144 protein-coding genes, 1 pseudogene and 1 riboswitch (2 of these 146 only partly in view) are annotated in these 111,562 nt (G+C 40.0%); of the genes and pseudogenes, 12 read left to right on the top strand and 133 right to left on the bottom strand.

What is annotated here, in order from left to right:
• The 6 genes from BV60_RS0104760 to ribD form a co-directional block, all read right to left on the bottom strand.
• On the bottom strand, window positions 1–2,581 hold the 5' portion of the coding sequence (locus BV60_RS0104760) for an SbcC/MukB-like Walker B domain-containing protein (protein WP_029319889.1). It extends 653 nt beyond the left edge of the window; 2,581 of the gene's 3,234 nt are visible here — the first part of the coding sequence; its start codon is at window positions 2,579–2,581; its stop codon lies beyond the left edge, outside the window.
• Complete coding sequence (locus tag BV60_RS0104755; protein WP_029319887.1) at window positions 2,568–3,725, bottom strand: exonuclease SbcCD subunit D; 1,158 nt, start codon at window positions 3,723–3,725, stop codon at window positions 2,568–2,570. Before BV60_RS0104755 ends, BV60_RS0104760 begins: the two co-directional genes overlap by 14 nt.
• A gap of 169 nt (window positions 3,726–3,894) precedes the next feature.
• Complete coding sequence (ribH, locus tag BV60_RS0104750; RefSeq protein WP_029319885.1) at window positions 3,895–4,359, bottom strand: 6,7-dimethyl-8-ribityllumazine synthase; 465 nt, start codon at window positions 4,357–4,359, stop codon at window positions 3,895–3,897.
• Between the two features lie 73 nt (window positions 4,360–4,432).
• Window positions 4,433–5,629, bottom strand: a complete 1,197-nt coding sequence (locus tag BV60_RS0104745) for a bifunctional 3,4-dihydroxy-2-butanone-4-phosphate synthase/GTP cyclohydrolase II (RefSeq protein WP_029319883.1) — start codon at window positions 5,627–5,629, stop codon at window positions 4,433–4,435.
• The gene (ribE, locus tag BV60_RS0104740) at window positions 5,622–6,251 is read right to left on the bottom strand and encodes a riboflavin synthase (protein WP_029319881.1); all 630 of its coding nucleotides are present in this window, start codon (window positions 6,249–6,251) and stop codon (window positions 5,622–5,624) included. Before ribE ends, BV60_RS0104745 begins: the two co-directional genes overlap by 8 nt.
• Window positions 6,236–7,360: a bifunctional diaminohydroxyphosphoribosylaminopyrimidine deaminase/5-amino-6-(5-phosphoribosylamino)uracil reductase RibD gene (ribD, locus tag BV60_RS0104735; RefSeq protein ID WP_029319879.1), complete on the bottom strand. Its 1,125-nt coding sequence runs from the start codon at window positions 7,358–7,360 to the stop codon at window positions 6,236–6,238. Before ribD ends, ribE begins: the two co-directional genes overlap by 16 nt.
• 133 nt (window positions 7,361–7,493) lie before the next feature.
• Window positions 7,494–7,608: riboswitch (FMN riboswitch) on the bottom strand.
• Between the two features lie 264 nt (window positions 7,609–7,872).
• On the opposite strand from ribD, the gene BV60_RS0104730 reads away from it, so the two are divergent.
• On the top strand, window positions 7,873–8,094 hold the full coding sequence (locus BV60_RS0104730) for a hypothetical protein (RefSeq protein ID WP_029319877.1): 222 nt from the start codon (window positions 7,873–7,875) through the stop codon (window positions 8,092–8,094).
• Window positions 8,095–8,174: 80 nt separating this feature from the next.
• Here the strand turns inward: BV60_RS0104730 and BV60_RS0104725 are convergent, their stop codons facing one another.
• From BV60_RS0104725 to thpR, 6 genes are all read right to left on the bottom strand, one after another.
• Entirely contained in the window at window positions 8,175–8,462 is a 288-nt protein-coding gene (locus BV60_RS0104725) for a Nif11-like leader peptide family natural product precursor (protein WP_029319875.1), read from the bottom strand.
• Between the two features lie 180 nt (window positions 8,463–8,642).
• On the bottom strand, window positions 8,643–9,287 hold the full coding sequence (locus BV60_RS0104720) for an MBL fold metallo-hydrolase (protein ID WP_029319873.1): 645 nt from the start codon (window positions 9,285–9,287) through the stop codon (window positions 8,643–8,645).
• Between the two features lie 192 nt (window positions 9,288–9,479).
• Window positions 9,480–9,800: a hypothetical protein gene (locus BV60_RS0104715; RefSeq protein ID WP_029319871.1), complete on the bottom strand. Its 321-nt coding sequence runs from the start codon at window positions 9,798–9,800 to the stop codon at window positions 9,480–9,482.
• 121 nt (window positions 9,801–9,921) lie between these two features.
• Window positions 9,922–10,518 (bottom strand): 5' nucleotidase, NT5C type, encoded by a 597-nt coding sequence (locus tag BV60_RS0104710; RefSeq protein ID WP_029319869.1) that lies wholly within the window; start codon window positions 10,516–10,518, stop codon window positions 9,922–9,924.
• Window positions 10,518–10,811, bottom strand: a complete 294-nt coding sequence (locus BV60_RS0104705; protein ID WP_029319867.1) for a hypothetical protein — start codon at window positions 10,809–10,811, stop codon at window positions 10,518–10,520. Before BV60_RS0104705 ends, BV60_RS0104710 begins: the two co-directional genes overlap by 1 nt.
• A gap of 38 nt (window positions 10,812–10,849) precedes the next feature.
• Window positions 10,850–11,362 (bottom strand): RNA 2',3'-cyclic phosphodiesterase, encoded by a 513-nt coding sequence (thpR, locus tag BV60_RS0104700; RefSeq protein ID WP_029319865.1) that lies wholly within the window; start codon window positions 11,360–11,362, stop codon window positions 10,850–10,852.
• 220 nt (window positions 11,363–11,582) lie between these two features.
• On the opposite strand from thpR, the gene BV60_RS0104695 reads away from it, so the two are divergent.
• Entirely contained in the window at window positions 11,583–12,203 is a 621-nt protein-coding gene (locus BV60_RS0104695; RefSeq protein ID WP_029319863.1) for a hypothetical protein, read from the top strand.
• A gap of 664 nt (window positions 12,204–12,867) precedes the next feature.
• A complete protein-coding gene (locus BV60_RS0104685; RefSeq protein ID WP_029319862.1) occupies window positions 12,868–13,050 on the top strand; it encodes a hypothetical protein in 183 nt (60 codons plus the stop codon).
• Between the two features lie 16 nt (window positions 13,051–13,066).
• Here the strand turns inward: BV60_RS0104685 and BV60_RS0104680 are convergent, their stop codons facing one another.
• The 5 genes from BV60_RS0104680 to BV60_RS0104660 form a co-directional block, all read right to left on the bottom strand.
• Window positions 13,067–13,333 (bottom strand): zinc-ribbon domain-containing protein, encoded by a 267-nt coding sequence (locus BV60_RS0104680; protein ID WP_029319860.1) that lies wholly within the window; start codon window positions 13,331–13,333, stop codon window positions 13,067–13,069.
• Window positions 13,334–13,354: 21 nt separating this feature from the next.
• The gene (locus tag BV60_RS0104675; RefSeq protein ID WP_029319859.1) at window positions 13,355–13,861 is read right to left on the bottom strand and encodes a shikimate kinase; all 507 of its coding nucleotides are present in this window, start codon (window positions 13,859–13,861) and stop codon (window positions 13,355–13,357) included.
• A 477-nt stretch (window positions 13,862–14,338) separates the two neighbouring features.
• Window positions 14,339–15,301 carry an alpha/beta hydrolase gene (locus BV60_RS0104670; protein ID WP_029319857.1) on the bottom strand — a complete coding sequence of 321 codons (963 nt, stop codon included), beginning with the start codon at window positions 15,299–15,301 and terminating at the stop codon, window positions 14,339–14,341.
• A 73-nt stretch (window positions 15,302–15,374) separates the two neighbouring features.
• Window positions 15,375–15,608: a Fur family transcriptional regulator gene (locus BV60_RS0104665; protein ID WP_029319855.1), complete on the bottom strand. Its 234-nt coding sequence runs from the start codon at window positions 15,606–15,608 to the stop codon at window positions 15,375–15,377.
• 12 nt (window positions 15,609–15,620) lie between these two features.
• The gene (locus tag BV60_RS0104660; protein WP_029319853.1) at window positions 15,621–16,172 is read right to left on the bottom strand and encodes a DUF3793 family protein; all 552 of its coding nucleotides are present in this window, start codon (window positions 16,170–16,172) and stop codon (window positions 15,621–15,623) included.
• Window positions 16,173–16,495: 323 nt separating this feature from the next.
• On the opposite strand from BV60_RS0104660, the gene BV60_RS0104655 reads away from it, so the two are divergent.
• Window positions 16,496–16,927, top strand: a complete 432-nt coding sequence (locus BV60_RS0104655) for a flavodoxin (protein ID WP_029319851.1) — start codon at window positions 16,496–16,498, stop codon at window positions 16,925–16,927.
• 110 nt (window positions 16,928–17,037) lie between these two features.
• Here the strand turns inward: BV60_RS0104655 and BV60_RS0104650 are convergent, their stop codons facing one another.
• The 16 genes from BV60_RS0104650 to BV60_RS0104570 all read right to left on the bottom strand — a co-directional run bounded on the left by BV60_RS0104650 (window position 17,038) and on the right by BV60_RS0104570 (window position 27,444).
• Window positions 17,038–17,253, bottom strand: coding sequence for a hypothetical protein (locus BV60_RS0104650; protein WP_029319849.1), 216 nt, complete (start codon window positions 17,251–17,253; stop codon window positions 17,038–17,040).
• Window positions 17,254–17,337: 84 nt separating this feature from the next.
• Window positions 17,338–17,916: an alpha/beta family hydrolase gene (locus BV60_RS0104645; protein ID WP_029319847.1), complete on the bottom strand. Its 579-nt coding sequence runs from the start codon at window positions 17,914–17,916 to the stop codon at window positions 17,338–17,340.
• Between the two features lie 44 nt (window positions 17,917–17,960).
• The gene (locus tag BV60_RS0104640; protein ID WP_029319845.1) at window positions 17,961–18,728 is read right to left on the bottom strand and encodes a GNAT family N-acetyltransferase; all 768 of its coding nucleotides are present in this window, start codon (window positions 18,726–18,728) and stop codon (window positions 17,961–17,963) included.
• A 195-nt stretch (window positions 18,729–18,923) separates the two neighbouring features.
• Window positions 18,924–19,313 carry a DUF4342 domain-containing protein gene (locus BV60_RS0104635; protein WP_051656520.1) on the bottom strand — a complete coding sequence of 130 codons (390 nt, stop codon included), beginning with the start codon at window positions 19,311–19,313 and terminating at the stop codon, window positions 18,924–18,926.
• 59 nt (window positions 19,314–19,372) lie between these two features.
• Complete coding sequence (locus BV60_RS24490; protein ID WP_330376193.1) at window positions 19,373–19,804, bottom strand: PspC domain-containing protein; 432 nt, start codon at window positions 19,802–19,804, stop codon at window positions 19,373–19,375.
• 56 nt (window positions 19,805–19,860) lie between these two features.
• Window positions 19,861–20,433, bottom strand: coding sequence for a rhomboid family intramembrane serine protease (locus BV60_RS0104625; RefSeq protein ID WP_029319839.1), 573 nt, complete (start codon window positions 20,431–20,433; stop codon window positions 19,861–19,863).
• Window positions 20,434–20,663: 230 nt separating this feature from the next.
• Window positions 20,664–20,867 carry a hypothetical protein gene (locus BV60_RS0104615; protein ID WP_029319837.1) on the bottom strand — a complete coding sequence of 68 codons (204 nt, stop codon included), beginning with the start codon at window positions 20,865–20,867 and terminating at the stop codon, window positions 20,664–20,666.
• A 114-nt stretch (window positions 20,868–20,981) separates the two neighbouring features.
• Window positions 20,982–21,773, bottom strand: a complete 792-nt coding sequence (locus BV60_RS0104610) for a hypothetical protein (protein WP_029319835.1) — start codon at window positions 21,771–21,773, stop codon at window positions 20,982–20,984.
• A 40-nt stretch (window positions 21,774–21,813) separates the two neighbouring features.
• On the bottom strand, window positions 21,814–23,349 hold the full coding sequence (locus tag BV60_RS0104605; protein WP_029319834.1) for an ATP-binding cassette domain-containing protein: 1,536 nt from the start codon (window positions 23,347–23,349) through the stop codon (window positions 21,814–21,816).
• Between the two features lie 445 nt (window positions 23,350–23,794).
• A complete protein-coding gene (locus tag BV60_RS0104600; protein WP_029319832.1) occupies window positions 23,795–24,097 on the bottom strand; it encodes a hypothetical protein in 303 nt (100 codons plus the stop codon).
• 55 nt (window positions 24,098–24,152) lie between these two features.
• On the bottom strand, window positions 24,153–24,380 hold the full coding sequence (locus tag BV60_RS0104595) for a hypothetical protein (RefSeq protein ID WP_029319830.1): 228 nt from the start codon (window positions 24,378–24,380) through the stop codon (window positions 24,153–24,155).
• A gap of 55 nt (window positions 24,381–24,435) precedes the next feature.
• On the bottom strand, window positions 24,436–24,762 hold the full coding sequence (locus BV60_RS24175) for a PspC domain-containing protein (protein WP_035777077.1): 327 nt from the start codon (window positions 24,760–24,762) through the stop codon (window positions 24,436–24,438).
• 215 nt (window positions 24,763–24,977) lie between these two features.
• Window positions 24,978–25,673 (bottom strand): AlkZ-related protein, encoded by a 696-nt coding sequence (locus tag BV60_RS0104585; protein ID WP_029319828.1) that lies wholly within the window; start codon window positions 25,671–25,673, stop codon window positions 24,978–24,980.
• Window positions 25,674–25,708: 35 nt separating this feature from the next.
• Complete coding sequence (locus tag BV60_RS0104580) at window positions 25,709–25,942, bottom strand: hypothetical protein (protein ID WP_029319825.1); 234 nt, start codon at window positions 25,940–25,942, stop codon at window positions 25,709–25,711.
• 122 nt (window positions 25,943–26,064) lie between these two features.
• Window positions 26,065–26,511, bottom strand: a complete 447-nt coding sequence (locus tag BV60_RS0104575; protein WP_029319822.1) for a GNAT family N-acetyltransferase — start codon at window positions 26,509–26,511, stop codon at window positions 26,065–26,067.
• Between the two features lie 105 nt (window positions 26,512–26,616).
• Complete coding sequence (locus tag BV60_RS0104570; RefSeq protein WP_029319820.1) at window positions 26,617–27,444, bottom strand: putative ABC transporter permease; 828 nt, start codon at window positions 27,442–27,444, stop codon at window positions 26,617–26,619.
• Between the two features lie 103 nt (window positions 27,445–27,547).
• Between BV60_RS0104570 and BV60_RS0104565 the strand changes: the two genes are divergently transcribed.
• Window positions 27,548–28,231: a TVP38/TMEM64 family protein gene (locus BV60_RS0104565; protein ID WP_029319818.1), complete on the top strand. Its 684-nt coding sequence runs from the start codon at window positions 27,548–27,550 to the stop codon at window positions 28,229–28,231.
• A gap of 50 nt (window positions 28,232–28,281) precedes the next feature.
• On the opposite strand, the gene BV60_RS23115 is transcribed toward BV60_RS0104565, so the two are convergent.
• The 34 genes from BV60_RS23115 to BV60_RS0104395 form a co-directional block, all read right to left on the bottom strand.
• Complete coding sequence (locus tag BV60_RS23115; RefSeq protein ID WP_156035979.1) at window positions 28,282–28,431, bottom strand: hypothetical protein; 150 nt, start codon at window positions 28,429–28,431, stop codon at window positions 28,282–28,284.
• Window positions 28,432–28,709: 278 nt separating this feature from the next.
• On the bottom strand, window positions 28,710–29,663 hold the full coding sequence (locus tag BV60_RS0104555) for a DNA/RNA non-specific endonuclease (protein ID WP_029319816.1): 954 nt from the start codon (window positions 29,661–29,663) through the stop codon (window positions 28,710–28,712).
• A gap of 91 nt (window positions 29,664–29,754) precedes the next feature.
• Entirely contained in the window at window positions 29,755–30,441 is a 687-nt protein-coding gene (locus tag BV60_RS20905; RefSeq protein ID WP_035777387.1) for a vWA domain-containing protein, read from the bottom strand.
• 161 nt (window positions 30,442–30,602) lie between these two features.
• The gene (locus tag BV60_RS23110; protein WP_029319812.1) at window positions 30,603–31,892 is read right to left on the bottom strand and encodes a macro domain-containing protein; all 1,290 of its coding nucleotides are present in this window, start codon (window positions 31,890–31,892) and stop codon (window positions 30,603–30,605) included.
• An 11-nt stretch (window positions 31,893–31,903) separates the two neighbouring features.
• Complete coding sequence (locus tag BV60_RS0104540) at window positions 31,904–32,308, bottom strand: hypothetical protein (RefSeq protein ID WP_051656519.1); 405 nt, start codon at window positions 32,306–32,308, stop codon at window positions 31,904–31,906.
• A 30-nt stretch (window positions 32,309–32,338) separates the two neighbouring features.
• The gene (locus BV60_RS0104535) at window positions 32,339–33,520 is read right to left on the bottom strand and encodes a MerR family transcriptional regulator (protein WP_029319808.1); all 1,182 of its coding nucleotides are present in this window, start codon (window positions 33,518–33,520) and stop codon (window positions 32,339–32,341) included.
• A 180-nt stretch (window positions 33,521–33,700) separates the two neighbouring features.
• Window positions 33,701–34,696 (bottom strand): DUF4003 family protein, encoded by a 996-nt coding sequence (locus BV60_RS0104530; protein ID WP_029319806.1) that lies wholly within the window; start codon window positions 34,694–34,696, stop codon window positions 33,701–33,703.
• 25 nt (window positions 34,697–34,721) lie between these two features.
• Window positions 34,722–35,057 carry a PspC domain-containing protein gene (locus BV60_RS24170; protein WP_035777073.1) on the bottom strand — a complete coding sequence of 112 codons (336 nt, stop codon included), beginning with the start codon at window positions 35,055–35,057 and terminating at the stop codon, window positions 34,722–34,724.
• Between the two features lie 118 nt (window positions 35,058–35,175).
• A complete protein-coding gene (locus tag BV60_RS0104520) occupies window positions 35,176–35,400 on the bottom strand; it encodes a hypothetical protein (RefSeq protein WP_029319802.1) in 225 nt (74 codons plus the stop codon).
• A gap of 9 nt (window positions 35,401–35,409) precedes the next feature.
• Window positions 35,410–35,553, bottom strand: coding sequence for a hypothetical protein (locus BV60_RS23105; RefSeq protein WP_156035977.1), 144 nt, complete (start codon window positions 35,551–35,553; stop codon window positions 35,410–35,412).
• Window positions 35,554–35,774: 221 nt separating this feature from the next.
• Complete coding sequence (locus tag BV60_RS0104510; protein WP_051656518.1) at window positions 35,775–36,002, bottom strand: HPr family phosphocarrier protein; 228 nt, start codon at window positions 36,000–36,002, stop codon at window positions 35,775–35,777.
• Between the two features lie 240 nt (window positions 36,003–36,242).
• A complete protein-coding gene (locus BV60_RS0104505; RefSeq protein WP_029319798.1) occupies window positions 36,243–36,545 on the bottom strand; it encodes a Dabb family protein in 303 nt (100 codons plus the stop codon).
• A gap of 22 nt (window positions 36,546–36,567) precedes the next feature.
• Window positions 36,568–37,038 (bottom strand): YbaK/EbsC family protein, encoded by a 471-nt coding sequence (locus tag BV60_RS0104500; protein ID WP_029319796.1) that lies wholly within the window; start codon window positions 37,036–37,038, stop codon window positions 36,568–36,570.
• 55 nt (window positions 37,039–37,093) lie between these two features.
• Window positions 37,094–37,606, bottom strand: a complete 513-nt coding sequence (locus tag BV60_RS0104495) for an O-acetyl-ADP-ribose deacetylase (RefSeq protein ID WP_029319794.1) — start codon at window positions 37,604–37,606, stop codon at window positions 37,094–37,096.
• Window positions 37,603–37,764 (bottom strand): hypothetical protein, encoded by a 162-nt coding sequence (locus BV60_RS23100; protein WP_156035975.1) that lies wholly within the window; start codon window positions 37,762–37,764, stop codon window positions 37,603–37,605. The genes BV60_RS0104495 and BV60_RS23100 overlap by 4 nt, the downstream gene beginning before the upstream one ends.
• A gap of 174 nt (window positions 37,765–37,938) precedes the next feature.
• A complete protein-coding gene (locus BV60_RS0104485; RefSeq protein ID WP_029319793.1) occupies window positions 37,939–39,237 on the bottom strand; it encodes a TldD/PmbA family protein in 1,299 nt (432 codons plus the stop codon).
• Window positions 39,238–40,620: a TldD/PmbA family protein gene (locus BV60_RS0104480; protein ID WP_029319792.1), complete on the bottom strand. Its 1,383-nt coding sequence runs from the start codon at window positions 40,618–40,620 to the stop codon at window positions 39,238–39,240.
• A gap of 96 nt (window positions 40,621–40,716) precedes the next feature.
• On the bottom strand, window positions 40,717–41,319 hold the full coding sequence (locus tag BV60_RS0104475) for a hydrolase (RefSeq protein ID WP_029319791.1): 603 nt from the start codon (window positions 41,317–41,319) through the stop codon (window positions 40,717–40,719).
• Entirely contained in the window at window positions 41,310–41,855 is a 546-nt protein-coding gene (locus BV60_RS0104470) for an AAA family ATPase (RefSeq protein WP_051656517.1), read from the bottom strand. Before BV60_RS0104470 ends, BV60_RS0104475 begins: the two co-directional genes overlap by 10 nt.
• Before the next feature lie 24 nt (window positions 41,856–41,879).
• Entirely contained in the window at window positions 41,880–42,275 is a 396-nt protein-coding gene (locus BV60_RS0104465; protein ID WP_029319788.1) for a cytidine deaminase family protein, read from the bottom strand.
• A 90-nt stretch (window positions 42,276–42,365) separates the two neighbouring features.
• On the bottom strand, window positions 42,366–42,707 hold the full coding sequence (locus BV60_RS0104460) for an arsenate reductase family protein (protein ID WP_029319786.1): 342 nt from the start codon (window positions 42,705–42,707) through the stop codon (window positions 42,366–42,368).
• Window positions 42,708–42,764: 57 nt separating this feature from the next.
• The gene (locus BV60_RS0104455) at window positions 42,765–43,475 is read right to left on the bottom strand and encodes a hypothetical protein (protein WP_029319783.1); all 711 of its coding nucleotides are present in this window, start codon (window positions 43,473–43,475) and stop codon (window positions 42,765–42,767) included.
• 197 nt (window positions 43,476–43,672) lie between these two features.
• Entirely contained in the window at window positions 43,673–44,185 is a 513-nt protein-coding gene (locus BV60_RS0104450; RefSeq protein ID WP_029319781.1) for a nitroreductase family protein, read from the bottom strand.
• A 90-nt stretch (window positions 44,186–44,275) separates the two neighbouring features.
• Complete coding sequence (locus BV60_RS0104445; protein WP_029319779.1) at window positions 44,276–44,590, bottom strand: TIGR04076 family protein; 315 nt, start codon at window positions 44,588–44,590, stop codon at window positions 44,276–44,278.
• Between the two features lie 246 nt (window positions 44,591–44,836).
• Window positions 44,837–45,397, bottom strand: a complete 561-nt coding sequence (locus BV60_RS0104440) for a hypothetical protein (protein ID WP_029319777.1) — start codon at window positions 45,395–45,397, stop codon at window positions 44,837–44,839.
• A gap of 21 nt (window positions 45,398–45,418) precedes the next feature.
• On the bottom strand, window positions 45,419–47,839 hold the full coding sequence (locus BV60_RS0104435) for a glycoside hydrolase family 3 C-terminal domain-containing protein (RefSeq protein WP_029319775.1): 2,421 nt from the start codon (window positions 47,837–47,839) through the stop codon (window positions 45,419–45,421).
• Between the two features lie 31 nt (window positions 47,840–47,870).
• Window positions 47,871–50,876 carry a glycoside hydrolase family 3 protein gene (locus BV60_RS0104430; RefSeq protein ID WP_051656516.1) on the bottom strand — a complete coding sequence of 1,002 codons (3,006 nt, stop codon included), beginning with the start codon at window positions 50,874–50,876 and terminating at the stop codon, window positions 47,871–47,873.
• A gap of 120 nt (window positions 50,877–50,996) precedes the next feature.
• The gene (locus BV60_RS0104425) at window positions 50,997–52,298 is read right to left on the bottom strand and encodes a sensor histidine kinase (RefSeq protein ID WP_029319772.1); all 1,302 of its coding nucleotides are present in this window, start codon (window positions 52,296–52,298) and stop codon (window positions 50,997–50,999) included.
• 9 nt (window positions 52,299–52,307) lie between these two features.
• A complete protein-coding gene (locus BV60_RS0104420) occupies window positions 52,308–53,024 on the bottom strand; it encodes a LytR/AlgR family response regulator transcription factor (protein ID WP_029319768.1) in 717 nt (238 codons plus the stop codon).
• 178 nt (window positions 53,025–53,202) lie between these two features.
• Entirely contained in the window at window positions 53,203–53,970 is a 768-nt protein-coding gene (locus BV60_RS0104415) for a ZIP family metal transporter (RefSeq protein WP_029319766.1), read from the bottom strand.
• Window positions 53,971–54,004: 34 nt separating this feature from the next.
• Window positions 54,005–54,781, bottom strand: a complete 777-nt coding sequence (locus BV60_RS0104410) for a class I SAM-dependent methyltransferase (RefSeq protein ID WP_029319763.1) — start codon at window positions 54,779–54,781, stop codon at window positions 54,005–54,007.
• A gap of 141 nt (window positions 54,782–54,922) precedes the next feature.
• Window positions 54,923–55,606 (bottom strand): YjjG family noncanonical pyrimidine nucleotidase, encoded by a 684-nt coding sequence (locus BV60_RS0104405; protein WP_029319760.1) that lies wholly within the window; start codon window positions 55,604–55,606, stop codon window positions 54,923–54,925.
• Window positions 55,607–55,799: 193 nt separating this feature from the next.
• A complete protein-coding gene (locus BV60_RS0104400; RefSeq protein ID WP_029319758.1) occupies window positions 55,800–56,420 on the bottom strand; it encodes a flavodoxin family protein in 621 nt (206 codons plus the stop codon).
• 70 nt (window positions 56,421–56,490) lie between these two features.
• A complete protein-coding gene (locus BV60_RS0104395) occupies window positions 56,491–57,156 on the bottom strand; it encodes a nitroreductase family protein (RefSeq protein ID WP_029319756.1) in 666 nt (221 codons plus the stop codon).
• Between the two features lie 313 nt (window positions 57,157–57,469).
• Between BV60_RS0104395 and BV60_RS21685 the strand changes: the two genes are divergently transcribed.
• A complete protein-coding gene (locus tag BV60_RS21685) occupies window positions 57,470–57,904 on the top strand; it encodes a hypothetical protein (RefSeq protein ID WP_051656515.1) in 435 nt (144 codons plus the stop codon).
• Window positions 57,905–58,228, top strand: a complete 324-nt coding sequence (locus tag BV60_RS24485) for a helix-turn-helix domain-containing protein (RefSeq protein ID WP_081846581.1) — start codon at window positions 57,905–57,907, stop codon at window positions 58,226–58,228.
• Window positions 58,229–58,241: 13 nt separating this feature from the next.
• On the opposite strand, the gene BV60_RS0104385 is transcribed toward BV60_RS24485, so the two are convergent.
• From BV60_RS0104385 to BV60_RS0104375, 3 genes are all read right to left on the bottom strand, one after another.
• On the bottom strand, window positions 58,242–58,748 hold the full coding sequence (locus BV60_RS0104385) for a methylated-DNA--[protein]-cysteine S-methyltransferase (protein WP_029319755.1): 507 nt from the start codon (window positions 58,746–58,748) through the stop codon (window positions 58,242–58,244).
• Between the two features lie 88 nt (window positions 58,749–58,836).
• Window positions 58,837–59,397, bottom strand: a complete 561-nt coding sequence (locus BV60_RS0104380) for a flavodoxin domain-containing protein (RefSeq protein ID WP_029319753.1) — start codon at window positions 59,395–59,397, stop codon at window positions 58,837–58,839.
• Complete coding sequence (locus tag BV60_RS0104375) at window positions 59,394–59,873, bottom strand: MarR family winged helix-turn-helix transcriptional regulator (protein ID WP_029319751.1); 480 nt, start codon at window positions 59,871–59,873, stop codon at window positions 59,394–59,396. The genes BV60_RS0104380 and BV60_RS0104375 overlap by 4 nt, the downstream gene beginning before the upstream one ends.
• Window positions 59,874–60,520: 647 nt before the next feature.
• Here BV60_RS0104375 and BV60_RS0104365 point away from each other — a divergent pair.
• The gene (locus BV60_RS0104365) at window positions 60,521–61,270 is read left to right on the top strand and encodes a nucleoside phosphorylase (RefSeq protein ID WP_029319749.1); all 750 of its coding nucleotides are present in this window, start codon (window positions 60,521–60,523) and stop codon (window positions 61,268–61,270) included.
• A gap of 27 nt (window positions 61,271–61,297) precedes the next feature.
• Window positions 61,298–61,813, top strand: coding sequence for a GNAT family N-acetyltransferase (locus BV60_RS0104360; protein ID WP_029319747.1), 516 nt, complete (start codon window positions 61,298–61,300; stop codon window positions 61,811–61,813).
• 256 nt (window positions 61,814–62,069) lie between these two features.
• Here the strand turns inward: BV60_RS0104360 and BV60_RS0104350 are convergent, their stop codons facing one another.
• From BV60_RS0104350 to BV60_RS23090, 5 genes are all read right to left on the bottom strand, one after another.
• Window positions 62,070–62,756, bottom strand: coding sequence for an MBL fold metallo-hydrolase (locus BV60_RS0104350; RefSeq protein ID WP_029319745.1), 687 nt, complete (start codon window positions 62,754–62,756; stop codon window positions 62,070–62,072).
• 93 nt (window positions 62,757–62,849) lie between these two features.
• On the bottom strand, window positions 62,850–63,137 hold the full coding sequence (locus BV60_RS0104345) for a hypothetical protein (RefSeq protein WP_051656513.1): 288 nt from the start codon (window positions 63,135–63,137) through the stop codon (window positions 62,850–62,852).
• Window positions 63,138–63,149: 12 nt separating this feature from the next.
• Window positions 63,150–64,010 carry an AAA family ATPase gene (locus BV60_RS0104340; RefSeq protein WP_029319741.1) on the bottom strand — a complete coding sequence of 287 codons (861 nt, stop codon included), beginning with the start codon at window positions 64,008–64,010 and terminating at the stop codon, window positions 63,150–63,152.
• A 113-nt stretch (window positions 64,011–64,123) separates the two neighbouring features.
• On the bottom strand, window positions 64,124–64,681 hold the full coding sequence (locus tag BV60_RS0104335; RefSeq protein WP_029319740.1) for a GNAT family N-acetyltransferase: 558 nt from the start codon (window positions 64,679–64,681) through the stop codon (window positions 64,124–64,126).
• A gap of 164 nt (window positions 64,682–64,845) precedes the next feature.
• Complete coding sequence (locus tag BV60_RS23090; protein ID WP_156035971.1) at window positions 64,846–65,013, bottom strand: hypothetical protein; 168 nt, start codon at window positions 65,011–65,013, stop codon at window positions 64,846–64,848.
• Window positions 65,014–65,624: 611 nt separating this feature from the next.
• On the opposite strand from BV60_RS23090, the gene BV60_RS23085 reads away from it, so the two are divergent.
• The gene (locus tag BV60_RS23085; protein WP_022762837.1) at window positions 65,625–65,789 is read left to right on the top strand and encodes a hypothetical protein; all 165 of its coding nucleotides are present in this window, start codon (window positions 65,625–65,627) and stop codon (window positions 65,787–65,789) included.
• A gap of 81 nt (window positions 65,790–65,870) precedes the next feature.
• Here the strand turns inward: BV60_RS23085 and BV60_RS0104315 are convergent, their stop codons facing one another.
• From BV60_RS0104315 to BV60_RS0104240, 13 genes are all read right to left on the bottom strand, one after another.
• Complete coding sequence (locus BV60_RS0104315) at window positions 65,871–66,170, bottom strand: hypothetical protein (RefSeq protein ID WP_029319736.1); 300 nt, start codon at window positions 66,168–66,170, stop codon at window positions 65,871–65,873.
• A 195-nt stretch (window positions 66,171–66,365) separates the two neighbouring features.
• Complete coding sequence (locus BV60_RS0104305; RefSeq protein WP_029319735.1) at window positions 66,366–66,704, bottom strand: hypothetical protein; 339 nt, start codon at window positions 66,702–66,704, stop codon at window positions 66,366–66,368.
• A gap of 121 nt (window positions 66,705–66,825) precedes the next feature.
• Window positions 66,826–66,987 carry a hypothetical protein gene (locus tag BV60_RS23080; protein ID WP_155829783.1) on the bottom strand — a complete coding sequence of 54 codons (162 nt, stop codon included), beginning with the start codon at window positions 66,985–66,987 and terminating at the stop codon, window positions 66,826–66,828.
• A gap of 698 nt (window positions 66,988–67,685) precedes the next feature.
• On the bottom strand, window positions 67,686–68,084 hold the full coding sequence (locus BV60_RS0104295) for a (deoxy)nucleoside triphosphate pyrophosphohydrolase (protein ID WP_029319733.1): 399 nt from the start codon (window positions 68,082–68,084) through the stop codon (window positions 67,686–67,688).
• A 4-nt stretch (window positions 68,085–68,088) separates the two neighbouring features.
• On the bottom strand, window positions 68,089–71,241 hold the full coding sequence (locus BV60_RS0104290) for a DUF3427 domain-containing protein (RefSeq protein WP_029319731.1): 3,153 nt from the start codon (window positions 71,239–71,241) through the stop codon (window positions 68,089–68,091).
• A gap of 222 nt (window positions 71,242–71,463) precedes the next feature.
• Complete coding sequence (msrA, locus tag BV60_RS0104280; RefSeq protein ID WP_029319728.1) at window positions 71,464–71,949, bottom strand: peptide-methionine (S)-S-oxide reductase MsrA; 486 nt, start codon at window positions 71,947–71,949, stop codon at window positions 71,464–71,466.
• 8 nt (window positions 71,950–71,957) lie between these two features.
• Complete coding sequence (locus tag BV60_RS0104275; protein ID WP_029319727.1) at window positions 71,958–72,302, bottom strand: hypothetical protein; 345 nt, start codon at window positions 72,300–72,302, stop codon at window positions 71,958–71,960.
• A 32-nt stretch (window positions 72,303–72,334) separates the two neighbouring features.
• Window positions 72,335–73,108: an HD domain-containing protein gene (locus BV60_RS0104270; RefSeq protein WP_029319725.1), complete on the bottom strand. Its 774-nt coding sequence runs from the start codon at window positions 73,106–73,108 to the stop codon at window positions 72,335–72,337.
• A gap of 68 nt (window positions 73,109–73,176) precedes the next feature.
• On the bottom strand, window positions 73,177–73,587 hold the full coding sequence (locus tag BV60_RS0104265; RefSeq protein WP_051656512.1) for a GNAT family N-acetyltransferase: 411 nt from the start codon (window positions 73,585–73,587) through the stop codon (window positions 73,177–73,179).
• A gap of 323 nt (window positions 73,588–73,910) precedes the next feature.
• Window positions 73,911–74,279, bottom strand: coding sequence for an alpha-hydroxy-acid oxidizing protein (locus BV60_RS0104255; RefSeq protein WP_081846580.1), 369 nt, complete (start codon window positions 74,277–74,279; stop codon window positions 73,911–73,913).
• On the bottom strand, window positions 74,173–74,853 hold the full coding sequence (locus BV60_RS20890; protein ID WP_051656510.1) for a sugar phosphate isomerase/epimerase family protein: 681 nt from the start codon (window positions 74,851–74,853) through the stop codon (window positions 74,173–74,175). Before BV60_RS20890 ends, BV60_RS0104255 begins: the two co-directional genes overlap by 107 nt.
• Before the next feature lie 37 nt (window positions 74,854–74,890).
• Window positions 74,891–76,066, bottom strand: a complete 1,176-nt coding sequence (locus BV60_RS0104245; RefSeq protein ID WP_029319718.1) for an iron-containing alcohol dehydrogenase — start codon at window positions 76,064–76,066, stop codon at window positions 74,891–74,893.
• A 24-nt stretch (window positions 76,067–76,090) separates the two neighbouring features.
• Window positions 76,091–77,017 carry an aldo/keto reductase gene (locus tag BV60_RS0104240; protein WP_029319716.1) on the bottom strand — a complete coding sequence of 309 codons (927 nt, stop codon included), beginning with the start codon at window positions 77,015–77,017 and terminating at the stop codon, window positions 76,091–76,093.
• Window positions 77,018–77,129: 112 nt separating this feature from the next.
• Between BV60_RS0104240 and BV60_RS0104235 the strand changes: the two genes are divergently transcribed.
• On the top strand, window positions 77,130–77,528 hold the full coding sequence (locus BV60_RS0104235) for a MerR family transcriptional regulator (RefSeq protein WP_029319714.1): 399 nt from the start codon (window positions 77,130–77,132) through the stop codon (window positions 77,526–77,528).
• A 72-nt stretch (window positions 77,529–77,600) separates the two neighbouring features.
• On the opposite strand, the gene BV60_RS23075 is transcribed toward BV60_RS0104235, so the two are convergent.
• From BV60_RS23075 to BV60_RS0104205, 6 genes are all read right to left on the bottom strand, one after another.
• A complete protein-coding gene (locus tag BV60_RS23075) occupies window positions 77,601–77,771 on the bottom strand; it encodes a hypothetical protein (RefSeq protein ID WP_156035967.1) in 171 nt (56 codons plus the stop codon).
• 140 nt (window positions 77,772–77,911) lie between these two features.
• Window positions 77,912–78,457, bottom strand: coding sequence for a histidine phosphatase family protein (locus BV60_RS0104225; protein WP_029319712.1), 546 nt, complete (start codon window positions 78,455–78,457; stop codon window positions 77,912–77,914).
• Window positions 78,458–78,515: 58 nt separating this feature from the next.
• Window positions 78,516–78,902 carry a hypothetical protein gene (locus tag BV60_RS0104220; RefSeq protein ID WP_029319710.1) on the bottom strand — a complete coding sequence of 129 codons (387 nt, stop codon included), beginning with the start codon at window positions 78,900–78,902 and terminating at the stop codon, window positions 78,516–78,518.
• A gap of 76 nt (window positions 78,903–78,978) precedes the next feature.
• Window positions 78,979–79,731 (bottom strand): peroxide stress protein YaaA, encoded by a 753-nt coding sequence (gene yaaA / locus BV60_RS0104215; RefSeq protein WP_029319708.1) that lies wholly within the window; start codon window positions 79,729–79,731, stop codon window positions 78,979–78,981.
• A 159-nt stretch (window positions 79,732–79,890) separates the two neighbouring features.
• Window positions 79,891–80,217, bottom strand: coding sequence for a hypothetical protein (locus BV60_RS0104210; RefSeq protein ID WP_029319707.1), 327 nt, complete (start codon window positions 80,215–80,217; stop codon window positions 79,891–79,893).
• A gap of 57 nt (window positions 80,218–80,274) precedes the next feature.
• Entirely contained in the window at window positions 80,275–81,000 is a 726-nt protein-coding gene (locus BV60_RS0104205) for an MBL fold metallo-hydrolase (protein WP_051656509.1), read from the bottom strand.
• A gap of 104 nt (window positions 81,001–81,104) precedes the next feature.
• On the opposite strand from BV60_RS0104205, the pseudogene BV60_RS24345 reads away from it, so the two are divergent.
• Window positions 81,105–81,194: pseudogene (locus BV60_RS24345) on the top strand (diguanylate cyclase); the annotation flags it as partial.
• A gap of 120 nt (window positions 81,195–81,314) precedes the next feature.
• Here the strand turns inward: BV60_RS24345 and BV60_RS0104195 are convergent.
• The 39 genes from BV60_RS0104195 to BV60_RS0103985 form a co-directional block, all read right to left on the bottom strand.
• Window positions 81,315–81,974: a hypothetical protein gene (locus BV60_RS0104195; protein ID WP_242840948.1), complete on the bottom strand. Its 660-nt coding sequence runs from the start codon at window positions 81,972–81,974 to the stop codon at window positions 81,315–81,317.
• Between the two features lie 33 nt (window positions 81,975–82,007).
• Window positions 82,008–82,226: a hypothetical protein gene (locus tag BV60_RS0104190; protein WP_029319702.1), complete on the bottom strand. Its 219-nt coding sequence runs from the start codon at window positions 82,224–82,226 to the stop codon at window positions 82,008–82,010.
• A gap of 185 nt (window positions 82,227–82,411) precedes the next feature.
• Window positions 82,412–82,570: a hypothetical protein gene (locus BV60_RS22610; RefSeq protein WP_242840947.1), complete on the bottom strand. Its 159-nt coding sequence runs from the start codon at window positions 82,568–82,570 to the stop codon at window positions 82,412–82,414.
• Window positions 82,563–83,843, bottom strand: coding sequence for a hypothetical protein (locus tag BV60_RS0104175; RefSeq protein ID WP_029319700.1), 1,281 nt, complete (start codon window positions 83,841–83,843; stop codon window positions 82,563–82,565). Before BV60_RS0104175 ends, BV60_RS22610 begins: the two co-directional genes overlap by 8 nt.
• 14 nt (window positions 83,844–83,857) lie before the next feature.
• On the bottom strand, window positions 83,858–84,031 hold the full coding sequence (locus BV60_RS23070; protein ID WP_156035965.1) for a hypothetical protein: 174 nt from the start codon (window positions 84,029–84,031) through the stop codon (window positions 83,858–83,860).
• 197 nt (window positions 84,032–84,228) lie between these two features.
• Window positions 84,229–84,987, bottom strand: coding sequence for a TraX family protein (locus BV60_RS0104165; RefSeq protein WP_242840946.1), 759 nt, complete (start codon window positions 84,985–84,987; stop codon window positions 84,229–84,231).
• 301 nt (window positions 84,988–85,288) lie between these two features.
• Window positions 85,289–85,624: a DNA glycosylase AlkZ-like family protein gene (locus BV60_RS20885; protein WP_051656508.1), complete on the bottom strand. Its 336-nt coding sequence runs from the start codon at window positions 85,622–85,624 to the stop codon at window positions 85,289–85,291.
• A gap of 82 nt (window positions 85,625–85,706) precedes the next feature.
• Complete coding sequence (locus BV60_RS0104150) at window positions 85,707–86,189, bottom strand: NUDIX hydrolase (RefSeq protein WP_029319695.1); 483 nt, start codon at window positions 86,187–86,189, stop codon at window positions 85,707–85,709.
• 93 nt (window positions 86,190–86,282) lie between these two features.
• A complete protein-coding gene (locus BV60_RS0104145) occupies window positions 86,283–86,624 on the bottom strand; it encodes a hypothetical protein (protein ID WP_242840945.1) in 342 nt (113 codons plus the stop codon).
• A 497-nt stretch (window positions 86,625–87,121) separates the two neighbouring features.
• The gene (locus BV60_RS0104135; RefSeq protein ID WP_029319689.1) at window positions 87,122–87,604 is read right to left on the bottom strand and encodes a hypothetical protein; all 483 of its coding nucleotides are present in this window, start codon (window positions 87,602–87,604) and stop codon (window positions 87,122–87,124) included.
• A 519-nt stretch (window positions 87,605–88,123) separates the two neighbouring features.
• Window positions 88,124–88,504: a GNAT family N-acetyltransferase gene (locus BV60_RS20880; protein WP_197029525.1), complete on the bottom strand. Its 381-nt coding sequence runs from the start codon at window positions 88,502–88,504 to the stop codon at window positions 88,124–88,126.
• A 54-nt stretch (window positions 88,505–88,558) separates the two neighbouring features.
• Window positions 88,559–89,308 carry an AAC(3) family N-acetyltransferase gene (locus BV60_RS21675; protein ID WP_029319687.1) on the bottom strand — a complete coding sequence of 250 codons (750 nt, stop codon included), beginning with the start codon at window positions 89,306–89,308 and terminating at the stop codon, window positions 88,559–88,561.
• A gap of 22 nt (window positions 89,309–89,330) precedes the next feature.
• Complete coding sequence (locus tag BV60_RS0104115; RefSeq protein ID WP_029319686.1) at window positions 89,331–89,828, bottom strand: hypothetical protein; 498 nt, start codon at window positions 89,826–89,828, stop codon at window positions 89,331–89,333.
• A gap of 30 nt (window positions 89,829–89,858) precedes the next feature.
• Window positions 89,859–90,176 carry a hypothetical protein gene (locus BV60_RS0104110; protein ID WP_029319685.1) on the bottom strand — a complete coding sequence of 106 codons (318 nt, stop codon included), beginning with the start codon at window positions 90,174–90,176 and terminating at the stop codon, window positions 89,859–89,861.
• A gap of 18 nt (window positions 90,177–90,194) precedes the next feature.
• Complete coding sequence (locus tag BV60_RS0104105; RefSeq protein WP_029319683.1) at window positions 90,195–90,647, bottom strand: GNAT family N-acetyltransferase; 453 nt, start codon at window positions 90,645–90,647, stop codon at window positions 90,195–90,197.
• Entirely contained in the window at window positions 90,644–90,961 is a 318-nt protein-coding gene (locus BV60_RS0104100) for a TfoX/Sxy family protein (protein WP_029319681.1), read from the bottom strand. Before BV60_RS0104100 ends, BV60_RS0104105 begins: the two co-directional genes overlap by 4 nt.
• A gap of 83 nt (window positions 90,962–91,044) precedes the next feature.
• Window positions 91,045–91,290, bottom strand: coding sequence for a hypothetical protein (locus BV60_RS0104090; protein WP_051656507.1), 246 nt, complete (start codon window positions 91,288–91,290; stop codon window positions 91,045–91,047).
• A 37-nt stretch (window positions 91,291–91,327) separates the two neighbouring features.
• On the bottom strand, window positions 91,328–92,224 hold the full coding sequence (gene rbsK, locus BV60_RS0104085; protein ID WP_029319679.1) for a ribokinase: 897 nt from the start codon (window positions 92,222–92,224) through the stop codon (window positions 91,328–91,330).
• A gap of 11 nt (window positions 92,225–92,235) precedes the next feature.
• Complete coding sequence (locus tag BV60_RS0104080; RefSeq protein WP_029319678.1) at window positions 92,236–92,652, bottom strand: hypothetical protein; 417 nt, start codon at window positions 92,650–92,652, stop codon at window positions 92,236–92,238.
• A 416-nt stretch (window positions 92,653–93,068) separates the two neighbouring features.
• Window positions 93,069–93,632 carry an ATP-binding protein gene (locus BV60_RS0104075; protein WP_051656506.1) on the bottom strand — a complete coding sequence of 188 codons (564 nt, stop codon included), beginning with the start codon at window positions 93,630–93,632 and terminating at the stop codon, window positions 93,069–93,071.
• 35 nt (window positions 93,633–93,667) lie between these two features.
• Window positions 93,668–94,135 (bottom strand): DUF3795 domain-containing protein, encoded by a 468-nt coding sequence (locus tag BV60_RS0104070; protein WP_051656505.1) that lies wholly within the window; start codon window positions 94,133–94,135, stop codon window positions 93,668–93,670.
• A gap of 54 nt (window positions 94,136–94,189) precedes the next feature.
• The gene (locus BV60_RS0104065) at window positions 94,190–95,176 is read right to left on the bottom strand and encodes a serine hydrolase domain-containing protein (RefSeq protein WP_029319675.1); all 987 of its coding nucleotides are present in this window, start codon (window positions 95,174–95,176) and stop codon (window positions 94,190–94,192) included.
• A gap of 130 nt (window positions 95,177–95,306) precedes the next feature.
• Window positions 95,307–95,876: an HD domain-containing protein gene (locus tag BV60_RS0104060; RefSeq protein ID WP_029319674.1), complete on the bottom strand. Its 570-nt coding sequence runs from the start codon at window positions 95,874–95,876 to the stop codon at window positions 95,307–95,309.
• Window positions 95,877–95,973: 97 nt separating this feature from the next.
• Window positions 95,974–96,801, bottom strand: a complete 828-nt coding sequence (locus tag BV60_RS0104055; protein ID WP_242840943.1) for a sugar phosphate isomerase/epimerase family protein — start codon at window positions 96,799–96,801, stop codon at window positions 95,974–95,976.
• A gap of 13 nt (window positions 96,802–96,814) precedes the next feature.
• Window positions 96,815–98,125: an ABC transporter substrate-binding protein gene (locus tag BV60_RS0104050; protein ID WP_029319671.1), complete on the bottom strand. Its 1,311-nt coding sequence runs from the start codon at window positions 98,123–98,125 to the stop codon at window positions 96,815–96,817.
• Window positions 98,126–98,141: 16 nt separating this feature from the next.
• Window positions 98,142–99,767 (bottom strand): histidine kinase N-terminal 7TM domain-containing protein, encoded by a 1,626-nt coding sequence (locus tag BV60_RS21670; RefSeq protein WP_051656504.1) that lies wholly within the window; start codon window positions 99,765–99,767, stop codon window positions 98,142–98,144.
• 137 nt (window positions 99,768–99,904) lie between these two features.
• Window positions 99,905–102,484, bottom strand: coding sequence for an ABC transporter permease (locus BV60_RS0104040; RefSeq protein ID WP_029319669.1), 2,580 nt, complete (start codon window positions 102,482–102,484; stop codon window positions 99,905–99,907).
• Window positions 102,481–103,176: an ABC transporter ATP-binding protein gene (locus tag BV60_RS0104035; protein ID WP_029319668.1), complete on the bottom strand. Its 696-nt coding sequence runs from the start codon at window positions 103,174–103,176 to the stop codon at window positions 102,481–102,483. The genes BV60_RS0104040 and BV60_RS0104035 overlap by 4 nt, the downstream gene beginning before the upstream one ends.
• Before the next feature lie 122 nt (window positions 103,177–103,298).
• On the bottom strand, window positions 103,299–104,297 hold the full coding sequence (locus BV60_RS0104030; RefSeq protein WP_029319667.1) for a sensor histidine kinase: 999 nt from the start codon (window positions 104,295–104,297) through the stop codon (window positions 103,299–103,301).
• Between the two features lie 48 nt (window positions 104,298–104,345).
• Complete coding sequence (locus tag BV60_RS0104025) at window positions 104,346–105,056, bottom strand: response regulator transcription factor (protein ID WP_026659304.1); 711 nt, start codon at window positions 105,054–105,056, stop codon at window positions 104,346–104,348.
• Between the two features lie 105 nt (window positions 105,057–105,161).
• Complete coding sequence (locus BV60_RS0104020) at window positions 105,162–106,574, bottom strand: MATE family efflux transporter (RefSeq protein WP_051656503.1); 1,413 nt, start codon at window positions 106,572–106,574, stop codon at window positions 105,162–105,164.
• A 129-nt stretch (window positions 106,575–106,703) separates the two neighbouring features.
• The gene (locus tag BV60_RS0104015; protein WP_026659302.1) at window positions 106,704–107,981 is read right to left on the bottom strand and encodes an MFS transporter; all 1,278 of its coding nucleotides are present in this window, start codon (window positions 107,979–107,981) and stop codon (window positions 106,704–106,706) included.
• 98 nt (window positions 107,982–108,079) lie between these two features.
• Complete coding sequence (locus tag BV60_RS0104010) at window positions 108,080–108,859, bottom strand: CPBP family intramembrane glutamic endopeptidase (RefSeq protein ID WP_029319665.1); 780 nt, start codon at window positions 108,857–108,859, stop codon at window positions 108,080–108,082.
• Window positions 108,860–108,954: 95 nt separating this feature from the next.
• On the bottom strand, window positions 108,955–109,830 hold the full coding sequence (locus BV60_RS0104005; RefSeq protein ID WP_029319663.1) for a GNAT family N-acetyltransferase: 876 nt from the start codon (window positions 109,828–109,830) through the stop codon (window positions 108,955–108,957).
• The gene (locus tag BV60_RS0104000) at window positions 109,820–110,539 is read right to left on the bottom strand and encodes a CPBP family intramembrane glutamic endopeptidase (RefSeq protein WP_029319661.1); all 720 of its coding nucleotides are present in this window, start codon (window positions 110,537–110,539) and stop codon (window positions 109,820–109,822) included. Before BV60_RS0104000 ends, BV60_RS0104005 begins: the two co-directional genes overlap by 11 nt.
• A gap of 146 nt (window positions 110,540–110,685) precedes the next feature.
• Complete coding sequence (locus BV60_RS22605) at window positions 110,686–110,976, bottom strand: GNAT family N-acetyltransferase (RefSeq protein WP_081846577.1); 291 nt, start codon at window positions 110,974–110,976, stop codon at window positions 110,686–110,688.
• 9 nt (window positions 110,977–110,985) lie between these two features.
• Window positions 110,986–111,198 carry a hypothetical protein gene (locus BV60_RS0103995; protein ID WP_029319659.1) on the bottom strand — a complete coding sequence of 71 codons (213 nt, stop codon included), beginning with the start codon at window positions 111,196–111,198 and terminating at the stop codon, window positions 110,986–110,988.
• A gap of 19 nt (window positions 111,199–111,217) precedes the next feature.
• Window positions 111,218–111,364: a hypothetical protein gene (locus BV60_RS23065; protein WP_156035961.1), complete on the bottom strand. Its 147-nt coding sequence runs from the start codon at window positions 111,362–111,364 to the stop codon at window positions 111,218–111,220.
• 18 nt (window positions 111,365–111,382) lie between these two features.
• Window positions 111,383–111,562 carry the end of a GNAT family N-acetyltransferase gene (locus BV60_RS0103985; protein WP_029319657.1) on the bottom strand. 444 nt of this gene lie beyond the right edge of the window, so only the last 180 of its 624 coding nucleotides appear in the window; the start codon falls outside the window, past its right edge; the stop codon is at window positions 111,383–111,385.

The following is a 111,562-nucleotide window of genomic DNA, read 5'->3' as shown; positions in this document are numbered from 1 at the left end:
TGGCAGCCACATTTTCACTTTGTACCAGGCATTTATCCTTAAGAGCATCTATGTCAATCAGCTCTTTCCCCTTAGCATCTAAAGCAGCCTGTTTGAGCTGTTTTTCATTTGTTAATACAGCCTGCCTGTATTCGTTTATTTTCCGTTCAGCCTCTGTCAGATTGCCTTCCGATACCACAAAAGAGAGCATTTCTTCGTTTGATGAAAATTTCTGGTTTTGCAGGTTTTGATCAAGCTCTGCCTGTAGTTTCTTTTCATCATCCTTAAGGTGCCCAAGGTTCTCCTCAAGGGCTTTTATCTCCGCCGCCCGGGCTGTCAGTTTCTTATCGGCTGCTGCCTTTTCCCCGGTTTTCTTTTCTATATTGTCCGCTATTTCTTTTGAAAGCTTTTCTGCCTCTTCCCTTTTCTTTGTTGCAGTTTCAAGATTCTCGTAGCTTAGTTCTTCAAAGGTGTCCAGAGTAGCTTTTCCGGCAGCAATCTCTTCATCCGTTTCCTTAAGCTTCTTTACAAGAGCATCCATTTTTTCCTTTAGCTCTTCACTGTCTTTTCCAATAGCCTTTTCATAAGCTTTTTCTGCTTCATCAAGCGTATGGCACATGTCATCAAGTTTGTTTTGAAGTGCGGTGTTTTCGGAAATTCTGCTCAAAACCGCATTTTCTGCTCTTATGAGATTATCGATAAGTTTATCAATTTCGTTTTTGCCTGCATCGTTTTTTTCTTTATCAGCAGCGAAGCTAATTAGCACATTTTCACTATCACCACATCCGGAAGCAATTTTCTCAAGGCAGTCAAGGATATTCACCCTCATCTGATCCTCATATTCTTTAAGCGCTGTTTTTGCTTTTTCTGCTTCTGTGTTATCAGCTGCTTTCTTTTCTGAGAGCTCAGACTCTTTTTTCTTCAGAGTCTCAAATTCCTCTTCGGAAATAACACTGTCCGGAAGCTTTGCAAGCTCAGGATGATGCACGGAACCGCACACAGGACATTTATCCCCTTCCTTAAGGTGCTCTGCCAGGATGCCGGCTCTGCAGCTTTCAAGTATTCCCTCTGCATGTAGGCGATCTATACTTGCTTTTTCGTACTCAGAAAAAGATGCTTTATATGCTTCCTGTTTATCAAAAAGTTTCTGTATTCTCTTTTTTCTTTCCTCTGTCCGATTATCAAGAATATCTCTGATATCTTCACTAAGCCCTGCTAATTCCTTTCCTTCCGCTTTAGCCTTTACCAATTCACCCGGCTTGTCTTTAAGATCTGCTATCGTCTGTTTTAAACTCTCAGACTTTTTCTTTAGTTCAGTTTCCGCTTTCTTTAGTTCATTCTCCTGCTCACTTATATTTTTTCTTGCTGCATCCAGCTCCCTTCCTTTTTTTGTAAGTTCATCCCTTAGCAAATATTTGGGCTCTTCTTCACTTATCCTGTTAATTGTTTTCTTTAGCTCTTCAAGCTCAGGTTCTCTTTTTTTTGCCTCAAAAAGATACTCCTCTGCCTGTTTTGCATCCTCAATATATCCTTTTTCTTCATCCTTTTTAATGGCGATCTTATTTACAGATAAAAGTATTTCCTCGCTTTTTTTATTCCATGATACATATGAGGGATATACTTCACGGGTTGCAGCCTTTTGTCTCTTAAGGAGTTTTTCCGCTTCATCTGTTTCCTTTTTTCGTTCCTCTAAGCTTTCCTTCTCCTTAGTCAGGACTTCAAGTCTCTCTATGAATTTATTGTTTGTTTCTGCCACGGCGAGAGCTTCCTTGTTTTTATCGAGCTCAGCTTCTGCCACCTTCAGTTTTTCTCTTATCTCCTTCTGACTTTTTTTGTCGGACTCTGTAAGTGCGTCAAGGATTTCCAAAATCTCTTCTATATTCCAGGCACTTTTGGCACTTTTTGCCATGTCCTGCAATTCAGTAAGCTTCCCTGACAGCTCGTCCTCTTCATCTGCCATAACATCACAAAAATACTGAATTATACTTTGTTCCGTACTTTCCTTTTTCTTCTTATTGGAATTCATTCGGTCAAAAAGCTTATTTTCAATATTTTTGTAGCCGCTTGTCATAAAAATTGTGCGAAGTATTCCTGTTCTCTCATCCGTAGTGGCATTAAGCAGATTCCAGAATTCTCCCTGAGCAATCATGGCAATCTGCTTAAACTGCTTTTCATCTATGTGCAAGAGTTCAACTATTGCGGCGTTTACCTGCGTGAGTCCCTCTATCGGAGCTTCACCTTCAGGATACAAAACAGCCTTTGCCTTTTCGGTAATAAAGCCTTCTCCTCTTTGTTTTTTCCGCTCGTATTCAGGGCGTCTTTCCACATGATAGTTTCTGCCCTGATGCGAGAAATAAAAATCAACAAAGCTTTCCGTTTCAGGCTTTGCATACTCACTTCTAAGCTTTTTGGTATCTCTGTAGGTCCCACTGGTTGTACCGTACAGCGCAAAACAGATGGCATCAAAAATAGTGGTTTTTCCTGCACCGGTGTCTCCGGATATCAGAAAAAGCCCCTTATCCTCAAATCTTTCAAAATTTATCTCCGGCATCGTTTCCGCATATGGTCCGAAGGCGCTTATTATCAGTTTAATCGGCTTCATCTAAGACACCTGCCTCTCTTGCTACCATTCTCATTACATCCATTTCCTCATCGTTTATCTCGCAGTTATACATAAGTCTGTAAAAATCGCCTATAAGATCCGCAAAAGATCTGTTCTGCGCAATCTGAGAAATATCAACCTGCTCAACCTGCTTCGTATGGCTGTTGTCATAATCGATCTTTACAGTGTTTGGATATGTCTGCTGAAAAATCCCCATAACATCATTTATCATGTCTTCATCAGTCAGAGTTACATAGATAAAATCCTCCGGTTCTTCAACATGGTCACTTCTTAGCAGATCCTCCATTTTTCCTCTGATATGTCTTAAATCGCGCATGGGTTTTAAAGGGATAAGCTCAATACTTATATCCCCCTTTTTTCCAATCGTAATTATCGGTACCGATTTTTCATTATTCACTTCACTAAGGGAATACTTCAGTGGTGAGCCGGAATATCTGACCTCGTCTCTTCCGACTCTCTGGGGTGAATGGATGTGCCCCAGCGCCACATAATCGAACATATCGAAAAGATCATAACCTATCTTTTCCACAAGACCTACGCTCTGCGTTCCTGCACTTTCAGATCCTCCAAGGAAGGGATCTTCACCTTTGCCGGCTACAAATTGGTGAGCTACAAGAATGTTGCATCTGCTCTCGTCGATTTTTGCATTTTCAAGAATTACCTTTACAGCATCCTCATAGTTTTCAATCTTTGCATCAGGAAAATAATGTCTTACCTGTGATGCCTTAACAAAGGGAAGTAAATAGATATCCGCCTCTTCTTCACCGTCCTTCAGAACATATTTGTGAAGAGTCCCATCATAGATTGCGGAAATATAGATTCCGTTACTTTCAAAAAGCGTACTTCCATAATTCAATCTGTCATCCGAATCATGGTTTCCGCTTATCATAAATGTTTTAATCCCCCTTGCGGATAGTTCATTTAAAAAATAATCAAGAAGTCCTGTTGCGGCCTCACTGGGAATCGATTTGTCATAAACATCCCCCGCTATCAGAACCCCATTGACTTTTTCTTTTTGCGCAAGGTCAAGAATTTCGTCAAGAATGTATTTTTGATCCTTTATCAGATCAAAATCCCCCAAAGACTTTCCAAGATGCAGGTCCCCTAAATGTAATATTTTCATACGTTTATTCCCCTAAATGATGATACAAATTGCTATTTCCTCATGCTTTACAGGTCAGGAAGGTGCTAAGCGGTTTATGCACAGTTTAATCATATTATGACCTTTGACCCTACCATCATTATATAACATTTTAAGAGACCCTCTTTATGCATCTTGTTAAAATTTGAAATCAGCCTATTTCTCTTATTAGATTTACCATCTCAATCGCACCCTGAGCACATTCAAAACCTTTGTTTCCTGCCTTGGTTCCGGCACGCTCAACAGCCTGCTCAATCGTATCTGTAGTAAGAACTCCGAACATTACAGGTATTTTAGCCTGAAGTCCTACCTGAGCAACCCCCTTGGAAACCTCAGAGCAAACATAGTCATAATGTGAAGTAGCCCCCCTTATTACAGCTCCAAGACAAATGATAGCATCATATTTACCCGTATCTGCCATTTTAGAGGCTATAAGTGGTATCTCAAAAGCTCCGGGAACCCATGCAACCTCTATATCCTCGTCATTTACGTTTTCTCTTTTCAAGCCGTCAATTGCACCGCCTAAGAGCTTTGATGTAATGAACTCATTAAATCTGGCCACCACTATTCCAACCTTGATATCCTTTGATACTAACTTTCCTTCATACACTTTCATTTTCTTATTCTCCTCTTCTAAAATGTATTTTTTGTCTGACTCACAATATTTAGCTGCCGGATCCATTACCCGGTCAAACTCTTAGAAGATGTCCCATTCTCGCCTTTTTTGTCTTTAAGTAAAAGATGTCAAATCTATTTGCTTCTATCTCAATGGGAACACGCTTGTTTATCTTCATCCCGTAATCTTCAAGCTGATATACCTTGTCCGGATTATTGGTCAAAAGTTCAAGTGAGCGAACCCCCAGATCCTTTAAAACCTGCGCACCTACGTAGTATTCCCTCAGATCTCCGGGAAAGCCCAGCGCTATGTTTGCATCAAGAGTATCCATGCCACCGTCCTGCAGTTTATATGCCTTAAGCTTATTAACAAGTCCGATGCCTCTTCCCTCCTGCCTCATATACAAAAGAATTCCTCGCTCGTTCCTGGCGATCATTTCCATCGCTTTTTCCAGCTGCTGCCCACAGTCGCATCTCATGGATCCAAATACGTCTCCCGTAAGGCACTCGGAATGAACCCTGCAAAGGACATCTCTTCCGTCTCCTATATCACCGTTCACAAGCGCCACATGATGCTCGCCGGTAATCCTGTTAATGTAGCAGTGAGCCGTAAAAAAGCCGTATTTCGTCGGCATCTTCGCAACAGATACGCATTCGACAAGCTTCTCATAGATTTTCCTGTATTCTGCTATATCAGCGATAGTAATCATGGTAAGGTCTTCTGCTTTAGCAAATGCCTCAAGCTCCTTTCGCCTCATCATGGTTCCGTCTTCTGACATGATCTCACAGCAAAGGCCACACTCCTTAAGTCCTGCAAGTCTCATCAGGTCAACGGTTGCCTCGGTATGCCCTCCTCTTACAAGTACTCCTCCTTCTCTTGCGACAAGCGGAAACATATGCCCCGGTCTTCTAAAATCAGCTGCATCTGCCTTGCCAGAAACCATCATCCTGGCTGTAAGACCTCTCTCAGCTGCTGAAATGCCGGTAGTTGTCTCTTTATAATCAACAGATACTGTAAAAGCCGTTTCATGGTTATCCGTGTTGATATCAACCATGGGATTAAGTCCCAACGTTCCTGCAATCCTTCCGCTGACAGGCATACAGATAAGCCCCTTTCCTTTACTAGCCATGAAATTCACATTTTCCGTAGATGCAAATTCAGCTGCACATATAAGATCACCCTCGTTCTCCCGGTTCTCGTCATCCATAACAAGTACGATTTTTCCCTGTCGTAAATCTTCAAGCGCCTGCTCCACTAATTTTTTATCCATACAATACCTCCCATATTTTTTCATTATTGTCATTTGGCTTTGTAAGGAAAGCCTGAACATATTTCCCGATAATATCGTTCTCAAGGTTAACCGTACTTCCCGCGCGCTTATCCTTAAGAATAGTCTGTTCCAGAGTATGTGGTATTATTGATACTGAAAAACTTATCGGTGTAACTGCTGCAACAGTCAGGCTTATTCCGTCTATAGCTATTGATCCCTTTTCAACAATTCCCTTAAGAATGCTATTATCTGCTATTATTTCGTACCACACTGCATTTCCGTCTTTTCTCGTTCCCTTTATTCTTCCTGTTCCGTCAATATGTCCCGAAACTATATGTCCTCCGAAACGTCCGCCTGCTGCCATTGCCCTTTCCAGATTCACTTCATTTCCAATCCTAAGATTTCCAAGACTTGATCTTAAGTAAGTCTCATTCATAACATCCACTGTAAAGCTCTCTTTATCAAAGCTGATAACAGTAAGGCACACGCCGTTTACCGCAATACTGTCCCCAAGATGAACATCTTCGAGAACCTTCCTTGCCCCTACCACAAGCTGGCTTTTAGCGCTTCCACGGGAAACAGCCCTGATTTTGCCGATCTCCTCGATTATGCCTGTAAACACTGATAAATCACCTCGTTTTCTATAAGAACATCCTGTCCTATCATGGATACATTTCTCGGCGAAAGTAAAAATGCATCACCGGGTATCTCTATTCCCGTACCCTCAACAGGACTCTTTGCATGACCTCCAAATACCTTCGGTGCAATATATATCTGTACTTCATCTACTATCTGAGCATTTAGCGCACTGTAATTGAGCGTAGCTCCTCCTTCAAGAAGAATGCTGTCTATTCCTCTTTCTCCTAAGATTTGCATGAGCTCTTTTAAATCTATTACTCCGTCTTTTTTTGATACCCTGATAATCTCGCATCCCATTTTTTCAAAATAGTCTTGCCTTCTTTCATCCTCTGAGCAGGTTGCTATTATTGTTTTATTGTTTTTTGCATCCAAAACCACATGTGCATCCATCGGAGTGGAAAAGTTTGTATCGCAGATTATTCTTATGGGATTTCTGTATTCATTTCCGGAATTTTCGCTATCAGCAGATATTCTGCAGGTCAGAAGCGGGTCGTCCGAAATAACTGTTCCGACTCCTACCATAATTGCCGAAAGTCTGCTGCGGAGCCTGTGCACGTTCTTTCTTGATTCCTCCGAGCTTACCCATTTTGAAGCTCCGGTTTTTGTCGCAATTTTGCCATCGGAAGTCATTGCATATTTCATAACCACATATGGAAGTCGTGTACGAATATATTTGATGAAGACCTTATTCAGATTGTCAGCGTCTTCCTTAAGAATCCCCACAGATGTTGATATTCCGTGCTCCTCCAGAATCTTTATACCTTTCCCCGCAACAAGTGGATTTACATCAAGTGATGCCACAACCACCCGGCTTATGCCGTTTTCAATTATTGCCTCAGTACAAGGCGGTGTTTTTCCATAGTGACAGCATGGTTCAAGCGTTACATACATAGTCGCGCCTTTTGGACTTTCACTGCAGTTCTTAAGAGCATTTCTTTCCGCATGCAGCTCACCGTAGCGTTCATGATACCCCTCTCCGATTATTTTTCCATCCTTTACGATCACCGCGCCCACCATTGGATTGGGGTTGACAAAGCCTGCGCCTTTCCTTGCAAGTTCAAGCGCCCTCTTCATATAAAACTCATCATTCATAGGTCTCCTCCAAAAAAAAATGTCTTGAATATTCCTATCCAAGACATGTCATACGCTTCATGAATTTATATGGCTCCCAAACAACAAAAATCCCCGAGAACATAAATATTCCCAGGGATACCTAATCATAAGCAAAACTCTTCTCTCATCCAGACTATACTGTCGGCCTCGGAATCTCACCGAATCATGCCAAATGGCTCGCGGGCTATACCGCCGGTAGGGAATTACACCCTGCCCTGAAGATAGTTATTCAATTGCACTCAATTCTAGTACACATAATATATCATGTCAATATAGATAGGAAATAACGACCACAAATAAACATTATTACATATCTCCCCAAACGCAAAAATACATTAATTTTGTCATAGGCTGCAAGTTAATTCTCCCGGAATCCGCTTACCTCAATGCTTTACTTTAAATTAATTTTAATCAATTACAATTAGGCAATTATGTGCTAGAATGTCCCACAAAGATACGACAACCCATAAGTATTATAAAGGAGTCAGATCATGCCAGATTTATCAACATTTCCTTCTAAGATCACTATTGACGGTTTTGTTTATGACAGGCAGGGGTACAATGATATTGGCGGTGTTTTCTACAATTCCAAGGATAATCCGTCCGATATCACAAGTAAGTTCATCAGCCTATATCCTGATGGAAAGCTCACCTATCTTTTTGACGGGCTTGAGCTTATCTGGAACAAAGATTACCAGGTTGTAGGTCATTAAAAAAATTAATTTAAATCAAGAAACGCCGACTATTCTCCTATGAAAATAGCCGGCGTTTCCTGATATTTATTTACTATGATTTACAGATCCTTAAGCCTCATCATAAAAATGGAGTATTCATCATTCTGGAAATCAAGATCAGGTGAGTTTTCTCCACCACCGTTTGTGCTGCGCTTTATTTCCGCATAAAACTCTTCTCCCTGATTAACTATATCCATTACCGTCATAGGAAAACCGTTCTGAGTTGCTATATCACAAAAATCAGCAATTGGATTTTCAGACTCTCTCGTATTAAGAAGCTTTTCCTTAAGACTCTTGTCACTCTTTGCTTTTTCAATAAGACCCTCTAATTTAGCTGTAATTTCCATGCTGTGCCCTCCTCCGATCAGTTCATCTTTTCTTATAACTAAAATACATCAGAATAGTCCATCTTTCCATTATTTTGTTGATAGATTCCCGGATTTTGCAAATTAAAGCACAACTACACAAAATCCCGAAAAGGTATTTCCTTAAACCTTCCCGGGATTTTTATTTGGTAAATCATACTATTATTCAAAATACTGTATTTTCTCTATAACCATAACAGGGCTCTTTACATATCCGGCAAAGGTCTGTCCGTCAGTCTTTTTGCCAACTATACTTCCATAATGTGTAGGTATGGCATACTCCGGACGAATTGTGTTTATAAGATCTGCAGCTTTTTTTGCATCCATGGTATACGTACCGCCTACAGGCACAAGAGCAATATCGCACTTTACAAGCTTTGATTCCTTTGTAAGGCCTGTATCGCCTGCTATATAAACTCTCTTCCCATCTACTCTGAGGATATATCCTACCCACTCAGCACGCTTTGGATGAAAAGGTTTGACGGTGTTATATGCAGGAACCGTCTCCAGCTCAAGTCCGCTTATTTCCTTATAAATACCGGGCTTTAAGGTAATTATGTCCTTTACTTCAGGTGCCAGTTCTTTTGCATCATCCTCTAATCTCACGGGAACAACAATGGTCGTTGTAGCCTTTATCACCTTTCGGATATCCTTTATAGAAAAATGATCCGAATGTCCATGTGTTATCAGTACATAATCCGCATCATGAGGCTCTTCCTTCATTCGAAAAGGATCCACATATATAGTTCCGGAACTGCATTTTACCCTTATGCTGCTCTGTGTAAATACTTCGATATTGTCCAACATATGTTTTTTTCTTCCTTATCCCTACAAAACCTTTTACCTTCCTGAATTCTGTAATCATTTTTGCTTTGCCCCCGTCTTCATACAATTAGCTCATGATTTAGCAGAATACAATTAAAATTATACTATTAAACTAAAAAAAACGGAACCTACTGTTTTTCAGTGTTTCCGTTTTTTTCTTCTTCATTTTCCCTTTTATGCAGTTGCATCCTCTGTCATTGCTGTCATCGGTATAGGTTCCGCTATTGCTATTGGTTGTTCTTTTGTTTCGGGTTCATCATCCTCTACGGCTACGATCCTTGAAATCTCGCCGTCCTTGGAGATAAGTTCCATCCCCTCGCGTATGCTTTTGATAGCAAAGGATGATGTATATCCTTTGTCTTTGGCAATTGATTTAACTTTTCCTGCCACCTTTTTAACCTCATCAGCTTCACAAACTACCGTAGGATACTGCCCGGATTTCTCACATATAAAACCTTCCGAAAGAAGATTCTTCAAAAATTCGTCTTTAGTCACAATCTTTCTCCTATAATTGAAATTGTAATCTTAAATGATTCCTCTTTTTAATATTCGTATTTAATCACCCAAAGGGCGAACATTCGGTATTTTACATCAATTATGGAGAATATTGCAAGCATTATATTATCTGTTCCCTTATCCACTTCCAATCAGGGCTTCTGAAATAATTGTCCCCGGGGAACTCGCAATCCCTGTTCCATGGCCTATCAAACACCATGACCTTAAGCTCAGGCAAATGATCAAAATATTTAAATGCCATTGGTGAATCTTCAACTGCATAATCAAATTTCATCTTATAGAAATCCTCCAGTTCAAGATTGAACTCACCGTTTTTGTAAAAAAAGTCTCTGCCGTATTTATTCAGAAAAAACAGCTTTACCCTCGAAAGTCCATGGTCATCAAGCCATTTTCTGGAACTCTCATAGGTAATAAGCGGTCTTCCCGTAATAATATAAACCTCATGTCCAAGATCGATCAGTTCATTTAGTACCCTGGATGCTCCCGGTGTTTCTTCATATGCTAAAAGAACATCTGAACAATGTCCTTCTGCCATAAGTTGTTCATACTCACTATCATTAAGATCAAACGTCTTTTGAAGATTAAAATACTTCATCTTCTCATAAGGAACATCTTTGCCAAACAGTCTCCCCGCAATATCAGAAAAAGCCTTTGCTGTCTCACACAGGCAATCATCAAAATCAACATAAATTTTCATCATTCATCTCCCAAGCCGTAATACAAAATTTCATTATATCTGGCATTTGCCTCTTCCGCAGCCTTTTTATCCTTCCATCTGTCTACATCACTGCAGATTGCAAGCGCCTCGTCAACAATAAGTTCCGCTGTCCCGGGTTTAACATTGTACAAATATGCCATCATCCTTTGCATAGCCTTCGGACTCCCAAGCATCTTGGCTATCTGTTCTCCAAGGGCCTCCGGAAATCCCAGCTTTTTTATGGCAAGCACCAGATCATCCCGGTTTCTTGCCCATTCAATACGGTTATCCATATTCTTAATTGTATAAATCCTTTCTCTATTAACAGTTATTAAAATGCCCTCACATAGGCAATTTCAGTATAAACCATTCCATGCTTTCCATGTTCGGATTTCATAAGAGATATCCCCTTTACTCTCATGGATTCTTCAGTATCTATCTCATACTGCACCGGAAACTCCTTGTTGCCCGATGCTCTCCTTACAAGAGTAATATGTGGCATGAATTTTTTCATATCATAACTTATATCATTATCTGACAGTGCTTTTCGTAAACGCTTTACATAATCATGAAGATCCCGGTTTTCCTCGACATTGGCAAAAACCATATCCTTAAACCGGCGAGTTCCCGATACTTTTATAGTAAAAGCCCTAAGCGGCACATCACGCATTATCTCCTCAACCTTTTCCGGTTCATCATTTTCTCCGAGAAACGCAAGGGTTATGTGAAGATTCTCGGGCCTTGTATATCCGCCCTTCACTCCAACCCTCATCAGATCATCCTGCATCTCCGTGAGCGCATCAGTCATGTTTTCATCAAGGACAATCGCTATGAATAAACGCATAATATACCTCCTCTATAAACTAAGGAATAATTATATGCTAACACGTTTTATTTATATTTAGTGTAAGTTATGAAATTTTCATATAAAAATATCATTACGAATAAATATTACATTTTTGTTAAAATTATTTCGCAAAAAATTTACAAACCTTTTTTCATTATGTTATAATTTATGTTAATTTATTGTCACACTTACATTTGACAAATTTGAGGGGAGAATTTTGAAATGTGGGGAAGAGAATGTGAAAGAAACACGTGCAAAAAGGCTTATAGAACTGTCCGGTGGACTATTTAATGTTAATTACGATAAAAAGACCTATAAAAATATTGAGAAGATTTTAAAATGCTACAAATTTTATATGCAAAACCGTGATATGTTCAATTACGGAGTAATGGGTAAGGATTCCCTTGAAAAGGTTGCACCATTTGTATACAGGCATTTTATAAGCGAAACCGAAATTGAGCAGGCAGCTGTAGATAAGATGGTCATGCAGATTCTTAATGATGAAAAAACAGAAGGAATTCTTTATGACACTCTCGAAGAGCTGAAGAAATTTAAGGTTAATGCTCCGACTGAGGAAGAAGCAAATCTTGGCATGCTTTACTATAATATTCTCGATATGTTATATGTTTCCGAAGAGGACTATAACAACACTGATGTTTATCTTGCTTTAGACCTTGATTCGCACAAATTCTCATACCGAAAAGAAGAGGCTGTCATGCTTTTTGGCATCTACTTCTGGCAGAGATGTCTGGAGAGCCTCGGTGATTGGCAGAGTCTATTGGAAAAAATACAAAAAGAAGAAGGACGATTTGATCTTATGCTCGGGTATGGAACATGATCCGGCAACGTCTATACAGATATCAACTTTTGTTTATTGAGGAGAGTTTATTACTCTCCTTTTTTGTTGCACCCTTGCAGGCAAATGAATGCTTTCCTTTAGTCAAAATCAAGGGGTAATCAAAGGGAGATTTAGTCGGAATATAGGTTTTATCCAAGGGGAAAAAGGTGGGCTTATAGGCATAAAAGCGTCCAAGCACCGCATTTTGATATGTGATATATTGATTGTCGAAGAAAGTCATTCAGAGCGGTATATGAATTGAGGAACATTTGGGAAACTTCTCTAAGAACCTTACCGTGAGGGAACCTGATTGATTTTTCATATAATGATCCAGCCATAGGCTGGACCAAGTTATATAGAGGGAACTATATAATAGAGGATCATTTGGGAATCCGTTTATAATATTACTATAAGCGGGTCCTTAATGAAAGATAATTTTCAATTTTTTCTTATTATATTCAGAAAACATAGATATTTATCATCATTCTACCATTTCTTTTCTCCAAAAAAATAAAAATTTCAATACCTATTTTAGTATTTTGTAATTTAATAGTATTTTTCCATCAAGTTTATAAAGTTTTTATATGTTGTATATATAATCTTTTAAAACCACTAAATGTTGAAATAACTAATAAATATTTAGTGTTTATGGGAGGATGGATCAATGCGAAATAATAATAATACAAAAAATGTTTTTGCAAAGGAAGCTTCACCTAAGATTATAGATACAGTTCGTTTTAATAATCGTTATATAGATACAGAGACCGTAAAAGAAAAAGCAACCGGCATAATATCATTTTCGATACTAGCCGGTCTCGTAGCTGCTTCATTTTTATTCTTCATTTAAAAAGGATTTCTGATGCTTAATCCTTGAATATGGTATTTACAATCTGGTACTTGGAAATGGTTGCCACCATTTTTCCAAGTTCACAGATCATCTTGTTCTGATTATCCAATAGCTTAATGATCTTCTCGTTTTGAGTCCTGTTCTCGAATACAAGAAGCTTTATTGCTTGTGTCAATTCTGCGATATCATTCGAGCTGTTACCATTCCCTATGGGACTTCCACAATTGGGACAAAATCTCTCATTACCTTCTAATTCTCTTCCGCAATTTACACATTTCGCCATAAGATACCTCCTCATCTATTATCAATTCATCCCAAGCGCTTCCAGGGTAAGCTCTACCACTTCCTCAAGGTTATGATTTTTTTCATCAATAGTAATGTCTGCATATTTTTCATAAAGTGAGCTTCTCTCATCATAAAGAGATGAAAGTGTCTGGCCTTCTTTCATTACTACGCCTCGCTGCTTAGCATCATGGAGACGGTTTGTCAGTTCTTCCATATCAAGCTTAAGATAGACAATCTTACCGATATTCTTATAATGCTCCATTGCCTCTTTTCCGTAAACCACACTACCCCCGGTAGCAATGACGCTCTTTTCTTCCTCAATCTCTGAATTAATTCTGTTCTCAATCTCAATGAATCTCTCAATTCCCTGTTCTTCGATGATTTCGGATAGCTTTTTCCCTTCCCGCTTTTGTATCACCAGATCTGCATCAACGAAGTTGTATCCAAGTATTTTTGCAAGTACAACACCCATGGTGCTCTTACCTGAAGTCGGCATTCCAATAAGTATAATATTATCTTTCTTCATATTTTCCTCTTTACTAAGTTTTATCGTGCAATTCATATGATTAGTATACTACATATTTCTGGTTCATAAAAAAGCATGTTGCTCGCAACATGCTCGCGCCGAGCGCGGTTGCATTTATGCAACATATACCTTACGCGCGAGTGCGCATCCATAGCGGAGCGTTTTTTGTTCAATAGGAAATTCGGAGGAATTTCCTATTGAACAAGAAACAGCTTGTTCTTGATACTTAAGTCGTTGAGCCAGTCATATATGAATTCAATAATTTTCTTAGCACGCATTTCTTAACCTACCGCCAAAAACCCATTTCATCTTCACTCCAAAGCATTTACAAACATGATTTGGAGTGCACAACCCTTACATTATAAACAAAAAAACACTCTACCGCTATATTTAACGGCAGAGCATTTGTCGATTCTCTCATAATGATCTAAAAATATAAATGTTGTAATAATCTAAAATGAATTTACCCCTTATTTGTCAGTATAGTCCCAAAGGCTCAAGGAAGGCACGTACCTGCTCCATATAATAATCCTTATCATCGATTATGCCTTCTATGTGAGCACTATCAACGTGAACCTCCGTCTTGATATCGCTTCCAACATTATCGTATACTTCCTCAACCATCTCAGGAAGACATACCTCATCCTTATCGGAGACAACTATCATCGTAGGAAGTTTATCGTTTTGAACGACTTTTACTGTGTCACCATCTGCAAAATCAATGCCGTGAAACAGCTTCATATAGGTTTTAGTTACCGCAATGAGATAATTACTCATTCCAGAATATGCCCCCTCCGGACCATCTCCAAACATTAGTCTCAAAAATGCCTCCATTCCGGGAACAGGGCTGTCACAGATTACTGCATCTGCTGCATCAACATCTCCGGGCGTAACATCTGATGCATATAATGCAGTTGTCATTCCGCCCATGGACTGGCCATGCACAATAACTTTATCATTACCAAGATTCTCTCTTGCATATTTAACAAGTGCCTTTACATCACGCTTTTCATGAATTCCAAATGTAACCTTGGGATCGGGATTAACTCCGCTTCCCCTTTGGTCAAGCGCTATAACATCATAACCTCTGTCAAGATATGCTTCTGCTTGAGGGTATACAGCTACGCGGTCACCGCCTGCTCCATGAACAAGAACTACGCATTCATCACTTCCGTTGTCAAAATATGTTGCAGGCACAATGTTTCCGTCTTCAGCTTCTGCGCTTATATCTTCTCCTGTATACTTTTTATAAAAACCATCAAGATCATATCCATAGACCTCAAGCTGTTTAACGCTATTAGAAATAGTGTCATTGTTTCTGTTCTGATACAGAATCTGATCACATATATATCCGCCCATAGCAACAGATCCGCCTATTGCCAGGACCACTATCACCCCCGCAACGATACCCAGTACCTTTAATAGTTTCTTTTTCTTCATTACCCCAAATCTCCTTTTTCAAACCTTTTTTCCCCTCGGTTTCTAATTATAGCAGACTTGAGGTTCATTTTCCTCATCTAAGCTTTATCATGTCTATTCGTTCTATAACTCCGATATCCTCAAGTGCTTTGATCATTCGGTATACAGTGGCAACACCAATTGAGGAATCCTTATGACGCACAATACAGCAGATATCTTTACAGCTGGCTCCGTCATTATCCGCAATAACATCTGCGACAATCATTCTCTGTTTAGTAACTCTCATCCCGCTTTCTTTTAAAGCTTCGACTATTTTCACATTGTCCATCCTCCTGCCTCCTTAGCTCACAACTGTAAGCTGCTCCAGTGATATTCCGTTCCTATGGGCCTTGCTGTAAATTTCCGTACACTTTTTATACTTATCAAAAGTTTTAAGTGCAGCATCCTTGTCACCGTAAACCTTCCAGAATCCCGTATACTTCACGCCCTCCTCAGGGCTTTTCATGAATCCCCTTACGTCTGCGACAGGATAACCAAGAAAAAGGCCTATCTCGTGAGGAAAAGACGGATCCTTTGCCAAATGCTTTGCAAGTTCAGCTACACACTGATCAGCATTTCTGTAGGAATATCCTTTTTCCTTCAAAATCCTACATGCTTCCTCATTTGCAAGATCTCTTTTCAAAAAGGCCGGTCTGTACAGATAAATAAGCACATATCCCTCAGAATACTTTACAGGAATCATACGTATTCCTTTTCCTGAAAGTCTGCTGTTAAACTCACGGACTTCACTGTTAAACTTCTCACGATCATCAATATCCACGGTAAAAAGATTCCCGGTCTTTAACCCGGCCAGTGTTGGTGAACATAACCTGATTAGCATCTGATCCCCCATTGTCCCTCTCCCTTTCAACAAGTTAGTTATTGCTAACTTGGTTTTAAAATATAAACCCGCATAAAACGGGCTTACATCTATCGACTTTGGTCATGATAAAAATTATCATTCGAATTATATGTTAGCATCAACTAACCATTTTTTCAAGAGCTGTTTTCTTTTTTATAAGGTTTTATTACAGCTTTCCCGCTACATGATGTCTTAAAAAGGCATACGAGAATTATTATCAGATACATATATTGAAAAAGAAGTTAGCATATGCTAACTTCTTTTTCATAAGCATTGCCAATTCTATCACATGCTAAGAAAGGATGAGTAAAAGTATGAGTAAAGTTAAGGTTGTTTTTTGGAGCGGAAGCGGAAATACACAGGCGATGGCCGATGCTGTTGCGGATGGTATCAGAAGTGCAGGTGGTGAAGCTGAGGTAACTACATTTGATTCTCTCAGTCCATCAGATGCTGCAAATGAATCAGTAATCGCTTTTGGATGCCCTGCTATGGGTGCAGAAGTGCTTGAAGAGGGAACTGTAGAACCCTTCATGGCAGATTATGAAACAAAATGTAACGGAAAGAAAGTCGCATTGTTTGGTTCTTATGGTTGGGGAGATGGTCAATGGATGAGAGACTGGCAGGACAGACTCGTTAGTGCCGGCGCTTCTATAATCGGCGGTGAAGGAGTAATTGCAAATAGCGCTCCTGATGAGGATGCCATATCTTTGTGTGAAGATCTTGGAAGACAACTTGCACATGCATGATACTTATCACATTATAAGGGTACTGCCCGGGGCTTAACCCCCGGCAGTACCCTTACTCATTTTTTTATATTAATACAGAATAGGTTTTCTCAATATTTTCATAGGAAGCCTCAGTAAATCTTCTCTATGTTCCCATCGATTCCATACTCATTCTTAAATTGAAACAGATCTTCAGCATTTCTTATCAGCATGACTTCTTCAAATATCCCTGTATGGATATCCTGAAAACCGGCAACCTGCTCACCATTGCATATACTGGCCTTAATTACCGGTCTTTTATTTTCTTTATCGTATGATTTCTTAGCAGTTTTCTTCTTAAAAAACATCCGTCGCTATCCTCATAAAACTCAATGATATCCCTTTAGTACCGATGTGTATCCACAGCGAAGCGCCTTTTTATCTTATAGTATTTATGAAGTTATCTTACTATAAGACAAATACTCATCAACTCTCCTTATCACTTCCTTCAAAATATTTATATCCTTTAATGCATTTCCCGTTTCAAGAGAATGATTCGCATCTTCGATAAGATGAAGTTCAAATCCAATTTTTTTCTGCGCATCTTCTACAATGTCATTCTCACACCATGGATCACTTAATCCATGAAAAACTACTACATCCTCCTTAGGAAGATTCTTAAGAGTATCTTCAACCGGTGTGAGAACTACCTGCCTTACCGGTAAATCTTTTTTACTTGCAAGCCGCGCAGCAATTGCTGTTCCAATACTCTTTCCGACAAAAACAATATTGTCATATTTTTCAAAAGAAATCTCTGAGAGCTGATCTTTTGCCTGTAGAGTGAATTCCTCTATAGCTTCCATCATACGAGCCTTATTATTCTTCACATCAAGTATTTCACCGTCAAAATCATATTGTATTTCTTTTATCCGATAATCATACTGCTTAGCCAGCTTCCTGGAATAATAAAGCAGTGGCTTGTCACAATGATACCCTATCCCCGGGAAAAGAACTGCTATTTTCTTACTCATTTGTTATCAACCTCACCAAATTTAACCCTTTTCACACAATCTCTTTAATTCATCTCATCAACTGTTCTTGCAGGTTTTACCGTCATTTCAACCCATGAAGGAATAAAACCGCTTTTAACTGCATTTCCCGCTGATCTGATATTTGACCATGCAGAACAGTAAAAAGGCACCTTCCCTCTGCTAAGAATTTCTTTTGCAAGCCTGCTTGTAAGTGCGGATGCAATTCCCTTCTGCCTGTAATCAGGAAGAACATCGACGCCTATCTGCCACATCTCATCACAGTCTGCAGAACATGCTGCAAACCCAATCAGCCTGTCGTTGTCATAAGCACCGATTCCAAGAACATCCAATTGTTTACGGTCACTGCATAGAGCGTTACTCCACTCAGGAAGATATAACCCCTCAAAATCCTCCTGCCCCAGTATCCTTGTTTCATAGGCACATTCCAGATCAGGAATCCTTTCTACTTCAGGAAGGTAATACTCCGCCATGAAACATACCTTATATCCACGTTCTGCGAGTCTTTCTCCAAGCCAGTGCATATTTGGAGTCTCTAAAAGATGATAAAACTCATATTTTTTGATATATTCCGAGACCAAATCCGCCACTTCATCCGTTGCAGCAGCAACCACATTATTGCCATAAGAAACAAAGTTACAGGCAATTGGCTCTTTATAATACCTGCGGGCATTTTTCCCTAAACGGAATCGACAAACGATATTTTTCCCGGACAAAAAATCCTCCGCTTTACAGCCGATATCTTCTGCAGATTGTCTTATCGCAATTTCCTTAATCTCACTATTTGTAAGCATTTTTCACTCCACAAATACCTTTTGGCATAAATCGTTTTGAGCTGTTACCTATTCCAGAATTTCAACAATACTATGTTGTATGACTTCTTGCGATTCCTGAATTTTTGAAGACATTCAGGAATCTATAATATTATAACGTAAAAAAACCCGGAGTATTGAAAAAATCAAAACTCCGGGAATATAAAATATTCAGTTTTACTTAACTTCGTCTGTTGTACCATCTTTCTTCACAACAACAAGCTTGCATCCAAGACCGAATGCTGCTACAGATCCTGCAATAAGCGCCCAGGGTGCTGCTGCAAGACCGAGGATACCACCGATGATTCCTACATTTACAGGAACACTAAGTACAATCTCGTCATCCTTCTTGATCTGGATTCTGTCAACATTTCCTTCCTCAACGGTCTTTTTAAGATTATCCATGAGGTTCTTAATGTCTTCACCGATGTCCTTTGTAGCAGGCTGAATAAGCTTTACTGCCTCATCAACGTTGCCCTCAGTCTTCTCAAGGGCCTCCTTAGCAGCCTTGTACTCAACTCCTGTAAGTTCCATTACCTTTTCAATTGCCTCAAGTGTTATATTCATTTTTCTCCTTTCTGCGTTTTCGCAGCATAACTTAGAATTTTTTATTATTTTTATCTATATCAACGGTAGATTTCTTCCTTAACTCCATTGTTAAGTCTGAAACCAACCGGTTCTGCATTGATGACTGTCTTTTCTTCGATATTCCTTGATTCATCATACCCGTTTTCGTTTGATTCAATGTAATCAGGAGCATCATCCATTATAAATGCAAGAACTATATATACTGCTATGCTGGTTCCCCATGCAAATGCCAGAATGCCCCATATGAGCCTTACAATAACCGGGTCAATTCCGAAATATTCTGCGATTCCTCCGCATACACCACAGATTCTTTTATCGTTACTTTTGTATAACCTCTTTCCATTCATAACTGACACCTTTCTTGCAGCTTTAATCTCACCGGTACGGTGATCTGCACCTACTCTTTCTTCAAAAATGCTCTCTTGTTTATATAACGAATATAATCCACCTTTGTCTTCAGATAAATTCAATTTACAGCAAAAAAAATATGCTTATTTTTCTTTTTCAGTAACTTTTGGTGTTATGATCATCTTTTCCCGTTAAGCTTATAGCCCACAACAGATCCGACAACTCCACCAAGGATATGTGTCAGATTTGAAATATCATCCTGCAAAAAGATTCCCTCATAAACCTGCTGCCCTATAAAGACTATTGTAACCAGTATAAATGTCAGCGGGATTTCTCCCTGTTTGAAGCTTGTAAATGATGTCATGAGGATAAACGCAAATACGACTCCGCTCGCGCCACAAAGTGCGGTATTGGGAAACAGGATATAATTTGCCAGTCCGGTAACAATAGCTGTTATCAGGATAACCATTATCATATTCTTTCCGCCGTATTTTTCCTCCAATAGCGGTCCAAGGAGCAGTATATATGAAGCATTACTGATAAAATGCTCCCAACCGCTATGTCCCATAACATGAGTGAACAGCCGCACATATGTAAGAGGGGATGATAATGATGAATGATATGTCATAAAAAGGAGCTGATTAGTAAATCCAGCCGTAATAAAGTTCACCACCAATATTGCAAAACATATAAATATGAATCCCAATGTTACCGGAGAATTGAATGTGATCTTAATCTTTTTTGTATCCATAATTTCCCTCCTTCTTTAGGCATCCAACCAATCTTCAATCGTCTTAAATATTTGCAGTTCCTTCTCTTCACGTTGATCATGGTAATGAAATCCAATTATACAAATATTATATCTTAAAACCCGATAAGCAATAACGGTAAAAAAGGGCCTCGCTTGGATTTTTTCCCAAATCATCCAAACGAGCACCCTTCTTGATCAGATAATTTTCCACCAATACAAATGCAGATATTTCAATAAATATCTCTCCCGTCTATATCTACCGTTCCGATATTTTCATCCTTTTTAATAATCTTGAAGTTGTTCTTGTTTGATGCCATGTACAAGAGAATTGCTATCACGTCATCAACAGGTCCGGGCAAAAAATCTACCGGTGATACAACATAAATAACAAGAGCTGCAAGTATCAGGTATTTCAAAAGCTTATTATCATTCATCCGAAACCTCCTTTACTACTGTGTGTGTTTCTAAGATGAGTATAACTTTTGAAAGCAATACATTAAATCATAAGATTCGCATATTTCCCCAGTATAATTAACATTTTTAGCAAATTAAAAATATGTCCCTGCTTTTTCAATTTCCAGGGGATATTCTTTCGACTTCAGCAATGTGTAATGTCCATCAAAAATCTCCTTGCAGATTCTGATTTCAAGCTCCTGCCTGTGTCTAAAATGTTCAAGCAAGTCCTCTGTACCTGACAACCCTTTTTCTTTGGCATAAGGCGAATTATCAAAATATCCCAGCATCATTGGAAACCACATCTCGTTTCCTTTGTCGTCTGTTCTCTCTTTTCTAATAACATCTATATTTGATGCTATGTCTTTTGTCCAAAGATACATTATCCGGTACTCTTTTCCTTCAAGCACATCCTTAACTTTCTCATAGAAATCTATGATCTGCCGGTCATTCTTTTTTTGAAAAAGTATCATATCCTCGACAATATTTTGAAAAAGTGAGCACTCAAAAATATTATTATCACTGTTCCAGTTATGAATTCTTCTCAGTACAATATCCTTAAAGCTTCCCGAATCCAGATTACCGTTATAGATCTCATACTTTTCCAGATCTTTATGAAAACCCGGAATATCCGTAATGATCTTCGTATAGCAAATGATCATGTGATCATCTTCTGCAAAACTCTTCTCCACGATTTCACTTCGGATGTCATTGTATTTTTCAAGGATATCACTATATGTTTCTTTGTTCACATAAGCACACCACGCAAGTTCAACAGGCGAATATTCGCCTTCGCATATAGCCTTATAATCAGGATATTTCCCGGAAAGTTTCTTAACAAGTGTGCTCTTACCGCTTCCCTGTAATCCTTCTATAAAATAATTCATGCAATATCTCCTCCAATTCTTATATCATTTTCAAAAATACTTATTTAAGGCCATCCTCAGTTAATGTATATATCTTAGTACAAACTTCCTCTATATACTTTCTATCATGCGAAATGCTGATAACCGCTCCGGGGAAAGAAGCTATCATCTTCCTGATAACAGGACCCAAAAGCGGCGAAAAGTTTCGCGTTGGCTCATCCAATATCAGAACATTTGCATCCGACAGACTCATCTTTAAAAGTAATATCTTTGCTTTCTGTCCCCCTGATAGATCTTTTATGGAATGATCCATTTCATCAGCAGTATATTTAAGTGAGCCCAAATAAGTCCTTATGCGAGTCCTCACTGCCTTATCTCCTGTATCATCCAAAAACTCCACCGGAGTAGCATCAAGATCAAGCATCTCCTCATAGTTCTGTGGCATGTACTGTGCTTTCAAATCTTTCCTACAAAGAAGTTCCTCTGCCATCCTCCTTAGAAGTGTTGTCTTTCCAACTCCGTTAGTGCCAACAATACAGATTTTCTCAGGGCCTTTGACTCTAAGAAAAATATCTTTTGCAAGAACTTTTGTACCATCCGGAGTTCGAAGCTCATCAAGTTCATACTCAATAACAGTTTTGCCAGCCGGCATCCTGGCATTCTCATCTCCCAGCTTAAAGAATATTGCCTCTTCCTGCTCCGGCATTTTTGTCATCTTCTCATCTTCTTTCTCAAAACGCTTCCCCATAGCCTTTACGGTGTGCATCTTGTCTTTGAGATTTTTTGCTTCCGAATCACGCGCTCCCTTGGAGATGTTTGTAAGAGCTTTGTCCACGCTGTTATATACCCTTGCATACTTTTCATCACGGCGCTTCTTCTCTTTCCTGTCATTGATAGCCTGCTGTTCCTGCCTCTCAAAATTCTCAGCCCTTTTTTCGATATAGTTTCTATAATTGTCTCTTACCACAGCGTATCTGCTCTTGGTTTTCCTCATGATCTGTTCGATGTGGATTATCACATTTGCAGTATTCTCAATGAGCGTCTCATCATGAGATATAAAAAGAACTATGTGTTTCCACCCATTTATAAGTCTTTCAAGCAGTTCCAGCGTACTTATATCTATATCGTTTGATGGTTCATCCAACAAAAGCACTGTCGGCTTATCAATCAAAAGTCGCATTAGCTGAGCTTTAACCTTCTCTCCGCCTGACAGACTCCCCATTTCCTGATCGCTGTAAAAGAAATCGCATGGCACTTGGAATTCCATTGCCATCTCGGATAATTCTTTTGGATTCTTATCATAAAAAAGCTGTGCCTCTGAAAAATACTCATAGAGTGTCTTCGCCTTGTCTGTTTCCGGTAATTCCTGTGGCAGATACCCCAGTACCTCTCCGGTCATTATTCTATCCCCCTCACATTCTGTATATTCTTCTGCAATTGACGGATCATAAATCCACTTCATAAGGGTTGATTTGCCATTTCCCTCTTCCCCAATTATTGCCGCTTTATCTCCATCATTTAGCACCATATTGAATTTTTCCAATATAATCCTCAGGTCACCCCGATGCGTTATAGTCAAGTTCCTAATCTGTAGCATATATGCCTCCTGCTTCGCTGCTTATTCACCAAGAAAGTTCTGATCCTACTTTCTATCTCCAAAACGCTCGTACCGGGCTCACCAGGTACTCACAACAAAAAAGCCTATTCTGCATACGCAAAATAGACTCACACAAATAAACCCACCTTGACAGTTAGGCTAAAAATGCATGATAATCCAGTTTAAGCGTACACAAAACAGCTGCGTAAGCAGCTATCCAAAAATCATCGTGTTCACTCAAGCCAAATTATCTTATTCTCATTTCCTCACCTAAACGCCAAGCGCTCTTTCTTTATATTTTTAAATCTTTTTTATACTAACATTAATATCCGGTTGTTGCTATAGAAAAACAAACATTTTGAACAATCTTTTTCAAATTACATTGAAAAAGCGGTGCATATCTTATACGCACCGCCCTTTACCGTTTCCTATATTTTTCTTTTCATCAATTAAACAATGCAATGTTGCCTATGTAAGGAAGTGGCTCCTCGCTCATTCTTAATGCCCTTACAATACCCATTATGAAAAGAACAAGGGCTGCAATATCAAGAATTGTTCCACATATTCCGAAAAGTCCACTATATCTTCCAAGGAATGTTCCGGCTGTTGAGATCAGATTTATAACCAGTGCCTGATTAAGATGCCTTCTGACAAGAGTATCGTTCTTGTCACGAAGCAAAAACGAAGCCACAAATCCAATCCATGTGATGTAACTCAGTACTGCAAATAACTTTGAATTCTTATTCATAGCTTTTTCCTCCTAATTATTCAAGGCTTTCGCCAATAATTTTACAACTCTTACTTCATGCAATATCTGCATTATTATCCGTTGTTTTCTTTAATGCCGCTGCTTTATCCATCAGATACTTTGCAGCTTGTTTTAACGGGAACAGATAACCCACTCCTATGAGGAACATTCCTATACATTCCCACATTAAGAGTGCATTCTCTTCATCCAATGCATCTCCCAATAATAAGATACTGCCTACAATTGCACATGCTGCAAATACATTTCGTAAAATCTTGTTCATGATATTTCTCCCCTCTAATGACACCGGGAGATTATCTCATTCCCGGATGCCCTGATCAGATGCTGAACCCCTTGATCTCACCATCGTCTGCAGCTCCTGTTTCCGGCTTGAATCCAATAGGTTCATCCGATTCATAATAGTTATTGTTTGCCGAGTAACTGTTTCCTTCTTTATAAGTTGTTCTTGTAGTTGCGCCTTCAGGACAATCGTCCATTATGATTGCTGCCAGGATGTACGGAAAAATTCCTACGCCCGTAACCATTACTGCCAATAAAAAAATAATTCTTACTAATGTAGGATCAACTCCGAGATAATCTGCAATGCCTCCGCATACGCCACAAATCTTTTTATCATTACTTTTATATAATCTCTTTCCACTCATTACTAACACCTCACTTCCATCTGAAGCATTCATTTGTTTATATAACGAATATAATCCTACTTTGTCTTCAAATAAATTCTCATTACAGCAAAAATGATATGTTTATTTTTCCTTTTTAGTAGATTTCAGATGTAAGTATACTTTTGAACAAACGAACAGGGCCTGCTCTGCATTCCCCAAAAAAGAATAATGACGTTTCTTCCTAAAGCCAGGCCTCATCTCTTTAGCAATGCACGAAGATCTTCTTCATCCATCTTAGGAAGTGCTTTTCTTATATTCTTTACAATCCTTGAAAGTGATTCCTCAGGACTTCTCTCATATGCTGAACGGCATAGCTTCTCACCCCAGTAGTTTTCAGCGACATCATACCGGCAGTTGCCCCAACCGTACTCGTCACCATTCTTCCGTTTACTGTATTCGTAATCAACCGGCACAACATATGTCTGCATCTGGAGCCTTGTTATAACAGTTTCAAAGCCTTTATTACCACCCTTCTTATAATTTAGAGCGTCCTTGATTTCTCTTGTCAGCATCGCACCCGATCCGGTGATGTAATCAACCACTCCCTTATCCTTATATGCTGCAAGTCCGTCATCGAATCTTGCATCAAAATCATAGCCATCCCTGCGGTAGTTGCAAAAATCCGGCCATAATTTCAGACTGATGAATCCGGCCTTCTTCTCAAAAAACTTTCCATACACCAGCTCTTTTCCCTGAAGAACCTGCCCTTTCCAATCCCAGGCATCCCAATGAACTCTCCCCTTCCATCTTCCCTGATACCATGCATCATATGAAACATTTTCCTCCAGGGAGAATCCATCTATCCTACAGGAAAAGAATGGCAGAAAGCCAATCTCATTAACAAGTTCTACCAGTTCCTCCCTGGTTCTGATCTCATCAATAATCATCATTTAAAACCTTTTCCCTCATCAAGTGCTTACCTTCTTCATAATTTGTAACCACAATCTGACTTCTCAGGGCCATCAATTCCTGACTCAAAATGTGCTCTGAACTCCATGTTTATCTCACGGATTTCCTTTATACCATCTATATAGGGCTGATACATTTCTATAAGCCCAGAACTGCAGCCATCACATGAGCCATTTACATTCCCGATAGATTCAGCAACGATCCGTTCCCTTTCCTCGCGTGTTGTATCCTTAATCAAAATTGAACTCATTTCTCATCACCTCGCAATCATCAACCTGAATTTACTCTTGTCACAATACAAATGGCAGCCTTTCACGCTTTCCATACGAAGGAACATAAGACGAAAGGACATACTGCCAAATTAGAAACAGGCTATACCATACGCTCCATCTTCACATGAGGGATTCCATCCTCCATAAACACATCCGAAACAACCTTAAACCCTTCTTTTGCGTAATATCCAATGGCATATTCCTGCGCTTCAAGATATATCTTCCGTGCTTTAAGTCTGTTTATAGCTATATCAACTCCCTGATGAAGCATTGCTCCTCCGATGCCTTTACCATGCTCCAAAGTAACAACTCTTCCAATCTGCGCCACGCCTGCTGCCTCATCATGATCTTTCCAAAAAACTCTGAGACATCCGGCAACTCTTCCGGAATCATTCCAGCAAAATACATGTATTGCATCCTGATCTTTATCGTCAAGATCCTGGTATATACACTCCTGCTCAGTAACAAATATTTCAAATCGTGTTTTTAATATCTCATAAAGCTCTCTTGTACTGAGCTCATTAAAATGCTTAACTACGAAATCCATCTTTTTCTCCAAACAAATTGTTAGCAATATTATACTCTCATCTATAAACGCAAGTTTTTATTTGACTCATACCAGTCTGTTGCCAGTACCGTTAACCAATTTCTTTTATTTATGCCTTCCTCGCAGTTCACGAACCTTTTCTTTCAGGGAAATTACCATACGTTCCCTTTCTTCGATTCCTAAAGTCATATTCGCCTTAGGCATGAACTTCGCTATACCAAGGAGTATTCTTTTCTGGTTGAGCGAAAGCTTCTCAGCATATTCCTTTGCCAGTTGTTCATGACGCTCCGAAGCAAGTTCTTTACCCTCAAGAACTTTTTGTTCAAGCCGCTTAGGTGCGCTTGCCACCCTTTCATATCCGAACTGGGCTTTTTCAATAAACTCTTCATGCATCCTGTTAACATCATTAAGAAGAGCTGAAAGACTCGCCTCAGTAAGCGCATAATCAGCTCCAAAGAGCATTGCAAGGATTATTGCAAGAAACTCGTATACTCCCGGGTTTATCATTGTATGCATCCTCTCAACTGTCGGAATAAGATATTTAACAATAGCAACTCCCGCAAGTCCAAAAGCAATACTTACAGGAACGCAGATTCTGCCCTGAATATTCAGAGGCATCGTGCTATAATCCCACCATCTTGCGTGAAATCTCTTCTCCAGCACCCATGAGGTTCCAAATTCCGCTATTGCGCTGCCAATATAGCAGATTAAAAATATGCCCCATATTGGAAAATCCGGAGACGACAAAACATCAATCTGTCCGAAAAGTGCAGATGTTGCTACTACACAGGAACCATAGATAGGGCAGATTGGTCCAAAGAGGAATCCTCTGTCTGCCCACTTTTTCTCATTTACAGAGCAGTATATTGATTCCCATACCCATCCAAGAAAACTATAAAAAATGAATTCCACAAAATACTGTGCGATTATCATTTTAATCCACCCTTTCTTTTGCCACACACCATATTGGATGAAATGACATATATAAATATGTGATAAAATAATAATATCTCAATTTTGCTTTAAGAGGAATATTATGTCGAAGACAGTCATTAAGAAAATTGCTATAGTAATGTTTATTATTCTTTTTCTGGTTGCCGTTTATTTCTGCATCGGACAGCCGATCATAGCCTTTGTTAACGACCGTGACTCTTTTGCTGAATTCATCGAATCAAGAGGTTTCCTTGGCTGGGTAATGTTCTGTCTTCTGATAATAATACAGACACTCTCAACCTGCATTCCCGGCACCCCTTTCTACATTTCTTCCGGACTTATCCTAGGTGGTTTCAAAGGTGCTCTTATTTGCGATCTCGGAGCAACAATAGGAAATACAATAGCATTTATCCTTGGCAAAACATTTGGCACAAAGCTGCTCTACTTTCTTTTTTCAGAAGATAAGATAAGTAAAGTCGAAAATCATATAAGCGGCAAAAATCCGATTCTAATACACATGCTGTTCATGCTGCTCCCACTCCCAAAGGATACATATGCGTGGGTAGGCTATCATACTAAAGAAAAATTGATAACCTGGATCATTTTGACATTCATCTGCAGGTTTCCGCATATATTTATATATACCTTTGGCGGAGCAATGATTCTTGAACAGAACTATGCAGTTCTTATAGCCGGAGCTTCTTTCGCTATCCTCGTGTATGTTGTGATAATGATTTATCTGAAAAAGAATAAATATAATCAAAAGAACAGACCTCATCATCACTGATTTTGGCCTGTTCTACACTGATTTTCCCATTCTTAAATTATCCTTCCGCATCAATTTGCAGCTACATTATCAGCAAATCTGATAAGCTCTGCCTCGATTCTGCTATAGTCTGATGCATCCAGTCTTCCAAAAGGCTTGTGATATAATGAAGTATTTATGAAACCAAATTCTTCCATGATACTCTCAAATATATTCCTCATAATCTTCAACCTCCGTTAAGAAATCTATCTACAATGTAATAATCTTAATACTGCCTGTCCAACAAATGTCCAGCCGGTATTCTTTTTTTCTGTTCCTTAATTGTTTTGCTCATGGTGATATATTAACAACGTCTTTATCACACTTATATCACTCAAATAATATTGGGCCGCAAAACACACTTATTCTGCATATTTTTACACTGTTTTCATAAAATAAAACGTAATAAAGCGCCAATAATCTTCAATTATTCTGAGGATCATTGACGCCTTGTATGTATTTACTCTTTAGGATGGCACCTCTGGCAAGGACGAAATCCCTGATTCTCTATTTCTTCCGGAGTGCCTTCCAGCATAACCTTATTCTTCTCTTTCATGTCTGATACGCTGTCGCAATCGGGTCTGTGGAATACATGAGAATTTTTGTTACCAATATAGGTCTGCGTTGTTTCTACTGAAGACCGCGTACCATTATCAGATTCATTATTTTCAGATTCATTATTTTCAGGCCTGTAGTTCTTATCCGGCTTGTTGCTGCCATCCTTATAATCAATGAACACTCCCGGTTGAACATTGTAGAAGAACACATTAAAGCTGACACCCTTTCCTTTGTCCTCTACTGACATTGCCTCAACCTGTAGACCATCACACAAAAGATTATCACCGTCAAATACCGGAGTTACCCTGTACATCACATGATTACCTGTGTTTCTGATATAGTCAGCAACCTCGTTTTCATAAGGAATCATGGCTTCATTCATATATCTGGTTCCGGTTATCAGATTCCGCTCATTGGCATTCTCTCCGGTAAGCTGGTACCCGATCATATGGCATCTGTTATAAAGAAACGGAGGGTCCGTATTTACAAGTCCCGGATATTTATTCTGATTCCATCCACTTGGCTTCACTTCTGCAATTGAGCCACGTTCTTCGGCAGGCATCAGATCTTTGCCAATGCTCGCCATAGCAGGAGTGCATCTGCCAAGATCATCAAGTTCACCATATTTCTCATAAGATTTGCCTGTGATCTCTAAAGAGGTGAAGACGGGAACATTGTCATTCAGAACAAAGTTGTCTCTTCCACTATATGCAGGAATTTCTGCAACAACAGCTGATTCTGCTGCCGTTTTCGTCGTCTCCCCTACTCCCAAAACTGATACTGAGCACACAGATATAACCAATGCAGCAATAACAGGAATCCATATTTTGTTTTTAAGAAAATCTCTCTTCTTCATAGCAGTTTTCTCGCACAAACCATATCAATAATAACTATTTTAACATCCTTTTAGGAACATTACACAGGACTTTGTAGTCGCCCTTCTATAATTATCGTCTTACTTTTCCTGCTCCGCGCTTTTCATAATCCCTGTCAATTTCATCATTCCAACCGCTCTCCATGATACAGCAATCCATATCACAATCCTCATCTGCCATCATAACCGCGCTTACAGCCTTTGATACACCGGCATATACTGTCGCAGTTCCCATACCATCACATACATAATTTGCGGTCCTGTCTCTTCTGATTCCAAAGCGATCAGCCTCAGCATAAGCATCTATATTGGCACCTATGAAAATAAACTCCCATCCGTATCTGTCCTGTTCATGCTTTATCATCTTCTTAACCTTGCTGTAGGAATACTTTCTGCTGGCATTTTCCATTCCATCTGTTGTGATAATGAAAATAGTCTTCTCCGGCCTGTCCTCTTTCCTTGCATACTTGTGAATGGTTGCTATATGATGAATGGCTCCGCCAACCGCATCAAGAAGAGCTGTGCATCCTCGCACGTAGTACTGTTTATCAGTCATCTTCTTTATCCTGTCAATCGGAACACGATCATGAAGCACCTCGCACTCATCATCGAAAAGAACTGTTGAAACCAGCGCTTTTCCGCCTGTCTTCTTCTGTTTATCCATCATGGAATTAAATCCTCCGATTGTATCAGCCTCAAGTCCTGACATTGATCCGCTTCTGTCCAATATATATACGATTTCTGTTAATCCCTTACTCATAATCTTTTTGCCTCCGTTTTTAACTTTGCCAGCTTCAGGCTTTTTCGTCATGGTCCGCGCGTCATCCACTTCTAAAAAGGCACTGCGTCCTGCATCTCTTGTTCTTATGAACTAATAATACCTTCCGACAAAAAGAAAATGGTCAACCCGAAGGCGACCATTTATGAATATTTTGAAATCGGATCAAGTCCGTACTCATAAAGCACAACATCTATTTGCATAACATTGTACTCCTGCTTTCGGATGAAGTACTCCACAACAGCATCCGTCTGTGATATCGGAGACATCGCATAACCGGCAAGCCTCAGAAAATCCACGGTTTCATCCATATTGAGCCGAAGTCCCACTGCAAGTGCAAGCATCTTTTCTTTGGAAGGTTTTACCTTATCATTAAGAAGCTTGGAAAAATACTGCTTGGACATATTTGCTGCGGCATATACTTCTGAAGCCTTAAGTCCCTTCTTATTTATCAACCTCTGAAGATGCTCACCGAAAGATTCCTTATATATTCCCTTAAGAGTTTCCTCCAAGCTCTTTGGAGGCACAGCAGCACCTGTAAACATCCGGGCAGATTCAGCCGCTGCAGGAGCAGATGTTTTAGCAGCACCGGTTTCCTTTGATTTCTTAAAGATACCTCTTATTTTTCTTATACTGTCAATACCGGCCGATGTCTTAGGGTTCCCATACTCCTTTGGAGAAGGTTCTTCATCTTCAAAATCTTCAGACAGAGTATCTTCCGAATCAGGGTACTCTACATCAAAATCTGCTTCACAAGAATAATCAAAATCCTCCGGGATTTCACATTCTTCGTCTTCTTCCTCGTATGACTCTTCACAGGAATAATCTTCATCCTCATCTTCCAATGAAAGTCTCTGTGCTTGAACATTCCAGTCCCGAGTATACTCATCATGCTCCGCATTCTCCACATATCTCTGATTGATAAAACTGCAAACATCATCGAAGAGTTCACCTGAAATCCTAAAAGTCTCTTTTCCAAATACCACGAGTGTTATTTCCATCTCATGATCTTCAAGAAAAGCCTTGAATGCATCCGTCGCAATCTTTATTCCCAGATCCTTAGGAAACTGATATGTTCCTGTAGCAAGAAGTGGATAAGCTATGGACCGACAGCCCTTTTCATACGCTATGTAAAGCGATTCATCATAGCATTTCCTTAAAAGTTCTGCCTCACCTTCATCTCCGCCTACCCACCGGGGGCTGCTCACATGAATAATATATTTGGCATTAAGGTCAAAAGCAGGAGTGACTCCCACTTCACCCGGTTCAAGAGCACCTATCTTCTCCCTCTCAGCAAGAAGCTTTTCTCTGCCTGCTGCCTCATATATCGCATAGTCAACACCATCACCAATTGTAACCTTAGGGTTTGCTGTATTGACTATGGCATCTGCTTCAACTTTTGTTATGTCATTACGGATAATCTGAAAAGGCATAATGGCCTCCCTCAACAATCAGTCTTACTGCAATAACCAAAGCTCTTTTCTACCAGTTTCATAGTATCCTCTATGCTTCGGTTTTCATCACGAACAAACACATTAAATCCGCTATTTGCAAATCTATCGTAACTCTCTTTTGAGTTTATCAGCTTGAGGCATTGTCTGAAGTTTTCTATAGCAGCATCCGGATCATTTTCATCCAAAAGGAGCTGATATAAAAACTGTTTCTCTTTATCTGGCCTTTCAAAAAATCTCCTAACCGAAATCTCCGGGTCAGCAAGCATGATAGCAACATGGTTCTTATCAGAAATCTTCCAAAGCGTTTCAACCGATATATTAGTATCAACAAAAATCTTTTTCCCTTGACCGGAAAGCTTTTCAAGTATCTGCAGCTCAAGCCTCTCGCATTCCAAAGAAACACCCTTATTTTATTTTTTATACCATTACTTTTTGTAGCAGTGCCAGAACTGGCTTCTGGCCTCAAGTACAAACTCACCGTCTTTTTCAATCTTATCCTCGAAATACGCAAGTAGCTTATCCTCGCAGCCGGTAATGATTTTCTCTTGATTACTATAGTAATCCTTCATCTTTGCCACAATTTCTTTTGCCTCTGTATAATGCCAGAAGTTTGGCAAAAGAACTGATTCCACCCTCGCAAAATACTTCTCCATCATGGCTATGTACTGATTTCTCTTCTCTGTCTGTATGGCTATTGTTTCATCTATAAAGGACACATCTTCCCCGATTGCCTCAAGCACTTCCTTAAAGAGATTGTTCCAATTTGCCACATTTCCGCCGTTAAAGGAGAAAAAACCATTCTCTGCCACAGCCCTGCTTGCACTAGCCACCAAAGCTTCGATATTCTTTATCTCAGAATCAAGATAATGCGCTACAACCACATCATAAACACCGGTTCTTTCTATTTGTTCCCAGGTCTTCTCATCCTCGAGATCAGAAAATTCAAGGCTAATTTCCACTCCCTCGGGCAATTTATCCATATTATCAGGTATAAATTTTGCAAAGTCATCAGCCCAGCTTCCATGAATATCGTATCCGGATATCTTTGTCCCCTTAGGAATATCAGTCCAGTTGTTTCTCCAAAGCTTCGCATATCCGCATCCAAGATCCAGGACTCTGTTTTCCTCTTGAAGATCAAGTGACCGGAAAATTCTTACATACCAGTCCATCTCTCCGCTTGTATGTTTCAAAGCATCCCAATGGCGCTCATCCGCCGACTGGTCAGCGCTGACATACTGCACTATCCCTGCAACATCATCCCAATCAAGACTCTCCTTGCGGGCTAATGTTCTTTTGATTGCATCTGTGATCTTCTCAAGCTGATATTTCTTTTCCTCCATCTTCTGAAGCTGAATCTCCAGTGCACCTTTGATGTCTCCTGCTTCTCCACTCTTTAAGTTGTCACGGATTTCTTCAAGTGAAAATCCTATCTGCTTCAAAGCAACGATCTTTTCAAGAATCTGCAGTGCTGCATCATCATACAAACGATAATTACCTTCAGAATACTCTGTCGGCTTAAGGAGTCCCTTTTCATCATAAAGACGTATCGCCTTTTGTGATACTCCCGCCTTTTTAGCCATTTCTCCGGATGTCATTTTCTTCTCCATTTCCAGAACCTCCTTTTTGATTATATGTCCACCTTAAGGGGTTCCCTAAGGGAAGAGTCAATGATCATTTTAAAATTTTTTATAGCCGGGCACACTACGAAAATTTAGTTAAACTCCGGGTACCTGTTATACCATTGGCGAAAAAAGATGATATTTGACGCGATCACTCTTTACTTATTCTCAATGTGAAGAAGATGCGGTTGCTGCGGATGTCGATGCAATCATTATCGCAACAAGCATAGCTGTCTGCTCTGCTATTATCATTGCAAGTGCCCCGCTCGTCACTGAAGCATCTGTGACAGAATTCTCCTCTGAATATACACCGGATACCACCATGGCCCCAAGCATAAGCTTTGTCTGCCTGCTCATATCTAACATGCCAAATCCCTTTTTGCCATTGAAGAATTCTGAAGCTTCAGCTATCTCAGATATCAACTCCTCAACACTCATATTGATGTTAATCAGAGTTCCCAGGGACGCAAGTTCATATTCTTTTCCGTATTTCAAGCCTGCTGCTTTAAATGCATTATATATTTCAAGAGCCCTGTCCCTCTTATCCTCATACCTGCCATCATATATAGTAAGTACCTGAGTAAGTGAATACGCAGCATTCTCATGAAGTGAAAAGCTCTTCTTTATGTATTGATATGCATCTTCAAGCTCCGTGAGAATGTCTTCCACACTTTTTTCTGTCATGGCAAGCAGCACAGCAAAACTGGTATCCTCATCAGAAGTAATGAAAGGATGATTTTTCTTCATTCCGGTCATTATGGCATTAGTTTTCTCAATGATGGCATCTGCCTCTGCAAACTTGCCTACATCACAGATTGACATGGCTGCAAGTACCCTGTATGTTGATCCAAAGAATTTGCCCTTCTGGAACTTGTTATATACCTCTACCAACTCATCAATATACTTTTCGGGATCACTGCTAAGTGCCATTCTTGTTGATACAATAAGCTCATTATTGCCACGAAAAAATGAAAGTGCCCCCTGCTTATCCCTTAAGAGCTTTCTGCACTCCTTCAAATACTCCACATCCACTGTCTTTTCCTTTTCTGCAAAAGCAGCTCCGGCTACAGCCTTCAATAAGCTGTTCTCAAGCTTAAACCCTTCATGAATAATATTCCGGTTTTCAACTAATAATTCACATCTCTTCTGAACTGTGTCTTTCATCCTGTCTGTCTCCTCCATGCGTTTTTTATTTGTTCACGTTATCATATGGGTTAAATCCAACAGGTTCATCTGTTTCATATTGCTGGGACTGCTGATAACCTACAGGGTCGTCATTATTATATGTCGCTGTGGTATCGACCACCCTGTCATGATCATATGACTTATCCTCTAAATAACTTGGATTGTCGTCCATGACCAGCGCTGCGATTATATAAGCAGGAATCCCAAATCCCGTAAAGAATACGGCTATTCCCCATCCAATACGTACCCATGTAGGATCAACACCAAAATACTCAGCTATGCCTCCGCATACGCCACAGATTTTTCTATCATTACTTTTATAAAGTTTCTTTTCACTCATAACACATGCCTCTTTATCTTCTACAAATGCATTAACGTTTCCTTATAATACCATTTTATATCTGCAGGTCAGCACAATATACCTTCAATGCAAAAAAAACAGCCTTCTTATTCTTCCATTACAGCGATATCTCCTTCAGGATCTCCGCAGCCTTCTCACTACCGTGCTTTGCGGCATATGAAGCCCATTTCTTTGCCTTCACGAGGTTCGGCTTATCCTCATAGTTCCCATTAAAATATGCTTCTGCCACCTGCTCTGCTGCATCTATGCTACCCTTTCCAGCCTTGTCGATCAGGTCAAGCAGTGCAAGCTTCTTTTCATCAGGTATAATTTCGTCCTTCATTCTGTCCCTTCACTTCTTTCTTTTATCATCCAGTAAAAATCCTGCCAGCAGTATCACCGGTACAGCCAGCACAGACAACAGCGCCATAGCACCATACTCAATCCCGGACTTACCCTTATTTTCATTATCATTTCTTTTATTCTGATTATCCATGCTGCCTCCTTTCGAAAACACTACTGTTTTCAGATTATTATACATGAATTCTTTAGGTTTGTTTAAGGTCTGAGTTGTATATTAAATCCATCGAGAGGTGAAAACCTTTTGGAAAATCGCTTTTGCAGAAAAATCTTCATAACATAAAAAACTGCCAGGTTGTTAACACCTGGCAGTACCCTCCAAACAACATGAAAACCATGTCCATTATTCACTTGTCCTTATGCAGCTGCATGCTCTGCCAGATAATTCTCAAATTCCTGGTTGAATCCGCGGTAACTAACCTTCAGCGGGAATTTGAAATTCATTCCAAAAACACCCAGGAGTGACTTAGCGTCCACTGTCAGATGATTATATGAAATATCTACGTCAAAATCGCATTTTGAAGCTGCGCTTACAAAATCCTTAACCTGCCGGGGATCCAACTTGATAAATTTACTCATAGTCATAATACTTGTCCTCCTCTGTAAACAACAGATTACAGCATCGTTTCCGATTGCCCTATCTAATATTTCCGAAACCAACCTATCATCTTTTGAATCGGATTACCATATGGCATCGAAGTTAATGAACATCTTGTACCAAAGTGTACGATACTTATAGGATATTTTTATATCAGATATATGGCTTTTTTATCACTTTTATAAATCCCCTTAAAAACTTAAAGTGCACCGCCGGTTTTTCTTGGTTTACGCCTCAAAATCCAGACAGCTTCTGATCTTTGTAAATGGTCTTACCTTAGTATCAGCTACCGCTACGTGCTCCGGATGTACAGAGTATCCCTTAAGAGCTTCCTCATTTTCAAATGTTGAATCTAGCATCAGATCAGCATTTGATGATTCCAGACCATTGATATTCACTTTAATGTCAACAATTCCGGGAACCTTTTCCTTAAGACCCTCTAGTCCTTCTTTAATGCCCTTTTTAATTTCATCCTTTTCCTCAGCTGTCAATTCATCCTTCAAAGTCCATAAAATAATGTGTTTTACCATAATTACCTCTTACTTTCTTTTCCTATTCCCATCCCTTACATACATCACACCAGCCTTCAGTATCAATAATCTTTTCAAGTTCTTCCGGTCTTACTCTTACAGATGTGAATTCATTACCACCTGCAGGGTGCACAAACTCAAACCTTTTCATCGACACATCAAGCCACACCGGAATCCCTTCAGGCACTGCAAATGGACAGACTCCCCCGGGCTGAAATCCTGTTATATCCTCCACCTGATCTCTCGGGATCATATGTGGCTTTGTATGGAAAACTGACTTGAATTTGGAACTGTTTACCTTCCCATCTCCTGCCATAACTACGATCACAGGTTTTTCATCCACCACAAAAGACAAAGTCTTTGCAATCTCCGGTTCCGTACATCCAATCTGCCGAGCAGCATGTTCCACGGTATCTATTGTCTCAGCATGCTCTGTCAGTCTGTCACCATATCCTTTTACATCAAGAAATTTCTTAACTTTTTCATTTACCATCTCACACATCTCCCCATTTTTCGGTAAAAACAAGCCCAGGCCATTATGTTTATATTCATCTCAATTCCGCTGCAACCTTCTGATATATCAAATAGTCCTCTTCCATAAAATTCACGATAGTAATTTCCATTTCATATCCGGGATTCGTTGAAGTCCATTCCTTAATTGCAGTAAGGGCAACCATTGCAGCTTCCTTCTTGGGATATCCATAAACTCCTGTTGATATTCCGGGAAAGGCTATGCTATGAAGGTCATTTTCTCTGGCAACTTCCAGACTGTTCCAGTAACAGTTTCTCAGATCCCTGGCATCCGTCACACTACCACTGTATATCGGTCCTACAGTATGAATGACGTGCTTTGCGGGAAGGTTAAAGCCTCCCGTGATCTTGGCCTCACCGGTTCTACAGCCATTAAGCGTTCTGCATTCATTTAGCAGTCCCGGGCCTGCAGCTCTGTGTATCGCGCCATCCACTCCGCCTCCGCCCAGAAGGGAGCTGTTGGCGGCATTAACGATCGCATCAACCTTCAGTTTTGTTATATCTCCTACATGATATTTTATACTGTTCATGTTTCAGCCCCCTTATCAGTATCACCATCTGCTTCAACAAGCACAAACATATCATCAGGCTGCTTGCACCTTGGACATACATCAATATCACGTATGCTTTTACCTTCCTTTTCCTCGTCAAAAATGTAACCGCATGCTCTACATCTGTAAACTGCCATAAGCACCTCCTCAAACCACATTGTTAGCAATATTATACTCTATAGACATTACAAATTGGCAAAAGAAGAAAAATCCCCTGCAGCTATTTTGCTGCAGGGGCATCTGTCTTGTTAGCTCATCCGGCACTTAGTGCCACATTCCACCAAAAAGTGAAAGTAACAGTTATATTTGCATCAGTTACCCTGTATTATAACATTTTCAACGAGCATGCTTGGCATTACCATGCTTCCATCACAGAGAAGTTCTTTGGATACAGCCTTGATATTCTTTAACATATCGAAAAGGTTGCCACTGATCATAGTCTCTATTACAGCACCCTTTATCTCACCATTTTCAACATAGAATGCCTGCTTGGCTACACCTGACATCTCGCCATTTGCACCAGGCTGTCCTGCAGAAACAGATCCGACTATGAGACCTCTCTTAACGCCCTTAACCATATCCTCATAGGGTGTATCTCCGGCATCAACAATAAAATCAAAGGATGAATTCGGTGCACGCTTCACTCCGCACTTATTTGCAGCATATAAGCTAACCGCAAAACTCTTAAGCACACCATTTTCAATAAGGTCATAATCCTCGGATCTGAAACCATCAGCGGTGTGAACCTCACGGAGAATAATCCTTTCATCAGAAGGATTGGATCTGACTGTAAGAAGCGGTGATGCCACCTGCTCTCCAAGCTTATCCATCCACAGACTGGTCTTGGTGATAAGAGTATGATCAACAACAGCGTTGGCGATAACTCCTCCGATCATCTGAGCTGCGCAGGCAGGTGTAAGAATGATATCACCCACAAACTTATCATTTATCCTGATGGGATTGAGAGAATTCTCGGCATCTGTCAGATCCTTCTCAATATTACCCAGGTTAATCAGTCTATCATCGAGATTGTCAAAGGTAACCGCAGTAACTGCAACACCCGTTGATGACTTGCCGTCATTACCTGCAAACTCAACTACGATTATATAGCAGCCGGCTTCTGACTCATCCTTTGTTCCATTCGTATTCATAAAAAATGAATGACTTTTAACATACTTAGCGAACATCTCGATGATCATAACGTTCTTATGCCTTGTGGCAATATCATCAGCAAGCTCCTTGGTTCTCTCCATAAGCTTCTCGATGTCAGGAGTAAGTGCTCCCATGGAAAACTTTGCAGGCTCAAGTCCCGGTGCAATATCGAAACACTCATCCGGATTTCCTGCTTCAGCAGATGCGATAACCTCGTCAATTGCTTTTTCCACAGATTCCTTATCGCACTTATTTATGCTGGTAGCTGCCTTCTTGTGATCCTTTATAACCTTTATAGCTATATCATTGTCAAAGAGAGTTCTGAAAAGTGTAAACTTTCCATCCTTCATTGTGATCTCATTAGTCTCTGTCTCAGAGATAGTGAAGTCTGCCTTAATTTCGCCTTTTGTCTTTATATACTCAGAAATTATTTCTGATACTTCCTGTAAGTTAGCCATTTATCTACCTCCGATCGTTATTTTGCACTTAATTGCAGGGCCGCCTGTTGAAACCGGCATCATCTGTTTCTTGCCACAGTTTCCGGGCCACCAGATTACGGAGTCAGATACCATATCTACAGTTTTAAGCATATCAAAAGCAATACCTGAAACAGTTGTATCCAGAATTGCTTTTCCAATCTTACCATTCTTGATCTCATATCCGCAGGTAATACCAAACATAAACTCACCTGTAAGGTCAGCCTGTCCGTTGCCTGTCGCCACAAGATAATAACCGTCATCTACAGATGCGATCATATCCTCAAGCTTGTCCTTGCCGGGAAGGACCGCAGTATTTCTCATACGGATAAGAGGCTCATCTGAGAATGTAAAGCCTCTGGCATTACCGCAGGGTTCTTTGCCAAAAAGAAGAGCACTTTCTCTGTCATGCATGAAATCCTTAAGAATTCCGTTCTCAACAAGAACCGCATCCTTAGCCACAACACCCTCATCATCGAGATAAACCGGGAAGGGTGCCTCTTCTCCAAGAGCAGTATGGGCAAAGTCAACGATGCTAACGAGCTCTGATGCAACCTGTTTTCCAAGATTAGGGCCAGCAACGGAACCGCCCTGAACAAGGTCAGCCTCAACAGTATGACCAACAGCTTCGTGTGCGATCATACCGGCAACATCAGGATGAAGGATTACGGTCTTAAGACCTGCCTCAGCATAAACGCCGTTTGCCTTCTCTTTTACATTCTTATAAAGCTCCTCAATTCCCTCGAAAATAGGATTAAGGTCAGCAAAATACTCCCCTGCATGACCACAGCCAAAGAACAGCTTAAACAGCTCAACGGGCTGTCCGTCCTTTGATGTCATACTGAGTTCAACAAGAATTCTGCATCTAGGATACGCAACGTGACCATCGGCTGCATCTGAAGTAACAATAATCTTCTCCATTGTTGTCTCATCATAAGAAACTGTTCTGGAAAGAAGATCTGTGTAATTCTTCTCAATATGTGCATCGATTTCCTTGCAGATATCCACGATCTTTTTCTGCTCATAATCAATTATCATTCTGGGAGATGTTATCCAGGAACCTGCAAGCGCAGGGTAGATATTCTTCTTCTCTGTATTAAACTTATCAAGATATTTAGCATTCTCTGTTGCTGCCTTGATGGTCTTTGCCGCAGCATCAGCAGAATATTCTGAGGTAGATGCAAAGCCATAGGCTCCTCTGCAATACACTCTGGCACAGATTCCGCTCTCCTCGGATCTTGCATTGACTGTAAGATTTCCGTTCTGGATTACGATACGTCTGTACCTGTTTTCCTGTCCCCTTAGGACTGTCTGTACCCCTGTTTCGAAGAGGCCTTTTTGTCCTGTTAAGCTGTCTTCTAACATTTGCTATCCTCCAATACTTTTTTCGTTCCCCCACATACCTTAATATTTTAGCAATTTAAAGCGCTAATGCCAACTAAAAGAATGGATTTTTCCACTTTAGGCTACTGATGCCATTTCCGCATTGATAAGGTCTTCGCTTTCAGCCATTGCTTTAAGTGTCATTTCAAGAAGTTTATCGAGTTCCCAGCCAAGCTGATCTGCTCCGCGCTCAATCACTTCCCTTGAGCAACCAGCAGCAAAGCCTTTGCTCTTATACTTTTTCTTAAGGGACTTTAGCTCCATATCCTTTGTGCTCTTTGAAGGTCTCATGAGAGCTGCAGCCCATACAAGACCTGTCAACTCATCCGCTGCAAAAAGGACTTTCTCCATCTCGTGAACGGGTTCAACATCTATGGTCACACCGCATCCCACCGTGATTCCATAGCCATGAGAACAAACTGCATGAATAATGTCCTCGCTGACACCGCCATCTCTTAATAATTCGGGAGCTTTTAAGCAATGTTCCTCAGGATATAGCTCAAAATCAATATCGTGAAGGAGTCCAACTATCCCCCAATAATCAGCCTCGTCGGTATACCCAAGTTCTTTTGCATACCACTTCATAACTGCTTCTACAGTCAGTGCATGCTGGATATGAAATGGATCCTTGTTATATTTTTTCAATAATTCGAATGCTTCATCTCTTTTAATCATATGCATCCTCCTCGTGCATTTTGCAAAAATTCTTCCATCAAAGTTTTTTCATAGTCATCCTTTATCAAGGTAATTTTATCTCCGGCAGCACTAAAAGCATCTATAAACCATCTGTTGCACTGCTTAAGGTTTTCGATTGAACAGTCTGCTTCCACTATCCTGGACTCCACTTCCGATTCATACCTGATGATATCATCGAAATGCTCTTCTATATAATCCTCGGTCATTGCCAGACAGATAAACCTTATGTTCCGGAGATATTCCTCGGTAAAATTATTTTTCCATTCAGGCGAAACATAACACCCTTCAACGATCATATGCTGTTTGTTCTCAATGGCAGTTTTGATCATTTCACAAACTATAGGCCAAAGATAATCCGTTAGCTCATCATCATCTTCAGGAGTCAGATTAGTATTTCCACTTCTGATCAGCCCCATCTTGAGATGGTCTATAGAAAGATATGGGTACTTGTATTTTTCAAGCAATCTCTGTGCCAGTACGGTTTTTCCTGTATGGGATGCTCCTGTAATAAGTATTATCATAATATCCTCATCAAATATATTTAATTATTCAATCCACCATTCAGGTGTCAGATCACCAAGTTTCATCACACGGTCAGCAGCGTAATCAATCATTATATCTATATCTTTATATTTTCCTGGCATGAGCTGAGTCATCAATTCTCTGCATGCACCACAAGGAGCACCTTTTCCTTCATTCGGAGGAATGCAAAGAACCCTGTCGATTTCATAATCTCCATTGGTAATCATATTAAAGATTGCGTTCCTCTCTGCACAGATTCCCAAAGTAGAACATGTATCAATACATACCCCTGTATAAATATTCCCTGACTTTGATCTCACCGCAGCAGATACTTCCCCGGCAGACACATAATCAGAAATTGTTACGGGTTTAAGCACAGCCTTTGCTGCGTCATACATTTCTTCCCATATTTTATCCACAATCAGCTCTCCTTGTATCAACAATACTCTGGTTTTATCACGTTAATATCAGATGTCTGAAATTTCATCTTTATGTTTAGGCGCGTCAGATTATAGCTCCCACTTCTTCCACACATCAGGCTGATACCCGAGTGTAGACTGCCTTCCATTTCTTACAATGGGTGTCTTTATGATCTGCTGATTTTCAAGAAGTTTCTCCAGCTTGTCTTCGTCCGCGATATATTGCAAAAGAGCTACAGCGTCCTTATCCTTCGCATCAGGATTCACCATGTTCATGATACCTCCATTGGCACTTGCAACTGATGTGAGTTCGCCCTTACTCATGCCTTTTTCTTTCATATCAACAAACTGGAACTTTATGCCACGCTCCTTGAAAAATCGCTCTGCTTTCTTTGTATCATTACACTTTTTTGTACCAAATATCTGTATCAACGTGTTACCTCCATATCTATACCTGTCTGCCCGGATTAAAAATAGCAAACATCGTCATCACCTTTTCACTGCATTATTTATGATTTTTCCAACCTCTTCATCTTCCGTCAGATCATAAACCATCCTGTAACAATCAATTGCCTGGTCATCCCTTCCAAGGCTCATTGCTTCTTCTGCAGCTTTGTAAAGCAGTGCAAGCGTAATTGGATTAGCTTCGATTGGAATCTTATTATCCTTAAGAATCTGTTGTATTCCTTTAAGGCTCTTATCCCCAGCCTTCTTTCCGACTGCCTTCTCAAGAAAAGCTATCTCAAAATCTGCCTGTTTGGTTTTTTCAAAGTACTGACTATACATGTAACAAGCTGCAGCTACATCCGGCATATACTTCTCAAGATAATACCAGCCAAGATTTCTGTAATATGCAGCCATTTCTGCCCTGGTGCAGCAGTAATTATAGGAATCAGATGTATATGAATACTCCCCTTCGATATCTCCCAGCTGCTTGCAGCATTGTATTATGCCAAGAATAGCTTCCATATCCACAGGATTCTCAAAATGAGCGCTTATCCATTCCTGCTGAGACTTGGAATAATCTCCTAAGGACAACAATTCTCTCGCCTTCTCTTTATGCAGCATCAGTGTATCTTCTTTTGAAATTTCATATTCTTTGTCACCAAGAACATAATATTCATATAAAAAGACTTCCGAAATGTGCTTTAAACAGACAGTATTCTTATTACCTGTTTCGACATATCTTATATCACCCATCTACTTCCTCCAACAAAAACATATTTTTACTATAACAGAAAAAAGTCCTTTTAACAGTAAATAATACTGTCAAAAGGACTTTTTTCAGACAATTTTTCATGGTCCTATAAAGAACAACTTTGTGGGATTTTCTTTGATCATAAAGTCCGTCACTAAACTTGTCTCGTAAAAAATCGGAATGAAATGTCCTCCTTTAATCACATATAACTTACGGTTTCAGACAGCTCTTTCCTGCTGTTATGGTTATCAAGCGGGCCTGCCCCCTCTGCTGCATAGCCAAGATCAAGAAGCATGAGAATCTCCTCATTTTCAGGAAGTCCCAGATCCTTTGCAAGCGCATCAGGATCAAAGAAATTGAGCCAGCAGCTGTCCACTCCTTCATTTGCCGCAGCAAGCATCAGATGCGTTGCTACTATGGAAGCATCCTCAACACCCGAATCTCTTTTTCCTCCGGGATAAGTGAATACATTATTTTTATCAAAAGCCACAACAAGTACAGTCGGTGCACCGTAACGGCAGGGAGTAGCCTTATCTATCTTTGCAAGATTTTCCTCGGACTCAATAACATACACATGCTGCTCCTGAAGATTCTTTGCAGTAGGTGCAAGGCGCCCTGCTTCAAGAATTGAATTAAGCCTTGCCCTGTCTACTTTCCTGGTATCATACTTTTTGCATGAATAACGGTTTTTTACAACATCCATAAATTCCATCACTAATACCTCCTTTTTTGCTTAGTCCATTTTCATCATATACTTTATATCAATATTCCATCAAAAGAATAGTCTTCCATAAGCACTTCCTCAATCACTATCCTCATCCATTGTTTCCAACAAAAAACTTACAGGTCTGAATCCATCGTTACAAGAAATCATTGCCGATCTTGGATTTTTCATCCAACCATCATAGAAATTCTCACCACCATGAGCCAGTGTCATTACAAATGGCGACACAGTTTCCCATGCACTCTCACAGAATCCTTCCGGTCTTTCCCATCCATTGCAGACAAAAGTCTGAGCAAGCTTCATTGAGCAAGCATGTTCTATAGGGTTTTCATACTTTGCCATTAGATCTTCATATCGAGCTATCTTTTTAACAGTGATTCTTACCTTCTTCATGCGGCTATTATTCTCCCTGAAAATGTCGTCCCAACTGCAGTATCCTTAGATATTACCATTTGTTCCCTTGTAATAAAGATTAACAGTTATCATATCCCAGATACCTCCTCTATACCAACTATATCCAGCATTCCGCGAACAAGCATATATACAACAAACATAGCTCTACTATAGCAAAAAAATTGCCTTCGCACAGTATTTTCTACTGGCAGCAGGCAACTTTTGATTCTTATTCCGTATTCATTTTTATTTGTTTACAGCCTCCGGAAAAATAACCTTGTTTACGAAGAAGAATATCAGCATGCTGACGCCTCCATTTAGTATTGTGGTTCCGATATTATAGACAAAATCCGGAACGAACTTGCCGGCAACTGCTACCCAGATGCAGTTAATGGAGTTAACTATGCATGTGATGAGACAAAATGCAAGGAAATACCACATTATCTGGTACAATATATTTCCCTTGCTTCTAAAAACAAAGTTTCGCTGAATTGGAAAGTTTATGCATTCTCCTATGAACATCGCTACCATATATGCGCAGAAATAAGGAAGTCCTCCATGCGCCACATCGTATCCTATGATATTCCACTTGAATGATTCGCCAAAAAGTGTGATCTCTTTTCCCGGCCATCCAAAGTCAACCATAGGAAGACCTCTGAAAACTGCGGGGAGAAACTGCAGCATAATATATTTAAATATGGTTATAAGATTGGAGACGATCACGAACAGTCCGCCCTCACGTATCCATTTTGCTGCTGCAGGATGTCTTTTGACAAAGGCCTCCCATATATTAACTATACCTGTCATGATTTATGTCACCTCTTTTATTTAGCCGAGCTTTTTCTCGTAAGCTTTATTCTCCCGACTATTCTTAAAATACCATTTTATGACATGGAAAAGGCCTCCAAAGAAATGTCCGTTCACCATCTTAACAATTCCATGAACCATTTCCATGTTAACAGCTCCCCCTGTCATCTTCGCCATAGCCCTGAATGGCATGTTATATATGAATAGTGTGTTTAGATCAGGTTTTCCGCTTTCATCGGCCTTTTTCTTCATGGCCGTTAGTCTTTTGTATACAAATCTTGCAAGACCACTCTTTGCATAATACATCTGGCAAATAGCATCGTTTTCTGAAAGAAGGCCACTCCATTTCCCATCAGGGATTACTCGTCCTAAAATTTCCTCGAATTCAGCATCTGACACATTTTCAATCTTCCCGGAATAATAGGATTTTAATTCTGTTTCATTATAAGGAAGTTGAGATGTTGTTCCGACTACATGGCAGGATGCGCATATCCTTATATCAGCGCTGCTAGCTCCGACTTTTATCTCATAGTCACCCTCTTCAATCTCCCACTTATTAGTTTTTACATTAAAATAGCGGAAGGTCTTGTCATCGAAAGGAATCTCAACAGTCTTGCTTTCTCCGGCTTTAAGAAATACCTTCTTAAAGCCCTTGAGTTCCTTTTCAGCCCTGAATACCTTTGCTCCGGGAAGGCCGACATAGAGTTGAACAACCTCTGCGCCATCAAAGCTACCTTCATTCTTGATCGTGACACGAATCCCCTTATCCTTTATTATTTCAAGATCGCTGTATGAATAATCAGTATAGGAAAGACCAAAACCAAAAGGATACAGCACCGGCACTCCTGCCTTTTCATAATATCTGTAGCCCACATAGATTCCCTCGCGATACTCTGAATTTCTCTCGCTACTTGGATAATATCTGTAACAAGGAGTATCCTCAAGCCTTCTGGGTATTGTCTCATTGAGCTTTCCTGAAGGATTGATTTTGCCTGTAAGGATATCGAGCGCCGCACCGGCACCGGCTTGTCCATTTAAATAGCAATGAAGCAGTGCCTTAAAATAGTGGTGCCAGGGCATCTCAATTGCAGATCCGGCACTTATCACCCCAACAAGATTTGGATTAGCCTGTCCAAGCTCTTGAAGAAGCGTTATCTGGTTCTGCGGAATCCTCATATGGCTCCTATCCATTCCCTCAGACTCGCTGTCTTCATTAAGGCCAAAGAAATAAAGTACAACATCTGCCTTGGAAGCAAGGTCAATTGCCTCCTTCTTCATAGCTGCATCCTCTTCGCCGTTCCTGTTGTAGCCATGACTCATGCCAACAACCTGAAGATCATAGTTCTCTATAATATTGGAAATAGTCTCCAGTTTTGTCACGTTAACAAGCGAGGAGCCTGCGCCCTGATATCTGGGTGTAAAAGCAAAATCACCGATTATGGCAACTCTTGCGCCCCTCTTAAGAGGCAGGATCTTATTCTCGTTTTTCAAAAGTACTGAGCTCTCAGCTGAAGCTCTTCTTGCAATTTCATGATGAACATCCTTATCGAAGGTATCCGGCTTATTTTGCGCATTGACATATAATGTCATGACTACATCCAATAGTTCATCTACTCTGTCATTGACATCCTGTTCGGATATCTTTCCTGAGCGAACAGCCTCTATCAATTCTCTTGCAGAACCAAGTCCGGGATTTGGCATCTCAAGATTGGAGCCTGCGGCAACTCCGAGGGCATGGTCATTTGATGCGCCCCAGTCAGTAATTACGATACCTTCAAACCCCCACTCATTTCGGAGGATGTCTTTTAAGAGGTGTTTGTTTTCATTAGCGTAGGTGCCGTTCACCTCGTTGTAAGCTGACATTATTGTTTTAGCGCCGCCCTCCTTCACAGCTATCTCAAAGCCAGTTAGATATATCTCGCGAAGCGTTCTTTCATCCACAACGGCATTCATTGCCATCCTTCTAAGTTCCTGTGAGTTCACTGCAAAGTGCTTAGGACAGGCATAGACTCCTTTTGACTGTATACCCCTTACATAGGATGCCGCCATTTTTCCGGCAAGGTAAGGGTCTTCGGAAAAGTACTCAAAGTTACGGCCACACAGAGGGCTTCTTTTTATATTGAGGCCGGGACCGAGCAGGACATTAACTCCGAGTGCCATTGCCTCTTCTCCAAGAGCCTGTCCCATTGTCTCACCAAGCTCAGTATCCCAGCTGTTTGCTACCGTAGCAGCTGTAGGGAAACAGGTCGCAGGAAGGGACTCATTTAGTCCCAAATGATCTCCTGCGCCTGCCTGCTTCCTTACACCGTGAGGTCCGTCCGAGCAGAAGATGGAAGGAATCCCAAGCCGTTTATTGTCCCTGGTCTCCCACTCGCCTTTTCCGCTGAGGAATGCTGCTTTTTCTTCTATTGTCATCTTGCCTACTATTTCTGAATACTTCATGATTAAACTCATACCTCCGCCATGAGGAACTTTAGTTTGCGCTCTTTTTCTTCTTAACGATAAGAGTAATTCCGCAGATGATTATAAGTGCTGCTACTATGTCGCCTGCAAGGAGTGCCTTCTGCCAGCCTGCCATCTTATAGGATACGGTTGATCCTGAAACGATACCCTGCATAGCATTTGAGTTGGCTACCATATACAAAACATTATGAGCTGCATTTCTCATTGCATTTACACCTGTTGCAGAGCTCTGGTCTGTGAGCTTGCCGTCCGCAAAAGTGTTGAGCATCAGGTCGTTACCTGCTCTGAGACCTAAATCGGGATCCATATATGCTGAGCCTCCGAAGTAGTCAGACTCAACAGCACCCTTAAAGCCCCATTCATTTCGAAGTATCTGTGTCTGCAGACCATACTGACCGCCTGCCCATACAGTACCGATTCTGTTGTATGCACTCATTATTGCTGTTGTAGCATTGATCGTAGCTGTCTGAAGCTGACTGTTCTCGTCATAATAGTTTACGTCAGCTTTTGCTTCCTTAACTGCAAGCTCGAAGGGACGAAGATAAATTTCCCTGAGTGCCTGTTCGTTAAGCCATGTTGCAATACCGTTTCTTCCATCTTCCTTGTCATTTACTGCAAAATGCTTGATGTAGGTGTAAACACCATACTTCATTGTTCCGCTGATTTCGTTAGCTGCAATCTTACCTGCAAGGAGGCCATCCTCTGAATAGTACTCGTAGTTACGTCCTGCAAAAGCATTTCTGTGTGTATTCATAGCAGGTGCATACCAGCCGTTGAATCCGTTGTAAAGTCCCTGCTCTCCGACCATCTCACCAAGCTCTTTTGCAAGCTCTACATTCCAGGTTGCCGCAAGCATTTCCTCTGCAGGGAATCCAATGCAGATAGCATCTGCTCCATTTGCTGATACCCATGTTGACCAGCCCATAGGTCCGTCATAATCAAGTGTTGCAGGCTTGCCAATGCTTAGGATCTCAGCTGTATTGTATCCTGCGTTTGCAAGCATATTTGCTACGCTTTCGACATCAAGCTCGTCAAGAAGAAGATCCCATGCAGGATCATCATAAGCAAGACCTCTTACGTTTATGAGCTGAACTCCATTCTCTGCATTTGTCACAGGCATCTTATCTGTGTAAACAAGGCTGCCTTCTACATTACCTGTCTTTGCATCTGTATTTTCATCAAAAACTGTCTCAAGTGCTGTCTTTATATAATCCTCAGCTGCGATATCAGCATCTGTGGGTGCTGTAGGGAAAGTGCCTGCAAAATCACTTCTGCTGAAGTTAAGCGGCTTTCCATCTGTCTTAACATCCACGAATTCAGCTGATACTTCATCAAACTGGTTTGTTGCAGTTACAATATCTGAATTTCTCTTGTTCTCACCGTTAAAGATTTCGCCTGAAAGCTCATTTTCGAAATATTTTCCGGCATCAGCTTTGTCTATAGAAGCCCAGCTGTGTGAGTTGTCACTTAAGTAAAATCCGTAACTGCCTGCATCAAGTACATAGCACTTGTTTGTCTTGTAATCATAGGAAGCAAGCTCATCGGAATCAATTGTAATTGTTACATTCTCTGAAGCGCCGGGTACAATCTCACCTGTCTTTGCAAAACCTGCAAGAACAACCTTGCTCTTCTCGATACCGCCCTTTGTGTAAGGTGCCTCTGCATAGATTTCTACTACATCTTTACCGGCCACATCGCCAGTGTTTGTAACCTTAACATTAAATGTATAGGTTCCGTCGTTATAAGAAGGTGTACCATCAAACTCCTTATCAAAGGTTGTGTAAGAAAGACCGTAACCGAAAGGATAAACTACAGCGCTGTCATAATCAAAGCCTGCATAATTGCCTTCCATAGCCTCTGCAGCTGCTGTCTCATAATATCTGTATCCCACATAGATGCCTTCCTCATATTCATTGAAGCATCCTGATTCATAACCGCCGATTGAACCATCGACATTTGAATAGTAGGTATCATCAAAGTTTACATATGAAGGATCCTTTGTAAGGTCGCTAACATAAGTATCAACTGTTCTTCCTGAAGGATTAACTGTACCGTTAAGTGCCTTTGCTACAGCGTTTGCACCCTGGTCCCCTATGCAGCCAACCCAGATTGCAGCATCGATACCATAAGAAGCATCGTTTAAGAAGTCAACCTCAAGTGCGTTTGCTGTGTTAAGTACAACTACGATTTTCTTTATATTTCCGGCATCCTTCTGAGCTTTTACAAGCTTCAGCATATCAATTTCTCTGCTGTCGAGCTCAAGGTATGTCTTGTTCTTATCCTCAGCGGTTGTTGCAAATTCGCTCATGTCTGTGGGAAGATCGCAGCCCTCGCCACCTACTCTTCCGATAATAACAACAGCCGCATCACCGTACTGTGCATAGCTGCTCTCGAGTGACTGAGGATAATCAGCAGCAGGTACCTCAGCGATGATGTCACCTGTAAACATTGCAGCTCCCATTGCTGAGATGAAACCTCTTCCGGTGTACTCAACATCCTGAGGTCCCATACCTGTCTGCATTGTTGTCTTGATAGTCTTGGTTGAAATTTCGTGATTTGCGTAGAAGTCATACAGGTCGCCGTTTACAGAAAAACCGTTTGCTTCCATTGCTGTCTTGTAATCAACCGGCTTACTTTCTGTAGCTGCACTTCCTGCTCCTGTATAGATTGGATCTACAGATGTGCGTCCAAACATTGAAATCTTTGTCTCATTTTCTGTAAGAGGAAGAGTATTATTCTCATTCTTGAAAAGAACAATGCCCTCACTCTCTACTCTCTCAGCAAGTTCCTGGCTCGCTGCAAGAAGGCTCTCTGCGTCAGCATGCTCAGCCTTATAATAATCCGCATCAAGGCCTGCGGCCTCAGGATTTGTCTTGACAACTGCGTCACCCTTACCAAAATACATGTTCATAACCGTGTACAATGGTCCTGTTAACACAAATGTTGCCACAATTGCAAGAACTGCAACAATTGCAATTATCACAGTCCATATTCTTGTGAATTTCTTTGTACTCATTTTAACCTCCTCGACAAATAACTTTTTCTTTTTGATACAGTAACAATATCAGAAAAAATCTCTTTTCAAGGATTTTGGTACGAAATGCAAAAATAGGGTACGAAATGCAAAAATCAATTTCTAAATAGTAACAGGCAACATAAATTTTCCTACAAAATAGTTTCCTTCAACGAGAGTCTGGAAGATACCATCACTACTCTCTACGGTCTCACGTACTATCTTAAGGCCAAGTCCGTGGTTCTCACTGTCCTCTTTAGTTGTCGAAAGATCGGGGTTTGAATTTATTTCATCAAGGTCTGCTTTGTTCTTAATCTCGCAGCACAAATAGTTCTGAACAACTTTTAATAAAATATGGATGTCAGGAGACTCAACCTTCTGGCAGGCTTCCATCGCATTGTTGAAAAGGTTTAAGAATATAGTACAAAAGCTCTCATCATCCACAAGAATGCTTGCCGGCAGCGTGATCTCTGTGTAGATTTTTATATGCTGCTTTCTTGCCTCTGAAATTTTCCTATTAATTATGTAGTCTATCATTGTGTTGCCGGTGGAGATATCTGAGAGATTATCGAGCTTTTCACCAATAGAGTCTGTCAGATATTTGTTAAGCTCATCATATTTCTTTTCATTAAGGAGCGTCTGAATGTAAAGATAGTTGTTCTTTAATTCGTGGCGCTCTTTTTTAATACGCTCATCGATTTCGAGCGAATAACGGTATCTGTGAACCTGTGCCTTGGTCTCTGTCAGGGCACGGTCGAGCTTTCGCTGCTCCTCATAGGAGTAAATAGTCGTAGCAAAGAGGCTATATAGAATAGGGAGCGCAGGCAGGATGATAAGTGCCATGATGGAGTCTCTGTACTCGTCGAATGCCGGTATATCCAAAAGATCAATCGCATAGTACAATAACAGGCTTATAGGAAAATATGTAAGCAGCAGTACCTGCCTGATTATACGGCTACTAACCTGTGGAATTGACTTTCTAAGGTTAATATAAAATGCATATAGAAGAACAATAAGAAGAAGGAATGAAAGAATATCAAAGAATTCATATTGTCCGCGTGACATTGAATTTTCTGCAGAATACAAGGCACCCCAGACAACCTTATACAGCTGGATGAATGCTACAAAGAAAAGTGTATACAAAAATTTTCCGATATTATACCCTTTTAGAAAAATCGCAGATGTGATCATAGGGATTCCTATTAGCAAAACCATGTTGTACCAGTAATGGTGAGGCTGAGAAAAAAAAGGAAGGGCATACGTGCCATATTGCAGAATAAAATAAAGAGCCATACTTACAGAAATATAGGCGACAGCCTTTTTCACAGGCATATTATCTGAATAAATGCGCATGAGGGAAAGTATAATGAACATAAAAATCACTATCCCATCGAATTCTATCATCCTGAATATATCATATATCATGGCTGTACCTCACGACATGGAATGGCTTAGAAAAGCCTGCTTTACCGATTCCTTCACTGATCTGCTAAGAGGAAGTTCCTCGCCGTTTGTCAAAAGAACCGTATCCTTCTGAATTCTGGTTATGGCATCGATGTTTACAAGAAAACTCCGGTGTATCTTGATAAAGCTGTAACCCTTAAGGGCACTCTCAAGTGACATCAGCTTGGTCTTCATGATTGTGGAATTCGTATTTGTTACGATGATGCATTCCTTTCGCTGAGCCTCAATATACAGGATTTTTTTTACATCAAAAGAGAAGACATCGCCACTTGATGGCTCTTCAATCTTCACAATTTGCTGACCGCGCCTTGAAAGCTCCTGAAGTATAGCAGTGACCAGAGGCTGTGCCATCTCATTAAGCTCGCTCTTTCTAATGAATCTGAAAGGCTGTACTTCGAAAGTCTGAAATACAAGGGCTTCCTTATTTGATATAAAGACTACCAGTGCCTCCGGAGAAATCTCCCTAATCCTTCTGCAAACTGAGATTCCATCCATACCCGGCATCTCTATATCAAGAAATATCATGTCGTAATGGAAATGCTGCTCTACCATTGGCAAAAATTCATCACCCGACATAAAAAAATCAAATGCCACTTCGGTATTCTGGTCGCTGAAAGTCTGTGCCAGAAGTTTCTTGGTCCTATCCAGGAATATCTTCTCATCTTCTACAATCGCTGCCTGATACATTGTTATCTCCGATAAAATAATTATATTATTACTCTTTTTTTGTTTACATGGGTTTATTTACGATTGCGCAATTAAGCAAAAATGTATAGTATTCTTTACCTTCATGGTGTCAATGAACAGTTCTTTTTCCATATGATTCACCTTCCCTGACAAAACCTAGTAATAGTAGACATCTTATTCACCCCAGACCTACATCCAGCGCCATCATAAGTATAAATCCCAGAGCAAAAAAGATTGTTCCTATGTTCGAATGTTCACCCTCAGACATTTCCGGAATAAGTTCCTCTACTACGACATATATCATGGCTCCTGCCGCAAAACTAAGAAGATATGGCATCAGTGGGATAAACAATCCGGATGCAGCAAAGACTAAAAGCGCCCCTATGGGTTCAACACTTCCGGACAAAACACCGTAAAGGAAGGTCTTTCCTTTTGGAACTCCCTCTCCCAAAAGCGGCATGGATACAATTGCTCCTTCAGGGAAGTTCTGTATTGCAATACCGATTGCCAGTGCCAGAGCTCCTGTAAAAGTAATTGTGCTGTTACCATAAAGCCAGCCTGCACATACTATTCCTACTGCCATTCCTTCAGGAAGATTATGAAGAGTAACCGCCAGGACAAGCTTCGTTGTTCTTTTAAGTCCGCTCCTTGGACCTTCCTCATTTTTATCCAGATGCATGTGAGGCGTCACCATATCCATTACAAGAAGAAAAAGCATTCCTATCCCAAATCCGACAGATACAGGAAGAAACCCGAGTTTTCCCATTTCAGCTGTCTGATCAAGTGCAGGAAGCAGGAGGCTAAAAAAAGAAGCAGACACCATCACTCCTGAAGCAAAACCTGTAAGGGCCCGCTGCATCCTCTGACTCATTTCTTTTTTAAACAAAAATACACTGGCCGCGCCCAGTGCTGTCCCCAAGAACGGAATGATGATTATATTCCACATAGCATGTAACCCCTTTCCTTCTTCTGTCAGCGTTTCACTTTTTCCTTATATACCAACTATATCCATAGAAGATAAGTTGTTTTTGCTCATCCTCAAAAACAGGATACAGAGTTTTCTTCATCCAATCTCTTGCCTTCTCAGTACTTACACTTCCATTTTCTATCTGCGCATTAACATTTGACTGTATCAGCATGAAATCCACAAAAGTTTCTAAGTCAAAAGAATACTCCATGTCGTATTCTGCCTGCTTTTCCATGATAAATCCTTCAGGCAGATCATCCTGATTCCACTTATTCTCTTTTCTAGGAGGTTTAGGAAATTTTTTCAGATATTCATCCCGGTACCACTTGGTATAATTCTCATTTCCTGTCATTTGATCTGTAATACCAAAATCGTATATGACAATAAGTCCATTATCCGCAAGAACTTCTGACATATTATACATGAACTTCTTTTCATCCACCCAGTTGATACATCCTGCTGCAGTTACAATATCGTACTTATTCTCCGGCATCTTCGTTTCTTCAGCCTTAGCAACATAAAATGAATATGCAGGATCCTCTCCATATAATTCCTTACATACTTCTACCATGGCATCAGCAATGTCCGTTCCTGTGACCTTGTCACAAATAAGGCGCAGGGCCTTGGTTGAAAGACCTGCACCACAGCCCACATCAAGACCATTAGAGAATTTATAATCAGCATCAAGGTTACAATCCGCTTTAAGCTGCTCTATTACTGATTTATGGAGCCATGGTCTTTTTGCATAACCCAGCGCAATTCTTTTTGAATCAAATGATTTATTGTCCATTCCGATCTATTCCTTATGTTTTAATTCTTTTATCGTATCCATGCCTAATAAGAGCAGCCTTCACCTATACTCTCCGATAAAAGCATACTTTTACTATAACAGAAAAAAGGGCATTTAGCAGTATCTGCAAGTGCATCCAGCTTATTCCTGTAGAGCTACTGCCAGGCATTCCTTAATATCGGAGACAATATATTCAGCATGCAGCTCCGAAGGCAGTGACATCCCATGTGGGTTGATCCAGCAGATATCAATTCCTGCGTTATTGGCTCCACGGACATCACTATCTATACCATCACCAACCATTAATGCTTCATCTGGCTTTATTTTCAATTGCTCCAGTGCCAGATTGAATATTGCGGGATCAGGTTTTGAAATTCCAACTTCTTCAGAAATAACTATGACAGATGACAGTTCCTTTACAATAGAACCCTCAAATCTTCTCTTTTGAATAGCAGTTATTCCATTGGTAACTATTCCAATAGGTATTTCTTTTGATATGGTTCTAAGAACCTCTTCAGCATTCGGAAGAAGCATATTCTGCATACCAAGAAGTTCTACAAATCTTTCTGCAGACTTTCGGGCATCTGCTGTTATTCCATATTTATTAAAGAATCTGAAGAATCTTTCATACTTAAGCTGGTTCTGAGTCATCTCTCCTCTTTCCAACGCTTTCCAACATGCAAGATTCTCTTCTTCGTACTGATCATATCGGTTATCATCAACATAACCAATTTCGTCCAGCAGCAGGTTTATTGCATTTCTATTACCTGTTTGAAAATCCATTAGTGTATCATCATTATCAAACAAAATAGCTTTATACTTCATATTTGCCACCTTTTACAAATTATTAAGTAACACATATCCTTCATGTGTAATTATAGCTTAAGCTATGACATTACATCAGAGTCAATACCTTTTTGTGAAAAAATGTTTTGTACAAAATATGGAGACTGAAATCAGCCTCCATATCTTAATATAGTGAAATTAACTTCGGATTAACGACAACCAAGACTCAAAATCACTCCATGATAAAATTTGTCCACGCATGTTCTTCCGTTTTTGGCAAGCCATATTTCTCTTTTCCAAGTGCTATGCTCTTAATTAGGAAGGACATATTTCTGGCAAGAACTCTCATCGTCTGAAGGCCTTCAAGATCTTTTACAGCTTGTCCCTTTTCCCCGCCATGAACGCTGTTCCAATACTGACTGGATGCTATAGGCATATTGCAGATGGTGAAATACTTGTTTAATTCATCGAAAGTAGCTGATGCACCGCCCCTTCGACATACCGCAACGCTCGCTCCAACCTTCATAGTCTTATCAAAATGTGTACTATAAAAAAGTCGGTCTAAACATGCTATAAGTGTTGCATTTGCAGAAGCATAATAAACCGGTGATGCTACAACAAGCCCATCCGCCTCTTCAAATTTAGACGCGAGCTCATTTACAACATCATCAAATACACATTTTCCATTCTTCATGCAACTTCCACAGGCGATGCATCCACGAATATCCTTGTTACCCACCTGTACAATTTCAGCTTCAACTCCTTCCTCTGTAAATGTTTTTGCCATTTCATCCACAGCGATAGAAGTATTTCCGCCCATTCTGGGACTTCCATTGATTATCAGTACCTTCATAGCAATAAATCTCCTTCCATATTATTCTTCTTATTTTTCATAGCCATCATGCCGGAATGGATATCTGAGATTAAAAAAACTTCCCTATAGCACGCTCAGAACCGATTTCAAAATGGCATTTAACTATCCCAAGGTCAACCTGGCTGAAAATTCCACCCTTATCAATAAACTCTACTGACTGGTCCTCATTAAGCTTTATTACAAACTTCTGCTGATTTATCGCAGTTGGCGCCAAAAGAGCCATCTCAACACCATTATTAAACCAAAATGGTCTTTCACCCTTTGCATCAACGACCTGATCCATTGTCTTGGATTTACGTGGCTTTCCCTTGTCTTTTCCGTAGCCTATCGCAATGGAAATTACCAGTTTTTCACCATTTCTTATCTCCGCTCCAATATTCTTTTTATTAAAAGTCCCTGCCCAGCAAGTATTAAGCCCCAAGGTCTGCGCAAAAAGTACAAGCTTTTCTCCGTAGTAACCGATTCTTTGTTCCAACGTATCATCATCCGGGCCCACACATGCAATAACACTTGGCGCTGAGCCAAGCCCCATAGCCCTGTTAAGAAGCCTGTTATACGTATTACCGGCATCCTCCATCAGCTGAAGATGTAAATTTCCTGCCTCGTTAAGCTCTCTGATTTTCTCATTAAGCTTAACTATCTTTTCAGCCTGTATATGCTCAGGCGTATAATTTCTAACTGAATGTCTCTCCTTTATCGCCTCGATATAATTCATAACGATTCTCCTAAATAAGTCTGTTTCAATAATAATCAAAAACTATCTTGCTAGAGTATCAAATAGTTCAGGATACTCCTGCTTCATTCTGATTAGATTACTCTCCGGATATGAGCTCATCATATAATCAAATTATATATATTGTACACAATTTAATCAAATGATACAATCTTTTTCATCCCGATAAAGGCATTTTACATTACATGTTCTCCCACATACTGCAAAAACTCAGGTATCCCAGGCCATTTCTTTATGCCCCGTTTTTTTGGTAAAATAAGTTCGGATCTATTACTTTTAGAAAAAGGGGATTTCCATGTCAAAAAGAATATCAAACCCAAATGCACAGATCGCACTCAAAGAATTCATAGGCAGAGAAAACAACTATATTCATTTTGAATACGAAAATGAAATGAAGCAGTATGAGATGATGAAAAATGGCGACCCCGGGGCCGCCGATGAAAGCCACAGGATGATGGCTGAAAACAACTCTACTCTTGCCGATGATCCTGTTACCAATATGAAATATCTTATGGTCTGCAACGCCACTCTCATGACAAGATTCGCCATAGAGGGTGGTCTTAATTCCGAGACCGCATATAATACGAGCGATCTGTACATCTACAACATGAACAAATGCACCACCGTCCAGGAAGTGCTGGATCTGCACTACGAGATGGTCACGTTCTTTACCGCGCAGATGCAGAAATTAAAGAAACAAAATATCTATTCCAGACAGATTCTCCTCTGAATGGAATATATAGATCAGCACCTGCATGAAACCATCCGTTTAGACGATTTCTCAGAACACGTACACCTTAGCAATAATTACCTATCAACCCTTTTCAAAAAAGAAACAGGGTATACTGTGTCAGAGTATATCCTGTCCCGAAAACTTGAAGTTGCAGAAAACATGCTTCGTTTTTCTGATTTCTCTTGCGCAGAGATAAGCAGTTTTCTGTCGTTCAATTCCCAGAGCTATTTTACCCAGTGCTTCAGGGAAAAGAATGGCTGTACTCCTGCTGTTTTTCGCAAAACGCATTATAACAAACATATCCAGGGAAGGCATAAGTAATAATAACTGAGAGTTATAAACTATACTTCCTCTCGTGCAGTAGCAACAATTCTTTGTTTCTGATTCCACCACCATATCCTGTAAGGGAGCCATCAGAACCTATCACCCTATGACATGGGATAATGATGCAAATAGGGTTCCAGCCTACTGCACCGCCAACTGCCTGGGCTGACATTTTTGAAATACCACGTTTCACGGCAATCATCTTGGCAATCTCACCATAAGTTGTCGTTTCTCCAAAAGGAATCTTTTTCATGATTTCAGATACATCCCGGCGGAACGATGTTAGTTTTTCTATTTTAATGTTCGGAATATCCGGAGAAGGCTTTCCGTAAAAATAGTCATCAAGCCATTTTTCTGTCATTTCAAATATGGTAAGTCTCTTTTCATCTGCATCCGGCTTATGCTTCTTTTCATCATCCGATCCTTCAAACCACAGTCCCGTCAGATACTCTCCATCACTATTCATGAGCATGTCGTCAAAACCTTCAGGAGTTTTGTATTTCCAAATGTACGTCATATCATCACTCCAATCGTTAATCCCCCTCTGCCCAAGGATTTCGCACAATGCCTCAGACATTCTTTTTAATATTCTTTTTATCGTGTATTTATACTATATGTACAGCTTTTCTATTGCCTTTTTCTGCAAGATACTCTGCAATAGGCTCTATGAATTTAATATCAGAGATGTCGTAGGATGAAGCCATCTTCTCAGCCATTATCTTCTCTTTCTCAGTAGCATCCTTCTTGTTCTTAAGGGCTGACACGAACATCTTCATTGCAATACGGGATGGAGCCTTCATCTTTTCATAGTTAAACCCGCCCTGGCAGTAAAATACTTTTATGTATTTCTTCTGCTCTTCTGTAACAGCATTCTGCAGAAAGACATCTACATCCGGGTTATCGTTAGGACTGCCACCTACACAAAACATAGCAAGGCGCTTATTCTTCCAGTTAGTAGCCTTTTCAAGGAACCACTTTGCCTTAACAAGACTTCCTGCCATTGCCCATCCGCCATAGCAGATTGCATCATAGTCATCGAAGTAATCAGCACTCTTCTTCTGAGCAGCCTTTAGCTCAAGCAGATCTCCGCTCATTCTCTCTGAAAGCCACTCCGCGTATCTCTTTGTAAATCCTGTCTGTGATGTGTAAATAATCAGTGTTTTCATAAGTCGCTCAGATTCCTCTCCATTTTCATAATAGTTTGTATGGTAGTCTGCAGACTCTTTTCATCAATTCCGTCAAATATGCGTCCTATTACATACCGGCTTTGTTGACCGTTATTATCGTTCTGTTCCAGAAAATCCCTGCATTTATCTGTGACAAAGATGCGCTGCTTTCGCTTATCTTTTTCATCAGGAACAGTTGAAATAAATCCCTTTTTTTCAAGTTTAAGTAAAATCTGCTTCACATTCTGATGAGAGCTTCCCATTATATCTGAAAGCTCATTCAGTGTCGGTGGTTCCTTGCATAAGTTAATACAGATTATGGCAAAGAACTGTTTCCACGTAATTTCCTTGAAATATGCATCAGCTGCCGCCTGATATCTGTTATCAAACGCACTGAGAAGTCCCAGCAAAAAAGGCTGTGGGGGCATATTTCCAAACGTTACTTTTTCGACATTCATCACTTCATCGTAATTCATGTGAGCTCCTTTTATTTTATGTAACATATTACCTATATAAAACAATGTAATATGTTACATAATTTTTGTCAACACTTTTTCAAAAACTATCATATTTCCATTATGGATCACTTTTCCCGGGCATCCTGATTTCATCAGGCGCAATGATACAGTATTATTCCAACAACAAATCCAATATACACGTCATATTAGTTTTTTTAAGGCTAAAACTGTCTACAGAAACAGCATCTTCTATTGTGTCGTGTGTTTTAATGACTTGGAAACAAAGTTTACAGGGATGAAGAAAATATATATCTGACTAAAAATAGTATTGACAGCTATTTGTCAGTCAACTATACTTACAACTAATAATTTTCAGAAAGGAAGACGCTATGAAAAAACTTATACTCGTCACAACATACATGGTCACCAATAAACCCGTGAATGATAAGCAGGGGTTTGATTTTGATATGTATGATGAGGATAAGATTATTTGAAGGCATAGTTAGTGCTTTATAACTGATATAGTTTACAAGGCCTCATCAAGCAAGAGTTTGATGGGGCCTTTTTTTCGGAGGTGGCTATGAGAATAAAAGAGCAGAAATACATTTTACCTGCCGGGCGGGAAATCATAATGGCAAACATATTTGAGTGAGGAGGAGTGGACCATGCGTGAAGATTTTTACGATGATAAGACAGAACCGATAATAGAACTGAAACATTTCTATGGAGAACAAAAACATCTTGTAGATAAGTGCCTGATTATTTTTTCAAAAGTAATTCATGACCACATCCTGGAGAAATTTGATTGCGAAGAAATCGGTTCGCTCGGTGCATGTAATGGAAGAATACCTATCTATTGTCTTTTGTACAAAGGTGAAAAGATAGCATTTTACTTAACTGGAATAGGCTCTGCTTTTGCTTCGGGCGCTTGTTATGAAGCACATTGGATAACCGGAGCGACAAAGTTTATTATGTTCGGTTCCTGTGGAAGCCTTGATCCGGAGAAGACTACCGGAAGATTTATCATTCCGACTGAAAGTTACAGAGGCGATGGTGCTTCATATTATTACGCTCCGGCCAGTGACTATATTGATATTAAGGGTTGCGATAAATTGGAGAGAATTTTTACAGAGCTTAAGGTTCCATATGTTAAAGGCCGTGTTTGGACAACAGATTCTATGCTCAGAGAGACAAAGGGACTTGTTGCCAAAAGAAAAGAAGAAGGCTGTATAGCAGTAGAGATGGAACTTGCGGGAGTTCAGGCTTTGTGTGATTTTTATGGAATTGAACTTTATAATTTCCTTGAAGCCGGTGATGTACTTGCGGATAGCGGATATGAAGTAGAGGCACTTCCTGCTGCAAACCATGATCTTGGAAAATTCTATATTGCTTTGGATATTGCAGTAAGGATATGACTTTTCTTGAATTAGGAGGATAAAACCGTGAGAGTCAGGATTGAGACAGAAAGATTGATATTAAGACCTTTTGTACCGGAGGATTATAAGGCTGCATTTAAGTGGTGCGGAGATCCGGATGTAAATGAATATATGATTTATCCGCTTTATAAAAATGCGGAAGATGTAAAGACATGGCTTGAAAGCCGCAATCTGGATGACCCTGATAGTTATGACCTTGGAATCGAACTTAAGGAAACCGGTGAGCTTATTGGGAGTGGTGGTCTGGTATATCATGCAGACAAAGATGCTTGGGAAGTTGGCTACAATATCAGAAAAGACCAGTGGGGACATGGCTATGTTCCGGAGGCGATGCAGGGAATAATTGATCATATCTCAAAGATACAAAAAATACGAGCGATTGAAGGGCAGTTTGCTGCAGAAAATCATAAAAGTCAGCGTGTTATGGAAAAGCTTGGGATGCATTATTCACATGACAGTGAGTTCGAGAAGCTTGATGGTAGCAGAAAGTATTCAGCAAAAACATTCATTAAGGAATTTTGATTTGTGAATGCTTTAGTCGTCGACCCCAATTCAAACAGCGTATGCTCATCCACAGTTTTCCCATCAATGTCACAGTATTCCAAAAATATATCTTCATTGCCATCAATTATTCCTACAGCAACAACCCTGTTATGTGTCATACTACAAATTCTGTTCATATATTCCTGTTCATTTTGCAGGGTGTATTATTTTGCTTTGTTTCATAAATTTATCGCTTTTCGTTTTCTGCAGTAGCTTGTTTATATTCAATTTCAGTTTATTCATCTGTCCCCTCTAACAAGTCTCGAATTGTATCTTCCTTTGGTACAGGAACCCAGTGTCCTTCAAGGCATATGGTTGCCTCTGATTTCCTGATAGTCTCGGATAGACTCTTGCTTAGAACAGGATCCTTTTTCCATTCCGGGAGTGCCCCACAGGTTGCATCCCCAACAAACAGAACACCTTCCCCGGGTATCTCAATAAAAGTCGAATCATCTGTATGCGGTGCGTCTGCCTGAAAAACCTTAACCTGGCAGTTACCTGCATCCAGTATCATGCTATCATGGAAAATCATATCTGCAGCCTTTACAATCACAGGTCTGTCATCAGAATACTCATTACGTATTCTTTCATCCAGATTCAGAAAGAACTCTGTTCCTTCATCCGATAACCTGCGACTAAAATCTTTCAGATACTGATTGGTCCGCTCATTTGCAAGACAAAGCCCATTTACCGCATGTATTCCAAATGTATGGTCCCAGTGCCAGTGTGTAATTACCGTGAGCCTTGGAAGTGGCAAGCCATTATCTTCCAACGCCTTGTAAAACTCCCCGGTATGTGCCTCTGAGTGACCTGCATCAACAGCAAGACTCCAATTATCTCCGCGTATATATCCCAGATTAGGCCGATCCCGCTCTTCTTCCATTGGATAGTACCAAATTCGATCAGTTAATCTTTTCAACATATATGTTTTGCTCCTTACAACTCCTGAAAGAATTCAATTTCTTATTCATCAAAAACTATTTCTAATTTTGCACGGATAAAATTAAAAGAATCCTTAGCACTTCTTCAGCAGCTTTTTTGCCTTTGTGCACCACTTAAGGTACGCCTCATAGGTGTCAATTCCAAAAGTAACAGTCAGATAATAGAAAATATGGTCCTCCTCATTCAGGACTTTTTCCAGATTATCTTTGTACATATTAAGTACCGACAGATTACGCTTAACGTCCTCCTCGAAGATCTGAATATTCCTAATTGTGACATTCCTGTCCTCAGCTCCGCCAAAATACAGCTTTAAAAGAGTTTCATACTTAAGTCCGTCTATTACTTCGCTTGCCAGATCCACGTCATCCCAGTATTATCTGAATTCATCCCTATGACGCTCAAAGAACTCAAAATAAGTCCTTACACCTTCAAGTTCAGTCCATTTCTTGATATTTACATGAGACTCATCCAAATCATAAATCCTTGCTCCTCGCAGAGCCAGTAGAAATGGTGAATGAGTCGCTATAATAAACTGGCACCCGAAAAATCTTGCTGAATTCTGTATAAAATCAAATAATTCCATCTGTCTTTGAGGCGAAAGGGAATTCTCCGGCTCATCCAGCAAATACAAACCATTATCCTTTATCTTTTCTGAGAAGTATTGTAAAGCACTCTCTCCATTGCTGTGTTCAATGACATTATTGCCTATTGATTCCCTGACATATCTTGACTGTGTCTTGGAGCGGGCAGCTACAACTTTTTTCAGTTGTTCATAATCATCCAGTGATTTCATCTGAAATTTAGAATTTCTGTTTTCAATCCATTCATCAAAGACCTGCTCTCTCTTACGGTCAACCCCCTCATTCAGAGCCCTGAGATTAAGCATAAAATCGAATACGTCATCGCTGGTGATCATTCTGATTTCTTCCGGTTTTTCTCCCGGAGTCATTTCAAACTCACACATCTTGAGATAATCATCAAAAAAACTACTACGGTTGAACAGCGAATCCCGTTCAGCCCTAAGTTTTTCTGCCATAAGATTAAGAGCTGTGCTTTTCCCGGAACCATTGTTTCCATACAAAATTGTTATCTCTGAAAAAGACAAAGCATGTAACTGGTTAGCTGAAAATACCCCAAACGGATAAAACGATGTATAGCATGTTCTTCTTATGTAATTAACAAACTGTTCTTCCGCATCCACTCCCGGAAATCGGAAAGCTTCAATATACATCATATTTTGCTCACTTTATCACTTTCTTCTATAAGCTGCTCTATTAAAAATCCGGCCTTTGCTAATGCATCGATGTAGGCGGATAAATTATTAGCTTCATTGTCTATTCCCTCGATTCAATAATTAGTCCGGTCAGATCTAAGAATTGCATACCAGCTCGAATCATTGATTCCTTGATTGTTGATATCTGAACTGCGTAGCGTGCCTTCATATTGCATTCCACATTTCTTCATGACCATACCGGAATGTGGGTTATTAACATCATGCCTTGATTCAATACGATTTGCTTCAACCTTATCAAAAAAGAAATCTATAACAGCATTTAAAGCTTCAGATGTAATCCCCTGATGCCACCATGCTCTTCCAATGCAGTAACCAATGTGGATCATATTTGTGCTTTCCTTCATACCAACGGCGGAGATACTGCCTATAGGTTCATTTATCTCTTTTAAAACAATGGCCCACTGATAGTACTTTTCATCCTTATATGCATCCACCCACTGCCTGATGATATTCTCCGTTACATCGACAGTTCCATGCGGCGACCATGTAAGAAACTTCGTGACTTCTTCATCGCTTGCCCAATTCAGGAACATAGCATTAGCATCTTCAACTTTGAATTTCCTCAGTATCAGTCTTTCGGTCTCAATTGTCTGTGTCCCGCAATGCCTCATTTTCATCCATCCTCCGTCAACAAAAACATAATTTTACTATATCAGAAAAAAAGCCTTTTAACAGTAAATAATACCGTCAAAAGGCCTTTTTCAGACAATTTTAGAAAAAAATGCACATCGCCACTATTATAAATCTTGTTTGAGCTTATATTATCGGTAATGTATCAGCCATCAATATGGATATTTTCATGACATTGACTGCATGTAACATCATCCAGCAAAAATCCGGCAAGCAGTATTACCGGTACAGCCAGCACTGACAATAATGCCATAGCTCCATACTCAATACCGGACTTGTTACTGTTTTCATTTCTTTTATCCTTATTATCCATGCTGCCTCCTTCCAAATACATTACTGTAATTTCCACTATACCGGAAACGATAAAGTCTCCAAGCCATTGTTATCTGTTGTTATGAAAATTATACGAAACTCTGATACCACAATGCATATCAGTTATAGTAAAAACAGTGTGTCTATCCTCCTAATAACGCAAAAAAACATGACCTCTTAGCGAAACACCGCCCCGCAAATGGGCAAAAGAATAACCTGATCAGCTCTGTGTTGATCAGGCCATTCTCGCACATATGTATGTTAGGAGGAGTTAAAAAATGGAATTATTCTCTTATTATCGTTTTTTATTACTACATCCTCTGAAAGCTCGGGCTTTCTCGGGAGGCTCCCATACAGAAACCGGAGGCTTGTCTCGTTCCCTGTATGATTGTCTTTCTAATACCTATATCGGCTCAGAAGATCATACACATAACCCCTTTTGAAAATGTATTATTATTTCAAAATTTTCCTCAGAAAAAAATAAAAATAAACATTGTAAATTGCCCTAAAGAAAATCAGGACCCCCATCGATATATTTTCTGTAAGCGAGAAAGAACATTCAAATGGCCAATTAGAATGAAAGGATAAGAAAATTAAACGGAGGTTTTCCTTATGTATATGTACGAATTATTTCTTTCAACAGATGTAGAAGGCAAAAAGATCCACTTTATCCAGACCAACCATAAGGTTGATAACCTTGAAAAATGGCTTGGAAAGCTTGTAAAAGATAACACCATTACTGAGGATGTAGCTAACGCAGTTACTTTCGTTTGGTAATAACATATACTGTCACCCCGGAGGATCCTTAAACAGGATTCTCTTTTTTATGTAATCCTTTAGGAAAATTTAAGGTATGCATTATATATTATATCCATCGAGAGGCGAAAGCCTTTTGGAAAATCTTTTATAATTATCTTTTAGCTTTTTACTTCGACGATACAATGCAAAGCTGATGCAGATTGCCGCAACTGCTATAAGCAGACATGTATACAGAACAGGCCTGAGAAGTGTTGCATATTCTGTTTCCTCAAAGATTCCATCCATATGCAGTTTTATTGAAAAATAAATCCAGTATGCAGTAGAAGCAAAAGCCACTATCCACAAACCTACACGAATTACAAACAATCTCTTTATCTTTGCACTTATTATATCCGGCATCACTCGTCTCCTTCTTCTCTGTCAAACATATAATCCTTTTTAATTATCTGTTCTCAGCTGTATTTCTAACCATTTCCAGCTCCTCGTCCAGGATGCAATTCTTAAATGACTTATTCCTGACACCAATAATGCATTCATCAACTATATCAAGATATTCCATACTTTATGTCTTTCCAATCATTGCAAATTTTTCACTTATCCGATAGGCTCAAGATATTCTACAGTTTTCCCATGTTCCAATGCATACTCAATCTCAGACCTCGTACTGTCTCCTGTATAATTGCCGACGTTGATAACATAAATACCATCCGCCATATCTATCTTGCGTTTATGCATATCGTCTAACATTTCCTTGGTCTTGGTAAGCGTCCCTTCATCCATGTTTTCCCAGACTTCCTGATCACCGGAATGTCCGAACAGCCCAACGCTTATCACGATGCACCCCTGCAGGGTCAGCCTCTTCTGAGCTTCCATAAATTCATTTTTAAAACGTGTACTTCCACAAAGAGTTATTACCTTGTATCCTCCAACCATAAACAAGCCTCCCAAAAAAACATACCACCATTATAACGTAAAATCCCCGGAGCATTGACAAAAATCATCAACAACTCCAGGGATATCTGTACCTTTTTTCATTTGTTCAATTCTTGATGAATCAGAGTGTAAATGTTGCTCCAAAAGCAACTGTCATCTTCTCTTTATTATAGAATGCTGAAAGCTTCTCAAGGCAATCATCATACATTTTGCGGAATGCTTCGTTTCTCTGCTCTCTCTTAACTTCTGCTTTTCTTGTATCCTGAACATCGTTAAATCTCATAGTATTTACCCCTTTCCTGGTTGTGATATTTGTTAGCCGTTTGGCTGTTTCTTTTCTCTTTCTGAGCTTATGATATTACTTCCCGGGTTTATAAAACACAACATTCATTGCTTTTACTATCTATACGTTGTGTATCCTCCCTGTAATTATGTTATACATCACCCATCAATATCCAAATATCATTTTCATTTGTTTTTTATAATTATTATCAGGCGAATTTTCAATTGACTCAAAACGGGCTAAAACGACTCAAAATAGGCTCCAAATAGCTAATGATTTTATATCAGAATTTATAGAGAGCATAATAAAGCGCCAGTAATCTTCAATTTCTGAGGATTATTGGCGCTATTTATATTTGTAAATAACTTAAAAATCAAAATCGTCTGCATCATAAGTTTCGTCTGCATCATCATAACCTATCAGATATGGTGTCCAAAAAGCACATCATACAGATTAACTTGAATATTTGGTACTTTCGGATTTGGCTTTCTAACCTGTAATCTAAAAAGTAACATATGCAATGTCAAACACAAAAGTATTAACTTTTTTAAAATAAAATATGCACTCCACCAGCTAAGCCCAAACAATCGAAAAGCACAGTCAATATAATAATGAACAGCATAAATCGGACTCAATATTTTTTCCTCCATTTTATTGTGATCATATTGATCCCTCAATCTTTATCTATATCACCTTTATCACAGGCACTTTTTAATCTCTTCTATCAGTCCTTCATCTGCAGGAAGCCATCCCAGTGTATCTATATCATCCTTAGTCACCCACTTTGCAGCTTCATGTTCAAGTAATGATAGCTTTCCACTTTTCACAGTAGACCAAAAACAGTGCATGTGCAGATGGAAGGTCGGATAATCATAATCAACGATGCTGATGAGGTCATGCACCTCAATATCTGTTGCAAGTTCTTCCTTTATCTCTCTTATCAATGCATCCTCCGGTGACTCACCATCTTCTATTTTTCCACCCGGAAATTCCCAACCATCTTTGAAGTCACCGTAGCCACGCTGAGTTGCGAAGATTTTTGTTTTATTCTCGTAATCATCACAGATTACGGCTGCTACTACATTTACTGTTTTCATATATTTATCCTACGTCTAACTTATTTGTCTTTCTGATGTATTTTGCAGGAATTGGATTATCCAATCGCCAGATGATATTCATCGGTCTGCTGCCGGTATGGCTCAGATAATTCGCCGTTCCGAGATATGTATACGGCGCTGTTCCCACACTGTCCTTTTTAAATTCTCTTACAAAGATCAGTACTTTACTACCCTCTTTTGCATGATTTATGTATCTCTTACCTGTGGGCGAAGTGTCAGAGGTAGTACTCTGGCTCTGCCAATGGAACATATTGCTGCTAATAGAGTAGTCATTGTACATAGTGGTTGGTGAATAGTCCTTGTCGGACTTATTCAGTGTTACAAAGAACACATCCAGATTTTTATCCTCAAGCCACTTTACTCCCTCTCGCACATTTCCAGGGGTCATGTAATCCATAGCTACCAGGATCTGATCTCTTGTATATGTGCAGTATAGATCAAGCGGGCAGTCGAATCCCAAATCTACTGGTTTATCTATGATATCCACTTCATCAAGTTTTATCTCCAATATGCCTATCATTTCACGGATAAGCTGCTTGCATGAGGCAAGCGTTGTCATATTTTCCCTAACTTCTTCAGAATGCCAATCTTCTGCTGACTTAAGGAATACTGTGATGTAAAACATCTGCATCATTCTCTTTTCAGAATCAGGCAGCGTATCTATATTAAGGGTACTAAGGTCAGGTAGCACTTTTAATAAAAATCTAATCCATCTACGTGAGTCAATTGCAATTATCTTACTGAAGGCCTTAGTAATAATCTCTTCCAACGGTTCACTAAAATCCGGTATAACCTTGGCATCAGCGCACAGTCTGGTAAAAGAGTACTTGGTATATATAGTCTTAAGCTTGATTCTATGGTAGCTGATAAAATTCCCAAGAGATAGCTTAAGTCCGCTATCCTCCTCAAAGGACTCAATCCTGGATATCAGTCCCATCCTGTCACTGAATGACTTCTTTATGTTATTAATGATTATCTCAGAGGCTTTCTTTTCAAGCTGTATATAACAGCCTTTTGGAAGTGAAACAAAGCCTTTCTTAAGTTCGTACTGAACACTGTGATCTGTATTTGACAACAGCGCTGCGAATTTTTCCTCAAAGTTATACTTCTTATTTGCCTGTCCGATAAAATCAAGTACAGTCAGACACTCTTTTCCTTTTGACAAACGAAGTCCTCTTCCGAGCTGTTGTAAAAATACAGTTAAAGATTCTGTAGGACGAAGAAAAAGCACTGTATCCACCTGCGGAATATCCACGCCTTCATTGTACAAATCTACAACAAAGATGAACTTTATGTCTCCGCTTATAAGAAGTGCCTTAGCGTTATTTCTTTCCACGTCCGGAGAATTCGCTGTTAGCGCAAGAGATGATATTCCTTTTGCATTAAACTGCTCCGCCATAAAGGCAGCATGTTCTACAGATACGCAAAAGCCAAGACCATGGACATTTTCCATATCTGTAACGTAGTTATGTAGGGAATTTATTATGTGATTAACTCGACGGATAGCTACTTCTCTATTTAATGAATAGAGATTACTAAGTTCTGTTTTATCATAGCCGCCTCTCACCCATTTTACAGAAGATAGGTCTGTTTCATCTGTTACTCCGAAGTATTGGAACGGGCAAAGGAGTTTTCTTTCTACCGCTTCCGGAAGTCTGATTTCTGCTGCCACATGCCCATCAAAATAGTCGAGGATGCTCTTACCATCCATACGCTCAGGAGTTGCAGTAAGTCCAAGCAAAATTTTTGGCTTAAACTTTTCAAGCAGTCCCTGGTAAGTGGGCGCAGCTGCATGGTGGAACTCATCGACGATAATATAGTCATAATAATCTTCCGGAAGTAATTCATATAATTTCTGAGAAGCCACCGTTTGTATTGAGACAAATAGGTGGCCAAGACTATCTGGCTTGTGATTACCTACATAGAGCTCGCCAAAATTCTGATCCTTTAACACTGCTCTGAATGCACCTTGGCTCTGCTTAAGAATTTCTTCTCTGTGCGCAACAAATAGAAGCCTGTTATTTTGACCGGGCCTTCCATCACAAAAATCTCTGTAATCAAAAGCTGAGATAAGTGTTTTTCCTGTTCCGGTAGCTGCAACAACAAGGTTTTTATATCTGTCTCTTACAACTCTCTCAGCGTTTAATCTATCTAGTATCTCCTGCTGATAAGGATATGGATTGACATCTACTATGTATTGGAATTCCGCACTGGAACCGCTGTACTTTTCAGCCTTTAATGCTTTTTGCAACTTGTCATGCTCATTTATATCGTACTTCTCAAAACTAGAGGTATTCCAGTAGCTTTCGAAGGTTGCTTCTATTTTCTGTATAGTCGGTGCCATATCCTTGGCAGTCGCTTTTATATTCCATTCGAGCCCACTGCTCATAGCCACATTGGACATGTTGGATGATCCGATATACGCAGTTGTAAAACCTGTATCACGGTAGAATACATATGCCTTGGCATGGAGCCTGGTTCTCTTTGTATCGTAGGAAATGCGCACCTCTGTGTTATCCAATTTGCACAATTCATCTATAGCTTTTACATCGGTAGCTCCCATGTAAGAAGTCGTAATAATTCTGAGCTTTCCACCACGTTCATTCGTAAATCTTCTCAGTTCATCTATAATAAGGCGAAGTCCGCTCCACTTGATAAAGGACACAAGCATGTCGATTCTGTCAGCAGTCTCCAACTCCTTCTTTATCTCTGTGTACATCTGTGGCTCATGTACAGCTCCTGTAAAGAGGCTACTCTGAGAGATAGATGTTTCCGGTCTTACTACATCTTTTGCCTTAAGTTTCCCAATGCGATACATGGGATCCGACTCTGATACTATTGCAAGGAGCTGCTCCGCTTTATCATCCACCGCCAGCTTACTAAGTTCATCTTGGTTGGTTTCAGATAAAACAAGCCCTACAATTTTATTTACAAGCTTAACCTTTGAATCAAGGTTGTCCGTCTCCGGCATCATATCAAGAGTTTTGCGCACAATGTCAGCAATATACCTCGTAAATACTTCTGATGCCTCAGCTTTGTCTATGGGCTCAGAATACTTACTGTCTTCAGTTCTTGTAGATAGCTCCTCCTGGAGTAGCTTATTGATAACCTGTTCATATAATCCAGGCTTAAGCATAGTCACACTCACCTTCCCCAAAACAGTTCTATTTCTTTATTATAATTCGTATGGTTTTCTTTTTTATTTTCTCATTATCTCTTGTAAGATCACTCATTTTATATGATCTGATACACTGATTCACCATCCGCGGTTCCACAAATCCGTTTTTGACAGAACTGACAGCCTGTTCATCCAATAGCACTTCAATATCGCAATACTCCGGAGGAATATAATCAGCTGTTATTGTTTCCTTCCAGATTCTATCAGTTCCTTCTCAAAAGCCTCCGGGTTCTTAAGGTAATAATCCTGGTGATATTCTTCAGCTTCGTAGAAATTCTTATATGGCAAAAGAGCTACGTGAGTCTCTTTACCTGAATTCTTTTCAATCTCAGCTATCTTCTTTTCCGAGATTTCTTTTTCTTCCTCATTATTGTAGAAAATTGCCAGGGTATATGAGAAACCCTTATCAATAAACTGTCCCTCTGCATCAAAAGGATCCACGTTAGCGAAGTAAATATCAAGTAGCTTCTCAAAGGAAACCTTCTCTTTATCATAGACGAGCTTAATAGTCTCCCTGTGTCCTGTTTCCTGATGTTTTACTTGCTCATAAGTAGGATTTTCCTCATCTCCTCCTGCATAGCCACAGATAACCTGATCGACTCCATACATCTTGTAAATTGGCGTAACGCACCAAAAGCATCCGCCAGCAAAATACGCTTCTTTCATATTTCCATTTACGCTCCCATTCCTATCACATCAAGCATTCCGAGAAAAATCAAATAAACCACAAAGCAAGCACCTACTATAAAAGGTATTCCTGTAACAATTCCCGGTATAAGAACTAATATCCTTTTTGAGCGTTCCTTAATTCCATAAGCGTATAACATAAACAAACAACTCGCTATCATCGGAATGAATCCCATCCCCAGCATTATTATATTTCTCTCAAATTCCGTGAAAGGAATCATTGCTTCCGGATTACTTACAGTATTTCCCCCAAAAACTGCGCTAGCTCCAAAGAAAAGCACGCAGCATATTCCCAGAATGTAAATTGTAGTAGCAATAATTTTCTTATTCATTAAATGATTTCCCCCTTATTGTCTGAAGCAGTTCATATGCTATTTTCATAGAACTTCTCGAGTTCATATCTGGTTTCTTCCATGGCTTTTCTCATACTTTCATTCCGTGTCGGAAAGTCAAACATCTTATATAGATATCCCTGTTGCTTTGCAATCTCCCAGCTCTTCAAATAGACCAGTTCAAAAGCAAGTGCAATATGGCCTATCAAATGTTCAGCCGGTGATTTCATTATGTCGCGTCTTACAGCATGATGCTCCCTGACCTGCGTCATAACTTTATCGGAAACTCCGGATGTAAGAAGCACCTCTCTCGAGACATTATAGATTTCTTCCATTGGAGTTTCCACATTTACTCTTAAGATATCAACCTTGTCTGCGTCTCGTAGGATATTGCAGAAGGTCAATGTTTGACCCGTAACCGATCCGGCTATCCTGTATTTATTATGCTGTCTTATGACAATCTCCATCTCTTTATCAGCTGATCTGTCTTCTGTGTAACCGGTAACCAGATTGTCATCTCCAAAAAGAAGATCCGCTCCAAACTCTGCATGATCCACCGATTCGGAATCAATAAAAGTATTGTATCTCCTTACCTGCTCAAACCTTCCAACATCATGTAGCATTCCGGACAACCAGGCAAATTCCACATCGGCATCCGGAAGACCTATTGACCTGGCTATCTGTTCGCAGTTATCTGCCACCCTGTATGTGTGAGCTATCTTAAGCGCAATCTTCGGATCACTTGGATCATATTTTCTTGTATAAGAAGCAAACTGTTCCCTTACTTTCTGCCTGTCTATCTGCATTTTATTTATTCCTTTAGTTTGAATTAACTATCATCTTATATAGTAAATACATTCTACATACCCCATCGTTACCGTAACCTCTTCAGATAGAAATATTTACTTAGCTTAGGATCTTTATCTTCACGAACAAATTCTAATTCATACCCAAGCTTTTTATAAAACTCCGGTGCCTGAAATCCAAAAGTTGTAAGTGCTATTTTCTCATAATCTTTTCCTGTATATGCGTCTTCCACAGCAGCAACAAGTTTGCTACCAACTCCGGATTTTCTGTATTCTTTTCCGACGATCAAATCCTCAATATGGACCTCATTGTAGTACGTACGACCGGTTATAACTCCCGCAATCCTTTCATCGTCTTCCGCAGCAAAGCAGAATTCCTCATAGTTAAGAGCCACATCACTATCCGTAGCATAACCTGAGAACTCTACGTTAATGAACTCATCCGTTCTGTCAGCTTCTGTAATTCGCTTGATTTCCATTTATCAGCCTCTTTTCTTGTTTTTAAAAGTTATCACTTTTTACCTTGAGTATTGTGCCTATTCCTGTCCTTTTCATGGATAATTATACCCATGAAAAAGGCAGGACACAATTCAAAGGAAACTGAGTCCTGCCAATTTTTCATTTTTTCCTATAAGTCTTTCCTGTAACACATTTCCTCTGTTCCCAGCGCAGGCTGCTTATACTCGGTAGCTTCGAATCCCATGTATTCATAAAAAGCTCAGTCATGCTCATTGTCTTGGTGATAATCCTGTCTATACTTTTAGGAAATTTTGTTATTGACATATTACTTTCTAAAATAATCTTATCTAATATAGTGAATAACCGAATCATCGATATCAGACACTTTTGCAAATCCGGTGCAGCTCATCAAATATCTCAACTCATCTCCGACATGGTTTAGAAAATCACGAGTTCCGTTTACTCCGCCTGTTTCAAGAGACGGGAGCATGGATCGACCCACAGCAGCTGCGTCTGCTCCAAGAGCCAGCGCCTTAAAAACATCAGCTCCGGAAGCAATTCCACAGTCAACAATGATCTTCACATCACGTCCCTCAAGGGCTTTCTTAATCTCCGGCAAAACCATCACAGGCGGAACTGCATATGGAATTCTTCCGTGATGATGGCTTACAATAATCGCCTTTCCTTGTTCCAAGCACTTCTGCACATTCATCAATGAACTCTTCTGCATTAAAATATCTTTCTATGGAATTGATCATGTTTATGACATCCATATGAACTGCGAACCTGTCTCTATCAACCTCATCAATAAGCTTCGCATAATCCTTAGGACTTGTTGGTATCATCCATGGCATGGGCTCCAGGGTGAAATACGTTTTTTTCACATTAGCCCTGTCAATTATCTCACGGACCATGCTAATGGTCTCATCACGGAGCTCTTTGGAAAAATTCTCTTTATAAGCTCCATCCCACCTATGCCCTACAATTCCCGCAACATTTACGCAGCATCTTGCTCCAAGGAAATCCGAAAGGCGCAACTGCTCCACACAGTAGTCCCTGTTCTTTTTTCTCTCATCAGGATCTTTTGACAGGGCATTTCTCCAGATGCCAACCTCAGCTATCATGAGTCCTTCCCTGTCTGCAGCTTCCTTATACTCTATTATCTTCTTTTCCGGTTCATTACTCTGAACAGGAAAAACCACAGCGCTGCATCCCTGTTCTTTCTGGTATTTTGCCCAGTGTTCGCCGCAGTCATATACAAGTGGTGATGAAGTACCAAGTCTCATCGCTTATCCCTTCCAAATATTATACAATCTTCTAAAATCATACCATCATCTGATATATCTTTGTGCAGTCATTCTCATCAAGAGTAACAAATCCTGAGATGCTTCCTGTTCTTCCATCGCCATAGCACAGAGCCTTTACAAGGGCAGGGATATCCTCCTCTTTTGCTCCAAGTTCCGCAAAGTTTAAAGGCATTCCGATTCCTTTGAGGAAATTCTCCAGAGCCGCAATGCCTGCAAGTGCTGTAGCCTCAGGATTGTCGAAGTCCATCTGACATCCCCATACGCGTGTCGCAAGCTTAGCGAATCTCATAACATCATGCTTATAAACATACTTAAACACAGCAGGCATTGTTACTGCAAGACCTGCACCATGCGCACAGTCATACAATGCAGAAAGTTCATGCTCGATATTGTGGCTGTTCCAGTCCTGGCTTCTTCCAACACCGCATGAATTATTGTGAGCCATCATCCCTACCCACATGATGTTTGCTCTAGCATCATAATTGTTTGGATCTGCGATTACTCTCGGACCCTCATGGATCATTGTAAGCATCAGCCCTTCAATAAGCCTGTCTGTAACCTCAACCTCTTTTGAATTAGTCAAATACCTCTCATGAAGATGAGCTAAGATGTCTGTTATTCCTGCTGCAGTCTGATAAGGAGGAAGAGTCTGTGTAAGAGCAGGATTAAGGATACTGAACTTAGGTCTTATGGCGTCTCCGCTAGCACCTCTCTTAAACATACCCTCTTCCTTGGTTATTACGGAATCAGGACTTCCTTCACTTCCGGCTGCAGCTATTGTAAGGATTGTTCCCACAGGAAGAGCCTCTTCTATTCTCTTTCCCATATAGAAATCCCAGAAATCGCCATCATATACCGTTCCTGCGGCAATTGCCTTGGATGAATCTATTACGCTTCCACCGCCAACTGCCAGAACAAAATCAATATTTTCCTTCTTACAGAGTTCTATTCCCTCATATACAAGTCCGCTTCTTGGATTGGGCTTTACGCCGCCAAGAAGTACATAGGGGATACCCTCTTTATCCAGGGAAGCCTTTACTCTGTCAAGAAGTCCTGACTTAACAACGCTTCCTCCGCCGTAATGGATAAGGACCTTGCTGCCGCCAAATCTTTTTACAAAAGAACCTGCTTCGTCCTCTCTGTCTTTACCAAATGCAAAAAATGTCGGTGAATAAAAGTTAAAGTTTTCCATGATCAAAGCCCTCCTATCATTGTCTTATGGTAAAAATTTTCCGGAAGAAAGGTACAGTCTGTACCACTCTTCGTGTGTAAGGTCAATCTTGTCTGCTTCTGCCATTTCTGCCAGATGTACAGGATTCATGGTTCCTGCTATTACCTGCATCTTTGCAGGATGTCTTAATATCCAGGCTATAGCTATTGCAGCCTTGGTTACACCATACTGCTCTGCCAGCTCTCCCAAGACCTTGTTCATCTCAGGAAACTCAGGATTATCGATGAACATTCCCTTGAACATTCCATGCTGAAGTGGTGACCATGCTTGAATGGTAATGTCGTTAAGTCGGCAGTAATCAAGAGCTCCACCATCACGCATCACAGACATATCCGTGGTCTTGTTGTTCATGTAAAGATCCTGATCAATGAGCTGTGACTGCTCAAGAGAAAGCTGAAGCTGATTGATCTTAAGAGGCTGCTTCACATATTTCTTCAAAAGCTCGATCTGCATAGGCATAGTGTTGCTCACACCAAAATGTCTTACCTTGCCTGCGGATTCCAATTCATCAAAAGCCTCCGCTATCTGCTCAGGGTCATAAAGAAGATCCGGTCTGTGCAGAAGGAGAACATCAAGATACTCCATCTTAAGCCTCCCTAGAATTCCATTAACACTCTCTATGATGTTTGACTTTCTCCAGTCAAATATCTGCTTGTCAAATCTAAGTCCGCATTTTGACTGGATGATGAGGTCTTCTCTTTTAATATCAGTCAACGCGATAGCATCGCCAAATCTTGTTTCTGCTTCGCCATCTCCGTAGCAGGTGGCATGGTCGATGTAATTAATACCCAGCGATACAGCTGTTTCAATCATTTTTGCTGCAGACTCTGTGCTGAGCGCAGGCATTCTCATACACCCGAGAATTAGTCTTGATGCGCCTTCAGGTCCGTTTGCTAAATTGATTTTCTGCATTTTTAATTCCTCCACTTGCATAGCCATTTTTTATCGTTATCATAATCATATAACTTGAAGTTAACTTTAACTCAAGCACTTTTTTGTAATATCTCATTTTTTTGGAGGAACTATGAAATACACAATTACCGACCTGTCAAAACAGTTTAATCTGCCGGCATCTACCATACGTTACTATGAGCAAATCAACTTATTGGAAAATGTTGAGCATGTGAACTCACGCAGGTTCTATGATGATTCACATATAGACCGCTTACATGCTATAGAATGCTTCAAAAAAGCTCTTCTCCCTCTCGATGAGATAAAGCTTTTCTTCACATATGAAAAAGATATGGAAGCCAATTCCGAAAAGATCCTCGGAATGATGAAAACGCAGGAAGCAAAGACTATTGAATCAATGGAAACTCTCCAAGCAGGACTTGAACATCTTCAGAAAAAGATCCGCTTCTATACTCTTGTCAGCGAAGCCGTAAAAAATAAGACACCACTTCCCAAATGGAGTGATGTCTGACTTTATCTCTTTTTACAAAGAATCTATGAAACTGAACACTTTCTAAATATTCACTCCCTTATTTCTCTCGCACTAAACATTCCATATTCCTTCTCTGATCTCATAATTTGATACGATCCAGTTACCATAGCCAAGCTTATTGGTGGAATACTTATCGTGAAAAGATAATCTCGTATCCAATCCTTTTGATGTCGCATACTGCGCTTTTACTGCTTCTGAATCATTTGAACTTCCTATCTGCATTTTATTATCATTCCCTTCTTCTCTGCTTTAAGTATTTCGTTATAGGCATCAAAATCATTTATAACTGATCGTTACCGCAACCTCTTCAGATAGAAATATTTACTAAGCTTTGTAAGTTCTTCCCTCAAAACATTTGATTTCTACATGAGGCATAATCTCGCTATCACATATTCACCATTTGCATATTTCAGCGATTTATTATCAATGCTAAAATCCATTCTTTTAAGCTCAGCCACAAGCGTATGCATGAAAAATCCATGTGTAACTACCACGCAATCTTCATTCTTTTCCATCAGCATCTTCACAAACTGCCTGGCCCTTTTCTCCGTCTGCAACCTGCTTTCCTTCTGCCTGCTATTATTGAAATACCATTGAATCCTACCTGAGATATTCCAAAACAGTAATGGTAATTTAATCCCGCTATATAAACTTGCTGATAATGGGACTTCGTTAATCAGATCTGTAGAAATATAATCCTGCTCACCAAAGATATTCTGAGCTGTTTCCCTGGTCCTCGGCAAGGTACTTATGTAGTAGCCGGAACACTTCGCATCCGGTATAGAATAATCTGCCTTCATGATATGAGACTGATCATATTGCATGCAAGCTTCGTCAAACCGGTCAGATGTGTACCAAGATTCCCATTTAAAATTCACTTTACCATGCCTAATAAGAACAACCTTCACCTACACCCTCCGATAAAAAACATATTTATACTAACAAATTTTATGTTTTCTGTAGTAATTACTCTGCTGAATCTGTCTCAGTGTTTTCATTCTTTTTCCTGATTCTATCCTTTATTACCATGACAACCGCTCCTATTCCAAAGGCTGTCATCACAAATATCCCGTAAACAATAACGACAAATGCACCGATTATAGGTGCTTCATCAGCAGCGTCAATAAAGTAATAGTAGTAATATGTAAAACCTATCATCCCTATAGCGCAAGACAACAACAGCATCAGCGATAAAATGATATGTTCCTTCATATTTCTTGAGACAAAACCATTCATTATTCCAAGAGCTGCCACAAGAAACAATGGTGCCCTATGAAGTACAGTGCCGCTCTGATAGTACATCAAAAAGAATATGCAAAGCGGTAACAGGTTCAGAAGTTTCAGGTATCTCATAATTCAATCCTTCCGTATAACTTTTCCACCACCAAAACTCTAATATTCCTTCGTTGTAATTTGCCCTTAGGTATGACTAGCTACTATTTCTTTTTTCAAAAACGATTTCAGTATCACATGAAAGATCATCCCTATATGCATATCCGAGTCGGTCAAACTTTTTTATCTCCTGCGGATCTTCAATCAGGTTTTCTGCCATGTACTTCACCATCTCACCTCTGGCCATCTTGGCGTATGTTCCCTTTGTCACAAGCTTCCCATTTACCATCTCACCAAATGTGATAATGATGTAACAGTCATCCGGTTTCAGGTATTTTTCAATGCACTTGGAATACTCCTTCGATGCAAGGTTTATTATAACGCCTGTACCGTCACATACTTCATCATAGAGCCTCACGCCCCACAGATCATATAAATCCTTATATCCATTAATCACTGCCTTAGCCTGCATCTCAAGTCTGTATGGCGTAACTCCGTCCATAGGTTTCAGCACCCCATAAAAACCTGAAAGAATGCGAAGATGCTCCTGCACATAATCAAAGCTTCTGTCTTCAAACACCGTAGGTGCCATATACTGAAACGCAATTCCTTCGTATGAAAGTATGGCAGGCGTCAGTCTGTTTCGAAGATCCATCTCTTTAATGCGTTTATAATTCTGCTCCGCAATCTTATCATTGCATCCCCACAGTTTCTGTAATTCAGAATGCGACTTATTACGGAGCCACTCAAGTATTTCCTCCGTCTGGTCAATAAATACCGGAAGCCCCTGACACTCAAGTTTATCCGTATCCACATTCATTTTCTTTGCAGGTGAAAGAATAATCCTCATAAAAGTTCTCCATGCATCTTTCAGGATTCTCTCCCGAGTTCACTTTGTACTTTGCATCACATATCCGGTATGTATGCTGCAATAACCGCTGTCACTAAGGCAGCATATTGACCACTCGCACTTTTTTGCCCCAACCAAGATTAACGCCAACGCAGAAGATCAATATGCATCCGATGCCTTTTTCCTATCAATCATTGCTCCAATCATCATACCTGCAAACATTCCAAGTCCTGTTCCAAGGCACAAACCTGTCGACACTTTTCCTGATAAGAAATAGCTTGCTATACATCCAACTGCTACTCCTATTCCCATTCCCCAGCTCTGTCCAAGTATCATGTATTTATGCCTGTCCCTGTTCTTTTCAATCTCTTCCTTGTTCTTTTCGGACATCTCCTTGACGTTTTTGGAAGTTGCTACTCCAAACAAAAGATAAACCGGTGCAAGCACTCCAATCAATGCGATAAATAACCAGATTTTAGGTGTCATTATTTCAAGCCTCCTCCTTTTTGTAATATGTTAAAATACAGGTTCTATAGTGTTTTCCTAGTCACACAGAAACGTTGCCACCCCTATATCATATACTTTGACGGTCTGCCCAAACAGCTCTGCCTCTGTTGGCGTAAGCTCACCTTTTTCAACCCTCACTGCACCCTCTATAAGCTTATCTACAATTGAATACTCCAGTGGCAATGTGCCATGATTTGCATAAATACTCTTTATCTCATCCTTAAATTTTTCCAGTCTTTTTAGACTATGGATATATGCACTCATATCCCGCATTGATCCGAACATGAATATCCTGCCATCCTGGATAGTATCACCACAAAAAAACATGCCACTGTTTTTGTCAAGAAGTGCCATGCTTCCGGGTGTATGTCCGGGAAGTGCAATTGCAAGAAGCTTCCGTCCTCCGATATCAAGAACATCTCCGTCATATACCGGTATTATCTTCTGTGAAGGATGAGGCTTACTGTAATTAATAAGCTCTGCAGGATTTATCATGACTTCATCAAATTCATCATTACTGCCGATGTGATCAATATCCGCGTGTGTATTGAACAGTATGATAGGCAGGTCTGTGATTTCTCCAGCAAGCTCCTTTGCATCATGAACCTCCATGCCACTATCAATCATTAGTGCGTGCTCTGTTCCAAGCAGCAGGAAAAATCTCACGCCACCTTCGTCATACTGCTCTATAGAATCAGCAATCTTGAAAATCTCAAATAATTCACTTTTCTTGAAGTCTGTAAGTTTTATAAAAGATTTCATCTGTATAAGTCCTCCAAACATATTTTACTATAACAGAAAAAGAGTCATGCAAGACCTCTGACTTTTTATGACGTTAGGGGCTTGATTTTTAGAGCAAAAGAAATATAGTAATTGTCCTTGCTAATAAGGATATGCCCACATATGTTTATGATGGATCTCTTGTAATAGGAAATCTTATGGATGCTGCAGAGACTGCAAAGGATGCTGCTCTCAGAAAAGAGAACTATGTCTACTACGTAGAATAAGAGCGTAAAAACAAGTTCAAGCCGATGCGAGGGAACCGGAAATCGGTTTGCATCGGCTTGTCTTATCCACTACCTCAAATGCCACATCTCTCCGTTTGGCATCTGAATTATATCTCCAGGAAGCGTCTCGATCACATCTCCGGAAAGATTTCTGACTATGGTCTCCTCCCAGTATCTGTAATCAACTCCTTCGCCTTCTTCATACCACCTGCTAAAAAAAAGTTTTTCTCCATCCCTCATGAAAAAGGTGTCGTGATTACCCATTGAAATGCTGAGTTTTTCCGGCCATACAATATCTAATTCGTTGCCACATTGCCGTGAAAGCATAAGCGGTGTGGTATGCAGCTGTAAATTGTAGCAATCCTTTACCGAAGATAGCGGAAGTTCCTTATGAATACTTAAATGATAATCATTACAATCGAACCTTATTATTCGGATCAATTCATTAGGAAAGTCCACGTCGATGATAAAAATTCCGTTCTCAAAGAATACCGGTGTATCACTATAATGCCCTTCTGTCTTTGGCACAGGAACAAAAACCTGTCCGTCAGGATAATGAACCAGACATAGCTTTCTTCCCTTTACTTTATGGCCCTCACGAAAAACTTCATCTGCCTCATAAAGATCTCCGTGCTCATAATCCATGCCATAGTACCACTCGCTTGTGGCTCCATTAACCGGCTCAATATATGTAATTCCACTAGTTTCTATCCTCTTAATTTCCATCATAATCTACAGTCTCGTAAAAGCAGTAATAAAACCTTATCTTTTCTTATAAAGAACAATTTCTGGATTTGCACCCTCTGCCTCATATGTGCATACCATTATGAAATCCATATTTGCAATAATCCCGAAACATCTGTCTCCACCAAATTCTGCCTCAAGCTGGTTACCAAGATATGTAACATTATCGTCCAGGAATTTCACCTTGGCTCCGTTTGGTAATGGATATTCAAGATATTCTAATACGTAGATATTCATAATACACGCAACTCGCTGTTGCTCCTCCTATCTTTGAATTATTTAGAATATCACTTTCCAATAAGCTTAAGAAGTTTCTTATCAATCATCTCATTTCTCTTGAAGGTACTGTCTCAGCTCCCTTACCTGCATAAGTCGCCCTCTTTGCCCTGATTAGGAAATATATCATCTGTTTATTCATTTTCTTATATTTCCTTCCTCATATATCCACATGTAAATGGAAAAAAATCAAATTTCTTTGTTCCGACATGAACAGCTCCATTCTGCTCATACCATCTGCGCAAAACTACATTCTCTTCAACAATTCCTATATTGATTGCCTTGTAGTAATATGAATTATTCATGCGGCAGCTGATGTTTCGGCCTGACATTTGGGAACGGTCCCTCCATTTTGTATGGAATACCCAGTTCGTCCATGACTTCACAGAAAGCATTCACATATTTCGTATCTTTGATCAGCTGCATAAACGAAAGAAAAATCTTATCTGACATGGATAATGTCTCCAAAAGAAGATGTCCGTCTACCATCGCAAATAATGATTCTATATAATTCGCAACTTCTCCAAAGTCAGCCCATCCGGTGTAGTTAGATATAAATGTTCCGTGCTGGGCTTCCTTGCCACTTGACGGATCATTTTTTGCATAGGCAGCAATCTTATTCTTCTGCCCTGATATCTCATCGATTTTCTCTAAAAAGTTAAATTGTTTACGAAGCTGATAATTACTTACTGTTGGATCAGCCTGAAGAATTATCTGACTGCGGGTATAGGTTCCAAGTCTCTCAACATCGTACCTGAAGTATTTTCTATCATAATCTATATGCACATGACTGAGTATATCATGGTAACTGTTTGGAAGCCCAATGTCAGCACCGGGAAAATGAGCTGTTTCGCCACCTATAACCTTATACTTTTCAGGAAGAACCTTGTTAAGTGCCATGGCTAAAGTCATAAGAAAAAATGCTGCAACACTTGAATCATTATTTTTGGCAAATGACATAATATCACTCTGTTCAAATGTAAACTGATAATAAATAGGATCTCTCTTAAATGGGTTATACATGCCATTTAAGTAGTCCAGCAGCATTACTACCGGCTTTTTACTCTTGTACTCATATATTGGTTCTTCGTTAAGAAGCATATCTAGTGTCGGTTCATCTGTTTCTCCCGGAAGCAGGTCGCTGTCAGTTTTCCTGATACCAGGTGCATATGGGGTAATGCCATATTTATCAGCAACATATTGGTACAAGATGGTCTGCAGCCAGGGCATCATACCCTTCCCGCCACACATGGAATGGCTTATATTAAAAAAGATATCACGACCTGTGCAGTCCAAGAAAAGGAGATGCCGGTTCACTTCTTCACTACACAAATTTGGTAGCTTTTCAGGAGTTTTAAGCACTATAATCTCTCTTTTATTGGGGATAAGATCATATCCGCCATCCTCTCCAATGACAACTTCTTTCGCAAAGTATTGGTAGCGATGCATAGCTGTATTAGCAGACTTTCGTAGTACATCAATATCTACTTCATCTTTCATTGTCACCCTGACTCTAATACAGAATGAGAAAAACTTTTCACTTGAGTAAAGCCTGTATGTATCAACACTGTACTTCATAACTATAACCTCCACTATCGCTCCTTGTATTCCTTTAATGCCGCATGTTCCCTGCGATAAAGCCCATAATCAGCTATATTGCTTTCATGATATTTTTCATATTCACCAAACATTGCTATTGCTTTATCCAATGGAACCCATTTAATAATATATCCAGCACGTTCCTCAGCTTCAGTAAGATGCTGCACACCGGTATCTTCTATAAGTTCACAGACATAGTAATGATTAATATGATTCCAGTCACAAAAAGGATTGTTGTAAACTCTTCCTCAGTATTAAACGGATGTACTTCCTCATCCAGCTTTACTTTCTCAGCGCATGAATTCGAGATCTCAAACAGAAGCTGACTCTTATACCTTTTCTGGTTCTAAAATACCTCTTTAATTTACAGACAAATATTGACATTTCCATATACAAGAACACGGATTATTCCAATTATGATCAGATGCAGCGGATAGTATATATAGAAAAACCACTTCATCCACTTTGCTTTTCCGCGCTCTCCGTTATAAAGCTTAAGAACAGGGTACACCATCAGTACTCCTATGAGTTCGATCGCATATGTTTTGCTTACAAAAAGATACGATACTACGCCATATACAAATACCCAGCCAATCATTTTGATGATCTGTTTTTCAAGATTTCCTCTTTCACTATACATGGCAAGTATCGAAAGAACTGCAATACAGCTCCAATCCGCAGGAAAACAACTGAGAATAAGTATCGTTTGAACGAGTTTTTTCTGCCACTGCTTCCAGTTGTTCATGTGATCCTCAATATAAAGAACAACTACTGCAATAAACAGAGGATACATAACACTGGTCCTGTTAAATATTCCTCCCACCAGAGGATTAAGGCTTATTCCAAATCCAAAACAATATGCAAAATGCGATATGGCAGCGAATATCCCTAGCCTTAACATATATTTCTTAACATCTTTTGTGTAATGATAACCCTCACACACAAAGAACCACATGATCGGTGCTGTCAGCCTGCCAATAAAATGAAGAATGAGCGGCACAGGTTCAGTAGGGAATCCGGGGAACAATAAATCTGTTCCATGATCAATTGTCATAGCAATAATAGCTATGAGTTTTAAGTAATTTGAATTGCATAGTTTCCTGAAAGATGTGTTCATGTTCATTCAAAGTCCTCTCCGAATTTACCAAGAAGTATATATGCTCCCAGAGCAGCATTAAATATAACTGCTGAAAAAGTGCTGAATCTTTCAAATAATCCAAACACAGATTTTGGCATGATACCTGTCTTAGCTATATTTCATAGTACAAAGTAATTATATCACTCACTAATGTTTTCTATTTTTCATCATCTCATTTACTCCAAGCCACGCTCTCACAATCATTAAATTTCGCAAAATTCTTAAGCGTCCGCTCCAATGCCGTATTAAGCTTTTTCGTCTGCCGGATTTCATCTTCCCACCAGAGTCATTTGACTTTCAGAATACCTTCTTTGCGATCCGGTATGGCTTCAATGCGTCCTACAAACTTATCTCCGTAAAGTATAGGCAAAGTGTAATAGCCATATTTTCTTTTAACTACCGGAGTATATATTTCCCAAGAATACTGAAAATCCCACAAAGACTTTATAAATGCCTTATCCCACATCAACGGATCAAGCGGAGCCATGAATGACATACGAGGCTTTAGACCAGCATTTCCCTGAAGCACCTGCTGCATCAGCTCTTCATCTTCTGAGCGATAATAAAAAAGTGGCTTAAAGCCTTCCACAATTACCGGAGAAATTTTACCCTCAGCAGTCAATCACTCAAGTATGTGTTTTCGTTTCTCGGCATTTATACATATTCAAAAAATCCTCCATGAATATCTGGCAAATAAATTTATATTATCTCTCATCCGTCACAAAATGCTTAACCTCATTTAACGGATGTAATAATTCTGTCCTGAAGAACTCCGGGTAAAACTTTATCGGATCATCCGGTGCAATCCACTTGAGAAATTCCTCGTGCTCATCCTCAGTAAAGCTGCTGCACTCAGGTTCAAAGTCCTCCGGGACCTTCATGTAAAAGAAAAAAGATATTTCATATATCAGCTTCCCAAGGTTAGACTCCGCATCCCCATAAAAATAATTCTCATGAACGAATCCCAGCCTGTCTACTTCCATTCTTTTGCCAGTCTCTTCATACACCTCACGTATTACTGCTTCCTCGGCAGTCTCTCCGAACTTGATCCTGCCACCTACAGAGTATAAATACTCTGGTCTGATATGGTTCCCAACCATAAGAAACCTCCCATCCTTTAGAATAATTGCACCTACTCTGATGTTAATAAGTCCCTTGTCACACTGCACTGTCATGTCTTTACTCATATCCAATTTTTCTCCTTAACTTTTTCATCTCCAACAAATCCCGTAGCTCCTATAACAAGTATCATCTTAGCCCCCTATAGTTGCTCTCAGCTCTTAATCATCAAGAGAATCTATTTTCCCTTTATTATGGATAACAAATCTGTGACTGTATCTCTTGTATGGTGCAATACTCATAAGAGAACAGTTTCCGATATGCTTTCCATCAATAAACGCAACAAGCATCAGTTCTCTTTCAGCATCTATCTTAGCTTGGATGAACTGCTTCTCTTTTTCCTCTGTAATTGTGATTTCATCGGGTTCTCTGATTAGATAAGGAGTCTCGGCACTTGTTGTCTTCAGATACTTTATAAGATCTGCAGAGTCTTCCGGTCTTGCATTTCTAAGTACTACAATCCTGCCAAGCTTATCCTTTATAGATATTTCCCCAAATACCATAAGCGTCCTCCAACAAAAAACATATTTCTACTATAACAGAAAAAGAGCCATTTAACAGTAAATTGTACTGTTAAACGGCTCTTTTTCTGACATATTGACCCCATTTTCATAAATCGCTTATCTTCTCTGTAGCCTTTAATTTCATTCGTTCAATTTTATTTTTGGCAAATGTATATACTTCTCCTTCAGCCAAATCATACTGCAATACTACACTTTCTAATGATAGTATTAACGTTTTATAATCATTATATGCTGTTTTTATATACCCCTGGAAATGAATTCGGAATTATTTTTGCATTCGCACTTTTTTCATAGAACAGCCTGTTCTTTTCCGCACTCCAGCCTATCATGAATTCTTTTGCAAAAGAAAAGCCAGGAAATGAAGGACTTCCGTGTCGTTCATTTCTTGGCGCATTATAACAATAACATATCGATTTGGGGCCTTCAAGTAATGATCCGCTAATATTTCGGTACATTTAGTATACATTTGGTAAACATCATTTAATGAATATCAACATTATCTCTGCCAACGCAGCTGCAATAATCGGATTGCCCACAATCGTGATCATCCACTTCAAAATCTTTTTCTTCTTTGGAATATATGGCTTGAGATCTTCAGTTCCGGGAATCGTCCAGGCCTTGGTATGTTCTACCCAATACCAGTCAATAAAGAATCTGCCGAAAAGTCCTTCAGCCATAGCCATGGCGTATATCTGAAGAAATGGCTGCACAAATCCCCTGGCTCCATTAATACCATAAACAGCCCAGAGGACAAAGCCAACCATTGGCAACAACGTAATCCTGAAGACCTTGCCGTTCCTATTTATCTTATCCTTTGTGATAAGTCCCATCTGAACCACACGTTCCTGAACATCCTTTTCATACAGGAACACACCCTGCTCTGCTCCATTTGCGATTGCAATAACACAAGGCAAAAACAATATAAAACATACAACCAGGCATTCTAATACAAGAATCATATTTCCCCCTATCACGATTTTCTGGTCACAAGATGCAGCCTAAACTTCTTTGCTGCTTCAAGCCCTCAGTATTTTTTTATTAACTCATCATACTTACGAATAATCCCACAAGAGCTGCCGGTATCAATGCAAACACCAAACCATGTTTCCTGCTTCCCTCCCACAAACGATAATCTGATTCAATTACATGATACCACCAGTTGTTAGTTTCTGCTAACCATATTCAAAATTGAAGGCCCATATCATTGATACAGGCCTAATCATTATTGTCATTATTATCTACAAATTTTCCGTGCCGTTTATATCTACATACATCGATTCATTTATACCACTTTCAGGTGTTCGGTTATTGATTATTCTACCAATGAAATGTGCTAATAAAACACCAGCTATAAACGTGACAATAACAATACCTGTCACTTTCAAAATCTTTTTTATTCCCCGTTTCATGTTTCTCTCCCTTAATCAGTTCTATTCTAATTAATGCTCTTGCAAACAATTTGTTTCCAAAATGTAGTGCTATTCCAGTCGCATATCAAAAGCCTTTTTTGATGCTCCGTTAAAGCCTTTATTTTCGTAAAACTGATGTGCTCCGGTACGGGCTATTCCGCTCTGAAGTATAGCTTTATAGCAGTGCTGATCCTTCGCAAAGGCAATCGCCATATCTATGACTTTTGAAGCCAGTCCACGGTTTCTATACTCTTTATCTGTGACCACATTTTCGATGAAGCAAATGCCTCTATTTCCACGAGTAAGATTCGGAATGTAAACGGCATAGCAGGTAGAAACAACTTTACCGTTATCAATTGCACCAAAATATTGAATATTGGGATTCTCTTCTATTTCCTTCCAGACCCTTTCGCTTTGGTCAAAAGCGCACTGCTTATCGTCTTCATCCAATTGCTTGTATAATCAAAGCAAAGAAGGCAAATCTGAAATAGTTAACTGTCTGAATTACAATCCAGGTCTCATCCCCCATAGCCCATAGGGATCACGTTTTAACTCATTTTCATACAAAGAAACTACTGACCAGATATCGAAAAACATTACCTTACACTTGCCTATTGACATTTCTTTTATGAGTCCTTTTTCATAGGCCATATCCTGAATCTTGTACCATGCCTTTACAGGAGGATGTCCGGCTTCCATAAACCACTCTTCCGGAGGGTATTTTCGGTTAATCTCTTCACTTGGCTCAAACTGTTTGTTTATATCCTCAGGTGTGATACCTTCCACATAATGCATTGCGGTAAGTTTATAAATATCGACCCCAAGTAAAAGAGCCTTACCTCCATTGTGGATCGGATAATCAAGTCCGCTTGTCACCGCTTCTTTTCCATGCTTTCCCCAGCCTGAAGTACTTATGGTATCTTGACCTGTGTAGGTATCAGGGAGTTTTCTGAATGTGTCTGCTACGATTCCCATTGCAGTTCTGTCTGCATCGGCCGGAAGCACCTTTATCTTAACAGTAATTCCCAGCTTCCTGTCATCATCTGAAAGAGGAAGCTCTTTGCTAAGACGAAGTGCAGGCATAAAAATACTGCCCTCTTCTGTAACTATATCCTTTAATGTGTCTATCACAGTTTCTGCGCCGTCCTCAAGTTCACCAAAACTACTGAGCGATGAATGCACTTCCAAAGTCATTCCCTTCGTAACTCCAAGAGCTAAAAGAGATTCTTTTAATTCCTTCTTTGTAACCATCATCAGAATACTCCTTCTACAAACACTATTCCTTAAAAGACATTTTATAATTTGGCAGAACTTTTTTCCAGAAAACAAGTCCATTAATACCAAATACTATGCCGAATATCACTCGCACCATGGCTTCAGGACACATAAGTTTAATCCCATTCATGTCTCCGCCTCCTACAAAGCCACATATTAAGCTTAGGTACAAAGGATCAAGGAACAAAAGAGCTATTGTCATATAGTAGGAAGTAGCACGTATCAGTTTGCTTTTTGATTCGCAAATTCTCCTTGCGAAAAACACTAAAACATATCCCACAAGCAAAGTAGCTACAGCGCCTACCAGGCAGAAAATGCCAAGTTCATTATCTGTCATCTTTTCGCGGTAAACATCTATCTGTACACCTACCCCCATAAAGTTGATTTGCTTAAATACTCCTAGTATAACAGCACAGATAAAATGAGCACCCTCATGAACCACATAGTACGTCAATATTGCAGCTATGATTCCTATATATTGCCTGATTCGTTTATTCATATTTTAGTTTCCCTTACTATATATCTGAATTTATTGTATCATTCCCAAAACAAAACAGGCCTGAATACACTTATTCAGGCCCGTTCTGCACTTATATAACGCTCCTCTCCCCAGCGGAAAGAGCTTTAAACTGTAATTCTTCTCAAACTTGATATTGTTTACTTGTTCAGTAAGATATAATTCTGTATCTGTTTCCAGCAGATCGTAGCTTTCTATTACAATCTTATCATGCTTCCTCAGTACTTCCTCGTATCCATATGCCGTATCCTTCTTTTTAAGAAAGCGTATTGAACTGTCAAAGCTATCTACAATAATGAGACCATATCTGCTACAATCTTGTGTCAGCAATACTTGATCTTATATCCATCACAGCTGTTTCTCCATAACATCAAAGCATAGATAATCCCCGTTTTCTGTTTTAATCATGTTGTATTTTGTGGCTACATAACCACGTTTGAGATATATTTGTTTAGCTGGTAGTGATGCATCAAGAATAATATTCTCATGCTCTTTGCTTATCATTTCTTCAGCAAATTTCATAAGTTCTCTACCATACCCCTTATGTTGATAATCCGGAAGAACAAATAGCCTGTTTATCTCATTATCTGCCACTGTTACTGTTCCAATTGCATTTCCATCTACTTCAATCTGAAATACTATTCCGGCAACTATATCCGCTCTGATTCTGTCATCGGAATGGTGGTCACTGAAGAACTGTACCGCTCCGCTTGGATAGTACTTGGGATAAACTGACCTTATAGTTGTTTGTGTTATGTTTTTGACAGAATCAAAATCTTTCTCTTTTGCAGCCCTGATCATTTCTTTTTCCTCTTTGGTTCAGGCAATTCTTCATACATTTGCTCAAGCAGATTCCGAAGAAACTCCCTGTTTTCAACATCATCAACCAAAATCATCTCTTTTGCACCTTCATAGGGAATTTCCAGATCAGCATCAGGCATCATTGCCACAGCGGATTTTGTCGGCTTTACCAGAAAACGGTCATCGTAAATACCGCCAACCACCTTGCCACGATAATATAAAATGTATTCTCCCATCATTGCCCGATAAGTAATATCATCGAGTCCAGAAAGCTGTTCCAGTATGAAATCCAAATACTCTTTATTTGATGCCATATTCTCTGCCTTTTATCTGCTCATGCACATAATCACAATATGGGCATGTAGGCATTCCGTAAATCTTAATCATGGCAACCTCCTTAAATTCTCTTCTCAAACCTAAAGAAAAAAACTGAACCATCATCTCCTTCCGTAGCGTTAGGATCCTTATGTTTTGGATTATAAAATTCCACTGCCGCAAATCCTAGGCAGTTTATATAAAAATGCAGATTTCTTGTATCAAAGTATGGCGTGCAGGTCTCCCAATGCGTAACCTCAGGATGCCCCGTCTCAATAGCATTCCAGATTTTCTGTCCTATGCCCTTACTCTGAGTACCGCTCTTCACATATAGAAAACTCCACGTGCCCATGGTTTCCATATTATTACAACAATATGTTACCTATCCTCAGCTCCACTTCTTCTGATGTAGGCATACCACCTTGAGCCCCCATCTTCTCGACAGATAAACCTGCCGCTGTATTAGCATAAATCAGTGCCTCCTTCATTTTATCTCCACCACATATTTTTACTGCAAACGCACCATTAAATGTATCTCCCGCTCCGGTTGTGTCAACAATACTGCTTTTGATACAGGGAATACTTAGTATTTCTCCGCTCTTAAGACAAGTACTAACACCCTTGCTCCCTTTTGTGATTATTAATTTCTCCGGATATCTTTTAAGGATTTCTTCTTCAGACATACCTTCCCCAAATATCAGGTATGCTTCATGTTCATTTGGTGTTATATATGTAACTTTTTCGACAATTTCTTTGGGTACATCGGCAGCCGGTGCCGGATTAAGCACAATAGGAATCCCCTTTTCATGACATATCTCAATAGCATAATGAACTGCATCAAGCGGTATTTCATGCTGAAACACAACCATGTCATGTTTAAACAACTCATTCTTTATGGATTCGATATAAGATATATCAGTACAATGATTAGCTCCTGCAACAACAACTATAGTATTATCATCTTCTCCTAAAGTAATTATTGCAATTCCTGTGGGCTCACCATCTACGATTTTTATATTGTCCGTTTTTACATTATTAGTTTCCAAATTTTTGATAAGATGGCGGCCATTCTCATCATTTCCTACACAGCCAAACATTGTGACCTCGGCACCAAGTCTCGCCATAGCCACAGCCTGGTTAGCGCCTTTACCGCCTGGAATATACTGTAAATCAGATCCTTTTACCGTTTCTCCTTTAAGCGGAATCCGCTCAGCCAGCACAGTCTGGTCCATGTTGATACTCCCAATTACAGCAATCTTCACTACGATCCCCCTTACATACTCTTTTCTCTACAATACATCTTTACCAGACCTTTATGCCGCAGATCCATAAAGGGTAATGGTAATACAACACAGCCTATCATGACTAGCATTTCCAGCAATTCAGTTGGCATAGCCCATCCCAGCCAAAAACCCAGTTCTATACATATGCCATACACAATCCAGATCATTCCATGCTTCCTATTCCACTTGATGATGTCTGTAATCTCATCTTTATTTGGAGGCGCGGTCAGATTATAAAACCCAACAGGTCCATCTTTTTTCATAAATTGACAAATACCTATGATCACCATGAAAAGAGCAACTATTGAAAATATCACGACTCCCCATACTGCTCCGCTATTTACCGTTGTCTTTGTTGCCATAAAAGCTACTGTAGGCCCATCCGGTCCTTCCTTAAAAAAAATCATTCTCACAGCTTCCTCCATCAAAAACATAGTTTTACTATAGCAGAAAAAAAGCCATTTAACAGTAAATTATACTGTAAAACAGCCTTTTTTCTGACATTTCTAATATGCTCACTATCTCATTATTTTTCATTTTTCTTGTTCATCATCTCTATCCTTCATAAACTCCTCAAAGTTTTTCATCTCTTTTCTCTTGAAGCTGCGTTGTTTCTTCCATTAGCATAAACAAGTTCATCTTCTGTAATACACATATCACCAGAATAATTGTTTGAAACCCTGAGGTCAGGTTAGCCGGATAAGCTGTACCTGTTACTTACACATGTCATTCTACGGAACGTAACGGAGTAATACGCTCTCTTAAAAATAGAATATAAACGGTTATCAGCATTTTGGGTTCATTTCGCAAATTTAAAAAAATATTATTTTTGCGAATCAGAAAGCCATCTGGCGATATCGATAATCCTTATTCCTTCATGCTGACTTTCCTCATGTTTTGTCCTGGCTATCAGCAGCTTTGGATAAGCATCCTTAATACCTAAAAGCGATGAAACCTCCCGCTTAAAAGTATCCTCTCTGGATATATCATCAGATACCTGTATGTAGACCTTTTCGCCTTCTTTGATTGTGACAAAATCCACTTCTTTTTCATGTAATTTGCCTACATATACTTCATATCCCCGTCTGAGAAGTTCAATTGCAACTATGTTCTCATAGAGGTGTCCATAATCAGCATTTTTTGTTCCTATCTCAGAAAAGCGGAAAGCCAAATCAGACAGGTAGTACTTCTTATCTGATTCTAAATATCTTTTCCCCTTTATGTCATAACGCTGGATTGGATAAAAAAGGAACGATCTGCAAAAGTAATTCATGTATGCCCCTACCGTCTTATCATTCGTTTTGTAGGTGCCAGAGGTTAGTTTGGATGCCACATTTCTTATCGAAGTCTGATTGCCAACGTTATCCATAAGATAGTTTCCAATCATTATCAAGAGATCTTCGTTTTCTATCTTGAATTTTCTTACGATGTCCTTTGCAATAGTGGTCCTATAGATACCATTAACATATTGTCTGGCATCTTCTTCCGTTTTATAAAGATACCATTCTTTATGAACTGTATCAATTCTTCAATATCGTTGAAATCGTCATAATCGCCGATTATCCCTTCCCTATGGTAAACTACCCCTGCCTTTTCATTGATTTCCAGGCGATCGAGCAATGCTTCCATGCCGAAGCGGCGAATATATTCGTTAAATGCTCGGGGTTTTATCTTTTCTGCAAATAAGCCTTTTCTGCAATCAGATTCATCACATTTCCAGCATCCAGGAATACCCTTTGATATTCCACATCTTCTGTTTTCGCAAAAATCAGCATCTTTGCACCAAGATAATTCTTTGAAGCCGTCAAGTTTGCAGCCCTTGCATGCGACATTCTCAGAGCACAAGCAACAAGCCAATCCACATCTTGCTATTCCTAATTCTCGCTTCATTATGACTCCTTCTCGTGTATTTTACTGGAATAGAACTTAGACCTATACCGCGTATTAAATAACCGGCAAGACTTTATTCTCAATGAATTCCACACGATCAAAAATCCTCACCTTAAATGTACCGGTTATTCCAACAGATACATTTTGCTCTTTGTTTATATAAATAATATTTCCGCTGTCTCCAATCGCAGCAAATACATCTCTATCATCATTGGGCTTGTACCATAAATACCCATAGCTCATGAAGCCAAATTTTTCGCCCAGCTTGAGATGCGGTGCAAGCATATCATTCAGGTATTCTTCTGAGATCACTCTTTTTCCATCATGCAAACCACCGTCTAGTACCATCGCGCCGATTACAGCCATGTCTCTCGCAGACATACATAATCCCCACCCTGCAGTTACGCTGCCCTGAGGGTCAGAGTACCACTCATATTTCCTTGGATTTTTGTTCATAAAGAAGTCAAATTGATCCTCTTTAGAGCTGTCTCCATGGGGTATGCGCTTTGGAAGTTCCAGTGGTTCAAACAAGTTTTTGTTAGCGAAATCAATGCATTTTTCGCCCGTTGCTCTCTCGACTATCCCGGCAAGGATCTGAACACCAAGAGTTGCGTACCTGAATTCTCCGGTGATTCCGCTCCGACCACCAAGATAATCAAGAATCGCAAGCGTAAAGTCCTTGGAAGTGCACACCTTCTTCCATGGTTCTGACTTCCCTTTATAAGGAGCCGTCATAGTAAGCAGATGCCTGATTGTAACGTCATAGATAGTTTTCTCCCCACGTTTTACAGTGTAATCAGGAAAGAAATCCATCACCTTTTGATCTACGCTTTTGATAGCCCCTTTGTCCAACGCAATCCCTGCCAGTAATGCTACAATGCCTTTAGTCACTGAATTGACATTCATCGCATCCAAAGTCTTGAATCCATGAAAGCAATCATCAAGTGCCACCTCACCATCTTTGACGACATAAATCTGACATATATTGCTCTCATTCCCTGTACTCTCAGATATGTATCTGTGCAGTTGTTCTTTATTCATAGTCAAAAGCCTCCTCTTAGGAAAGATTTGGACGTCCTAAGAAAAGGCTAATTGAATTAAAAATCTTTTTCAAGAAAAATCTTAAATAATATTTGTAGTCAAAGATATGGTAAGTAAAACTGGTTAATACTCACTCTTGACCTTCTTTTTCAATCTTTTCTAAGGTATCTTCAAGAATCACTTTTCTAAGGTCTGTAAGCCATTCAGAAAAGGATACTGTATCAAAGGCATATGTTTTATTGAGTTCATACTCATTTTCAGCCCATGTATCAATTGGGGACTCGTTGTGTTGAATCAATGCCTCAAGCTTATCCAATGACTTGTACAGCTTAGCCTCCTTCGTTTCTTGGGCATCCATCTCTTCATAAAGAGCAGCTATCTCCCCAGATAGTTCCTCCGGGAGAGATTTAACCCACTGGTTCAAAAGAGAATCTTCAACCTCTCTATCGGAATCAGTCTTTATAAATGTCGGAATATCACCGGTAAAACACTCCCCAAGATCATGAATAAGGCACATATCCACAACTTTATCAATATCTAAATCTGCAAACTCATGTTTAAGAAGAAATGCCATTAGCGAAATCCGCCAGCTGTGTTCTGCCACACTCTCAGTTCTTCTTTTCGATGTAGTACAATGACGAGGCGTATCTTTCAGTCTCTCTGCAACATGTAAAATCTCTAAATACTCCCTTGCGTTCATACCAGCTCCTCCTCTGTTTTGATAATCAATTAAACCTGCTAATATTTTGCAAGCATTTTTTCTTGTTTTTTACTAATAATACCCTTTTCCAGAAATTTTAAGAGCACTTTACGTTTAGCCAAAGGACAGATTTTTTCAAAGCCTCAATGGTCTTGGTTTCAAGAACGCATCTTGCATTTCTCTGCTCGGCGAGACTGAGCCTTTCCTTTAAATCAATTTCTCCGTCTCCAAGAGCCAGATGGTTCCTGGGCGGAACCTCTGAGCCATCATGGATATGGAAATGGATCAAATGATCCTTATGACTCATTATGAAGGGAACATCTTTTTCTCCGGTAGCCTTTGAATGGCCTATATCCCAGGTAAGACCAAACTTTTGACTCTCCAGCAAAAACTCGATCGCTTTCTTTTCATACTCCCGAAATCCGTCTGTGTTTTCCACAGCGATCATGATATCGCTGTCCCCGATCCACTCCTCGCACTTTTCACGAAATACAGAAAACGACTTCATGTAGGTATCAAAATCCCGGTCATACATCTGCACTTTGCGATCAGGCAATGTGATATAAATCCCATGGTGCATGTGCATGTTTAGAGTAAGGGGCTGACTTGCATCACCATAAAGGTCACGCAGCGGTAAAAGAGCTTTTGCCACCTCAATAGAACGCCTCACTGTCTCAAGATATGCTTCCGAAACCAGACGGTTAAAATCTGCAATATTCAGGTTTTCATCAAGATGAATTGTATAGTAGATCCCTGCTTTATCTGCAAGTTCAATAAGGTGCTCAGTCTGCTCCAATTCGTTAACCTGATATTCAGGAAAGTTCATGTTTAATTCTATGAAGTTAAGACCAAGACTTTTGCAAAGATTTATGTTGTCTTCCAAAGTTTTGTTCTCAATAAGTGTTGGCATTCCATACTGCATCATACATCTCTCCCCATTATCGTATTGTTTCCTCAGACACTCTCTGAATTTGACCGACGGCTTCTTCAGGAGTTATTTTTCCTGTTGCGAGCTCTTTTAGTGCATCACATACAGCAAGACTCAGGTCTTCATACTTGATTCCTCTTGGCCCTGCAACATTGTTTTTTCCGTTTTCTACGATCACATCAAGATTCTTTTTTCCATCTTCGCCAAGCCCCTGTACACTTAGCTCCAAATCCGCACGGGATGGCATATATTCCAGGTATTGATTGACCAGAAGATTCTGACCTTCATTTACCAGATAGTCCATAAAGCGAAAAGCTGCTTCCTTCTGTCTTGACTCCGGATTCAGGCAAAGTACTACATCAGGATTAGCAGTCACCGGAGCCACTTTTCCGTCGTCATTCCAATCAATCAGGAAAACATCATGATCTGCACCCTCTTTATCAAAAACAGCTCTGGTTTTCTCATCGCCTACCGTGTACATGTTCATGGCCCAGGATCCGTTGGTGATCATGGGTATACTGCCATCTCGCTGGAACATATCATTAATGGTATCATAAATTGGCATTTTAACAGCTTTGTCCTGGAATACTCCGCTTTCAAAGCAGTCCTGCCATATCTTAAAAGACTCTATTATAGGCTCTGATTCAAAGCTTGCCTTGCCCTCTATTGCATCGTATAAAGCATCCTTGTCGCAATCTGCCGCAATAGACATCCACATATCAAGATTCATCCATGAATCCTCGGCTCCGATTGAGAGTGGCATCTGCCCATTCTCACGAAGTGTCTGACAGGTTTTCTTCATTTCCTGATAATTTGTCGGAACTTCGCACCCATACTGCCTTAGCATATTTACATCTGCCCACATATATCCCGCATAGGTCTGCCCAAGTGGAAGCCCATAAACTCTTCCATCGGAATCACTTACACTATCAAGACATGAATCAAGAAATTTATCCTTCCAATCCTCTCCCCATTCTCTTTCACAAAAAGAAGTCAGATCTTCCTCAAAAATCCTAAAGGTATCAAAGGCTGAACCGGTGCTTATTCCATATACATCAGGGCCATCACCGTCTATCAGTTCTACTCGCATATGCTCCTGATATGCACCTGATTTCGTAAAGACATATTTCACATGTATATCCGGATTTTCTTTTTCAAATGAATCAATGATCTTGTATATTGGGCTATCCGGTCCGTAATCTGCCGGATTCCATGTCTGAAAGACTATGGTTGTTTTTCCTTCCTGCTCTTTAGATTTACAGCCGGAAAGAGCAGTTAAGCATATGATCATAGCCAAAATACACAAAGCACTTTTTTTCATAAACGCTATCCTCGCATCATCCTATTAACATGCGTACTTTAAACATATCATTCTCAGTAATATATCTGATCTCGCTGCCTGTCTTTTTAGCAAAGTCAAGGACACTCCTTGTTCCGATTCCATGTCCGTCCTCTGATGTAACAGGATGACCATTTTCATCAAGCTTAACCGGCCCACGGCAGGAATTTGATATCTCCAAAAGTAGCTGCTGCTTATATTTTGCAGTAACTTCAATGAAACGTTCTGCTTCAGGGACCTTATCACAGGCATGAATCGCATTTTCAAGTAAGTTGCTTACAGCAATAGCCAGCTGCATCTCATCAACACCCACATTATGTGGAATATTGGCAGATACCTTTACCCTTATATTATTCCTCTCTGCAATGGCTACATAGTGCATAAGCGCTGCATTGACAGTAGTGTTCTCGCAAAAACTCCTGTTTCCCCGAGGCTCCTGAGACAAGCGCTCCTCAAGGCATTTTTTTGCTTCATCCACTTTCCCGTCCTGTATAAGGGATAAGATGAGCGCTTCAAAATGTCTCCTGTCATGGCGCATTGCTCTGTCCTGACTAATGATCTCTTCTGTGGTATTAAGTCGCTCTTTCATGCTGTTTGTGGCCATTTCCAAAATAGCCGCGTCTGATTTTAACTGGTACTCCCTCTGCTTTAGTACAGTTGAGTCAACCAGCGCATAGAGCTTTCCGATAACTTCTCCATTCGCCGAAAGCTCTTTTTCCTCAGGTGTGTAATACTTATCGCCAATCTCAATGGTATCGCCTCTTATGATAGCCTCTCTCAAGGTATTAACGACACTCATTGGATCTTTGGTAATATCGGGATAAAGCTCTTTTGCATGTTCATTGTAGTACTGCAGCTTGTCGTCACAGTCAAGGGCAATAACTCCCTCTGATAACCTGTCCACAATATAATCTCTGGCCATGTCTATGACTCCGAGAAGGTTATATCTGAATATGGCTATGAACATGGAAATCGTGATCGCAACATTTCCGAATATAGAAATATCAAAGTAATACGTAGCAAAGAAAACGTGCGCAACCTGGAATATGTAGAGAATTGCCGCAACGATAAATCCGCCGATGATGATAAGGACGCGCCTTTTGGCGATTTTTCCTTTGTGGCTTTTTATGGACCTGAACAGCAATGCCAAAACGATGATAATAGCAATTGCCTGGTACTGCATAAACGCTTTGTGTACAATACCGTTTCTATGCAAAAGAACCGGGAACATACCGGTCTTGTCATACCATATCTTGGAGTAAAACAGATCATGCTCCTGGAATGTAAAAATGATGGCATAGACAAACACATCAATCAGGATCAAAGCTCTCACCAGGAGCCTGGGAATCAGAATGTGACACAGCTCAGCAGAGACCATGATAAGAGAAAATACAATAAACACTCTTCCTATATATGAGAACTTCAGGGCTGCAATATAGCCGTCTTCAGTTTTTGAAAGAAGTTCCAGAAGATACCCTGTGTTACTGATCAGCATTGTGATGCAGTTCAAAAACAGATATGCATGAAGCTTATTTTTGAGTTTTCTAAAAACAATAATCCCCTCAAAAAGCATAGCAAATATGCTAAGTATTATCGCTGCTAAAAGAAATTCCCTCATAGTCATTTCTGTTTACCCTTCATTCCATACACATATCTACAGTTTTTCACCCTCCATTCCATAATACTCTATCATGAAATAAAAAACAGACCCATGTATGCACTGATTTGGGTCTGTTTTACACTTATTTTTCAAATCTGACGTTATACTGCATCTTCCTTAAGGGCTTCTATGATGTTATCATCCTTGATCTTGCTAATGCTAAGGGCCATACTGATGCCCAGAATTCCAAAGACCGCGATCATTGTCACACCGTACATGAGCCAGTCAGGATCGAAGGTAAGCAGCTTCATATCGAAGGTCGAATACATGATGTAGCTGAGCAAAAGAGATATTGAAATCCCCCAGATAAGGGCCTTTATGCCGTAAAGAAGCGTTTCAAGCCTTATCATCTTTTTAAACCCTGTATTATCAAGGCCCACAGATTTATACATCGCGAACTCTTTTCTCCTAAGGAGCACTCCAGTTGATATCGTGTTAACGATATTTGCAATAGCTATAAGAGTAAGAAGAATAGTGAACCCATACATAGCTGTCTTAAGCATCAGCGTGATAGCGTCCATAGCCTTTATTGTAGAGTAAAGGTTAGAACCGTAATAATTGTGGTATCCGCCCTCTTCCAAAATTGAATATATCCTTTCAAGGACTTCTTCTGGACGTGAGGTCTCAACTCCCAGATCCAGGACGAGCATATCTTCGGGAAGAACTTCTTTTGCTTTTTCAAAATACATGGAGGCAGGCACATAGACAGCAATATTGGTCTTAGGTGTCATATTATAGATCTTGTTATTTCCGTCATATTTTACCAGTGCTGCAATCTCTATAGCTGGTGGATTTCCCTGCACCTTATCATAGTGAAGAACCTGTCCCAGGATCTTATCATTGAATACCTCACTGGGCTTATTTTCACGGAAATAGTCATTGAGCAGAACACCTTTTAAGGTATCGCCATAGTATTCGTCCCTTTCAAGCCCGTTATCTGTAAGGATCTTATCAAAATCATCATCATCAGCTATGACCACATCCATGCAGTCTAATTTCAGGTCAGCAAATTCACGCGAAAGGAACTTTTTATCAGCGATATCTGTGTTTGCCAGCTCGTAACGTGACTCAGGGGACTTTCTGAACAAAAACTGTATCATACCGGCGCTGTAAACATCATCAACGCCTTCTATCTGCTCTATTTCGCTCCTAAGTTTGTCACTTTCCGAAAGCAGGCAGGATGCTACAACCTGATATGGAAAATCAACCTCATACTGATTGGCTCTTGCAATTGAATTACAGAAAAAGTTGATCGTAAGGAACAAGATCACCGAAACCGCGATAGTAGCGGTAATAACCTTTCCCTTTACACCATTTCTTTTTATATTCTTGTAAGCAAGCTCCCCTTCATATCCAAAGATCTTGCGGATTAGTGGATTCACACGAAGCCCCTTTGCTTTTACTTTTACCACGTTGTTCTGCCTGAGGGCATCAATAGGCATAACCTTTGCTGCCCTGATGGCTGGAACAAAGGTTGAAATAAGTATTGTAAGCGCTGCAAAAAACACGATCGCTACAATTACAGAAGGCTCGCATACTACAGGTATACTGCCCCTCATCCCCTCTGCGCCTACAAAAATGTCAGCTTCAAGGATCCTCCTTCCAAGAAATGCCAGGGTGATCCTGGTTCCAATGTAGCCACACAATAGTCCCAAAGGAATACCGATGATTCCAAGAATGAGTCCTTCAAAATAAATTGAGGATCTCTTTTGTCTTGCTGTGGCTCCGACGCTGGCAAGCATTCCCAGATAGCGCATTCTCTCTGTAAGAGACATACCTATGGAATTGAAGATCAAAATAACAGATGTAGCGATCACGATCGCAAGTGCAACTGCCATCATTACGAAAAATGACCTGTAAGAGCCTCCGCTTCCCTCAAAAGCAAAGCAGCTAAGCAGATACTCTGTATTAAGATCGTACTTTTGGATCTCATGATCTGCGATGATGTGCTTGATCTGCTTAAGCGCTGTATGGTCACAGTTTTTAAGCAAAATTACCACCTGGGCCTTTTCAGAGTCAGGAAAATAGCCTTCGTCCAGGCATCTTATAATATCCCAGCTTCCGGTAGGTTTGTTGCCGTGAAGAATTGCTGTCACTGTGCAGGTCTCAGTGGACAGCGCCTTGAACTGTTCATCTGACCTGTAGTTTCCTCCCAGGTATACTAATTCACCCTGCTCATCGTACATATATCTGTAGCCTTGTTCAAAGGTAAGGGTATCTCCGATCTTAAGATCCTCCAGGCCATTATCAATAAGGAACTGCTCTTCAACTGCTATCTCGGAGGAATTCTTTGGAAGGACTCCATCATAGTCTGATATTACCCTCATTGACATATATACAGGATTTGCCTGCTCAATATTTCCAATGCTAAAGCGCTCTTCTTTGCCGCTATTAAGTCTTACACCGGTTTTCTGCTCTGTTGTATCGCACAGGCCAACGCTTTCAATCCTGTCATCCTCTGACAGTGATACGTACTGCTTATACGTGATCTCACTGAACTGAGCATGTACGTTTCCGTCAGACTGTATTGACAGATAACCAAAGAACTTAAAGAAAGAAAATACACCCAAAATAATGGCGCTTATAAGTGCCGTCGATGCCACAATTCCAAGTATTGTTACCACCGATCTTTTCTTGTTTCCAAGAAGGTGTCTAAGTGTCAGTGTTGATACAATGTTCATGATGCCATCACCCCTTCTTTCTTTGAATCCCTTGTTATCCGGCCATCCTCGATGGTGATAACTCTGTCAGCGGAAAGTGCGATCTTTTCATCATGTGTGATGATGATAACCGTCTGGTTGTTTTCCTTGTTGAACTTTCGAAGCAGAGAAATGATCTCCTTACTGTTCTCAGAATCCAGGTTACCTGTGGGCTCGTCTGCAAGAAGAAGAGCCGGATGATTCATAAGCGCCCTACCTATTGATACCCTCTGCTGTTGGCCTCCGGAGAGCTGATTTGGAAGATGTGATAATCTCTCTTTTAATCCAAGCTTTTCCACAAGGTCATTAAGGAGCTTTTTATCAGGTTTTTTCCCATCCAGCAAGATTGGAAGTGTCATATTTTCTTCCACGTTCAGGATTGGAATAAGGTTGTAAAACTGATAAATAAGTCCGATGTTTCTTCTTCGAAAGATCGCAAGCTTTGTTTCATCAAGCTTCCCAATATCGGTACCTGCGATGTTGCAGCTTCCCGATGTTGGAACGTCAACCCCGCCAAGAATATGGAGCAGTGTAGACTTGCCAGACCCGGAGGGTCCTACGATTGCCACAAACTCTCCCTGTTCTATATCGAAAGAGACATCTTTCAGAGCATCAACTCTTGTCTCTCCTATTCCATAAACTTTGCAAAGGTTTCTGATTTCCAAAATGTTCATTTTCGTTTTGTCTCCCTTCTTAAACATTTTTCATTGTCTAAGAAAAGTTTAGTTTTATAGGCTTACAATCCCGTGACTTTTTCATTACATTTTTGTAATATTGCAGTTTTCTGGAACGTGTCTTAAATGATCGTCTTATAGAAACGAACAGAGAATCTGGCCCCCACACCTTCAGTGCTCTCCACAATTATGTCACCATGCTGGCTGGTAATGATTGTCTTTGAAAGAGCAAGCCCTATACCCACGCTGTCCTTCCCGGCATTTTTGCCCTTATAGAACCTTTCAAAAATGTGCGGAAGGTCTTCTTCTGCTATTCCGCAGCCGGTATCTTCAATTGTGATCTCCTTGTAGATGTTGGTGTCGGATGTACTTATTGACAGCTCATCACCACTATCCATATGTTCAATGCAGTTTTTCACAATATTTTGAAGTGCTTCTATAGTCCAGTTCCTGTCACAGCTAAAAGAAATATCAGAAATATGCCTTGTGCATTTTATATTTTTCAGTTCCATCTGAATTTCAAAGGGTTTTATAACTTCCTTGATCAGCTGCTCTGCCTGTATATCTTCAGGCTTCATGGTTATGGTACCTGCATCAATCTTGGATAATTTCAGGAGCGTCTGGATCAGCCAGTTCATCCTGTCCAGCTGATTTGACTGTGTCTTAAGAAACTCCATTCGCTTCCCTTCATCATCCTCTGTCTTTAAAAGATCGTTCATGACGATCATGGATGTCAGAGGAGTCTTGAGCTGATGACTGATATCTGCTATGGCATTTGAAAGTGCCAGCTTATCTTTTGATAAAAGATCTTTTTGATAATTAAGAGTAGATGTTGCCTTGTAGATGTTTGTCTTAAGAAGTGACAGTTCGCCCTCTTCCTGATCCAGAATACCAGGGGCTTCATCTCCGGCAAGAACTCTTACAAGATAAGAATTCAGGGCATCAATATCAGCATATCTTCGCCTTGTGATCATCACAAACCCTGTTGTAATGCCTATTCCCAGGATCAATATCAAAGCAGCTGCAGGTATGCCACAAATAGCATATCCACATACAGAAAGAGCAGCTGTAAAAACAGCTGCCGTAATAAACATAAACTTGAATTCCTTATTCCTGAACATTTTGCAATTCCCCAATCATGCTAATACTGTTCTCACAAAATCTGCATATCACTTTTCAAGTATATACCCAAGTCCTCTGACGGTTTTAATGATCTGAGGGTTAGCCGGGTCTTTTTCTATCTTATCCCTAAGTCTTTTAATGTAGACAGTAAGAGTATTATCGTTGACAAAATCACCGCTTACATCCCACATCTCTTCAAGGAGCTGACTTCTTGACATAACAACGCCCCTGTTATTATAAAATGCTAAAAGCAATCTGTACTCCAGGGCAGTAAGCTCAACCATTTCCTCTTTTTCAGTCGACTCATCCAATAAGCCAACTTTAGCTTCGCCAGTATGAATGCGGACGTTTTTTATTTCAAGGATCCCGCTTCTCTCCGCTCCAGAATTAGCCAACCCTTTGCCACTTCTTCTAAGAACAGTCTTGATCCTGGCCATGAGCTCATTGATCCTGAAGGGCTTGCACACGTAATCATCTGCACCCATCTCAAGGCCCATGACCACGTTGACTTCTGCATCGCTTGCTGTAAGAAAGATTACCGGAACATCCTCTTTTTCTTTGATGAATTTGCACACATCATAGCCATTTCCATCCGGAAGATTGATATCCAGGATGCATATATCAAATGTATTTATGCTAAAGGCGTCTTCTGCATCTGCCTTTGTTTTAACATGAACGACCTCATACCCCTCTTTTTCCAGAGAGTACTTAAGCCCCATTCCAATTGCGTCATCATCTTCAAGTAAAAACAGCTTCATTTAATATGCTCCCCTTCGTAGTTACCAGTTGCTATACATTATAATACTACTCTTTGCGCGTTCCTCAAAAGACAAATGAGTGCCAAAACATCGTATGCAGCAACTTTATGAAGCATTTTGTACAAGCGGCTCCGGCTGATGCTCGCAAGTTAGATTATTAAGCCAGCGCTCTTTTTTCAGCCAAAAATGGAATATCCCAATCTTTACAATATCAAGGATTTTAATGCAAAGATACATCTGTACCGGGCCAATATCAGTGAATCTTGCAAGTAAAAAGAGCATAGGGAGCATTACTGTTATCGTTATTCCGGCATCAACATATGCCCCCATCTTTGTGTCACCACCGGCTCTTGCTACAGCCTGCTGCGCATTGATCATCACCCATATCGGCATAAAGAATGACATCATAATTACCATATTTCTTGAAATTGTGATAGCATTCGGGCTTAGCCTTCCAAATACAACAGGAACAATAATTGTGGTCGCAAATCCTACAAATGTCATTGCAACACCAAATACAAAAGATCCGGATAAAAGCCATGTTTTTTCTGAACGTGCCTTTTGAAGATTGCCCTCACCCAGAGTCTTGCCGATTATCACACTGGTTGCTGAGTAAATACCGCCAAATGCCACAAAGAACAGATTCGCTATAGCAAAACTCGATGCCATTCCTGAGACAACATCTGCTCCGCCTCTTCCATTATAGATAGCCGTAGTCAAAGTTTCAGAAAGAACCCAGGTCATCTCGCAAAAAAGCATCAGGGCTCCTTTCTTTAAAATTTCCTTAAACAACTTTCCATCTATCATGAAATCCCTGTTAAAGAGAATTGCAAAATCAGGTCTTCCCCTGAAATATATGAAAGCGAATATGATAAACTCAAGCGTCCTTGCTATAACAGTTGCATAAGCAGCTCCTTGTACACCAAGTGCAGGGAAGCCAAAATTTCCATAAATAAGAAGATAATTGAATACTGTGTTTGTAAGTGTTGCAATTACTGTTACAACAAGTGGTGTTTTAACTTTTCCCATATCCCTGAGTGAGCTTGCTATACTCACAGAAATGGTCATGGGAACTCCAACCAGAGACATGATCCTCATATATTTAACTGCTTCATCAAGAATAAGCGCAGCCTGTGTATTTCCAATAACCATAAGCGACAGGATTTCTCTTGGATAAACAATGCACACCATAAGATATGGGATCAATGCTATAAATCCAGCAAACAGTTTAAACATAAATGCCTGTCGCATACCGTTTTGATCTCTGGCTCCAAAAAACTGTGTAAGAAATATACCTCCGGTCATGCATATAGTATTAATAAAGACCATGAACACAAAGAGTATCTGACCTGCCACATTTACTCCGGACATAGATATATCACCAAGTCCCGATACCATAAAATTATCTATCAGTGAAACCATGCTCTGTATAAGCTGCTGGAGCATTATAGGCACCGCTATCGTAAGGGCGGTTTTATAAAATTTTCCAGTTCCAAAAATTGTATTTCTTTCCCTCATTATACTAATCTCCCTAAATCAATCCTTGTACTCATCATCTCCTGATCATCACTTTAGCATCAAATAAAAAACAGACCCTTTAATTCACTCAATTGGGTCTGTTTTACACTGATATTCAAATCAAGAGTCTTACTCAGTATATTTATATTTTTTCATAATCTGACCGGAGATTATACATATGGCTGTTCCTGTCACACCAAGAATAAACATCATCATTGCGGCGCCTGAACCCTTTCCGCTTCCGAAAAGAAAAGTCCAGAATGGATCATTACTTTTCAATGCCATAAACGGTTCGCAAATCTTGTCTACAAAGAGTCCGCCAAGGAAAAGTCCGATCGGAATAGTAAAAAACTGCAGAGTATTTCTGCAAGCGTATACTCTTCCCTGAAGCTCTATTGGAATGACATTGCGCATTATTACATTCTGGTTGGCTGCCATGAGTGGAACAAACACCCATCCTATTATCTGGCCTATGCACCATAAAACAGAGCTTCTTGCAAAGGCCAGTAAAAAGTTCTCTATCCCCAGCGCAAAAAGCATCGTGAGATATATGACTCTTACCCTGTCCTTGGGCTTTGGCAGGATCATTGGAAGGAAACTTCCTGCTACCATGGCCAGTCCTGAGCATGCTGTTACGATCCCATAAACATTGTTACCTTTTTGAGGTATGACAAGGGCCGGAAGTACAGCATCAAAGGCTGAAGCTGTGAGGTTAACCCCCGCCATAAACAGTATTACAGTAAGTATAAGCGGAGTTTCTTTTAGGAACTTTAGCCCCTCCTTTGCCAGTTTGATCACGTTTTCGTCCTTACTTGTTCCGTCCTTGATCTCAGGTAGTTTTATAAAGAACAATAATGCCACAAATGCTATGGCAAAAGACAAAAGGTCTACCGCAATAACCGTATCCAACCCTGCCAATCCATAAAGTGCTGCAGCTATCAGCGGATTGCCAATTGAAATAAGCGAACGTGACAACTGCTGAAAGCCACTGGTCTTTTGATAATGCTCTTTTGGAACGATAAGTGAATATGCCACTTCCGAAGCAGGCTGCTGGACAGTGTTCATAAGACCTGAAAAGGCATTGATGGCATATAGATGCCACATGGTCAGCGTATCTGTTTTATACAGCACAAATACAGCTACCGTCGTAAGCGCCGCTAAAAGATCGCATATGAGCATGGTTTTCTTTTTGTCGAATTTATCTGTTATAGCTCCTGCAAAAATGCTCATAATGACATATGGCGCATATGTACAGATTGTAAGCGCTGCTGTACTCAGCGCTGATCCGGTCTTTTCATACATCCACAGTGTAAGCGCAAATCCTGTTATTGCACTTCCAAGCTGTGATAGACTCTGTGTGATCCAGATTATGTAAAAATCTCTTAATTCCTTTATTCTGTTTTTCATTATTATTTAACCTCCATACAAATATTTTTCATCTGCATGGAGCATATACACTGCAATTGATCATGTCCTTCCTCCTTTTTCCAATCATAAAATGGTTATCACTTATTGGACAACGTACTCTTTTTCCAGCATATCAGCGCAATTATAACCATGTATATCGCAGACAAAACCACATAAAACCAAATATCAACCTGCAAGAAACAATACAGGAAATTAAAGCAAAAGTGTATCACTATGCCATAGATCAGGTTATCGTTCTTTTCCATGAAAAGATTCATGATAAAGCAAAGTCCCGTCATTACAATAACGTTGGACAGAACGTATGGTATCATCTGGATTCCCATATAATCTGAATCTACAAACCAGAGTATGGTATGCCAGAATGCCCATATAACTCCCTGTATCATCGATGCTGTAAAAAAGCTGTATTTTGCATTAAGGTATGGGCGAAGATAACCTCTCCAGCCTGACTCTTCTCCTGTTGGCCCCGTTGTGATCGAGAATAAAAATGACGCCCAGAACGGGTAGAATCCAAGATTCCAGTACTCACCAAATGCCTTCCCCTGAATCAAGGACAAAACAAATACTGTAATAATAGTAGCTCCAAGAGTAAGTATAGCTGAAGCTACCAGCGTTACTATGCTTATCTTTCCACCAAAAGCTTTTTTGTAAAAATCAGCAATACTGCGGTCAGGGCAAAAATACTTAAACCCTATAAGCAACACAATTGTCGGTGCCCATGCGCAGATATTGGATAAAATCCTCATTACAACCGGAGGGCAGTGAAATACCATGCTTGCTGTCCCGCATAATCCCAGCACCATAAACCAAAATACAAAATAGCTTAGACCTACGTACCATTTTACACGTTTTTCCATATATTGTTATGTCTCCTTCCTATCATCACTTTATCACCAAACAAAAAACAGCCCCGAGATTACACTCATTAGGGGCTGTTTTTCACTGATTTATATCATTTCTTAAACCAAAATGAATAATGATACTTCTTTCTAAAGCCGAGCCTCTCATAGAATTCCATATCGGAAATGACGTAAGCTCTTTTTGCTCCAAGCTTTTTGGCTCTGCCCAGCGCTTCAAAGATAACAGCCTTAGCAACGCCTTTTCCTCTATATGAGGGAATAGTGCATACAGGCTCAACATAAACATAGTCAGTCTCTGTCATATACCATAGCAGACAACATGCCACCATTTCTCCCTTTTCATTCACAGCAGCAACACCCAAATTCTTGTTAAAATGCTTCCTGACTCTTGGAACGATTTCTTCTTCCCGCTCAAATTCTGCTTTGTCATAGCCATGGTCAAATCCCTGCCAGAAGAGCCACTGAAGGTCATAAGCATCTTTTACGGGATCCGGGGAAAAGAATTTAAGCCCGTCCGTGAGTTTTGCTTCAAGTGAATCATCAAGCTTTCTCTCCATTATGATCTCATCCTGATCGGCAATTTTAAATCCCAGTTCTTGAACCATCTCTATCTCAGTGGGATTTTCATCACAGATTGCCCTTCCAAAACCGGAATCGTCTTTAAGCTCATTGCAGGCATATTCCAGAACGGCCTGATATAAATCTTTATACTCCGGAAGGACTCCGCAAAAGCCCTCACCAAAATACATATCGTAAATTGCAGCGCCAACAATTTTGTCATCCACAATCCAAAGGCCAATGGAGTTCTTTAAGCTCTTATCAAATTCAGGATGTTCAATCATCCATTCAAGTCTCGCCCAGTTCCAGTTAATGTGGCTATCATCTTTCTCATTTAATGCAATGAGAAAACCACATAATGCATCATACTTGTCATCTGTGTAGTTCTTGAATTTAATATCAGTTCTCATTCTTTTTTACATCCTCTTTGATCTTTCCAAGGTAAATGCAATAGACAATTGCTACAACTATTGTAACCCCAACATAAATTTGATCCACAAGTGCGTTGTCAGCCCCAAACATAGAAAAGGCATCAATCATTGAGTGGGCTATTATGCATGGAAAAATGCTCCCACTCTTATAAAAAACAAATGTAAGGATAAATCCCCAGGAAACCGCAAAGATCACCTGAAGTATAGTTTCTAAGCTTGTCTGTCCTGTAAAAAGGTTAATAATGTGCCCCATACCAAAAGTAAGTGAAGAAACAATTATAGCTACTGCTGTCCTTTCCTTTGACAACATTGCTGTAAAAAGAAATCCCCTAAACAACATCTCTTCCGCAAATCCAACCAGGATCATAGAAAGCACTGCAATAACAAGCTCAATTCCGTGATAAGACAGTGCAAAACCATCCCAAAGATTTCCGGTCGCCAATATCCACATAGGGATAAAGTATAAGAATCTTTTTGTGTTCTTGGGCCATGAAGCTAATCCGCATTCTTTTTCCAGATGATTTCTCTTTACAAAAAGAATGATTCCATTCGCAAAGACAGTTATACCAAGCAGCATTGCAATGCTCTGATATCCAAAATTTCCTTTTAAGTACGACATAACAACGCAGTACAAAACAATGCACAAAACCGCAAATAATATCCTGTTCTTTTCATACAGCTTTCTCATTTATGCTGTCTCCTTCTGTTCGTTCATCACTTCTGCTAAAGCATTTTCTTCAGTTTAAGACACATATAATAGTGATCAGTATTAAAGGTATTATGATATACATATATTTCAATTAAATCACCCACTATTCTCATGACTTTATGCTCTTACTTAATAATACATTCCATCTGAAGATCATATGGCTCATCTTCCACATAAGATGAAATTGGGTCAGAACAGAGACGGAACCCCATAGCGGAATAGAAGTTTATCGTTTCCTCAGAAGAACAACAGGATGCATACAAGGCATGCGCTCCTCTCTTCAGGGCTTCCTGTCTGGCGGCTTCAAGCAGGGATCTGCCAATTCCACGACGACGGTAATCCGTGGACACGTGAAAGCTATCTATGATGAGTCGCCCTTTATTTAGCTGGGGGATCAGCATAATCTCGCCAACCACACAGTTTCCCTAAAACGCACAGTATGTCACATATCTCCCACTGAGAATATCATCAGCTTTTTGCAGGCGGCGTGCAGGATTCCAATCCTCTGTGTAGGGATTGTAAACCAATATCATTTTTCCTTCATGCAGACGGTACACATTCTTCACTTCCTGATATCGCTGAAAGCCTTTCAGTGAATCGTAGGTGAAGTTATGTTTGTCAGCAAGCTTAATTTCCATATAATATTATTCCTTCCATTCAGATCTCAATATGCTTGTCTATAACGTTTTCAATATGGATAACATGCTCCCGTGTCTCTCCCATCCCATCTAAAAAAGCACGGGTTATATTCATGGTATCGCTCTTTTCTCTCTTGGTGCTACCGTTAAGCACTAAGATCTTCATTTTTTTCATCTCCTGTAATCAATCAAAAATCTGTCCGGGAAGCTTTAATTTTTCCTTCGGAGGGAATGTCTTGTCAAACTCCTCGACATCTGAGTCTTCAACATAGTATCCCTTAGGGGTCTGATATACCCCTGTGATGCCATCAAGATATCCCGGGACCAGCTCTCTGCACAGGAAAAATGACGCATCTGCGCCCTC

Source organism: Butyrivibrio sp. AE3004 (assembly GCF_000703165.1).
Lineage (GTDB): Bacteria > Bacillota > Clostridia > Lachnospirales > Lachnospiraceae > Butyrivibrio.
This window is presented reverse-complemented; position numbering and strand designations above follow the sequence as displayed.

Coding starts and splice junctions, on each gene's coding strand:
- BV60_RS0104055 (WP_242840943.1), bottom strand. CDS start 96,801: ATGATGCAGTATGGAATGCCAACACTTATTGAGAACAAAACTTTGGAA.
- BV60_RS0104480 (WP_029319792.1), bottom strand. CDS start 40,620: ATGTTAGAAGACAGCTTAACAGGACAAAAAGGCCTCTTCGAAACAGGG.
- BV60_RS0104015 (WP_026659302.1), bottom strand. CDS start 107,981: ATGAAAAACAGAATAAAGGAATTAAGAGATTTTTACATAATCTGGATC.
- BV60_RS0104640 (WP_029319845.1), bottom strand. CDS start 18,728: ATGCTTACAAATAGTGAGATTAAGGAAATTGCGATAAGACAATCTGCA.
- BV60_RS0104670 (WP_029319857.1), bottom strand. CDS start 15,301: ATGAAGAAAAAGAAACTATTAAAGGTACTGGGTATCGTTGCGGGGGTG.
- BV60_RS0104755 (WP_029319887.1), bottom strand. CDS start 3,725: ATGAAAATATTACATTTAGGGGACCTGCATCTTGGAAAGTCTTTGGGG.
- BV60_RS0104655 (WP_029319851.1), top strand. CDS start 16,496: ATGAGTAAAGTTAAGGTTGTTTTTTGGAGCGGAAGCGGAAATACACAG.
- BV60_RS0104080 (WP_029319678.1), bottom strand. CDS start 92,652: ATGATTTTTTTTAAGGAAGGACCGGATGGGCCTACAGTAGCTTTTATG.
- BV60_RS23065 (WP_156035961.1), bottom strand. CDS start 111,364: ATGAAGATCTTAGTGCTTAACGGTAGCACCAAGAGAGAAAAGAGCGAT.
- BV60_RS0104635 (WP_051656520.1), bottom strand. CDS start 19,313: ATGAATATAACACTTGAGGCAATTGAAAAGGTAATGGAACTTACAGGA.
- BV60_RS0104470 (WP_051656517.1), bottom strand. CDS start 41,855: ATGATAATACTTATTACAGGAGCATCCCATACAGGAAAAACCGTACTG.
- BV60_RS0104505 (WP_029319798.1), bottom strand. CDS start 36,545: ATGGTAAAACACATTATTTTATGGACTTTGAAGGATGAATTGACAGCT.
- BV60_RS23085 (WP_022762837.1), top strand. CDS start 65,625: ATGTATATGTACGAATTATTTCTTTCAACAGATGTAGAAGGCAAAAAG.
- BV60_RS0104660 (WP_029319853.1), bottom strand. CDS start 16,172: ATGGGGGATCAGATGCTAATCAGGTTATGTTCACCAACACTGGCCGGG.
- BV60_RS0104150 (WP_029319695.1), bottom strand. CDS start 86,189: ATGAGTAAAGACATGACAGTGCAGTGTGACAAGGGACTTATTAACATC.
- BV60_RS0104070 (WP_051656505.1), bottom strand. CDS start 94,135: ATGAAGCGAGAATTAGGAATAGCAAGATGTGGATTGGCTTGTTGCTTG.
- BV60_RS0104500 (WP_029319796.1), bottom strand. CDS start 37,038: ATGGTAAATGAAAAAGTTAAGAAATTTCTTGATGTAAAAGGATATGGT.
- BV60_RS22610 (WP_242840947.1), bottom strand. CDS start 82,570: ATGAATAATTCATATTACTACAAGGCAATCAATATAGGAATTGTTGAA.
- BV60_RS0104270 (WP_029319725.1), bottom strand. CDS start 73,108: ATGCAGATAGACAGGCAGAAAGTAAGGGAACAGTTTGCTTCTTATACA.
- BV60_RS0104365 (WP_029319749.1), top strand. CDS start 60,521: ATGCGTGAAGATTTTTACGATGATAAGACAGAACCGATAATAGAACTG.
- BV60_RS0104405 (WP_029319760.1), bottom strand. CDS start 55,606: ATGAAGTATAAAGCTATTTTGTTTGATAATGATGATACACTAATGGAT.
- BV60_RS0104000 (WP_029319661.1), bottom strand. CDS start 110,539: ATGAGAAAGCTGTATGAAAAGAACAGGATATTATTTGCGGTTTTGTGC.
- BV60_RS0104710 (WP_029319869.1), bottom strand. CDS start 10,518: ATGAAAATTTATGTTGATTTTGATGATTGCCTGTGTGAGACAGCAAAG.
- BV60_RS0104565 (WP_029319818.1), top strand. CDS start 27,548: ATGTCGAAGACAGTCATTAAGAAAATTGCTATAGTAATGTTTATTATT.
- BV60_RS23080 (WP_155829783.1), bottom strand. CDS start 66,987: ATGAGATTTAACGATGTTCAGGATACAAGAAAAGCAGAAGTTAAGAGA.
- BV60_RS0104485 (WP_029319793.1), bottom strand. CDS start 39,237: ATGGCTAACTTACAGGAAGTATCAGAAATAATTTCTGAGTATATAAAG.
- BV60_RS0104210 (WP_029319707.1), bottom strand. CDS start 80,217: ATGACACCTAAAATCTGGTTATTTATCGCATTGATTGGAGTGCTTGCA.
- BV60_RS0104315 (WP_029319736.1), bottom strand. CDS start 66,170: ATGCCGGATATAATAAGTGCAAAGATAAAGAGATTGTTTGTAATTCGT.
- BV60_RS0104035 (WP_029319668.1), bottom strand. CDS start 103,176: ATGAACATTTTGGAAATCAGAAACCTTTGCAAAGTTTATGGAATAGGA.
- BV60_RS0104340 (WP_029319741.1), bottom strand. CDS start 64,010: ATGATGTATATTGAAGCTTTCCGATTTCCGGGAGTGGATGCGGAAGAA.
- BV60_RS0104065 (WP_029319675.1), bottom strand. CDS start 95,176: ATGAATAAAGAACAACTGCACAGATACATATCTGAGAGTACAGGGAAT.
- BV60_RS23105 (WP_156035977.1), bottom strand. CDS start 35,553: ATGGATAATCAGAATAAAAGAAATGATAATGAAAATAAGGGTAAGTCC.
- BV60_RS0104520 (WP_029319802.1), bottom strand. CDS start 35,400: ATGAAGGACGAAATTATACCTGATGAAAAGAAGCTTGCACTGCTTGAC.
- BV60_RS0104115 (WP_029319686.1), bottom strand. CDS start 89,828: ATGAATAAACGAATCAGGCAATATATAGGAATCATAGCTGCAATATTG.
- BV60_RS0104665 (WP_029319855.1), bottom strand. CDS start 15,608: ATGGACAATGTGAAAATAGTCGAAGCTTTAAAAGAAAGCGGGATGAGA.
- BV60_RS0104275 (WP_029319727.1), bottom strand. CDS start 72,302: ATGAATAAGAAAATTATTGCTACTACAATTTACATTCTGGGAATATGC.
- BV60_RS21685 (WP_051656515.1), top strand. CDS start 57,470: ATGTCAAAAAGAATATCAAACCCAAATGCACAGATCGCACTCAAAGAA.
- BV60_RS0104685 (WP_029319862.1), top strand. CDS start 12,868: ATGCGAAATAATAATAATACAAAAAATGTTTTTGCAAAGGAAGCTTCA.
- BV60_RS0104190 (WP_029319702.1), bottom strand. CDS start 82,226: ATGAATATCTACGTATTAGAATATCTTGAATATCCATTACCAAACGGA.
- BV60_RS0104435 (WP_029319775.1), bottom strand. CDS start 47,839: ATGAAGTATTCAGAAATAGTAGGCAAGATGACAATAGAAGAAAAAGCA.
- BV60_RS0104265 (WP_051656512.1), bottom strand. CDS start 73,587: ATGGAAATCAAGCGAATTACAGAAGCTGACAGAACGGATGAGTTCATT.
- BV60_RS0104450 (WP_029319781.1), bottom strand. CDS start 44,185: ATGGAATTTATGGATGTTGTAAAAAACCGTTATTCATGCAAAAAGTAT.
- BV60_RS0104380 (WP_029319753.1), bottom strand. CDS start 59,397: ATGAAAACACTGATTATTTACACATCACAGACAGGATTTACAAAGAGA.
- BV60_RS0104025 (WP_026659304.1), bottom strand. CDS start 105,056: ATGAAGCTGTTTTTACTTGAAGATGATGACGCAATTGGAATGGGGCTT.
- BV60_RS0104005 (WP_029319663.1), bottom strand. CDS start 109,830: ATGAGAACTGATATTAAATTCAAGAACTACACAGATGACAAGTATGAT.
- BV60_RS0104205 (WP_051656509.1), bottom strand. CDS start 81,000: ATGAAATCTTTTATAAAACTTACAGACTTCAAGAAAAGTGAATTATTT.
- BV60_RS0104235 (WP_029319714.1), top strand. CDS start 77,130: ATGAAATACACAATTACCGACCTGTCAAAACAGTTTAATCTGCCGGCA.
- BV60_RS0104415 (WP_029319766.1), bottom strand. CDS start 53,970: ATGTGGAATATAATCATCATTCCGTTCTTGGGGACAGCACTGGGCGCG.
- ribH (WP_029319885.1), bottom strand. CDS start 4,359: ATGAAAGTGTATGAAGGAAAGTTAGTATCAAAGGATATCAAGGTTGGA.
- BV60_RS0104165 (WP_242840946.1), bottom strand. CDS start 84,987: ATGAACATGAACACATCTTTCAGGAAACTATGCAATTCAAATTACTTA.
- BV60_RS0104430 (WP_051656516.1), bottom strand. CDS start 50,876: ATGAGTACAAAGAAATTCACAAGAATATGGACTGTGATAATTGCAATT.
- BV60_RS23110 (WP_029319812.1), bottom strand. CDS start 31,892: ATGCCTTTTCAGATTATCCGTAATGACATAACAAAAGTTGAAGCAGAT.
- BV60_RS0104530 (WP_029319806.1), bottom strand. CDS start 34,696: ATGAAAGACACAGTTCAGAAGAGATGTGAATTATTAGTTGAAAACCGG.
- BV60_RS0104400 (WP_029319758.1), bottom strand. CDS start 56,420: ATGAAGGTACTGATAATCAATGGAAGTCCCAGAATGGGCGGAAATACT.
- BV60_RS0104030 (WP_029319667.1), bottom strand. CDS start 104,297: ATGTTCAGGAATAAGGAATTCAAGTTTATGTTTATTACGGCAGCTGTT.
- BV60_RS0104725 (WP_029319875.1), bottom strand. CDS start 8,462: ATGGAAATTACAGCTAAATTAGAGGGTCTTATTGAAAAAGCAAAGAGT.
- BV60_RS0104100 (WP_029319681.1), bottom strand. CDS start 90,961: ATGGCATCAAATAAAGAGTATTTGGATTTCATACTGGAACAGCTTTCT.
- BV60_RS0104575 (WP_029319822.1), bottom strand. CDS start 26,511: ATGGATTTCGTAGTTAAGCATTTTAATGAGCTCAGTACAAGAGAGCTT.
- BV60_RS23075 (WP_156035967.1), bottom strand. CDS start 77,771: ATGCAGATAGGAAGTTCAAATGATTCAGAAGCAGTAAAAGCGCAGTAT.
- BV60_RS23090 (WP_156035971.1), bottom strand. CDS start 65,013: ATGGATAATAAGGATAAAAGAAATGAAAACAGTAACAAGTCCGGTATT.
- BV60_RS0104245 (WP_029319718.1), bottom strand. CDS start 76,066: ATGGAAAACTTTAACTTTTATTCACCGACATTTTTTGCATTTGGTAAA.
- BV60_RS0104145 (WP_242840945.1), bottom strand. CDS start 86,624: ATGGTATTTGGGGAAATATCTATAAAGGATAAGCTTGGCAGGATTGTA.
- BV60_RS0104570 (WP_029319820.1), bottom strand. CDS start 27,444: ATGATAATCGCACAGTATTTTGTGGAATTCATTTTTTATAGTTTTCTT.
- BV60_RS0104395 (WP_029319756.1), bottom strand. CDS start 57,156: ATGAATTATATCGAGGCGATAAAGGAGAGACATTCAGTTAGAAATTAT.
- BV60_RS0104425 (WP_029319772.1), bottom strand. CDS start 52,298: ATGATATATGATATATTCAGGATGATAGAATTCGATGGGATAGTGATT.
- BV60_RS0104650 (WP_029319849.1), bottom strand. CDS start 17,253: ATGTTTTTTAAGAAGAAAACTGCTAAGAAATCATACGATAAAGAAAAT.
- BV60_RS0104745 (WP_029319883.1), bottom strand. CDS start 5,629: ATGGATAAAAAATTAGTGGAGCAGGCGCTTGAAGATTTACGACAGGGA.
- BV60_RS0104625 (WP_029319839.1), bottom strand. CDS start 20,433: ATGGATACAAAAAAGATTAAGATCACATTCAATTCTCCGGTAACATTG.
- BV60_RS0104720 (WP_029319873.1), bottom strand. CDS start 9,287: ATGTTGGACAATATCGAAGTATTTACACAGAGCAGCATAAGGGTAAAA.
- BV60_RS0104010 (WP_029319665.1), bottom strand. CDS start 108,859: ATGGAAAAACGTGTAAAATGGTACGTAGGTCTAAGCTATTTTGTATTT.
- msrA (WP_029319728.1), bottom strand. CDS start 71,949: ATGAAAGAAGCGTATTTTGCTGGCGGATGCTTTTGGTGCGTTACGCCA.
- BV60_RS0104195 (WP_242840948.1), bottom strand. CDS start 81,974: ATGATGGAAATTAAGAGGATAGAAACTAGTGGAATTACATATATTGAG.
- BV60_RS0104255 (WP_081846580.1), bottom strand. CDS start 74,279: ATGAATGTGCAGAAGTGCTTGGAACAAGGAAAGGCGATTATTGTAAGC.
- BV60_RS0104585 (WP_029319828.1), bottom strand. CDS start 25,673: ATGATGATTATTGATGAGATCAGAACCAGGGAGGAACTGGTAGAACTT.
- BV60_RS0104350 (WP_029319745.1), bottom strand. CDS start 62,756: ATGTTGAAAAGATTAACTGATCGAATTTGGTACTATCCAATGGAAGAA.
- BV60_RS0104075 (WP_051656506.1), bottom strand. CDS start 93,632: ATGATTGGAAACTATCTTATGGATAACGTTGGCAATCAGACTTCGATA.
- BV60_RS0104105 (WP_029319683.1), bottom strand. CDS start 90,647: ATGATCAGGGCTGCAAAAGAGAAAGATTTTGATTCTGTCAAAAACATA.
- BV60_RS0104290 (WP_029319731.1), bottom strand. CDS start 71,241: ATGCTTAAGCCTGGATTATATGAACAGGTTATCAATAAGCTACTCCAG.
- BV60_RS21675 (WP_029319687.1), bottom strand. CDS start 89,308: ATGATGGTTACAAAGAAGGAATTAAAAGAATCTCTTTTAGCTCTTGGA.
- BV60_RS0104040 (WP_029319669.1), bottom strand. CDS start 102,484: ATGAACATTGTATCAACACTGACACTTAGACACCTTCTTGGAAACAAG.
- BV60_RS0104135 (WP_029319689.1), bottom strand. CDS start 87,604: ATGATTCTTGTATTAGAATGCCTGGTTGTATGTTTTATATTGTTTTTG.
- BV60_RS0104240 (WP_029319716.1), bottom strand. CDS start 77,017: ATGCAGAAAATCAATTTAGCAAACGGACCTGAAGGCGCATCAAGACTA.
- BV60_RS0104680 (WP_029319860.1), bottom strand. CDS start 13,333: ATGGCGAAATGTGTAAATTGCGGAAGAGAATTAGAAGGTAATGAGAGA.
- BV60_RS0104615 (WP_029319837.1), bottom strand. CDS start 20,867: ATGAATGATAATAAGCTTTTGAAATACCTGATACTTGCAGCTCTTGTT.
- yaaA (WP_029319708.1), bottom strand. CDS start 79,731: ATGAGGATTATTCTTTCACCTGCAAAGAAAATGAATGTGGATACGGAT.
- BV60_RS0104605 (WP_029319834.1), bottom strand. CDS start 23,349: ATGCTACAGATTAGGAACTTGACTATAACGCATCGGGGTGACCTGAGG.
- BV60_RS0104410 (WP_029319763.1), bottom strand. CDS start 54,781: ATGGACAATAAATCATTTGATTCAAAAAGAATTGCGCTGGGTTATGCA.
- BV60_RS0104220 (WP_029319710.1), bottom strand. CDS start 78,902: ATGAGATACCTGAAACTTCTGAACCTGTTACCGCTTTGCATATTCTTT.
- BV60_RS0104060 (WP_029319674.1), bottom strand. CDS start 95,876: ATGAACGCAAGGGAGTATTTAGAGATTTTACATGTTGCAGAGAGACTG.
- BV60_RS0104705 (WP_029319867.1), bottom strand. CDS start 10,811: ATGGATAACCGTATTGAATGGGCAAGAAACCGGGATGATCTGGTGCTT.
- BV60_RS0104610 (WP_029319835.1), bottom strand. CDS start 21,773: ATGAATTATTTTATAGAAGGATTACAGGGAAGCGGTAAGAGCACACTT.
- BV60_RS0104020 (WP_051656503.1), bottom strand. CDS start 106,574: ATGAGGGAAAGAAATACAATTTTTGGAACTGGAAAATTTTATAAAACC.
- BV60_RS0104375 (WP_029319751.1), bottom strand. CDS start 59,873: ATGAATTACGATGAAGTGATGAATGTCGAAAAAGTAACGTTTGGAAAT.
- BV60_RS0104305 (WP_029319735.1), bottom strand. CDS start 66,704: ATGGTTGGAGGATACAAGGTAATAACTCTTTGTGGAAGTACACGTTTT.
- BV60_RS0104535 (WP_029319808.1), bottom strand. CDS start 33,520: ATGGAGAAGAAAATGACATCCGGAGAAATGGCTAAAAAGGCGGGAGTA.
- BV60_RS0104295 (WP_029319733.1), bottom strand. CDS start 68,084: ATGAAAACAGTAAATGTAGTAGCAGCCGTAATCTGTGATGATTACGAG.
- BV60_RS20890 (WP_051656510.1), bottom strand. CDS start 74,853: ATGAGACTTGGTACTTCATCACCACTTGTATATGACTGCGGCGAACAC.
- BV60_RS0104175 (WP_029319700.1), bottom strand. CDS start 83,843: ATGAAGTACAGTGTTGATACATACAGGCTTTACTCAAGTGAAAAGTTT.
- BV60_RS0104675 (WP_029319859.1), bottom strand. CDS start 13,861: ATGAAGAAAGATAATATTATACTTATTGGAATGCCGACTTCAGGTAAG.
- BV60_RS0104050 (WP_029319671.1), bottom strand. CDS start 98,125: ATGAAAAAAAGTGCTTTGTGTATTTTGGCTATGATCATATGCTTAACT.
- BV60_RS23100 (WP_156035975.1), bottom strand. CDS start 37,764: ATGGCAGTTTACAGATGTAGAGCATGCGGTTACATTTTTGACGAGGAA.
- BV60_RS0104385 (WP_029319755.1), bottom strand. CDS start 58,748: ATGACGTACATTTGGAAATACAAAACTCCTGAAGGTTTTGACGACATG.
- BV60_RS0104510 (WP_051656518.1), bottom strand. CDS start 36,002: ATGACTATGAGTAAATTTATCAAGTTGGATCCCCGGCAGGTTAAGGAT.
- BV60_RS0104555 (WP_029319816.1), bottom strand. CDS start 29,663: ATGAAGAAGAGAGATTTTCTTAAAAACAAAATATGGATTCCTGTTATT.
- BV60_RS0104495 (WP_029319794.1), bottom strand. CDS start 37,606: ATGAACAGTATAAAATATCATGTAGGAGATATAACAAAACTGAAGGTT.
- BV60_RS0104335 (WP_029319740.1), bottom strand. CDS start 64,681: ATGAGGCATTGCGGGACACAGACAATTGAGACCGAAAGACTGATACTG.
- BV60_RS0104600 (WP_029319832.1), bottom strand. CDS start 24,097: ATGAATAAGAATTCAAAGTTATTTGCAGTACTGAGTTACATCACATGG.
- BV60_RS20905 (WP_035777387.1), bottom strand. CDS start 30,441: ATGAGTAAGGGATTAACAGAAATCGTATATATATTGGACAGAAGCGGA.
- BV60_RS0103995 (WP_029319659.1), bottom strand. CDS start 111,198: ATGGAAATTAAGCTTGCTGACAAACATAACTTCACCTACGATTCACTG.
- BV60_RS0104730 (WP_029319877.1), top strand. CDS start 7,873: ATGCCAGATTTATCAACATTTCCTTCTAAGATCACTATTGACGGTTTT.
- BV60_RS23115 (WP_156035979.1), bottom strand. CDS start 28,431: ATGAGGAATATATTTGAGAGTATCATGGAAGAATTTGGTTTCATAAAT.
- thpR (WP_029319865.1), bottom strand. CDS start 11,362: ATGCGTTTATTCATAGCGATTGTCCTTGATGAAAACATGACTGATGCG.
- BV60_RS0104645 (WP_029319847.1), bottom strand. CDS start 17,916: ATGAGTAAGAAAATAGCAGTTCTTTTCCCGGGGATAGGGTATCATTGT.
- BV60_RS0104445 (WP_029319779.1), bottom strand. CDS start 44,590: ATGAAGAAGGTAAGAATCACTGTTAAAAAGATAGCTCGATATGAAGAT.
- BV60_RS24485 (WP_081846581.1), top strand. CDS start 57,905: ATGGAATATATAGATCAGCACCTGCATGAAACCATCCGTTTAGACGAT.
- BV60_RS0104420 (WP_029319768.1), bottom strand. CDS start 53,024: ATGTATCAGGCAGCGATTGTAGAAGATGAGAAGATATTCCTGGATAGG.
- BV60_RS24170 (WP_035777073.1), bottom strand. CDS start 35,057: ATGAGTGAAAAGAAACTTTATAAAAGTAATGATAGAAAAATCTGTGGC.
- ribD (WP_029319879.1), bottom strand. CDS start 7,360: ATGAATGATGAGTTTTATATGAAGAGGGCGCTTGAACTTGCAAGGAAA.
- BV60_RS24175 (WP_035777077.1), bottom strand. CDS start 24,762: ATGAGTGGAAAGAGATTATATAAAAGTAATGATAAAAAGATTTGTGGC.
- BV60_RS0104475 (WP_029319791.1), bottom strand. CDS start 41,319: ATGCATATGATTAAAAGAGATGAAGCATTCGAATTATTGAAAAAATAT.
- BV60_RS21670 (WP_051656504.1), bottom strand. CDS start 99,767: ATGACTATGAGGGAATTTCTTTTAGCAGCGATAATACTTAGCATATTT.
- BV60_RS0104580 (WP_029319825.1), bottom strand. CDS start 25,942: ATGAGTTCAATTTTGATTAAGGATACAACACGCGAGGAAAGGGAACGG.
- BV60_RS0104455 (WP_029319783.1), bottom strand. CDS start 43,475: ATGGGTGATATAAGATATGTCGAAACAGGTAATAAGAATACTGTCTGT.
- BV60_RS0104595 (WP_029319830.1), bottom strand. CDS start 24,380: ATGAACAAGATTTTACGAAATGTATTTGCAGCATGTGCAATTGTAGGC.
- BV60_RS0104440 (WP_029319777.1), bottom strand. CDS start 45,397: ATGACAGGTATAGTTAATATATGGGAGGCCTTTGTCAAAAGACATCCT.